The sequence below is a fragment of the Arthrobacter sp. UYCu512 genome (assembly GCF_040547075.1).
Taxonomy (GTDB): domain Bacteria; phylum Actinomycetota; class Actinomycetes; order Actinomycetales; family Micrococcaceae; genus Arthrobacter.
Genome location: NZ_JBEPPA010000009.1, coordinates 1 through 115,343, shown reverse-complemented (window position 1 = coordinate 115,343; position 115,343 = coordinate 1). Strand labels below are relative to the sequence as shown.

Here is a 115,343-nt window from a genome sequence, read left to right as displayed (position 1 = left end):
CGCCGGCCCCGATCAGCACGCCGTCGAGAACGAAAACAAATCCGGCGATCGGCTGGCCGGCCGCCAGTACCCACAGCGCCACCGCGAGTGCGGCACGGACTTCGGCGTCGGAGCTAAACAGCAGCCCCGCCCAGGGCGCCGCAGCTGCCAGCAGGATTCCCGTGAGCACACCAAACCCGATGCCCCAGCGGACCATAGTGCCCGTGAGCTCCCGTGCGGCAGCCGGGCGGGCAGCCCCGAGTTCCTTGCCGATCAGCGCCTGCGCGGCAATGGCGAGGGCATCGAGGGCGAAGGCGAGGAAAGTAAAGACCGTCATGGCGAGCTGGTGGGCTGCCAGGTTCACGGGCCCCTGGGCAGTGGCCACCAGGACCGTGGCGAGGATTGCCACCCGCAGGCTCAGCGTCCGCAGCATTAGCCACGAGCCCACCCTGGTCAGCGCCCGGATGCCGCGCCACTCGGGGCGCAGGGAGACCCCGTGGTTGCGGGCGTTCCGCCGGACAATCACCACATAAACAACCGCCATGGCCCACTGCGCGATGCTGGTGCCGATGGCGGAGCCGGTGACTGACAGCTGCAAGCCGTAAACCAGGAAGAGGTTGAGCACGATGTTCAAGGTAAAGCCGGCGGCCGCGACAAAGAGCGGGGTCCGCGTGTCCTGCAGCCCCCGCAACACGCCTGTCCCGGCGAAGATAAGCAGCATCGCGGCGAGCCCGGGCATTGACCAGCGCAGGTAGTCCACAGCAAAGGTCCGCACCTGATCACGGGCACCCATCAGGTCCAGCAGCGGCCCGGCGGCAACGAAGCCCGCCACGGCAAGGAATGCCCCCAGCATTAACGCCAGCCAGACGCCGTCACGTCCGGCAGCGAGAGCCGTGGACAGCTGCCCATTGCCGACCGCCCGCGCCACGGCCGGAGTGGTCGAATAGGCCAGGAAGACCATAAGTCCCACCACTGTATGCAGCACCGCGGAGGCCAACCCGACGCCGGCAAGCTGGGCCACTCCGAGGTGGCCGACGATGGCGGCATCGGCGAGGAGGAACACTGGTTCGGCGATGAGCGCCCCGAACGCCGGGAGTGCAAGGCGCAGGATTTCGCGCCGTCGGCTGGCCGGGGACGGGAGCACTGCAGGAGGCGGGGCGGAGGCTGGCACGCAACCACACTAACGGCACCCCTGGCGTCGCACCGCTTCGCAGCACAACGCGTCCACCCGGACCGAAACAGCGTCAATTCAGTTCCGGCATGATTTGCCCGCCACCCCGGTCCGGCTTGCGGTGTGTGGCGTCCCGGATAGCATTTGTGTCGGGATCCGGCGGCGCTTCCGCAGCCCGTTAGTACACTCTGTGCATGAGTGAGACTGCCGCCAACGCCGTAACCCTGCGCTTCCTTGCAGCTCCGACCGACGTCGGGCACAGCGGTTCGGTCGACGCCGGCACGGTGCTCGAGTGGGTGGACAAGGCGGCTTACGCCGCCGCGGTCGGCTGGGCACAGTCCTACTGCGTAACCGCCTACGTGGGCAACATCCACTTCGCGAACCCGGTCAACAGCGGGGACATGGTTGAGGTCACTGCCACGATCGTCTACACCGGCCGGTCCTCCATGCACATCCGCACAGTGGTGTCCTCGGGCGATGTAAAAGGCGGTCCGGCAACGATGCGCAGCCAGTGTCTGGTGATTTTCGTGGCGGTGGGCGCGGACGGCAAGCCCGTCCCGGTGCCGCAGTTTGAACCGACCGCACCGGACGGGATCGAACAGCGCGACCACGCAGTGGCCCGGATCAAGGTCCGCGAGGAGATCGTGCAGGCGATGAGCGGACAGGAATACACCGACGCCGGCACGGCCGAGAGCGTTGTCCTCCGTTTTGTGGCCGCCCCCACGGATGTGAACTGGGGCGGCAAGGTCCATGGTGGCATCGTTATGAAATGGATCGATGAGGCGGCCTACGTCTGTGCCTCACGCTACTGCGGCATGGACACGGTAGCCGTCTTCTCCGGCGGCGTGAGGTTTTATCGTCCGCTGCTCATCGGCCATGTGGTGGAGGTGGAGGCCCGGCTGGTCTACACCGGAACGAAGGGCATGCATATCGCGGTGCACGTCCGCTCCGGAGACCCCAAGGGACGCGAGCTTCACCTCACAACGTACTGCCTGACCGTGATGGTGGCCCGCGACGAACACGGCACATCCGTCCCGGTCCCGCAATGGGTGCCGGTGTCCGAGGAGGACAATCGGCTGTACGCCCACGCCCGGGCACTGCTGGAGATCCGCGGCCGGGCACCCGGGAACCGGCTGCCCAACCATCTGCTGCCCAGTGGCGGCAGCTAGCTCCTAGAAGCCGCCACCGGCATCCGCCGCCATGTTCGCGAACCTTGAATAGTGGCCCTGGAAGGCGACCACAATGTCTTTTGTGGGGCCGTTACGGTGCTTGGCAATGAGGATGTCTGCTTCGCCGGCACGCGGCGATTCCTTGTCATAGACGTCTTCGCGGTGCAGCAGGATGACCATGTCGGCATCCTGCTCAATGGAGCCGGATTCGCGCAGATCCGAGACCATCGGCCGCTTGTCCTGGCGCTGCTCCGAACCACGGTTCAGCTGCGAGAGCGCAATGACCGGCACCTGCAGTTCCTTGGCCAGCAGCTTCAGCGCGCGGGAGAACTCGGAAACTTCCTGCTGGCGGGACTCCACCTTCTTGCCGGAGCTCATCAGCTGCAGGTAGTCGAGGATAACGAGCTTGAGATCGTGCTGCTGTTTCAGCCGGCGGCACTTGGCCCGGATTTCCATCAATGACATGTTGGGGCTGTCATCGATGAAGAGCGGAGCGTCATTCATCCGGCCCATCGTGGTGGCGATCTTGGACCACTGCTCGTCCTTGATCGTGCCCTTGCGCAGATCCTGCAGGCCGATTGTGGCCTCCGCTGACAGCAGGCGCATGGCGATCTCGTTCCGGCCCATTTCCAGCGAAAACATCACCGTTGCCAGATTGTTCTTGATGGCAGCGGAGCGGGCGAAGTCCAGCGCGAACGTCGACTTACCGACGGCGGGGCGGGCCGCAATGACAATCATCTGACCGGGGTGCAGGCCGTGGGTGAGCTCATCAAGTTCGTAGAAGCCGGTCGGAACGCCGGTCATTCCCTCTTCGCGGTGGCCGGAGGCTTCGATCTCGTCCACCGTGGACTCCATCACGTCCTTGAGGACCACGTAGTCCTCTGCAGTGCGCCGTTCGGCGACGGCGTAGATCTCGGCCTGGGCCTGGTTTACCAGGTCTTCGACCTCGCCGTCCTGGCCGTAGCCAAGCTGGACGATTTTAGTGCCCGCATTGACCAGACGCCGCAGGACGGCGCGTTCACCGACGATTTCTGCGTAGTAGCCCGCGTTGGCAGCGGTGGGAACCGTCTGGATGAGCTCGTGCAGGTAGGCGGGGCCGCCGATTCGGTTGATCTCGCCCCGCTTGGTCAGTTCATCCGAAACGGTGACGGCGTCAGCGGGCTCGCCCCGGCCGTAGAGGTCGATGATGGCCTCGTAGATCGTCTCGTGTGCCGGGCGGTAGAAGTCCACACCACGAAGGATCTCGACGACGTCGGCAATGGCGTCCTTTGACAGCATCATGCCGCCCAGGACGGACTGCTCGGCGGGAATGTCCTGCGGCGGCTTGCGGCTGCCTTCGGCTCCGCGGGTCCCCTCGACTGAGTCCAGATGCGTAACTGACAAAACTGCCGTCCTCCATTGGGTGCCGCGGCGGACCTTCGTTCGCCGGCGGCGTGTATGCCTTTTGGTCTGTGCTGCGGGTTGGCCTCGGCCCGGCCGTTATCCGACGGGTTAAGTCCTATCAACCGGCTCCGACATTTTGTCCGCCTCCCGTACTGCCGGTTTTCCACAGGCCGGATCCAGCCCGGCCGGGCGGAATCCGAAAGAAAGGCAGCATCGGAATCCAGGATCCTAGGCGCGATATCCAGCAACGTTATCCCCCGTCCGGGCAGGCACCAACCCGAAGAGTCTCCACCCCTGTGGATAACCTGTGCACTACCACCCCCTGCTTGTGCACAGCCTGTGGGAACAGCTGTGGATAGAAAAATTCTTTGTCGCATAATCAGCCCCTGACCTGCGTAAACGCAAAAAAGGCCGTGTGGACGTAAAAGAAATACGGCCGGCGTTCATCCACAGTGCGCTAGGTGCGGCTGGGGATAGCGATCGGCACATGAGGCCACACTCCGGCGGAAATATGCGCATTTGGTGATGTTCCTCACCTGGCGGGCTGGATGGGTGCCTCCCGGCACTGATGGTACGCCGGCCGCAGAATGTGCTGTGGATAACTGCGATCTGGCATAAGCTCTTCACATGGGCGATGTATTGCTAGTTATACTGCCTGCCCTCATCGTGGCAGCTGTACTTTGGGCGTTTACGACGGCCCTGCGACCACGTGATTTTGGCTTGTCCGACGCGGATCGCTACCAGCAGGAGCTCGCTGTCCGTTCACAGGCCCACTACGCCGCCCAGGTGCAGGCCGCTACTGCCGCCCGGGCCCGGGTGGACGCGGCCACGCGTCCGAGTCAAAACGAACAGCAGCAGTCCCAGCAGGCCGATCATGCCCGCATGGCATTGCGGGCCCAGACCGGATCTGCCCCGGCCGTCGGGCAGCCCGGCTACCAGGGGCCGGTCCTGCCCGGCGGCCAGCTGAATCCACAGTTTGCCCTGCAGCTGCAGTCCCTGGCCCGGAACGGCAAAAAGATCCAGGCCATTAAGTTGCTGCGGCAAGCAACCCAGTCAGACCTTTTGACCGCCAAGAATTACGTAGATCGGCTATAGCTTGATGGAATCCATGCTTATCCCCCTGTTGATCCTGGCGCTCGTCGTCGCCGGCGTCCTGTTGGCCGCCCGCGCCGTCGGCCGGAAGACCAGCGGGTCCCGGGCGGAAACCGCCCCGCGGCCCGGGCGTGATCCGCTGGAACTGGCCCGTAGCTCCGCGGCCAAGCTCAACCAGGAGCAGCACCGCCGCCTCTACGCGCTGATCGCCCAGGGTCAGGCAATGGGAGCCATCAAGCTCTACCTCGAAGCTACCGGGGACGGCCTGCGGGCCTCCCGGGACGCCGTAGGGGCGCTTGCGTCCCACCCACAGCCCTTCCGGCCGGAGGTGCCGGGACAGCAGCCCAGCGAGGACGACGACGACGACGCGCCTCAGCGTTTCGCGTACCGCTACCGTGCGATCGCCAGCAAGGGCGATGTCACCCGCGAGGTCAGCAGCAACATGCTCAACGACGAGATCTACGGCCGAATCCGCACCATGGCCAGAAGCGGCGACCCCGAAGCCGCAGCGGAAGCCCTGACCCGCCACTCCGATATCTCCATCAAGCAGGCCCGCGAGTTCATCGAACTCCTGGAGGACTGACGAACGGTCCGGCGCCGCCCCGCGCACTCACGCGTGAGCAACTACCGGACGCGCCGCTGCTTGGAGCTGCCCGAACGTTTCCGGCAGCGGCCGGAACCCTCTACCGGCTGGAACGCTCTACCGGCGGGCCGAGATACCGGCGAGCAGCTGCTCAAATGGCAGCGTCGCCAGGGCATCCGGCTTCTGGAGCGTCTGTGGGACTTCCAGGAGGCGGGCGAACTCCCCGGCCGCCCGGTCGATCCGGACGGATAGCGGCGATTCGCCGTCGCCGTCTTTTCCCCAGTCCTGGGGCCCGGCGAAGACAGCCGTGCCGGCGATCCGGGTACGGAGGTAGGTGAACAGGGGCCGCATGGCAAAGTCCAGCACCATCTGGTGCCGGTCGGTTCCGGCAGTCGCGCCCAGCAGAACGGCCTTGCCCTCAAGCGACGTGGGATCGAGGACGTCTATGAAGGACTTAAAGAGGCCGCTGTAGGAGGCGCTGAAGACCGGGCTGACGGCGATGATACCCTCCGAGGCCCGGACGCCGGCAATCACTTCGGCCAGCTTTGGCGCGGCGTAGCCGGTCACAAAATTGTTGGCAATGTCCACGGCGAGGTCCCTGAGTTCCAGCACCTCGATATCGACTGCGTATCCTGCGGCGGCGAGCTGGCGCTCGACGGCGGCGGCCAGCTGGTCCGCGAGCAGGCGGCTCGACGACGGGACGCCGAGTCCGGCAGAGAGAACTGTAATGCGGCGGGATTCCACGCGAATGCTCCTCAAGTTGTTATCCGGACCAAACGCCAATTCATGCGTTTGCATCTACTTAGTCAAGCCGTGTGCCTGCTCGTTTATTCCCCGCCGCTCCTGGCCATCCGGTCGGCCCCCTCAGAGCAGGACCATCCCCTCAATGCAGCTCACCGTGTTCCCGCCAATCCAGATGTCGTCCCCCACCGCGTCAATGTGGACCCGCCCGGCCCGGCCCAGCACCGTCCCCTGCGCCACCAGGTAGGACACCGAGGCCCGGCCGCTGCCGATCAGCCACCGGGCGGCACCTGCGTTGAAGCTGCCGGTGACCGGGTCTTCCGGCAAGGCGTCCCCCGGGATAAAGGTCCGCACCTCAAAGCCAACCTCGGAGCCGGCCGGGTGGGGACCGATCACACCGACTTTCAGTCCCGCCAGGGCCAAGTAGTCAGGCCTGAGGCCGAGCACCAGATCCGCCGAATCCAGCAGCACACCGATCCACTCAGGGCCATTGACCAGCCAGGATGCGTCAAGCAGCGCCTCCCGCTCCAGCCTCAGCCCGGCGGCAATACGGCTGAGGACCACCTCGGCCACCGGACCCGATCGGGTCAGCGGCGGCACCGCAAAAGCCAGCCTCCCGCCCTCGCGCTTCACCCTGACCAGTCCGGCCCCCCACTCCTGGACCACCGTCCCGTCCTACCGGGGTTCACCGCCAGCCGCGAGCCAGGCGTGCGCCGAGCCGAGCGTCGGGTGCCCGGCAAAAGGGAACTCTTGGCTGCCGCTGAAGATCCTGATCCGGTAGCTGACAAACGCGGACGGGCCCTGCGAGACTGCACGCATGGCCGCGAATAAGCCCGCAAACATAACCACAGCCACCGGCGCGTCCGTCGAGGAGTTCCTGGCCGCCATCGAGCATCCTGTCAGGCGCCGGGAAGGGCTCCGCTTGCTCTCGGCGATGGCTGAAGCGACAGGTCAGGCTGCCCAGATGTGGGGTCCCGCGATTTTGGGCTTCGGACGGTACCACTACAAATACGAGACCGGCCGCGCAGGGTACGCACCCGCAGTAGGCTTCTCGCCGCGAAAGGCCAGCCTGTCGCTTTAGGGCCGAGCTGCGGGCCGGAGCCGGCCAGCCTGCGGGCCCAGCTGGGGAAGCACAAAACCGGGGCTGGCTGTCTCTACATCACTATGCTCGAGACGTTGACGAGGCAGTGCTGACCGGGCTGGTTCGGGACGGTTACCGTTACGTCACGACCGTATTGCACCGGGACTGAATCTTAACGCAGAAGGCCCCCGCATCCGGTTCCGACAAGGAATCCGAAGGCGGAGGCCTTCCAGTAGTTCGGGAGTGCAGAGCCGTTGAGGGCTACTTGCCTGCGACTACGTCGAGGTCGATCACAGCGGCAACGTCGTTGTGCAGACGGACGTTGGCCTGGTAGGAACCGACCGACTTGATGTGGGTCGGCAGTTCAACCTTGCGCTTGTCGATGCGGCCAAGGCCAGCGGCCTCAACAGCGTCGGCCACGTCGCCTTGCTTGACGGTGCCGAACAGTCGTCCGGTCTCGCCAGCCTTGACAACGAGCTTGACCGGCTTGGCGGAGAGTGCTGCGGCCTGCTTCTGAGCGTCTTCCAGGGAAGCGTGCTCGCGGGCGGCGCGGGCAGTCTTGATTGACTCAACCTGCTTCTCGCCGCCCTTGGACCAGGTCAGAGCGAAGTTGCGGGGCAGCAGGTAGTTACGTGCGTAACCGTCCTTGACCTCGACAACATCGCCTGCAGCACCGAGACCGGTTACTTCGTGGGTCAGAATGAGCTTTGCCATGTTAGTTAATCCCTTCCTTAGCCGCGGCCAGCGCCGGAGTAAGGCAGCAGAGCAACTTCGCGGGCGTTCTTGATTGCCTGGGCGATCTTGCGCTGTTCCTGCACCGTGACGCCGGTGACGCGACGGGCGCGGATCTTTCCGCGGTCGGAGATGAACTTGCGCAGCAATGCTACGTCCTTGTAGTCGATGACAGTGATGTCAGCGGCCTTCAAGGGGTTGGACTTTGGTTTGGGCTTACGGAGTTCAGCCTTAGCCATCGTGGAGCTCCTATTCGATGGAGCCCGTGGATATTGATCCACGGGATGGTGGTGATCCGACGTTGAACAGCACCGGTTCGCCTTGCGGCATCCCGGCAGTGTCCGTCCTCGAACCTTAGATGTTGTTTAGAAGGGAGGTTCGGAGTCCGGGCCGTTGCCCCAGCCGCCGCCTGCATTGCTGACCCCGGGCGTAGCCCAGGGGTCATCCTGCTGTGCGGGCTGGTTGCCGCCCCAGGTTCCGCCTGCGTTGCCGCCGCCCTGGTTTCCACCAGAGCCGCCACCGAAGCCGCCGCCGCTGTTGCCGGCGCCAAAACCACCCTGGGCACCGTTGCCGGCACCACCACCGCCGGAGCGCTGGGTACGGTTGACCTTGGCGTTGGCGTAGCGCAGGCTGGGGCCGATTTCATCGACCTCAAGCTCGATAACGGTGCGCTTCTCGCCTTCTTTGGTTTCGTAGGAACGGCTCTTCAGACGACCGGAAACGATGACGCGCATCCCCTTGGTCAGGGATTCGGCGACATTTTCGGCTGCTTCACGCCATACCGATGCGCGCAGGAACAGGGTTTCCCCGTCCTTCCACTCATTGGACTGGCGGTCGAAGGTGCGGGGAGTAGAAGCGATGGTGAAATTCGCTACGGCCGAACCTGACGGTGTGAACCTCAGCTCGGGGTCACTGGTGAGATTACCGATGACCGTAATAGTGGTTTCGCCTGCCATCTACTGCCTCCTTGTTCGTTCCTGCGGGATGAAGAGTGAAAAGTGGACGCTGAAATTACTCAGCAACAACCTTCTGCACTTCGGGGCGGGTGATCTTGGTGCGCATGATGGTCTCGTTGAGGCTCAGCTGGCGATCAAGTTCCTTGGCGGTACCCGGCTCAGCGGTGAAGTTCACCACGGCGTAGATACCTTCAGACTTCTTCTGGATTTCATAAGCCAGGCGACGACGGCCCCAGATGTCAACCTTTTCGATGGTTCCACCATCGGTCGTGATGACGTTCAGGAACTTCTGAAGCGTTGGCTCAACGGTACGCTCTTCGACCTCGGGGTCGATGATTACCATCAATTCGTAAGGACGCATATGTGAACCCACCTCCTTTGGGCTAAGCGGTTACGGCATTTCCGTAACAGGAGGTTCATTTGCGGTGCCGTGTGCGTGCAACACCCCCGGGGACGGGGGCAGGGCGCAGCACAGACTTCAATAGCTTAGTGCATCGGGACCGGATTCCGCGATTCCATCCCTGTCCAACGTAGGCCCAACCGGCAAGGCCCGGAGATCGGTCCGGAAGCTATGTGGACAACCCTGTGCCATGATCGGGGAATGAACACCGGTTCCCTTATCCGCGGCCACTCCCGTCCGGTCCGGCGCGGCCGGCTGCGGCTGGCGGTGATGCTGCTCGCCGGAGTACTCGGGGCCACGGCGACCGGACTGTCCGGGTACTGGGTGGAGGCCCCGGCGGTCGGCTGGGGCAGCGCCTCACTAACCTATGTTGTGTGGGTCTGGCTGGTGATCGGCCGTTTCGACCCGGACGAAACGCGCGCGCACGCGACCGCGGAGGATCCGGCCCGGAGCACCACTGACCTGCTGATCCTGGCCGCTAACGTCGCCAGCCTCGGGGCGGTGGCCGCCGTCGTCGTTGATTCCCATACCAGCGGCGGCGGATCCCGCTTCGCCGGCGGGCTTCTGGCGCTGGCGTCGGTGGCCCTCTCCTGGCTCTTGGTGCAGACGCTGTTCACGCTGCGGTACGCCGAGCTGTATTACCACCCGGACGGGAAGGCCGGGGCGGCCGTTGGCGGTATCGACTTCAATCAGGAACGCAACCCGCAATACACCGACTTCGCGTACCTCGCCACAAGCCTGGGAATGACTTACCAGGTCTCGGACACTGCCCTGAAGAACCACCGCATCCGGACCGAAGCGCTCAAGCACAGCCTGCTTTCCTACGTCTTTGGCACCGTCATCCTGGCCACGACCATCAACCTCGTGATCAGCCTGGCCTGAGGGTGGCGGCCCGGAGACTGGTCCTGCAGGGTAGAAAAACGAGTACAGGACGTCGAGACTACTCGACTTCGGGCGATGCCCTACTCGACTATCCGCACGGCCTAGTCCCCCGGCAGGGCGACGGATATATTGGCTGTGAGTATCACCATCGGGACGATCCCTCCACGACAGGGTAGCTAGGTGGCTAGCTGCAGCCCCGAATTTGCCGCGGGCAATTCCGGTGGGGCTGTAGTGCGAGTGCCGAGCGTGTGAGTGCCAGCGAACGGCCGCATTTTTGACAGACGGGGACCGCATGCCTGAAGTGTGCCGCAGCGAGCAGGACCTCACCCCCGCCATGCGTATTCTTGTCTACCCCCATGAGCTGGCCATGGGAGGCAGCCAGATCAACGCACTTGAGCTTGCGGGCGCAGTGCGCGATCTGGGACACAACGTGACGGTCTTCGCCACCTCCGGAGTACTGGTCGAGAAGGTGAGGATGCTGAACCTCGAGTACGTCGAAGCGCCGCGGCGCAGATTCGCCGTGGATCCCGCGACCATCCGAAAACTGACAACCACAGTGCGGTCGCGGGGTATTGACGTTGTCCACCCCTATGAGTGGGCACCCAGTATCGATACAGCGTTCGGGCCCGGCCTGCGCTTCGGAACCCCGGCAGTTATGACAGTGCTCTCGATGGACGTCCCGGACTTCCTGCCGCGGCATTTTCCCCTGATTGTCGGCACGCATGCCCTCGCCGTCCAGCAGAATCTCCGGCGCTCCCACGTTCAGGTCATGGAGCCTCCGGTCGACACTGCCCAGAACAAGCCGTCCGTCGTCCCTAATGCCCGGCGCCAGCTCCATATCCCGCCGGATCAGCTGGTCGTCAGCGTAGTTGGCCGGCTGACAACGGACCTGGAAAAATTGCAGGGCGTTGAGGCGGCCATCCGGGTTATGGACAATTTGTCCGAAAGCCGGCCGGTGACCTTGCTGATCGCCGGCGACGGCGAAGGCCTGGCTGACGTAGCTGCGGCGGCCCGGGCGGTCAACCGCCGGCGCGGCCGGGAAGTGGTTCGGGTTTTGGGCAACGTCGGCGACCCCCGGCCGCTCTACGACGCGGCGGATGTGGTTCTTGGGATGGGAAGCTCAGCGTTGCGCGGAATGGCGTATGCCAAACCCCTTATCGTGCAGGGGACAAGGGGTTTCTGGAAACTCGCCAGCCCGGAGACGGCACCCCGGTTCCTGCAGGACGGATGGTTCGGCCACGGCGGTGGCGGCGGGGCGGACTTGACGCAGATTCTCGCCCTCCTCTTGGACAACGAGCAGTTGCGTTCGGAGCTCGGAGCCTTCGGTCGCGAACTGGTTGAACAAAGATTCGGCCTCGATCAAGCGGCACGGAAGCTTGAAGCCACCTACCGTCGCCTGCTGCTGGCACCGCCGGGGGCCCGGCTCAACAGCTCCGTGGTCCGGACCGGCTATGGGGTGGCGAAATTCCGTGCCGTGATGAATTTCAGGCAGCCCAAACCGCCACTCAGCCCCCGCAAGTCACCGGCATGAGGGCCGCCCAGCCCGGACTTGGGCCGCAAATCGGCCGCGGGCTCGCGTGGAGCAGCATCAACAGCCTCGTGCTGCGGCTGGGCAGTTTTGCCGTTGGAATCGTGTTGGCTCGGTTGCTGGCACCTGAACAGTTCGGCGCGTTTGCCATCGCATTAACCGTACAGGCCATCCTTATGACCCTCGCCGATTTAGGCATGAGCGCGGATCTGATCCGCTCGGCGGAGCCCGCACGGAAAGCGCCAACGGTAGCCAGCCTCGGAATTGCTTCGGGAGCATTGCTGGCCGTGACCATGGCTCTTTCGGGCCAGGGTGTAGCCGAATTGCTTGGCAGCCCGGACTCCGGTCCGGTGATCTCGGTCATGGCGGTCTCGTTGTTGCTGGCAGGGGCCGGAGTGGTGCCCTACGCGGCACTGCAACGCCGGTTCGCGCAGAAAGAATTGTTCGGAATTGCGGTCTCGGACTTCGTTGTCGGCACCGCTTTAACGATCATCCTGATTCTGGCCGGCTGGGGCGTAATGGGTCTTGCTGTCGGGCGGCTTGTCTCCCAAAGTGTCGCCTTGGTTTTGCAGTTCATCCTCGCCGGAGAAAAGGTCCGGTTCGGATTCGACCGGTCCGTAGCACCGGAAGTGCTGGCGTTTGGGCTCCCCGTTGCCGGTGCCAACATGCTCTCCTGGGTGCTTTTGAACGTCGACAACGTAGCAATCTCCCGTCTTGCCGGCCCCGTGGCACTTGGCTTCTACTTCCTGGCATTCAACGTCTCCAACTGGCCGATGAGTGCGCTGGGCCAAGTTGTGCGCTCCATCTCCATACCTGCGTTTGCCAGATTGGCCCGAGGGAATACCGACAAGAGTTTCGCGGCGGTCCTGGGTCCAACCTGGGCAGTGTCCCTGCTGGCCGGGCTTATGCTGGCGGTACTGGCGCAACCGGTCATTGAACTGGTCTACGGGACCGTCTGGCTGTCCGCTGTCCCTATCCTTGCCTGGCTCGGGCTCTTCGGAGCCCTGCGCACCCTGTTCGACCTGGCCGCGTCGTATCTACTGGCCAGAGGCGCCTCAAGACCGGTGCTCGTTGTGCAAATCCTTTGGATCGCTGCCCTTATCCCTGCTGTCCTGTTCGGCATTCAGGCCGGAGGAACCCCCGGCGTGGCGATCGCGCACCTGGCGACGGCCGCCGTCGTGGTGTGTCCCGCCTATGCCGTGGCCCTTCGCCGCAGCGGGGCCGATCTCCGGGCCGTGGCCGCCCGCCTGTGGCCACCCCTGGCGGCTGCTGTTCCGGCGGGTGGTGCCGCTATGGCAGCCCTCGGCTGGGCCCCCACACCACTCACGGGACTACTCGCCGGGGGGTTGACCGGCACGGCCGTCTACTCACTTCTGCTGGGCCGCTGGTTTCGGCAGCAGATCCGCGACCTCAGGGGCTGGATGCCGGCCGACGCCGGCGCGGCCCCGTCTCCGGCGCCCGCACCGGAGACGACGACGGCTGCGGGACCACTGTGACGGCAACGATCAGCAAGAAGATCAGAACCCGCCCCTCGCCGGGGGCCGACGGCCCGGCTACTGTCACAGTGGTCATTTCCTGCTACAACTACGGCCGATTCCTTCGTGCCGCGGTGCTCAGCGCCGTCAGCCAGGACGACGTCACCGTTGACGTGATCATCGTCGATGACGCTTCGACGGATGACAGCCGGGACGTGGCGGAACTGCTGTCCGCCGAACATGGCAACGTCCGGGTGTTGACCCACAACACCAACCGTGGCGTCGTCGAAACATTCAACCATGGTGCCAAAGCCGCACGAGGCGAGTTCCTCGTGCGGCTCGATGCTGACGACATGCTGACCCCTGGCTCACTTGGCCGTTCCACTCGGGTGGCCCGCGCTTACCCCTCGGTAGGGCTGGTCTACGGACACCCCATCCACTTCTCCGCCAATGTACTCCCGCCGCCCCGGCTACTCGCATCCGCCTGGACCATCTGGCCGGGCCGGGAGTGGCTGACTGACCGCTGCCGCAGCGGCATCAACGTCATCACCTCGCCCGAGGTCCTGATGCGCAGGTCGGTACTGGAAGAAATCGGCTACCAGGCACAGCTCCGGCACACCCATGACATGGAGCTCTGGTTCCGCCTCTCCGCCTTCGCTGACGTCGCCTACATCCACGGGGCCGATCAGGCCTGGCATCGCGAGCACAGCGAAAGCCTCTCCGCCCGCGAGGTCAACGTCTTCGTGGATCTGCAGGAGCGACGGGAAGCTTTCGACGTACTTTTTGCCGGCCCTGCCGGCTCGATCTCCGAAGCCGGCGAGCTGCGGCGGTGCGCCACCCGGGCGCTGGTCGAGGAAGCCCTGAAGACCGCTCGACGCGAACTCGACCGAGGCGCCGGACAGACAGATCTGTTCCGGTCCAGCCGTGAGCTCGCCCGGGAACTGGCCCCCGGAGTGGTTGGCACCACCGCATGGACTCGTCTGGCGCTGCGCCCGGGCCAGACTTCCCGGTCCGCGCGATTCACCGCTGCCGCACTGGCCCGGCGCATAGCGGCGCGATTGAGATCCGAGCTCCAATGGCGGCGCTGGCACAGGACTGGAGTGTACTGATGACTGTTGAGGATGCCGCCAGAGCCGAGCTGACCGTCCTGACCCCGAGCTACGGACCCGACGCGGAGTTGTGCGCTGACCTGAACCGGTCCGTGATGGAGTTGACCGACGACGTCGAACACCACATCGTTGTCCCGTGCGGGGACCGGAAACACTTCAGCAGCATGGAAGGGGGCCGGACGTTTGTCCACGATGTCGGTGAGTTCCTGCCGCGCCGCCTGGTCAAGATACCGGGCGCCAACGCCTGGGTGAACGCCCTGCGCCCCTGGCCACCAGTGCGCGGCTGGATCGCCCAGCAACTGGTCAAATTGTCCGCTGCCGCCTCCTTCACCACCCGGGGAGTGCTACTGGTGGATTCCGACATGGTGCTCATCCGCAGGACGTCCCTGGAGTCCTTTATGGTGAACGGGAGGCCTGCAATGTACCGCAACCCCGGGGCGGTCCACGCCGGGCTGCCCCTGCACCGCACCTGGCACGAAACTTCCCGGTCACTCTTGGGACTGGCACCGCCGCCGGCCGAAAACCTTCCGGATTACATCAGCTGGCCGTGCCTCTGGAACCCCGCAATCGTCCGGGACCTGTTGTCCGCAGTGGAAGAAAACACGGGTCTGAACTGGACCACTGCAATCGGCAGTCAACTCCGCTTCTCCGAAATGATCCTCTACGGAGTGTATGTGGACGAGGTGCTCGGAGGTGCGGAGTCAACGACCTCGCGGATGAAAAGCGTCGTCTACTCGGAAGAGCGCCCCTTGAATCCTGCCGGACTGGCTGAATTGCTGGCAGCGGTCAGCTCCGACGATCTTGCCATCATGATTTCGGCCAAGTCGGGAACCAGGCTCCACCACCGCCGCCAAGCCGTTGCAAACGTCCGGGGGACACTGGCCGGCGAACGGGAGCAGGGCTGATGATGCGGCCCACAGGGCGGCTGGCCCAGCTGGCCACCAGGCTGAAGCGGGACGGCCCCGGCGAAGTTTTTCGCCGCGGAACACGGAAGATCGCCCAGAAGGCCGGCGACCGGCTGGGGTGGGCCGAGCTGGATTTCCCCCTCCGGACAGAGGACATTACGGATCCGGAAACCCGCCGGGTTCCTTCCCACTATCCCGTCCGGGACGGCGCCCTTGAAATCGGCTGGGTCTGCACACCGCCCGGGGCCGGATCCGGCGGGCACACAACCCTGTTCCGCATGGTTGAAGGATTGGAGCGCCGCGGACACAGCTGCACCCTGTTCCTTTACGACGTTAACGCCGACGACGTCGCTCGCCATGAGGAAGTTATTCGGCGGTGCTGGCCCGGGATGAAAGCAGCCATCAGGTCAGCTACACCCAGCATCGACGGGGTCGACGCGGTTGTGGCCAGTTCCTGGCAGACGGCTCATGTGGTGGCGTCCCGGGTGCGGGGCCCGATTCGCCTCTTCTACCTTGTACAGGACTACGAACCCTATTTTTATCCTCGCGGTTCGCTGTACACCCTCGCAGAAATGTCATACCACCTGGGCCTCGAGTTGATTGCGCTCGGCGACATGGTAGCAGCGCAGCTTCAGCACGAATCAGGCATCGTGCCGGCGTTGACGGTCCCGTTTGGCTGCGATACCGGGGTGTACCGGATCCTGGAGGATGCCCGCGGCCGGCCGCGAAGCGGCGTGGTTTTTTACGCCAAGCGGAACACCGACCGCAGGGGATACGTTCTCGGCAAGTTGGCGCTGGAACTCTTCCACCATATGCACCCGGAGGTGGAGATCCATGTCTATGGCGACCGCGTGGCGAACTGGCGTATTCCTGTCACGAGTCATGGGAATCTTCTGCCAGTTGAACTGAATGAACTCTACAACCGCACCAAAGCCGGTCTGGTGATGTCGTTTACGAATATCTCCTTGGCTGCCGAAGAACTCCTGGCTGCAGGCTGCAGGCCCGTCCTGAATGACTCCGCCATGGCACAAGCCGATCTTCCCGGCGCCGGTGCCGTCTGGGCCCGGCCAACCCCGGCGGCCCTGGCCGGCGCACTCTCTTTGCTGGTCGCAGGTCCGGAGTGGAAAGCTGCGCCCGGGGTCCGGCAGGGCTGGGACCACACCCAGGCGATGGTGGCGGACAGTCTTGAATCGGCGTGCAGGGGAGACCTGAACGCCACATAAGCCGGCCGCACTGGTCCTGCCGGGGCCCTCGCCGGCCGCCGCTAAGGAGCGCTGTGGGGCCCGCCCACGCTACTCTGGCTCGCGGACGTTGACGTCGCGTACGGTTCAGTGCTCCCTTCCGGGCTGCCGGCTGAACGTCTCCTGCCGCCGCGAGTGGCGGGCGCCTGGCCGCGGGTGGCGGGCGCCTGGCCGCGGGTGGCGGGTGCCTGGCCGCGGCCCTGCCCTGGTACTCGTGTGCTCTCCGGGCCCCTTGAGGCCTTTTGAATGCCAGCGGATGGATCAGGGATGCGGAGGCCGTCCGCTGGTGGCGGCCCGGCTGGCCCGTCCCCGGCGGCTGGGGACGCTGCCTTGCGGGCGGCCCGCTTTCTTCCCGCCACCTCCACCACTCGGGCGAGGGACACCGCGCCGAAGACCAGAATCGCGCCCACCAGAAAAACGATGATCGCTGCCCGCAGGCGGTTTGAGTACAGCTCGGTGGCACGGTCCGGCTTCGAGACCATCAGCGGGGCGAAGTAATAAGTCTTGTCCGCCCCATTGATGCTCTGCATTTCCAGGAGATTGGATTCCAGTAGCTGGCCCAGGGCTTCGGTGGTCGCGACGGCCTGCTGTGCTGAGTCGCCAACGCCCCTGATGTCCACCACAAACCCGTTGCCCCCGAGGCCGCGGCTCACGGCGTATTCATTGCCGAGCCCTGCCGATTGCAGCTTGTCCCCCACGGCCAGAGAGTTGAGCCTGGTGATCAGCACATCGATGACCAGGGCAGGGTCTGCCGACCGCAGGTAGGGATTGTCCTTATTCACGAGTCCAAGTTCCGGTTTCTTTTGGATGTCTTCGCTCGTCGGGACGATCGGATTCACCACCGCGTAGCTCATGCTCGCCTCATACGACCTCGGACCGAACTGGTAAACATATCCCGCGGCCAGGAGCGTAAGCAGCACAACAGGAAGGACGAAGAACTTATGGTGCCACAACGTTTTGAGCACAGCCAGGGGATCCATTAGTTGTCTCCATTTCGCGCAGTTGGGCCGTTCTTGGGCAAACTATCCGGTGGCGCCGCGACGTCAACGACCGCCAGAACCTTTGTCTCGCGCTTGACGAGGATCCAGACGGCTCCGCCGAGGCCAACGAACAGCGGGTAGACAAGCGCAAAGACCGGAAATGAGAGGGAGTCGAACCCCAAAGAGCAGACACCCGCGACGAGTCCCGCCGCCGCGATGGCACCGGCCAGGCATTTCAGCGACTGGGTCCGGGCAACCCGGGCTGCCTGCACAGCGGCCAGACCCGGGAGCAACAGGTAGAGGACCACTGCGAGCAGTCCCACCAATCCGAGGGTTACCGCGGTATTCAGGTATTGATTGTCGAGAATGAATACAGCGTTTTGCGGCACGTAGTTTCCGGGTCCCGTCCCGAAGATGGGACGCTCCTCGAACATGGCGGCCACCAGGGGATAGTTATTGGTCCTGTTGCTGATCGAGGGGTCGGACTCACCGACGCTGACGCTCTCGCTGATCGTACTGACCAGACCAGGAACGGTCAGGAAGAGTCCCGCGAGCACCACCGGCAGAATCAGGCTCAGCCAGCGCCGGGCCCCCCTCGGCAGGAACGGCAGGAACGTCAACATTCCCACCGTCAGGCCAAGGACTCCTGAGCGCGACACCGTGGACGCCACAGCAAAGACCAGGAGCGCAGTGACTCCCCAATGGATCCATTTGCGGCCGACGGGATCGTAGAGCCCGCGCCAGATCGACAGCGGCAGCAGCATCGCCGTGACCACGGCGAGCTCAATGGAGTGAAAAGTACTGCCGGACACCCGCATCAGGGCGCCTCGCGCCTGGAACGGCGTATCACCGCCATTGTAGGTAAAGCCGGGCATGGCGGCCTGGATCCATTCCATCGGGTTCACCCGGAAGTAGAACTGGACCACGGCCACCAGGCAACAGAAGACGCCGCCCGCGAGCAGGGCCCTGACCAGCACCAATGCGTGGGTGACGGTTCGGATCTGTTCGGTGGTGACCAGGACGATCCCTGCGCTGGCTGCCAACAGGATCAGCCATCTGTCCGCCGAAGCCCGAACAACAGGGGTGCTGCCCCCGGTCCAGCCGGATACGAGCCCGATATAGGACAGGCACGACGCCAGGATCAGCGCGCCCAGGGCAAGCCGTCCCGGATGCCGGAAGCCCACGGGGTCATGCAGGCCGAGCAGGAAAGAGACCACCCACAGCACAAAGAGCCCGGCCGATAGCAACAGCGGCACGGTCCCGGCCGCCCCCAGCCCGCCCAAGACCATGCTTGAGGGAAAGAAAAACACGCCAAACGCGACCATTCGGAGGAGCAGCGGCGGGTGGCCCTTTGGCGCCGGGGATATCTCGAAGTCGGCCAGCGCGGAGGATTGGCGTGGTGACGCGCCGGATCTTTGCTCCGGGATTCGGACAGTACCGGCCATTCACTTCCCCAACCTACCTAGAGGACCGCCGGGTCACAACGCCAGTGCCCGTCTTTTCTGACACTAGCCCTTGGGCCGCGCCGGAAACAGTACTTTTCCGAAAACGTCTTTACCGATTCCGGCTGTGCCGGAGGCAGTAATTTAGTAGGATGGCGCACAGGCCCGCCCTGCCGGACCTTCCCCACGAAGACCTTCAAAGTTTGAAGGGGTTCCCATGGCATTCGGATATCTGGTCCCTGAGTTTCCGGGGCAGACCCACAGTTTCTTCTGGCGTGAAGTGGCCGCACTGCGGACCTTGGGAATGGAGCCGGAACTGATCTCCACCCGCCGCCCCAAAGGGGGGAGGGTGAGCCATGGCTGGGCCGGGGGCGCGGAAAATGAGACGTACTACCTCGTGCCACCCTCACCGGCAACCCTCGTCCTTGCCTCAGCAACCCTGCTAAGAGGACTGATGTCCGGCCGGGCGCCCGCCCTCCGGTGGTCGGTCAGGGAATACCGAGCTGGGCGTGCACCGGCGGTCGGACTGCGCCGGCAGGTCATGGGCGCACTCTACCTGGCCGCGCTTGTCCTTGCCGCTGCCGATCTGGTCCGGGTTTCCCGGAGCAGGGCCTGGACGCATATCCACGTCCACTCCTGCGCGGACGCCGCACAGATAGCACTCTTTGCCCACCGCCTCTCAGGCCTCCCCTACAGCCTGACGCTTCACGGTCCGCTGGCCGATTACGGGCCCAATCAAGCCGACAAGTGGCAAAATGCCGCTTTCGCCGTGGTCATCACCAAGGGGCTACTCCGGGACATTGGCCAGCAGCTCGGCGCGGCGCTTCCAGGCAGGGTTGAAATCGCGCCCATGGGGGTCGACACCACAAATTTCATCAGGCGGACCCCTTATGAACCCTGGACGGGCGCGGGACCCGCCAGGATATTCAGTTGCGGGCGGCTCAACCCCAGCAAAGGCCACAAAGACCTCGTCGCCGCGGTCCGATTGCTGGCGGACGCGGGAATAGACGCACGGCTCGTGGTTGCCGGCGAGGACGAAGTTGGCGGAACCGGATACCGGCTTGAGCTTGAGCGGTTCATCACCGAGTTGGACTTGGCTGGCAGGATCACGCTCCTCGGGGCCGTATCCGAAGAAGTCATCCGATCCGGACTTGAGGAGGCACACGTTTTTGCCCTCGCGAGCCATGCCGAGCCGCTGGGGGTAGCAATCATGGAGGCTATGTCATTGTCCGTCCCCGTGGTCGTTACCGGCGCTGGGGGCGTCCCGGAGTTGGTGCAGGACCAGCAGAGCGGCCTTCTGGTCGCCGCCAACGATGCCGTCCGGCTCGCGGCCGCCGTCGCCCTTGTGCTGAACTCCCCGGATCTGGCCAGCCGCCTGGGCGCTGCAGGTCGGCAGCGCGTGGCGGAGCGGTTTGACAGCACCCGCAGCGCCGCAATCCTGGCCCAACTCATCCGAGGGGTATAGCCCGTGAAAATTAGCCCAGAACGCTCCCACGCGGTCTTGACCGCCGCCTTTTGTCTGGCGATCGCGCTGCTCTTCAGCGGCAGTGGAGCGCCACCCGGGGAAGCTCTGGCGGCGAACGCCACGACACCCGCGGATGATGCTGCGGCCAAGGGCCTCCGTGCAGTCGATGGCGGGGCTGGTTTCTACGGCGGATTCGAGAACCCACTGCCTGCCACCCCGGACTACTTCCCGCTTGGTGTCTGGCTGGAAAGCGTCCTGGAGCCGGGCGACATAGAAATGGACAAAAGCGTCGGGCTGAACACCTACGTGAACTTGACTGCGAACTCCGACACCGCCCTGCTGCAGCCCGGCGGTGTCCACGCTGTGACGAGCGAACCCTCGCCATGGAGCTCGGGCCTGGTCCTTGCCGACGAACCCGACATGTGGGCGGGGCCGGGGTCCTCCAAATGGACCGGAAAGTGGCCCGGGCAGGGGGAGGTCTGCAACCCCGCGGGAGTGCCCTGTGGCTATTCTGTGCAGCGGAAGCTCTCTGCAGCTATTGCCGACGGAACCATGACGTATGCCAACTACGGCAAGGGCGTCAGCTTCTGGGAGACCGATGAAGAAGCGTCGGTCTTCGTCAATGAATTCCAGGACGTGGTTTCGGTCGACAACTACTGGTTCACCGACCCCAACATCTGCGGCCAAGGGGAGGGTGGCGGAAGGCTGGGCGGGGGACGCAACCTGACGGACCTGGAATGCCGGCTGGGCGCCAATTATGGCTGGACAGTTGACCGGGTCCGATCCCTGGTCCGGCCGGCCGGCAGCAAACCGGTGTGGGCCTTTGTGGAACTAGGGCATCCGGCGGGCGAGGCCAAAGCCCCCACCATCACCGGCCCGCAAATCAGGGCCGCCGTCTGGAGCAGCCTGATCCACGGCGCACGGGGAATTGTCTATTTCAACCACAGCTTCGGCGGCCCGTGCCAATCCTTCCACATCCTCCGGGAATCATGCGGTGACGAGATAAGGCCCTGGGTGACCTCCGTCAACCAACAAATCACCGTCCTGGCACCGGTGCTCAACGCGCCGTTCCTGGACGGTGCCCTGACCCGGACTGCGGGCGTCGACACGGCCGTGAAAGTACTCGACGGCGACCTCTACATCTTCGCGGGCTCGGCGCAGGCACAGGCACAGCATGCTGAACTCACTCTGGGGTGCCTGCGTGGCGCGGATTTCACCGCCGCGGTGCTGGACGAGGACCGCACGGTGCACGTCAGCAACGGCACCATACGGGACACGTTCAAGGACGGCAACGCGGTCCACCTCTACCGAATCAACGGGGCCGCCGCTTCCTGCCTGCCCTAACGGCCGCAGGATTACAGGGTTACACCTTGAGCGACTACGCCGCGGTGCGGAAGAACAATTCCGTCACCCTCGCAAGCCGGTAAGGATCGTCCACGCCGCAGAGCTCCCGGGCCGAGTGCATCGAAAGCAGTGGCACACCGACGTCGACCGTCCGGATACCGAGTCGGGTGGCGGTCAACGGACCGATGGTGGAGCCGCAGGGCATCTCGTTGTTGGAGACGAACTCCTGGTACGGGATGCCGGCGTCCGCGCAGAGCCGCGACCAAAGAGCTGCGCCGGTTGCGTCCGTTGCGTAGCGCTGATTCGCGTTGATCTTCAGCAGCGGGCCGCCGTTCAGCGCCGGCCGGTTGGCCGGATCGTGCCGTTCAGCATAATTGGGGTGGACGGCGTGACCGGCGTCGGCGGAGACGCAAAATGACGCGGCGAAGGCCTGCCGCCGCTGGCTCGCAGAAGCCCCCAGACCGTCGGAAATGCGCACCAGGATGTCCTCAAGGAGGGGCCCGCTGGCACCGGAGCGGGAGGCGGAGCCGATCTCTTCATGGTCAAACGCGGCCAGCACGGCAATCGGCGACCCGGCCGGGAGTGACGCGGCGGCGTGGGCGATCAGGGCCGTGAGTCCGGCGTGGGTTGCGGACAGGTTATCCAGCCGGCCGGACGCGAAGAACTCGCCTTTCGCGCCGAACACTGCCGGGGCCTGGGTATCCGCAATGACAACGTCGTAGCCGCCGATCTGGGCAGCGTCCACGTCGGCACCGGCAACCCGGTCCGCGAGCAGGCCCAACAGGTCTTCCCCTGCCGGATCGCCGAGCCCATACACCGGGTTCATGTGTTGCTGCTTGTCCAGGGCCAGCCCCTCGTTGACGGCACGATCCAGGTGGATGGCCAACTGGGGGAAACGCAGCAGCGGCCCGGTGGCCGTGAGATGCTGGCTGCCGTCACGCAGCACGAGGCGCCCTGCGAGCTGCAATTCGCGGTCCAGCCAGGAGTTGAGCAGCGGACCGCCGTAGACCTCGACGCCGGCCTGCAGCCAACCGAACTTGCCCGTCGTGGGTTTGGGCTTGAGCTTAAACGAGGGGGAGTCGGTATGGGCGCCCAGAATGTTAAAGGCCGTGGTGGGATGGGCTGTCCCGGGCACCACCCAGGCGATGATGGCTCCGTCGCGGATCACGTAGAACTTCCCTGCGCCGGCGGGCATCTGCCAGGGCTCCCGCTCGTCAAGGGCCGTGAATCCTGCTCCGTTCAGCCGGCGGGCGGCTTCGTGGACGGCATGGAAGCTCGACGGCGACGCGGTGACGTACGCACCAAGGTCCTGGATGTGGGCTGCGGCGTTGGGCTGTGAAGGCATGGCTCCGATTCTAATGCCGTGGTCCTGGCGCTGCCGGTAGACGGCGACGTTCAGGCCGGCCGCGTAGCCGCCGGACACTGACCCGGTCATGGTGGCCAGTTGGTAAATGCCGCCGGCGTCGCCGAGACATTGTCCCGTCTCAGCGTGCTCCGCGGGAAGTTCCGGGCGCCGGTTCCCCGGCCGGTGGGCATGCCCTCCCGTGGCGAGGCCCGGTGTACATATGTCCATCATGTCCACCCGTGAGCGGCAGAGCTGGACATGTCCCGCGGTGCTGGCCCGCGGGACACATCCAGCCCACGGACCAGCACCAGGCAGGGGCTTTCGGTGCTACGAGGCGGGGCGCGACCCTGCAGCGGCGTCTTCGAGGGGTACCTCAGACGCTCCCATCTTGACCTCGTCGGCCGCGGGAGCTGCAGGCTTCCCGCCGTTTTTGCGGTAGCGCCACACGCCGATACCAACAACAACCGCGGCAAGGGCCAGGGAAAGCAGCAGCGATTCGCGGGTGGACTCCAGGACCACCATGCCGATCAGCAACGCAACAATGCTGATGATTGCCACCCAGGTCAAATAGGGGAAGAGCCACATCTTGAGCTGCAGGTCCTTGGCCGCAGCGCCCATCCTGCGGCGCAGGATCAGCTGCGAGCCGGCGATCACGAGCCACACAAACAAGGCGATGGCACCTGAGGTGTTAACCAGGAACAAAAAGACCGTATCCGGGGCGACGTAGTTCAGGCCAACAGTGACAAAGCCGACCACTGTGGAGGCCAGGACTGCCGCGGCGGGTACGCCGCGCCTGGAGATCCGCATCCAGGACCGCGGGGCATCGCCGCGGCGGGAGAGGGAGAACAGCATCCGGCTGGCGGTGTACAGGCCGGAGTTGAGGCAGGAAAGCACGGAGGTCAGCACCACGATGTCCATAATGGTGCCGGCGCCGGGGATTCCGAAGAGCTCGATGACGGCAACATACGGGCTCTTGGCCACGGAGGCGGAATTCCAGGGCAGCAGCGTAACCACCACCGCAATGGATCCGATGTAGAAAACGAGAATGCGCCAGACGGTCGATTTCACGGCCTTTTTGACGGCGTCGACAGGGTTTTCGGATTCGCCGGCAGCGATCGTGGCGATTTCAGCACCGAAAAAGGAGAATACGACCACAAGGATGCCTGCCAGCACGGCACCCGGTCCGTTGGGCATAAAGCCGCCGTTTTCGAGCAGGTTGCTCACGCCGGGAGCCGGCACGCCCGGTATAAGGCCCAGGATGGCGGCGATGCCGAATATCAGGAACAGCACAATCGCCGCGACCTTGATGGAGGCGAACCAGAATTCGAATTCACCAAAGGACTTCACCGAGCCCAGGTTGGTCAAGGTCAGGAGCACCATCAGCAGCAGCGCCCAGACCCACTGGTCGATCCCCGGCACCCAGCGGTGCATGATGGCCGCGCCGGCCGTGGCTTCAATGCCCAGGACGATGATCCAGAACCAGGCGTAGAGCCAGCCGATGCTGAACCCGGCCCAGCGACCCAGGGCTTTGTCCGCGTAGGTCGAGAACGAACCAGTTTCCGGGTTGGCAGCGGCCATCTCGCCCAACATCCGCATGACCAGAATAACAACGAGCCCTGCCGCTGTGTAGGCGACCAGGATCCCGGGCCCCGCCTGCTGGATTGCCGCACCGGAGCCGACAAACAGGCCTGCGCCGATCACTCCGGCGATGGCAATCATGGACAAGTGCCTGGGTTTCAGGGACTTGGAGAGCTGCTGGTCAGCCTGCATAAGGCGCCGTCCTTCGGGAATTGTGCGGGTCCGCGGTGGCAAGTAACTATTTGTGTGGCGGACCACATTGACGTTTCACCCTAAACCGGACTCAGGACCGCCTGTCCTGTGCAATCCCACAAATGACGGGTGGGCAGGCGGGGCACTACCCCAACACCAAGGCCTAGAGGGCAATGAAAGTTGCCCCCTAGGCAATTCACCCGTGTGTCTGAAACCACTGCTTCAAGCAAACAGGCCTCCGCCCGCCGCTCACCGCGGGCTCAGTAGTCGGGGTTGCTGGGCACCACCAGGCCGGTCTCGTAGGCGTACACCACGGCCTGGACCCGGTCGCGCAGGTGCAGTTTGGTCAGGATCCGGCCCACGTGTGTTTTGACGGTGGCTTCGGAAAGGAAATACCGGTGCGCAATCTCGGCATTGGAGAGTCCCTCGGCCATCGCCCCGAGCATCTCGTTTTCGCGCGGCGTAAGGTCCTCCAGCAGCGGATCCTTGACCGGACGGGCCCCGGCCGGGGATCCCGGACCGGGTGTGCCCGGGCCCACCCCGCTGCCTGCAGCACCGCCGCCCGTGCCGGCACCGCCGCTGCGGACATACGTTTCCAGCAACCGCCGGGTGATGCGCGGCGCCACCACGGCGTCACCACTTGCCACCACCCGGACGGCGCTGATCAGTTCAGCGGGAGCGACGTCTTTGAGCAGGAAGGCCGAAGCGCCGGCCTGGAGGCCGGCAAAAGCGTATTCGTCGAGGTCGAAAGTGGTGAGGATGATGATCTTCGAGTGGATTCCGGACGCGGTGATGGCCCGGGTGGCCTCGATTCCGTCCAACACCGGCATCCGCACGTCCATCAGCACGACGTCGGGCTGAAGGTCACGGACCTGACGGATTGCTTCGGCTCCGTCGGACGCCTCGCCCGCAATTTCCAGATCGGCTTCGCCCTCCAGGATCAGCCGGAATCCCATCCGCAGGAGCGGCTGGTCATCCACCAGCAGGATGCGGATCGGTGCAGTCTCGCCCATCGGTTCCCCTTGACTCATATGCACTTACTTTCCGTTGTCGCCGTTCAAGTGCAGGACGGCCCGCACTCGCCAACCGTATTCTCCGCTTCGTCCCGCCTCCACGGTGCCCGCATAGAATCTGGCCCGCTCCAGCATTCCGGCCAGGCCCTGGCCGGTGCCCACAGTTCCGGGGGAGTCCAGGATCCCCCGGGCCGCAGCCGAACCGCCGGCGTCCAGGCTGCCCTTGCCATCGTCCACAACTTCGATGGTGACGGTGGAACCGTCCCGGGCAATCATCACGTCCACCCGGCCCAGCGACCGGCCGTAGCGGAGCACGTTCGTCAGCGATTCCTGCACGATCCGGTAGACCGTTAGCTGGAACGCGGTGTCCAGGGGCAGCGCGGGACCGGTGTGGGTGTAGTGCAGCGGGAGTCCGGCGGTCCGGAATCCCGCCAGCAATTTGCCCAGGTTGTCACCTGTCACGAGAGGTTCGCGCGGAGCCTGCCCGGTGGCCGACTCGTCACGCAGCACACCGAGGACGCGCCGCATGTCCGCCAGGGCGGTGCGCCCGGTGCTGGAGAGTTCCCCGAGGACATCGGCCGCCCGCACCGGGTCTTTTTTGATGACCACGGCTGCGCCGTCCGAAAGGCTGATCATGACCGTGAGCGCATGCGCCACGACGTCGTGCATTTCCCGGGCGATACGGTTGCGTTCGGCGGCCGATCCGAGCCGTGCGGCCCGAACGGCCCAGGCGGCAATCTCCTGTTCGTGCTCGCGCCGCTGCCGGACGGATATTCCGATCCCGGTAGCAATAACGTTGGAGAGTGTGATGCTGACGCCGGAGGCGATGCTGCTAATCAGCTGGAAGTTCTCCGGCGTGTTCACACCTGTGTCCGGCAACCTGCCGTCCAGCGGCCCAACCGCCAGCAGGACGTAGGGGATCACCAGCGGCGCAGTAGCCGACATCAGGGATAACAGGGCAAACCGCCGGCTGCGCGCCACCGCCACGGAGTAGAGCGCAAACCACAGTCCGGCGGAGACGTTCGAACCCCACGGATGCAGCAATGTCACACCCAGGTCGAGCACGGCCACGAGGGCCAAGACCGCCACCGGCCGGCTTCGCCGGAAGAAGAGCGCCCCTGCGCCCGCCGCGAGCAGTCCCACAACCGGCCACACGCCGTCGTGCGCTGACTCGACGCCCGCTGGAATGACCAGTCCAAGGTAGCAAAGCACCACAGCGGTATCCATCACCCGCGGATGCTGAAACAGGTAGCGCCGGAACCGCCCCCGGCGGCGGTCGGTGATTTCGGCGAAGGACGCGTCAGCCGGGCCGGCTGGCGCGTCCTTCACAGGAACTGCATCGATCATGTTCTGAGCCTAGACGCTGGGCCGGCGGAGGCTAGACGTCCCGCCGTTTCAGCACCACGGCGGCCAGGACCACTGGGATGACGACCCAGGCGCCCAGGACCAGGGCAGCCTGCCAGGCTTCCAGCGTGTCCGGGACGTGCTGCACGGCTATCATCGGGTCGATCGTGTTGCCGGGGAGGTACTTGCGGGCTTCGACGAAGAAATCGCCGGGGATCAGCTGGAAGGCGATCGGAGCCACAAAGAACAGCCCGACCAGGCTCATAATGCCCCCGGCCGAGTTGCGGACCAGCGAGCCCAGTGCCATGCCGATAGCGGCGACGGCGGCGATGTAGGCGCTGTTGACGAGCATCATCTTCACCGACTGCGAACTGGCGAGGTCCAACTTAAGGTTGTAGTTGCCAAGGATCGGCAGCGACACAAGGCCGGCCAGGTACACGGAAGCCGCCGTGAGCACAAACGCCGTCACCATAACAACAAGCAGTTTCGCGGCATAGGCCGGGATCCGCTTGGGGACGGCGGCGAAGGTGGAGCGGGCCATGCCCGTGGTGAATTCGGAGCTCATCAGCAGCACACCCAGCGAGCCCAGGATGAGCTGGGCGAATGCGATGCCGGATGTGGGGACGCCGACGGCGAGATCTCCGCCCTGCGCGGCAAACGCCGCTGCCGCTTGCGGGTCCCGGGAGGCCGCCTCAGAGAACTGTCCCGTTCCCCACGCGGACAGGGCACCGAAGCCAACCATCACCAGGACGGTGGATGCAAGCAGGATCAGGGTGGAGAGGAGGGTGCGGAATTTGATGAATTCGGAATTCAGGACCCGGAAGAAGCTCGGTCCCGGGCCGGTGCTGGACTTCTGGCCGGCCGCAACGCCACCGGCGCCTGCATGCGCGCCGCGGCGGGAGGGTTCGAGGGTTGTTGAGCTCATGGCTTAGTTGCCTCCGGTCTGGACGGGGGCGGCAGCGCCCGCGGTGATCAGCGAGTGGTATTCGACCTCATCCTTGGTCAATTCCATGTATGCCTCCTCGAGGCTGGCCCGAAGCGGGGTGAGTTCGTAGATCAGGACGTGGCTGTCGAGGGCAGCGCGCGCGATCCCGCGGGGATCCAGGCCTGAGACCTCGAGGAGTTCGTTGTCCTGCAGTTCCACGGAGACGCCGTCAGAGGCCAACAGCTGCATCAGCTGGTCCGGCCTGTCCGTGCGCACACGCGTGCGGACCTGGCCCTTGCCGGTGATGATGTCCTGGATCGGCGCGTCGGCGATGATCCGGCCGCGGCCGATCACGATCAGGTGGTCGGCGGTAACTGCCATTTCGCTCATCAGGTGGCTGGAGAGGAAGACCGTGCGCCCCTCGGACGCGAGGTACTTAACGAGGTTGCGGACCCAGACAACGCCTTCCGGGTCCAGTCCGTTGACGGGCTCGTCCAAGATGATGGTCTGCGGGTCGCCGAGAAGTGCCGCGGCAATCCCGAGCCGCTGTCCCATGCCAAGCGAGAAGCCGCCGACCTTTTTCTTGGCAACGTCCGCCAGCCCCGTCATCTCGATCACGTCGTGGACGCGCTTTTTGGGGATGCTGTGCGTGGCGGCCATGGCCAGGAGGTGGTTGTAGGCGGAGCGGCTGGTGTGGACTGCCTTGGCGTCGAGCAGCGCCCCAACGTCGCGCAGCGGTGCAGCGTGGCGCGCCAACGGGGTGCCGTTGACGGTGACGGTGCCCGACGTCGGACGGTCCAGTCCCATGATCATGCGCATGGTAGTGGACTTGCCGGCGCCGTTCGGGCCCAGGAATCCGGTGACCCTGCCGGCTTCAATAGTGAAGTTGACTCCGGCGACGGCGGTTTTATCGCCGTATACCTTCGTCAGGCCTCGTGCTTCGATCATGGAAGCGGTCCTTTGCGTAGGAGTGGTTGGTGTACCCACCACGCTACCGAGGCCAACCGCCGGTTTCACCGGTCTCAGGGATGATTCCGGGTCCACTCAGGGTAGTCCGGGAGGATGACCCTGAGTCGACCCGGCGCCGGTCAGCGGCCCAGCAACTCCCGGAAAACCGGAGCAAGGGCTTGCGCCGACAAATCATGTCCTTGGCCGGCGATGTTGCGCCAGACGCCGCCGGGAATCATGGCGGCTACGGCCTTCGCAGCCTCGGCCAGTCCGGGGAAGGTTGCGTCGCCGCTCAGGACATAGCTGGGGATCGAGACCCGGGACAGTGCCTCTACGCTCACGTACGGGTCGCCGCAGATGGCCTGATCGTAAGCCAGCGTCTGGGCGATGGCCTCCATTCCCGACCAGAAGGGTGCCTTGCGCTGGCCGTGCAGAGCCGCTGGGGGGATCCCCACGACCACGGTCTGGAAATATTCGACGGCGTCACCGGGCCTGCCCCCGGCCACCAGCTCTTCGATCCGCCGGACATGTTCAACGGTGGAGGCCGGAGTGCCGCCGGCCATAAAGAGCGGAGGCTCATAAAGCACAATTGTCTGGAAGTCGAGGCCGTCCACGGCAGCCCGAAGGGCCAGGATGGCGCCGGATGAGTACCCAAAGACGTGGCCGCGGCCGCCGTAGAGCCCCAGCAGCGCCTCAAGGTCTTCCACTTCACGGCGGATGTCGTAGGGCCGGGTGTCCCCCCTGGTGCCCCTGCCCCGCCGGTCGTAGCTGATGCAGGTAAAACTGTCCCTGAGCGCCGCCGCCAGTGGCGCCGCGGCCATCCGGTCATTCGAGGCGCCGGTGACGAAAATCAGCGGCTCGCCGGCCCCGGCGGTCTCAAAGCCAATGCTGGTGCCGTCTGCGGATTGGACGGAGGACTGCTGCACTGGCTGCATGGCTTATCCCTTCAGGCCGGTCAGGACTCACTCACAGACTACGCCGGTCCATGCCGGGCGGGCCGGTAAATGCGTCAGCGTTCAGTCAGCGGGGAGTAGTACGTCAGGGCGCCCGGCCGCACCGAGAACTCGACGGTCCGGACCGCCGGCATAACCTCGCCGTCGACCGCGAGGACCATTGTCGAATCCACCGGTTCCACCCGGATCCGGGTGGCTTCGGACAGGTGCGTTATGCGCGAGGTGGCGACCGTCCCGGTCAAAACAGCCCACAGCAGCCGCAACCGGGCAAACGATTCGTCGGCCGTGATCATCCTGAGGTCGAAGACGCCGTCGTCAAGGACCGGACGAACCAGCGGGGCATGGTCGCGGGGATAATAACGTCCGCGGCCGATGTACAGGATCCAGACTTTGTGCCGTACGCCGTCGACGACCAGGCTGGTGGGGGTCCCGGCCGCGAAGGTCCGGAACATCGCGACGATGCCGGCCAAGGGTTTGCCAAGCGCCGGCTGCAACAGCTCACGCCGGCGAACCAGGTTCGGGTAGAGGCCTATACTCGCGGTGTTGAGCATCGTCACGTGCACCTGCTCGGGGTTACCGGGAAGCCCCCGTTCCACTGCCACCAAGCCCAGGTCCGCTCGGGCCGCTTCCCCCCGGGTCGCGGCTTCCACCGCCTCGGAGAGGGTTGGAATGCCCGCGTCGCGCGCGAAATGGTTCAGGGTTCCCCCCGGCAGGACCAGCAGCGGCAGGGAATGCTCGACGGCGGCAGCCGCGGCCGTTCCAACGGTTCCGTCACCGCCCCAGACGCCCAGGGCCACAACACCGGGCTGGCCAACGACCCGCGCAATCTCCTCCGCCAGGTCTTCGTCCTGGGAAACTTCCTTTATATGCGCCTTGGGGAATATTTTGTGCAGGGCCGCCGCGGTTTCCGCGGCGTAGGAGCCGCCCAGCGTATTCACAGCGATACCCAGACCTGTACCCTCCGGAAGCTTGGCGACTGTCGCTGCACTCCGGCGGATGGCCGGGAAGGGCGGCCGGACAGGCCACCATTTCCGGGCTGCCAGGGCAGCCCCGGCCCCGATCGCCGAGCCGAAAAACACATCAGAGGGCCAGTGCGCGCCGGTATGAACACGGGAGTAGGCGACGCCCGCGGCAAGCGGCGCGAGCGCGGCTCCGAGGGGCGGCCGGACCATACCGACGCCAAGGGCGAACGCGACGGCAGAGGCCGAGTGGCCCGAGGGCATGGACGAGCTCTTGGGTTGGGGGTGGACAAACCTGAAGGCCGGAAGGTGCTCCGGCAGCGGACGTGCCCTCGGCAGCAGCGTCTTGAATCCGAGGTTCGTGACTGCGGAGGCAACGGCCTGCGCCAGCACCCCGTGGACGGCAGCACGACGGGTCCGCCCCGGAAACAGTGCCATCACGGCGGCAATGCCTATCCACAACCTGCCGTTATTCGCTGCCGCGGAAAGCCGCCGGAAGAACTCGTCGTAATTTCCCCCGGGGAGGCCGGCCACCGCACGGACAATTCGGCGGTCCACTCTTCCCACGCGCCCCGGCGCCTTCCTCAGCATGCTTCGCATCCGACCACCTTACTGCCCGGGCGGGACGATCCCTTCGCTAGGATGAGACGATGACCCGAGTGCTGGACCCTCAGCGATTGTCCGCGGGCCGCGTGCTGGCGGCCAGTACGGCCCTGCTCACCTTGGGCGCAGTACTGACGGGGATGCTGCTCACGGACGTCCAGCATCCCCCGTTTCAGTCCCTGGACGAAGGCTGGGCCGGCGCGGTCACCGCCCTGCGCGCTCCGTTCTGGGACGGGCTCAATGGCTTCCTCAACCTGGCCGGCTACCGGGGCGTCCTGGTGCTGCACGGGTTGCTCGTCGTGGCCCTGCTGCTGCGAAGGCGCGCGCGGACGGCAGTTTTCGCCGCCGCAGCAGGGATAGTTGTCCTTGGTCTTACCCAGATCCTCAAGGCGGCCATCCTCCGCGAGCGGCCCGCCAACACCATTGTCCTGACCGACACGGGATCATTCCCTTCCGGCCACGTTGCGAGTACAGCCGCTTTCCTGGTGGTGGTGGCAATTTTGCTGGGCCGCGCCTGGGCCGGGGTGCTTGCTGGTCTTGGCGTCTTGGCCATGATGGTCAGCCGCACGTATCTGTCCGCCCACTGGCTCGTGGACACGGTCGGCAGCGTATGCCTGGCCGTCCCGGTGGTGCTCCTGCTCTGGCTGTCCTGCCGGAACATCTGCATTCAGGAAAATGCAGATGCCCGCCGGCTAATCAGCTGGCGCGCGCGGGCTTCGCGGCGCCGGCGAGCAGCAGTGCCCCAAGAATTGGAATCATGATGGTCAGCAGTGCCACCCGGATGCCGACCAGGTCTCCGAGGTAGCCCAGCAGCGGCGGCCCCGCCAGGAATGCGATGTACCCGATCGTGGACACCACTGCAACACGGGCGGCGGCATGCCTGGGATCGTCAGCCGCAGCCGACATCCCCATCGGGAACGCAAGTGCGGCCCCTGCACCCCAGAGCACCGCGCCCGCCGTGGCCCACCAAAGATTCCCGGCCAGCACAAATAGCCCCAGCCCTGCGGCGGCCGCCGCCATACTGGCACGGAGCACGGGTACCCGGCCGTAGGCGTCAATCGCCCGGCCGCCGAAGAACCGCACAGCGGTCATGGCCAGGACAAAGGCGGCAAAAAGCAGCGCACCGGTGGAATCTGTGGCCTTCAGGCCGTCGACGGCGGCTTTCGCGATCCAGTCGTTGCCGGCGCCTTCGGTAAGTGTCGCGCCGAGCACCACCAAACCGATCAGCAGTGTCCGACCGTCCCGCCAGGCCGTGCGCCCCTTGGGTTCCGTTCGCTCCCCGGATCCAGCCGCGGGTGCCGGGAGGTGCGGCAGGAAATAGCGCGGCGCAACAACCGTCAGTGTGGCGACAATGACGGCAATCACCAGCAGGTGCGCCGGAAGCCCGACACCCAGACCCGCCAGGCCAGCGCCGATCAGGGCGCCGAGGAACGCGCCGCCGCTGAAGGCTGCATGGAACTGCGGCATGATGGTTCGCCCCAGCTGGTGTTCGACGTCGGCGCCTTCAATGTTTTGGGACACGTCCCACAGGCCGATGCCCACACCGAAGAAAAACAGTGCAACGGCGGTTCCCGGCACGGAGCCGGCCAGCAGCGCCAGCGCCACGCCGACGCCGGCAAAAGCCGCGACCAGGCCGGCGGCGCGCACGGCATTCGCTGTCCCGATCCGTCCCACCACGTGGCCGGCAGTGGGCAGGGCGACCAGGGATCCCGCCGCCACGCACAACAACAGGGTCCCCATCTGCCCGGAGGAGATGCCAAGGATGTCCGTCACCGCAGGGATGCGGGCGGCCCAGCTGGCGAATACCAGCCCGTTAATTCCGAAGATCAGGAAGGTGGCCGCTGCGGCGGCGTTGAGTTGCGGGCGGGTTGCCGTCTTGGTCATACGATCACTACTTCCACCGAGTGTTGGGTGAGCTGGTCAAGGTCTCCGGCACTGAACTGATGGTCCGTGACGAGGACGTCCACGGCATCCAGCGACGCGACAAGTGCGACGGCGGTGGCGTTCCATTTCGCTGCGCAGCAGGCCACGATCACCCGGGCCGCGGACTCTACTGCAGCGCGTTTTACCGCCGCGTCGTCGAGGTCGTGGGCCATCATCCCATCCCGGAGGTTCAGTGCGCAGGGCGTGAGGACGGCTGCATCAAACCGCAGCGAACGGATGTTCGATTCCGTCATGGGTCCGCGGAATGACTGTTCGCCGGCGAGCAAACTCCCGCCGGGCAGCAGCAGGTCGGGATGACGGCCGGCAGCTGGGCCCCCTTCGGTCAACGCGCTGACAGCCTGCAACGACATCGGCATCACGGTCATCTGCCGCAGCCTCAGCTGGCGGGCCACCGCGGTGGCAGTGGTGCCGCTGTCCACCCAGACGTGCCCGCGGTCCGGGAGCAGTGCGGCGACGCCGGCCGCAATCCGCACCTTCACGGCGTGGTCCTCGATTTCGCGTTGGCCGTACTCAGGGTATCCGCCCCCGAGTACGAGGCTCCGGGCACCGCCGTGGACCCGGCGGAGAACGCCGTGCCGGGCCAGGACATCCAGGTCACGGCGGATCGTCGCCCCGGAGGCACCAACGGCGCCCATCAGCTCATCGATCGTTACATGCTCCTGGTGCCGCAACAGTGCTCCGATGCGGCGGTGGCGCTCCTCAGTCCCCATGTATAAATGATAACCGAGCGTGATCATTTGATCACGTCGTGCGCAAATGTATTCTGGCGTTATGGCTGAAGAACTATTTACGGACGGCAGGGTCTCCGGCGCCGGGGAGTACCTGGACGGCGAACGCCACGGCCGGTGGGTCTTTTACTTCCGCAGCGGCCAAGTTAAAGCCGAGGCCGGTTACCGTCGCGGACGGCTCAACGGCGACTGCGTCTGGTACCGCGAAGGAGGCGGACTGGTGCAGAAGGGGGCATTCCGGGACGGGCAGCAGGACGGCTTCTGGCAGCGGTGGCACCGCAGCGGCGAGCTGTTGGACGAGGGATCCTTCGACGTCGGACGGAAGACCGGCGAATGGATCACCTACGCCCCGGACGGCACCGGAACAAAGCGCAAGACCTTCAAATAGCCCAACGCTCTCCCACGTTTCGCACGAAAATCGCCAACGCTCTCCCATCCCGTGAGAAAGCGTTGGCGCAAAACGTGCAGGAAAGGAGGGAGCGTTCTGTCTACCGCGTGACCTCTTCCAGCAACTCGAGCACGTGCCTGTACTGGGCGCCCGTGGCCCGGGTCATGCCCAGTTCGCAGGTCCGGTTGCAGGAGGCGTGGGCGGCGGCTTCCATGTCGGCCACTTCTGCAGCCTGTTTCGCGGTCGCCGACGCTGTCAGTTCCGGGTGCAGCATGCCCCGGTCCCCGGCGAACGCGCAGCAGCCCCAGTTTTCCGGGATCTCAACCCGGTCCGCCACGGCGCCGGCGACGGCGTCCAGGGCATCGTCGAGGCCCATCCGGGTGGACGAGCAGGTGGGATGGAGCGCCAGTGACTCCAGCTTCTCGTGGCCGGGCAGCCGGGGCAGGATCCGTTTCGCGGCGAAGTCCACGGCGTCCAGCATCCGCAGGGCGCGCTGCCCTGCCGCGGGTGCGTCCGATTCCACCGCCTGGCGCAGGCCCTCGGTGCAGGAGGACGCGTCGCACACGATTGGAAGCTCCCCGTCCCGGGTCGCCTCCCGGAGGGCGGCCAAGGTCTTCTCCCTCATCGTTCTTTGGCCCGCCGCCATGCCTTTCGAGGACCAGGGCGTCCCGCAGCACAGGCCATCGACGCCTTCGGGTACGAGGAGGGTGAGCCCGGCCCGGACACAGAGTTGTTCGAAGCTGTACTGGACGCCGCGTCCCTGACCGTCTGGACCGGCTCCTGCCGGTCCGAACATAGTGCCAACGCAGGCCGGGAAGTAGACGGCGTCAACCGGGCCCGGCGGCGTCGGACGCTTCCGCACCGAACCGCCGCCGGGCAGTTCGGCGGAATACAGCGGGACGGTGTCTGAGCCCAACACTGCCCGCGCTGCGTGGTTGGGTGGGGAGATGGCAGCGGCCGGGAGCTTGTTGACGACCGTCAGCGCCAGGGAGGCGCCGCGCGTAACGCCCTCCCAGTGCTTCGCGGCGGCGTTCCAGGCACCGTTGGCGAGCGGGCCGGCGTCAGCCGTCCGGAGGCGTTTCACGAGCGATCCGGTGTTGATGTCCACCGGGCAGGCCGTCTGGCACATCCCGTCCACGGCGCAGGTGTCCACGGACTCGTACTCGTAGTCCTTTTCCAGCTCCTTGACCAGTGCCGTGTCCCCGGCCAGCCGCGCGGATTCGATGGCGCGCAGCGTGACGATGCGCTGCCGCGGCGTAAGCGTGATGTCCTTGCTGGGGCACACCGGCTCGCAGTAGCCGCAGGAGACGCAGCGGTCCACTTCCTCCGCGACGGGCGGCGCCGTCTTGATGTGGCGAAGATGCGCCAGCGGATCCTCATCCATCAATACGCCCGGGTTGAGCATCCCGGCGGGGTCGAAGAGCCGCTTGATGGTGCGCATGACGTCGTAGAGTTCATCACCGTACTGCCGGCGTACGAACGGGGCCATGACGCGCCCAGTCCCGTGCTCGGCCTTTAGTGATCCGCCCTCGGCCAGGACCAGCTCCACCATGTCCTCGGTAAAGGCGCTGTAGCGGTCCAGTTCGGCAGCGGTGGCGAAGCCGTCCGTGAGCATAAAGTGGACGTTCCCGTCCTTGGCATGGCCGAAGATCACGCTGTTGCTGTAGCTGTATTTGTCAAAGAGCCGGATCAGTTCCCGGCAGGTGCGCCCCAGCACGGGGACCGGGACCACAATGTCCTCCAGCAGCGCAGTGGTGCCCTGGGGCCGCGCGCCGGCGACCGAGGCGTAGAGGCCCTTACGGAGCTGCCAGAGCTGGGCGCGTTCCCGCGCGTCGCCGGTGAACCGGGCCGGGGCGGAAAGCCCGAGTCCGTGGAGGACGCCCTCGCCCTGGCCCTGGAGTTCGGCCAGGTGCCCGGCGCTGCCCGCGGAGTACTCCACAAGCAGGGCGGCATGGTCCCGGACCACCAGGTCCTGGACGACGGCGGGCGTTCCCTTGAGTGTCTGGCCCACCTTGAGCGACAACGCGTCCATCAGCTCAACGGTGGCGGCACCCGTCGCGACGAGGGCGGGCAGGGCAGAGTTGGCCGCCTCGAGGTCCGGGAACACCAGCAGGCCCGCAGCGGCATGCGGGAGCCGCGGGATCGTGCGGAAGACCGCTTCGGCCACGAAACCCAGGGTGCCTTCGCTCCCGACGATCAATTGGGCCATGATGTCCACCGGGGTCTGGAAATCCAGCAGGGAGTTCAGGCCGTAGCCCATGGTGTTCTTCATGGAGAACTGCTGCCGGATCCTCTGCACGGAGTCTGCGTTGTTCCTGATCCGCGCGGCCAGCCGGGCCAGGCCTTCGTGGAGTTCCGGCTCGAGGGCACGGAGTTTCTGGTCGGCGTCGGCCGCCGCGGTGTCGATCACGGTGCCGGAGGGCAGCACCACGGTCAGCGACTCCAAGGTGCGGTAGGTGTTGTCCACGGTGCCGCAGTTCATGCCGGAGGAGTTGTTGGCGACCACCCCGCCGATGGTGCACGCTGCCTCGCTGGCCGGATCGGGCCCGAATTTACGGCCGTAGCGGGCGAGCCTCGCATTGAGCGCCCGCACGGTGACGCCAGGCTGGACCCGGACCCGCGCGCCGCCGTCGAGCACTTCGATGTCCCTGAAGTTGCGTCGGACGTCTACGAGCACGCCATCGGTGACTGCCTGCCCGCTGAGGCTGGTGCCGCCGGAGCGGAAAGTCAGCGGCACTCCTTGGGCCGCGCTGGCGCGCAGCAGACCGCCGACGTCGGCGGCGCTCCCGGCCGTGACGACGGCCTGCGGGATCAGCAGGAAGTGCGAGGCGTCATGGGCATTCGCGTGCAGGTCGATCGCCCGGGTCTTCACCTGGGCGGGGTCCTGCACTGCCGAGCGGAGGCCAGCCAAATCCAGGGGAGCCATCAGGGCACCATCCAGCCGAGCACGGGGGTGGACTGCAGGAAGATCAGCACGGTGATGAGCGCAAGGAGCCCCAGGCTCCAGCCGATGAGTTTCCGGAACAGGGTCCCCTCGGCGCCGTCAAGCCCCACCGCCGCGGCGGCAACGGCCAAGTTCTGCAGCGACAGCATCTTGCCCATCACGCCGGCGGAGGAGTTGGCGGCGGCCATCAGCACCGGAGACAGACCCGTCTGCGCCGCTGCGGTGGCCTGCATCTGGCCGAACAGGGAGTTGGAGGAGGTGTCGGAGCCGGTCAGGGCGACGCCGATCCATCCGATCAGTGGCGAGAGGATGGCGAAGAAGCCGCCCGCTGACGCCAGCGCGAAGCCCAGGGTGGTGGTCTGGCCGGACAGGTTCATCACGAAAGACAGGCCCAGGACGGCGGTGACGGTAACGATGGTCCAGCGCAGCTGGACCAGAGTTTCCTTGTAGATGCGCAGGCCCTGGGATGCCGTGATCTTGTACAGCGCCATGGTGATCAGCCCAGAAAACAGCAGCAGGGTGCCGGTCGCCTTGAGGTGGTCGAGCTTGAACTTGGTGGCCGCAACCGGTTTGCCGGCCGAATCGGTGATGTCCAGGCCCGGCCAGGCGAACGTCACGCTGCCGACCTGGCCAAGCCAGGTTTTGACGGCCGGAAGCTGGGCGACGGAGAACACCGCGATGATGATCAGGTAGGGTGCGATCGCCATCCAGATCTGCCGGGGTTCGGGCCGGGAGTTATCGATCGGAACCCCGGTGCCGGGGGCGGCGGCCACGGAGCCCTTGGCGGCGGAACCGCCGTCCCGGGAAGTTCTTCCGGTCGTTGCGGCAGCAGCGGCGTGCACAGCCTCCGGGGTGCTCTCGGCGGACCCGTCCATCCCGACAGTTTCTGTCGGCTGCCAGAACTTCAGCATCAGCAGCACCGCGGCCACGGTCACGACGGCGGCGACAACGTCAGTCAGTTCAACGGCGAAGAAGTTGGACGTGACAAATTGGGCCACGCCGAAGGCGGCGCCTGCCACGAGGGCCACGGGCCAGGTCTGCTTGACGCCGCGGCGGCCGTCGACGATGAACACCAGCAGCAGCGGCACGATCAGTGCGATGAACGGCGTCTGGCGGCCGGCCATGGAGGACAGATCATGCAGCGGCAAGCCGGTGACGCCGTTCAGGGCGATGATGGGCGCGGCCATCGCGCCGAAGGCGACGGGAGCGGTGTTGGCCAGCAGCGAGACCACTGCTGATTTCAGTGGTTTCATGCCGGCTGCCATCAGCATGGCGGCGGAGATTGCCACTGGCGCGCCGAATCCGGCCAGGGATTCCAGCAGGGCGCCGAAGCAGAAAGCGATGAGGATTGACAGGATCCTCAGGTCGTTTGAGATGGAACGGATGGTGCGTCCCAGCACTTCGAACCACGGGGTGGCCACGGTGAGCCGGTATATCCAGAGTGCGTTGACAAGGATCCACAGGATCGGGAACAGTCCGTAGAAAATGCCGGCCGCGGTGGCGCTCAGGGCCTGGTTCACCGGCATCTGCCAGCCGACGATGGCCAGCAGGAGGGACAAGGCCAGGCTTGCCAGGGCCGCCTTGGGGGCTTTCACCTTGAAGACGCCGAGTAGGACGAAGAGCAGGACGAGCGGAAGCGCCGCGCAAAGGGCCGAAATCACCAGGGACCCGGCAATGGGATCGAGGATCTGCTGAAACATGAGTCTCCAGATTGTGTTAGGCGTCACAACACCGTGGCGCCCTTCGATTGTCTTACAAGTGCACATGTTGGTCAAGCCTGACCAGTTGTCTTGTCTGGCAAGATTGGGACTGAATCAAGAAACTCTTGGCGGAATGGGAGCTCCGGTGCCTGGCCGAATTGCAGCAGTCTCGATCGTGGACGCGGTCGCCTCGGATCTGCGAAACCGGATCTTTGCCGGTGCGCTTGGCTCCGGGGACGCCCTGACGGAGTCGGAGGTCGCCTCCTCCTACGACGTGGCGCGGCCGACGGCGAAGGCCTCAATCGAGAAGCTGGTCGGCGAGGGGCTGCTGGACCGCGGGACCCACAAAACCGCCCGGGTGGTCGAACTCGGCCCGGATTCCGTGCGGGACATCTATCTCGCCCGCGCGTATCTGGAAAGCGAAGTGCTGCGCCGGCTCGCAACCGCGCGGGAGGTTCCGGCCGCGGCGGTGCAGGCCAACCGCGACATCGCGGCGGTTCAGACCGGCGCTCCGCTCGACGTCGTCGAACCGGACATGCGGTTCCACACCAGCCTGATCGACGCCGTGGGCAACGAACGCATCAGCCGGATGTACCGCTCGCTCGTGGGTGAGGTGCGGCTGTGCATGGTCCGGATTCAGTCCCTCCACCTCCTGGACACCGCGCTGATCCAGGCCGAACACCAGAGGATCCTCGAGCTGATCGGGGCCGGACAGGGCGAGGCTGCCGCCGTCCTCCTCGACGAACACTTGGGGCGCGCCCGTGAGCGGCTGGTCGCTGCCATGGGAGGAACCGCCGGCCCGGAGGCTGCACAGCCGTCCGGGCTGTTTACGGAGTAGTTGGCGCAAAACCTGCAGCAAGGGAAGGCGCGTCGAGGAACTCCGTCCGCGGGCTTGTGGCTAGCGGGCGCGCTCGACGCGCTTTTCGTCCCAGACGGGCTCGGCCGATTCGTAGACCTTGCCGTCGGAGCCAAAGACCAGGAAGCGGTCGAAGGTCCGTGCGAACCAGCGGTCGTGCGTCACCGCCAGGACGGTGCCTTCGAAGTGGTTGATGGCGCGTTCCAGCGCTTCGGCCGAATGCAGGTCCAGGTTGTCCGTAGGTTCGTCCAGCAGCAGCAATGTGGCGCCGGAGAGCTGCAGCAGCAGGATCTGGAAGCGGGCCTGCTGGCCGCCGGAGAGGGATTCATACTTCTGTTCCGACTGCGGGGCCAGGCCGTATCCGTCGAGTGCACCGGCGGCGGCTTCGCGCCCCATCCCGGAGCGGTGCTCGTCTCCGCGGTGCAGGATTTCGAGCAGGGTCTTGCCCAGCAGGTCCGGGCGGACGTGCGTCTGGGCGAAGAAACCGGGCCGGATGCGGGCGCCCAGCTTCACCGTTCCGTCGTGCGGCACTTCGGCGATGTCAACGTCGGAAACCGGCAGGTGCTCCCGCTCCGGGTCGGTACCGCCGGTGGCCAGCAGACGCAGGAAATGGCTCTTGCCGGAGCCGTTGGAACCCAGGACGCCGACTCGGTCGCCGAACCACACTTCGGTCGAGAACGGCTTCATCAAACCGGTGAGGCCCAGTTTCTCGGCGACGACGGCGCGCTTAGCGGTGCGCCCGCCCTTGAGCCGCATCTGCACGTTCTGCTCGATCGGCAGCGCCTCGGGCGGGCCGGCTTCGAGGAACTTCGCCAGCCTGGTCTGGGCGGCGTGGTAGCGGTTGGCCATGTCCGAGCGGAACGCGGCCTTGTTCTTGTACATGTTGACAAGTTCCTTGAGCTTCACGTGCTCCTCGTCCCAGCGCTTCCGGAGCTCCTCGAAGCGCGCGTTCCGGTCCGCTCGGGCCTCCACGTAGGTCCCGAACCCGCCGCCGTGGATCCAGGCCCCGGCACCGTTAATACCCGGTTCAAGGGTAACGATGCGGCCCGCTGCATTGTTGAGCAACTCACGGTCGTGGCTGATGAATAGGACTGTCTTTTTCGATTCGTTGAGCTTCGCCTCGAGCCAGCGCTTACCGGGAACGTCAAGGTAGTTGTCCGGTTCATCCAGCAGCAGCAACTGGTCCGGGCCGGCGAAGAGTGCCTCCAGCACCAGGCGCTTCTGTTCACCGCCGGAGAGGCTGGACGCGGGCCGGTGCTGCGCCCGGTCAAAGGGGAGCCCCAGGGCAGCCATACAGACCTCGTCCCAGACCGTTTCGACGTCGTACCCGCCGGCGTCGCCCCAGTCCACAATGGCTTGGGCATACTTCATCTGGGTGGGCTCGTCGTCGTGCTCCATCATCGCCAGTTCGGCCTCGTCGACGGTGCGGGCGGCGGCTGCCAGGGCGGGAGGCGCGGCGGAGACCAGAAGGTCACGGACGGTTGAATCATCCCGGACCTGACCCACGAACTGCCGCATAATTCCCATGTTGCCGGAGCGCCCGACCACACCTTCGTCCGGGACAAGGTCTCCGGAGATGATCCTGAACAGCGTTGTTTTGCCGGTTCCGTTGGGTCCGATCAGAGCAGTTTTAGTGCCGTCCGGAACCTTGAAGGTCACACCGTTGAGCAGCTGTGTGCCGTCGGAGAGGAAGTAATCGATGTTGGAAACGTCAATATGAGCCACCCTTCCATCCTCCCACGGCACACACGCGCCGCCGGGGGCGCCCCTAGCCCGCAGCGGTAAGGAACTCCTTCAGGAGCGGGCCGGAGGTCGTGGCGCCGAGTCCGCCGTCCTCGACGAAGACAGCAACAGCAAGGTCGCCGTGCACCGCCACGATCCAGGCGTGGGTCTTGGGTGGATCGTCCTTGCCGAACTCTGCGGTCCCGGTCTTGGCGCCCACCGGCGCTCCGGGAACGGATGCGAGGAAGCCTGCATGTCCGGAGGTCACGACGGCCCGCATCATGTCCGAGAGCAAGGCGGCCTCGGCCGCGGTCACCGGCGTCCCCGCGGTTTTCGCCGGAGCCGGAGCTGACGACGCCGGGCCAGCCGATGTCGTCGTCGGCTCGGCCGTCGCACCCGCCCGGGTGGAATCGTCGCCGGCGTTGGGATTCAGCACGAGCTGCGGGGTAACGGGGGCGCCCTTGGCGACGGATCCGGCCATAATGGCCGCTGACAGCGGAGACATCAGCACCTTGCCCTGGCCGATCATCGACGCGGCGTGCTCGGTGCCTTCGGCGGTCCCGGGGACGGAGCCAAGGAACGCGGCGGCTCCAAGACCGGGAGCTTCCACGGCCACGCCCAAGGAGGTGGCCGCGGATTCCTGCTGGGCCTGGCTGACAGTATCGCGGGCATTGATAAAGGCCGTGTTGCAGGAGTGCGCAAAAGCGTCCCGCAGGGTCACGGAACCCAGGGAAGCCGCCGGATAGCCTTCGGCATTTTTGAAGGTACGGCCGTCGACGGACAATGTTGCGGGGCACTCAACGATCGAATCGGGAGTTATACCGTTGCGGATCATGGCGAGGGAATCCACGATTTTGAAGATGGAACCGGGGGCGTACTGGCCCAGCATGGCAGTGTCGTAGCCGTTGCTTCCCGGGCCTGAAGCGGCGGCAAGCACCGCGCCGCTGGAGGGCCGCAGCGCCACGATGGCCGACGCCGGTGCGACCTTGCCCAGAACATCCTCGGCCAGTTGTTGCAGGGCCGGGTCCAGCGTGGTCTTCAGCGCCGTCCCCGGCGTGATCTCCACCTGGAACAAGCCCCGGCGTCCGCCGTTCAGCAGCCCTTGCCGTTCTTCGGCGGAGAGGCCGGCTTTTTCCGCGAAGACCTGGATGCCGTCGGTGCCGCGGAGTTGGGCATCGTACTGCTGCTGCAGTCCGCCGGTTCCCGTGGTGTCGCCGGCTTTGAGTGCCCCGCCGGACTTTTCAATTTGTTCGGCGTTGGCCTCGGCCACGGTGCCCAGAAGTGCGCGGGCGAATGTTCGGGTCGGTGCCAGCGGAAGGGAGTCAGCGATCGCCCGGGCCCCGGGAATCGCGGCAATTTGATCGTCAGTGATGCTCTGGCCGTCCTGGCGCAGGGTAATGGCCGGGACGAAGGCTTCCGCACCGGCCGCGGCGACCTGTTGGGAATAGGCGGCGGGGTCGACTCCCACCAGTTGGGCGAGCCGGGTGGCGGAAGCTGCGGGATCGGCGGTCCCCAGCCGGGGCTTGTCGATGCCGACGTTCACCACCGGCCGGTAGGTAACCAGCTTGGCGTCCCCAGCACCCAGGATGTCAGCCCGCGCCGGCGACTGGGACATGGTGCCGAGGACTTCGCCGTCTGCCAGTTCGGGCACCAGCGACGCCGGGTTCCAGACGGTGAGCCACTTGTCGCCCGATTTCTTGAGCTGGGCGAAGGTGGTGTATTTCCACTCGCCGGTGCCGATCTTCCAGCTGTAGTCCAGCGGGATCGTAGCGGTGTCCTTGTCCAGTTTCAGCTCGCCGGTCACGACTGAAGGCTTGGCCGGATCCAGCGCCTTGAACACCTCTTTTAGCTGTTCGTTGGCCGCTCCGGAGTCTTTGCCTTCGAACGGCACTGCCGCGACGTCGAGCGCCGCGACAGCGGAAGCAAGCTGTTTCGCCGCATCCTGCGCGCCGGCGCGGCCATCGGAGCAGCCCACCAACGAGCCGCCAAGTATGAGCCCCACCAGGGCAAGTGAAAGTTTTGATGATTTCCCCATCGCGCCATTATGCACCGGCCAGCGGAAGAATCTCGTGTCACATGGTCCTTGCCGGCGATCAGGGGTTCCGGAGCGGGAGGCCGGCGGACCCTGGGCCGGCCTGTGCCGGGCTCTTGGAGGGTGACGCCTAAAGTGCGAGCGAAGGCAGCGTGAGCCCGAATATGTCCTTCAAGGCATATTTAGCAGCATGGTACCCCGGCATCCCGGTCACCCCGGGACCCGGAGGTGTGGAGGACGAACACAGGTACACGCCCGGCAGCGGCGTGCGCCAGGGTGCGGTGCCCAGGACGGGCCGCCTGATGATCCCGCGGAGGTCCATCATTCCGGCACTGAAGTCACCGCCGACATAGTTCTCGTTATACCCTGCCAGGCCGGCCGCCGTCGTGACGTGGCGGCTGCGGACGAGGTCGCGGAATCCGGGGGCGAAGCGCTCCAGCTGGGCTGTTACGGCTTCGGCCATGTCCACTGTGGAACCTGCCGGCACGTGGCAATAGCTCCACAGGATGTGCCGGCCGGCGGGTGCCCGGCCGGCGTCAAAGCGTGATGGCTGCGAGACCAGGACGTAGGGCCGGTCCGGATGCCGGCCCGCGGCGACAAGGTTTTCGGCTTCGGCCATCTCCGCCCGGGTGCCTCCGACGTGGACAGTGCCGGCATCGGCCAGTTCGGGCGCGGCCCAAGGGACGGGTCCGGACAGGATGAAGTCGACCTTGCAGGCCGCGTCGCCGAACCGGAACGACTCCAGGGCGCGCCGGTACCGTTCCGGGAGCCGTCCGTCCGCCAGAGCCAGCAGCCCCGGCGGTGCCACGTCCAGTAACGTCGCCCGGACCGGTGGAAGCTCCGCCAGGGACCCGATCCTGGCAGCTGTTTCCACATCTCCGCCGTGCGCTTTGATGTCCGCCACCATGGCCTGGGCGATTGCCGCGGATCCGCCTATCGGAACGGGCCAGCCCCCCGTGTGGGCCAGCGTCGCCAGCATAAGGCCGGCTGCGGCCGCCGCCGGGGCCGGCAGCTTAGACACTGCGTGCGCCGCGACGCCGGTCAACAGCGCCGGTGCCAGCTCCTCCCGGAACCGTGCCCGCCAGAGCGGCGAGCCCTGTTCCAGCACCCGGGCACCGAACAGGGCCGCCGCCATCGGGTCCTTGGGCAGGCGCAGAAGCTGGTTCAAGGCCAGGTCCGTAACGCCATCGGCACGGTCCACCAACGGGGCCATGAGCCGCGCGAAAGCCACGCCGTCGCGGCCCAGGCCGGCAGCGGTGCGCTCGAGTGAGCGGTACGCAAGGGCCGCCTGGCCGCCGTCGAGAGGTGTCCCGTACGAAACGTCGGGAACCTCCAGCCGGATCCGGCGGGACAGCTCGAACTGCCGGAAGAAAGGCGAGGCCAAGGCCATCGGGTGTACTGCCGAGCAGACATCATGAAAGTGGCCGGGCTCCATCAGTTCCCCGGTGCGCAGGCCGCCGCCCAGTGTCGGCGCCGCCTCGTAAACGTGCACCTTCAGTCCGGCGCGGGCCAAGGTCACGGCCGCGGCAAGCCCGTTCGGTCCTGATCCCACAACTGCGACATCAGGCATCCGCTGATTCCTTACGCCAGGGCAGAACGGATTTAGTGGGGTGGAACAGGTCCACCCGCAACCTGTCCGGCGCGCCGTCGAACGGGCCGCCCTGCGGGTCATCCATGCCTTGGCGGCGGACCACGTCATAGCCGGGGTCCCAGATGTCCCACGCCACCCGCACCATCAGGTAGCCAATGGCGATCATATGGAAGGCCACCGCGAGGACGTAGTAGGGCATATCAATATTGTGCTGGGAGACCCCACCGCTCGTCACCTGTCCGAGATACATCCAGACTGCCGCCCAATGCAGGCCCTCGACGGTCTGCCAGATCAGGAAGTCCCGCCACCTCGGCCGGGCCAGGGCCAGCAGCGGGATGAGCCAGATGACGAACTGGGGTGAGTACACCTTGTTGGTCAGGATAAACGCGGCAACAATCAGGAACGCCAATTGCGCGAGCCGGGGACGCCTGGACGCTGCAAGGGCCAGCACCGCGATCAGCACACAGGCGAGCACAAACAGGTTCAGGGCGAGGGTGTTGATCGCCTCTGCCTGCAGGGGTTGCCATCCGAGGCGGCCGGCGACGAGGTTGTAGGCAAACCAGGGCGAGCTGTAGCCGGCAGGCCGGTCCTCGGTGAACTGGTAGAAGTATCGCCAACCCTCCGTGTTAGCGGCGGCGACCGGAACATTGACTGCCAGCCACGCGGCAGCGCCGGCGCCGGCAGTCACCAGGATCGCCCGTACCTTGCCCGTGCGCAGCGCCAGGAGCAGGACCGCCCCCAGGATCAGCAGCGGGTAGAGCTTGGTTGCGGTGCCCAGTCCGATGAAGATCCCGGCCAGCACGAGCTTGTTCCGGGAGAAGCAATACATGCCCAGAGCCAGCAGCCCAACCGCCCACATGTCCCAGTTAATGGTTCCGGCCAGGATAATACCGGGAGCCACCGCCACCATGGCCGCGTCCCACCGCCGTCGGCGGGCCATCCGTGCCGTGGCGAGCACCGTAATGATCCAGACGGCGGCGATCAGGGTGGCATTGATGTCAAAGTAGGCAAGAATCCGGGCCGCAGAAACGCCCCCGCCGGGTACCAGCACGGCGGTGCTGCCGGCGATGAATCCCATCAGGACGGGGTATTCGAAAAAAGTCCCTGGGGTGATGAAGGGAAAGGCACCGTCTCCCAGCCCGCGGTTCTTGAACAGCTCAGGGAAGTCCGAATAGCAGGTCGCGTAGAACTGACCAGGGGTTTCCCAGCCGCTGGTGCGGCAGTAGGACTTGATGAGGATGCCGAGCACGGCTGCCAGGACGGTCAGCATGATCAGGACGCGTTCGACGGTAAAAAATCCGGGGGAAATGACGCCGGGGGCGCAGCGGCGGCCCATCGGTCCGCCGACCAGCTCCGTGAAGTTCCTTAGCAGGGCATCGCTGCGGCTGGGGATAACCAGCCGGACACGTCTGCGGTGCTCCGGCGGCTTAGTCTCCTGCATGTCCCTGAGCATACCGGGGTGGAGGCGCCTGACCGCGCCGGGCAGGGCCGGTGCCCGCGGGAATGGCGCCGGTGTTTCCTGAACGGGCAGTTAACGGGGGAGCCCACGCGTCGCCGCGTGGGCTCCTTGCGGATCAGTTCCGTTGTCAGGCACCAGGTCCTCCTTCGATGGCGCGAACCTGCCCCAGCGGATGAACCCGATCCGGTGCATTGTAAGAAAGACATCTTCCCGCTTCTGGTCCAGGAGCGGGCCGTTGAACTGCGTCTTTCGCCGTGGGCCAGGGTTGAGGCTCAGCTGCAGTAGTCTCTGGAGTTTCTTCTTCATGGCGGTCACCTCCTTCCGGTGGTTCGCGCCGCGCGGCCGGGGAGTGGTACTGGCGATAGTCACGATGGACCTTTCATTGGTGCTACTGGAATAGGGAGTAATTGGGCATGACAATTAAGGCCTCTGTTAAATAAGGAAGAAAGGGCCTTAATGGGGCACGGAAAAGCCGAGGCTCTTTAAGGAATTTCGCTAAAGCGAAAAAGTGGCTCCTGGGCGCGGAAAGCGGCAACCCCAACAAGAAGCTGGGTTCCGAACTTTAGGGATGCTGCGAAACCACGTGGTTCCGTCCGGTTTGGTCCGTTGTCACGCCACCGCAGGGACGGGCGGTGGCGGTGTTATCCCGGCTGGGGGCCCAGTTACAAAAAACTAGGCCGCGAGCAGAAAATTCAGGAGACAGTCGGGCCAAAATTCGGGCGCGGCTCAGCGACAGAGGCCGGGGGGGCAGTGACGAGGTACATCCGTCCGCTAGTCAAAGTAATCATTTCTCCCAACCTCCTTTTCTGTTGTGCCGTGGCTCCGGCTGATCGGCCGGGCGACCTGCGCCTTGACCCCGGCAGGAAGCCTTTGAGTCAGAATTAAAATTACACTATGAATCCAGCGTTTGACCAGTGAATTCATTAACTTTCTTGGAGTTGTTTTATAAACAGTATTTATAGGCCCCAGCGGACCACTGCCGGCGTCTTTTTATCCCAACCGAGTGTGCAGACTTTGGCGGTTCCCAAGACGAAGTGGCGTCCTTCGTGCGCATCGAGCCCCAACCACCGCGCGGTGAGGATCCGGGAGAAGTGTCCGTGGGCCACGATCAACACATTATCCAGGCCGGATTCCAGCACCCGGGCCACGATCTTGTCTGCGCGCGCGGCAACGTCATCCAGCGATTCGCCGTTGGGCACGTCGTGGGTCCAGATCAGGTACTCCGGGTTGTCCTTGCGGATGAGGTCCGAGCTGATGCCCTCGTAATCGCCGTAGTCCCATTCGACCGCGAGGGGTTCCAGTTGCGCGTCGGGAAATCCAGCCAGTTCCGCGGTACGCCGGGCCCGGCGAAGCGGTGAAGTCAGCACCAGGTCAAAGTCGACGGCGTCGAGTACCTTGCGGGCCTCAACGGACTGCTGCTCGCCCTCCACTGTGAGCGGCACGTCGGTGAGGCCGGTGTATTGGCCACTCTTGGACCACTCGGTTTCGCCGTGCCGGAGGATCCACAGCTGCGGACGGGGACTGTTGGAGGGTGCAATCACTTAGGACTCCTCGGTTGAAAGTGGGAGGGCGGACTCGGGCTGGGCTGCCCACCATTGGTGAAGTTTGGCCTCGGCCACATCGGCATCCAGCGGCCCGTGCTCCATCCGTTCCTCCAGGAGGAAATTGTAGGCCCGGCCGACGACGGGTCCCGGCTTGAGTCCCAGGATTTCCATGATCCGGCCGCCGTCCAGGTCCGGGCGGACGGCCTCGAGGGATTCCTGCTCGCGCAGCGCCGCAATCCGTGCCTCAAGGTCGTCGTAGGCGAAGGAAAGCCGTTCGGCCTTGCGCTGGTTGCGGGTGGTCACATCCGAGCGGGTGAGCCGGTGCAACCGCTCCAGGAGCGGACCGGCGTCGGTGACATAGCGTCGGACGGCGGAATCGCTCCAGCCGGCATCGCCGTAGCCGTAGAAGCGCATGTGCAGTTCCACCAGCTTGGCCACAGCTTTTGTGGTGTCGTTGTCGAAGCGCAGCGCCTTCATTCGTTTTGACGTTAGTTTGGACCCGACCATGTCGTGGTGGCGGAAGCTCACGGCGCCGCCCGCTTCGAAACGGCGCGTGGCCGGCTTGCCGGCGTCGTGCATCAACGCGGCGAACCGCAGCACAAAGTCCGGACCCGGCACGGCGCCGTCGCTGGCGGTTTCAAGTGCAGCCGCCTGCTCGAGGACCTGGAGCGAGTGCTGGTAGACGTCCTTGTGCCGGTGGTGTTCATCCGCCTCCAGCCGCAGGGCCGAGACCTCAGGAAGGACAAAGCCGGCCAGTCCCGTGTCCACGAGCAGGTCCACTCCGGACCGGGGGTGCGGGGCGCAAATGAGTTTGACCAGTTCATCGCGAACGCGTTCGGCCGAGATCATGGTGATTCGTTCTGCCATCCGGGACATGGCGGCGCGGACATCCCCGTGCACAGTGATTCCCAGCTGCGCGGCAAAACGGGCAGCACGCATCATGCGCAGCGGATCATCGGAGAAGGAACTTTCCGGCGCGCCCGGGGTGGCGAGGATTAGCGCCTGCAGGTCGCGTACTCCGCCGAATGGATCCACGAGTTCCAGCGCCGGTAGGCGCAGTGCCATGGCGTTGATCGTGAAGTCGCGGCGCAGCAGGTCATCCGTCAACGACTTTCCGAACGCAACGACGGGTTTGCGGGAATCGGGATCATAGGCTTCGGCGCGGTAGGTGGTGATTTCGATCTGGAAGCCCGACTTGCGCATCCCGATGGTGCCGAAGGCCCGCCCGATCTCCCAGAAGTTATCAGCCCATTTCTTGATGAGGGCAACTGTCTGGTCCGGAGTGGCGTCGGTGGTGAAATCCAGATCGGGGGAAGTCCGGCCCAGGAAAAGGTCACGAACGGGTCCGCCCACCAAGGAGAGCTCGTGGCCGGCGTCGACAAACCGTTGCCCGAGCTCCAGGACCACCGGGTCTACCTGGAAATCAACGGTGTGCGGGTAAATCTCGTGATGTGCGTGCGCCATAGTTTCTTAAGCTTGGCAGAAATCCCGGCCAGCACCACACCGAAAGCCTTCCGAGTCCGGCTGCTGGCCCCCAGAGGGAGCGGGAACAAGCGTCCGACTTTCCCTGGCGTCCACTTTCCTGCCATGTTCAGGTCATCAAGTGCGGGCAAGAGTCGTTAGAGTGGACATCATGGCCCACCCCGTACCGAGCGCTCCCGGCAGGAGGACAAACGCACCGTTGCCATCGGCAATCGGTGCCAACGTCGCGCCGGTGCAGCACTCCGGGCAGGCGTCCCTCCCCACTGTTGAGGAAATTTCGGCCGGCGGCGTTGTGGTGGACACCACCGACGCCGAACTCCGCGTAGCGATTATTGCCCGCCTAAACCGCGGCGGGCGGCTGGAATGGTGCCTCCCTAAGGGGCACCCGGAGGGCAGGGAAAGCAACGAGGAAGCCGCCGTGCGTGAAATCGCAGAGGAAACCGGCATCGAGGGCAAGATCCTCGCCCCGCTGGGCAGCATCGACTACTGGTTTACGGTCAGCGGACACCGCGTGCACAAAACCGTCCACCATTATCTGCTGCAGGCCACCGGCGGCGACCTGACGATCGAGAACGATCCGGATAAAGAAGCCGTGGACGTCGCCTGGGTTCCCATCCACGAACTGGCCCGGAAGCTTTCTTTCCCTAACGAGCGCCGCATCGCCGACCTCGCCAAGGATGTCCTTCCGGACCACCGCTAAGGCCTTGCCAGCCCCGCATTGCGGCCCGGATAGCGCACAAAGCCATATTCGGGTGAGACGATGAAGCTAATGTCATCTGCCAAACCCACCCCCGCGCCCTCCGGCCCTGCCGATTCCCAAGCTGTCCAATCCGGAGAAGTCCGTTCCAGCGCCATAATGGCCGCCGGTACGCTGGTTTCGCGTTTCCTGGGCTTTGCCAAGACGTGGCTGCTGGCAGCCGCACTCGGGTTGGGCTCCACCGTCAACGACACCTTTATCAATGCCAACAACCTGCCGAACCTGATCTTCCTGCTGGTCGCCGGCGGGGTGTTCAACGCCGTGCTGGTGCCCCAGATCATCAAGGCAAGCAAGGCCGCCGACCGGGGCGCTGATTACATCAGCCGGTTGCTGACGCTGGCCGTCCTGGTATTGCTGGGCCTGACCCTGGCGGTAACGCTGCTGGCGCCTTCGGTAATTGAACTGACCACGCAGGGTTACGCACCGCAGCAGAAGGCACTGGCGGTGTCCTTCGCGTTCTGGTGCCTGCCGCAGATCTTCTTCTACGGCCTGTACGCCCTCCTGACGCAGGTCCTTAATGCCCACGGAGCGTTCGGTCCGGCAATGTGGGCGCCGATCCTGAACAACATCGTGGCAATCGCCGGGCTGGGGATGTTCATTGGGATTATGGGCACCAATGCGGCCAACTCTCACACCCTGGACACGTGGGATTCGACCCAGACTGTGCTGGTGGCCGGATTCTCGACCATTGGCGTGATTGCCCAGACCGCCATCCTGCTGATTCCGGTGTTCAGGCTCCGGCTCGGACTGCGCCCGCGTTTCGGCTGGCGCGGGGTTGGACTGGGCCAGGCCGCCAAGCTCAGTGTCTGGACCCTCGCGACGGCCGCCGTCGGGCAGCTTGCTTTCCTCTATGTCATGCGCATCGCCACGATCCCGGGCGCGGAACGGCTCAGGCTGGAGCAGGCGGGGGATCCGGCCGCAGGCTCGTTGCCGGGCAATGCCGTGCTGGAGGTGGCGAGCCAGCTTTACTTGCTCCCGCATTCCATCATTGCCCTGTCCCTGGCCACTGTGCTGTTCAACCGGATGACGCGTGCCTCGCAGGACGGCGATCGTGTGGCGCTGCGCAACGCGCTCTCGCACGGGCTGCGAACCATGGCCGTGGCGACGGTTTTTGGTGCTCTTGCCTTGTTCGCCCTGGCCGGACCGCTGGGCATGTTCTTCTCCGGCGGGGTGCCCCAGGACGGCGTTATGCTGGCCCAAACGCTGACCATCCTGGCCCTCAGCACGCCGTTTATGAGCGCCAATTTTATGATGTCCCGGGTCTTCTACGCCAATGAAGATGCCAGGACACCGTTTTTCATCCAACTGGTCCTGGCCATCGTCAATGTGGTTACAGCTTTTGCCATCCAGTTCCTCCCCTTCGGCCAGATCATCTTCGCGATTGCACTCCTATACACCGGCGGCAACATCCTCTCCGTAATCGTCAGCGCGGTCTTCCTGCGGCGCCTCCTGGGCCACCTGGACGGCCCGCGGATCGCCAATGCCTACATTCGAATGGGCTACGCCGCGCTGGGTTCCGCGGCGGCCGGAGCGGCTGCCCTGTGGCTGTTGGGCAGCTACACCCCTGATGGCTTCGCCTGGAGCAGTCCCAGTGCCGCCCTTGTGAGCATCATCGTCGTCGGGCCCGTTATGCTGGCGGCTTATCTGCTCCTGCTCAAGATCTTCCGGGTGACAGAGCTGAGCGACCTGCTTCAGCCACTGCTCGGACGCCTGCGCCGCCGGTCGGTTGTTCCGCAGGATGCCGGGAATCTTCCCGACGGCGCTGCGGCGGCGCGTCCGAAACCGGAGCGCGCCACAGTATCGGTGGATACCGGACTCATCCCGAGGATTTCCGGGGAATTCGACGCCGCATCCTTCCGTGCCGGCCCCGATCTGGCTGAACAGGACGAACGCTCAGCACACAGCGGACCCGACGGCGGCTACCTCGCCGCCGAGGACCTGCCCAGCACCGCTGAGGGCGGCCTGAGCGGTGACGTTCCCCTGCCCGGGCGCAGGACGTACCAGGGCCCGGTGGGCCACAACCCCTATTTTCCGTTCGGCGGCAGGAAGAAAAAATAGCAGACGGCGGGATTCGCAGCGCTGCGCGTCCGCGGCCGGCACAGTGCATCGGCTAGGATCGAAGACTAACAAGGGGAGTTGCAGACCAAGGGTCCACCGGCTTACCGGGCGATCTGCGGTTACTGACGACGTGATCAGTTCAGCGGCTCCCGGACAGTCTAGGAGGAGCCCGTGTCCCACCCGATCGATGTCGGATCAGTACTTGGTGGCCGCTACAAGGTCACTGCCACCGTACTGACCTCACATGACCAGGATCTGGTGCTGGACGGTGTGGACCAGGTACTTAACCGTGCGGTGAGCATCCTTGTGGCCGGGCCCGGTAACGCGGATCAAGTGGCACACAGTGCACGGGAAGTCGCCACCGGCGAGCGTCCGGGCAGTGTGCAGATCCTGGACCTTGGTGTCAGCGACGACACGACGTACCTCATCACCAACCACGCTTCGGCCGCTGACCTGCTGGACCTGGTTGTCTCCGCCAATCCGCCCTACGTAGAACCGTTCTTCACGGACACCCTGGGCAGTGAAATCTTCGGGCAACCCCGCTCCAGCGAGCCCGAAACCTACGACGGACTCTACGACGAGGAAGAAGTAGACGCGGGATACATCAACTACGGGACGAACCAGCCGCCGGCCGCACCCCCGGCAGCGGCGACCCGAATGCCCTCACGTCCGACCGCGGGGCCCGCCGCCGGCGCTGCTGCAATCGCCGGCGGCGCCGCGGCGTCTGCCGCGAACGCCCCCGAAACCGCGCCGCAAGAGGCTGCGCCGCAGGTCACAGCCCCCCAGCCGGTCCAGGGGCGCGCCCCGGGCTCCGGCGAACGAGGCACCACAGCAGAGGATCCCGGCGATTCACCCAAGGTTTCGCTGTGGTCTGACGACGATTACGGTCGCCCGGATACCGGCAACGACCGCGCTCCCCGGCAGAACCAGGAGGGCTCTGCGGGCACCGGCTCTGCAGCGGACCGCGCCCCGGGCTTTTTCCCGGGCTCAGCCCACAATACCGAGGCTGCTGACGCTGAGGAAGACTACGACACTGACGACGAGCCGCGCCGCGAGCCCCGCTCCATGCGCTGGCTGGTCGGTGGACTACTGGCGGCGGTCCTTGTTGTCGGGCTGGTTCTCGCCGTAACCAACCTCGGCGGCCTGTTCAAGAGCACACCCCAGCCCGCCGCCGGTGGTACTTCTTCCACCGTCGCCCCCAGTCCAACCTCGGCGGAGACGTCAGCCAGCGCCAGCCCTTCGCAGGCCGCTGGCCCGCCCGCCGTCGAGGGCGTCACCCGGCTGGGGAACTTCGACTTCGCCGGAACGTACGACGGCGACCTGGTCAAGACCGTCGACGGCAACGGAGCCAGCTACTGGTCGGACATGGAATTTGCGACCGAAAACTGGGGCGGGCTGGCCTCGGAGGTTCCACTCGTAGTCAAACTGAAGGCCCCGGCCAAGGTCTCGTCGGTGACGCTGAGCCAATTGGGCGCCTCGGGCGGAAACATCAGTGTTTATACCAACGACCGCCCGTCCCTCGATGGTGCAAAAAAAGTCGGCAGCAACAGCTTCACCTCCCCTGACCTGACGATGCCCCTGCCGGAGCCGGCGACTGCCCAGTACGTCATCGTTTCGATTGAATCCCTGCCCAAGCTCGCTGCACCCAAGACACGCTACGGATTCGGGCTTCGCCTGGCGGAAATAAAAGTCCAGTAGCGCCTCAGTACCACCGTCAGTAACCCCGGCCTTCGATGCGTCCTACCGTGTCCGGCCGGAATATTCAACGCTTAGCAGTAGTTGTGCCATGTGGCCGGCCACCCAGGCGGGCGCATCGACAAAGGAAGAGGTTCACCGTTCAGTGAGCAACGCAGAAAACAGCACGTCCGAAGTACGTGATGTCATCATCGTCGGCTCCGGCCCCGCGGGCTACACCGCAGCGGTGTACACCGCACGCGCCAACCTGAAGCCGCTGCTCCTGGCAGGATCGGTAACCGCCGGCGGCGAGCTGATGAACACAACCGACGTCGAGAACTACCCCGGTTTCCCGGATGGCATCATGGGTCCGGACCTGATGGAAAACTTTGAAAAGCAGGCCGCGCGGTTCGGTACCGAAATCCAGTTTGAGGACGTAACAGAACTGGACCTTGAAGGCGACATCAAGACGGTGACCACTGGCTCGGGGGAGACCTTCCGCGCCCGCTCCATCATTTTGTCGACGGGTTCGGCCTACCGCGAGCTTGGCCTCCCCAATGAGAAACGTCTATCCGGCCACGGCGTGAGCTGGTGCGCAACCTGCGACGGTTTCTTCTTCAAGGATCAGGACATCGCCGTGATCGGCGGGGGTGACTCGGCTATGGAAGAGGCGCTGTTCCTTACCAAGTTCGCGAAGTCCGTCACAGTGGTCCACCGTCGTGAGACCTTGCGTGCGTCCAAGATCATGGCCGACCGCGCCCTTGCCCACGAAAAGATCAGCTTCGTCTGGAACACCGGCGTCGAGGACGTGCTCGGTGAAGACAAGGTCACCGGCCTTCGGTTGAAGAACCTTGTGGCGGGCACTGAGACCGAACTTGCCGTTACGGGTGTTTTTGTGGCCATTGGCAACGATCCCCGCACGGACCTCGTCAAGGGCAAGTTGGACCTGACTCCCGAGGGAACCATCGCCGTCGCCGGGCGCACCTCGAAGACAAGCCTCAAGGGTGTGTTTGCGGCAGGCGACGTCATCGACCCGACATACCGCCAGGCCATCACGGCTTCGGGTTCCGGCTGTGTAGCCGCACTCGACGTCGAGCACTACCTGGCCGACCTCCCCGCCTAAACGGCGCGCGCAGAAATCAACCGAAGAGAAGGACAAGGCTATGAGCAACGCAAAAGAAGTAACAGACGCTAGTTTCGGCACCGATGTACTGGCTTCTGACAAGCCGGTCATCGTGGACTTCTGGGCCGAATGGTGCGGACCGTGCCGCAAGCTTGGTCCGATCCTGGACGAGATCTCGGTGGAATACAGCGAGAAGGTGGATGTCGTTAAGGTCAACGTCGACGACAACCCGGCAATCGCAGCCCAGTACGGGATCACTTCGATCCCGGCTGTTTACCTTTTCCAGGGCGGCGAAGTGAAGAGCACCGTCATCGGGGCTCGACCCAAGCAGTTCTTTGAGAAAGAATTCGCTGACGTTCTGTCCTGATTCCAGTTTGGGGCGGTGCGTGTCACCGGCCAACACCAAGAATGGCCCTCCTTCCCCCCGGAAGCGGGGCCATTTTGGCCCTCCGCCTCAACCTCCCGTTCGCTCCTCGTTGCCGCCCCACGAGCTCGATAGGCAACGCTTCGGGGACGCGTGACGCGAACTGCATTAATTACCGGTTGTTTCTCCGGGAAATTTGCTCCACGAGCGTTGTACACCTTGGGGCTTTCCATTCCCTCGCCGGTGACGGGGTGGACGTAGTGCAACCAGGGACCTCACGGTCGGAGCTGATACCAAGGCGCTCAACGTAGGGCGCGCAGGTATTGCTGCCGGACCGGATCGTTGAACTTCTGTGGATCTCAGTGAATTCCGTTTCACGTGAAACAGTTTGGTCAGCTCTTAGCCGGTGACCAGAACTCTCGGAACTCGCGCTTATCGAAATCTCAAAAGAGTCTCACAGACACCCACGTCGCGACCAGCCACCATCTCCATAGGGCCTTGGTCCGACCTGATTGCAGTTCCTGGCCACCGCCAGATCGGGCCGCGCTTGTGTCCGCCAAAGAGCCCAATAACGGCGTCAGGCGCCGCACCATACGCGGCGGAAGTGCCCAAATGCCGGATTGTCCAGCTGGCAGCAGCCCGCTCCTGGCTTGCGTCCACCCCTCCACCCCGCGGGGTGAAGTACATATTCAGCCGCCCTCCGTGGACAGCGTGGTGCCAGTTTCACCTGGCTGCATATGTTTCACGTGAAACGTCCGCACCCCTGATTGCAGGCGCCTACTCCCACGGTGTGTTGACCCGTCGCGATCCGCACCACCAACTACTGCGTGCCTAACCAAGAGGGCTGCCTGTACATCCAGACGCAACGCCACCTATAGCCTCTCAGGAGAGCTCGGCACGGATATCGGGGGTCAAAGGATGGTTCAACTGCGGCGGACCCACCGGAACCAATTTGGAACCTTCGCAATGGACTCCCTGGAGCCGGATCACTCCTGATTACCATTGTTGGCACCCGGTCAGTGCCTTTATCGCAGCGGCGGCCGGGCGGCGCTAGCGCCGGGTAAACCGGACGCCGTCGCCGGAACTACGCCAATGTTTCACGTGAAACACATCATCCCTCGCATCGTCGCCGTCTCCGGTCACAAACGATGCGGAGTCTCAGGCGGCACGGGCGGGTTCACTTCCTGTACAGAGCCCAATATCTTCAGGGCCAGCCAGCTGGGGGACACGGGGCACAGAGGCGGTGCGGGCCACGATCAAGGACCTCGTACTGCAGTTGGGGTCCCGATGTCCTTCGGGCACCGCGCGTCTATCCGCGGCACCTCCTGCAGCGAACGCCGGTGCCTCGCGCTCCAGTCTGCGGTGAAGGACTGACAATAGAAAACCCGAGGAAAATACGGCAAACTCTGCCACAGGGGGACCGTGATACCCCCCCGCCGCCGAGAGGACTGCACCGTAGATGGAGAGGTCCACTGGGCGCTCTCTCTTCCGCCGGGCGAGAACGCCTGCAAGGACCGGCTGGAATGCCCGGCCGAACCATCCCTAGCGACATCATTTTGCCATTTGGCCGCCGTGGATCTCTTGGGAGGGCCCACGGATTAAGCGGTATCGTCCAGCCCGCGTTCTGCTGCATCAGCCAACTGATACCCAGCCTTCAGCGGAACCCTTTGGTGCGGGCCTCCAATGTCACTTCGGACACCCTAGAACGTACCTCGACAGGGGTCGCCAGATCACGATGGTCCGGGCATCCGATGGGGGAGGCTGAGGGAAGCAGGCCTAGCCGATACCTCCCCACTTCTCTTGTTGCCCTCGAAGAATGGGCTGTGCCGCAGCGACCGGGATTTGGCCCAGCGCTTCCCGAATCCAGTGTGCCCTGGCGGCACGCGGATGGTGATGCAGGGAGGCGGACTAAGACTGCCGATCATACCCAATAGCCCCAAACCGGGTAGATTCCCACAGCCTTCTCCACAGAGGTTACTCACAGGGTTATCCACAGGGGATGAGGGACTGATCACACGGTCGAAGCGTCGGCGCCCAGAGAGCCATTTGACGTTAACTCGGTTCGCGCCATTGCCCGTGATTCGAGGCCGTCCCTGGTCATCGACCCACGTACAGATTGTGGCTTGCATCAACAGCACCTTGTCTGAATATTCGTGGAAAATTAACCAGCTGCAGTGGATTAAGTAAGCACAGCCTAGCGTTTTCGGTGCCGCCAAAATAGCGTCGCCGGATGTTTCACGTGAAACGCTACGGGAGTCCTAACGCCCGGTTGGAAGCAGCTCGCAGCTGGCGCTCCAACGGCCCTGGCAGCAGCGTCGCGGCCCTGACCTGGGTGTCGAGTAATCCACAGCTTTATCCACAGCACTATCCACCGGGTTATCCACCGCCGACCACAACAGCCCAGGGAAGCCTCCGGGTACGCGGTCCCAATCTTCACCATCACCCGCCGAGCTGGAGGCATCCGTTATCGGCCCATGTCTGGCGTCCGCCACCCCGTCCAGCAGCCGTGGCAGCACGGATAAACGTGACGGTACCCCGCGATCGAAAGAGCACTCGCTCACGTCCGTGACGGCCGGGACAACTACTGTGAATAGCCACTACACACGATTGGGCTGCAGCGACCCTCAAAGCTCCACACGGGGGGCTCGTCGATTTCCGTCACTCGAAGCCCCATACGATCGGACGGCCACCCGAAGCTTGCAGACCCCCAGCCGCGCCCCGTCATCGCCAAACTCACACTGATGTCTGTCGCTTGGCGCGAGCATAAAGAACCGGTCTACCACCGTGCCACCCGCTGTGCCGGGTAAGGCCCGCGACGAAACAGCACGGCAACGAAGGTCGCCCACAGCGTGTGGGCAGAAAGGAGCTGTGGGCACGCTGCCGGCTCATGGGGGGCGCGCCCGCATGCCTGTCTAGGGCTTGTGCACGGCCTCCAGGCGTACATATAGCGGTGCGGAGTGCAGTTGTCGAGAACCGAGACGCAAGGGGTCCAGAGAGCGGCCTAGGGGCCCCTAGACCGCTGCGAATTGCACCTGTCCTTGATCTGCGGCCAAGACCTGCCAGCCTAGCGCCCTGCAATTGTGAGTCATGGCGATCACCGCCCGGCGATGCCAGGCGTGTTGGTCATGCCCTGGGTTCGCTGCAATGAGACGCGGATCCAGCGGGGTTATGTGAATGTCCGGCACCCGGGCCTACCGCCGTCTACCGTACCCCAGTCCGTGCCATACCCCATCAACCGAGACAAGGAAGGATCCGACCGCCAGCTGAATGCAGACTCGATGCCGGGCCGCCAGCGTGCGGAGGCACAGTCTCCACTTTCGGGAATTGTCGAAGCAACAACCAGCTGACTGCGGCGATAGCCCAATAGTTAGTATTGGCGTCTGGCCGGGTAGCCCGCGGCAGCACGTGCTTTTGTGTTGGGCCAGCAGGAATTTGCCATTTCCAGCCGTGACTTCGGTGAACGGGCGCCTTTTGCTGCTTCAGCCGACAGGGCATCACCAGCAGGTGCAGCACCTTCGTGAGAATTGACGTCCATGTTTCACGTGAAACGTGTGTTCAGCGCGGGCGCAAATCTTCCGTGCAAACACCGTGGATCAATGAATGGGCACCGAAAACTGCCGCTGGCATGTCCTCTTATCTCCAGTTCGTCCATGGTCGTTGGGGGGCATTTGGCATGCGTGCCAGCTCCGTCCCTTGACTGCAGGACAGCCTTGCTATTGCACCATAGGCACTTGAACGACTGAGCGGGTTCCAAGCGTGGCCCGGCAGCTGAGTCCGCAGAATTTGGACTGCATAGCAGGAGCCACCAAACGACCAACGGGTCCGCGCAGACCTTGCTGGCGTTGGAACCGCCACCGCTACCAATAGAAAGGGGCCTGTTTCACGTGAAACAGGCCCCTTCCAGTGTGTCGTTGATGCGCTATCCTGCCGCTCCCGGCGTCAAGACATCCATGATGCGGTTTAGATCCTCCACGCTTGCGAATTCAATACTGACACGACCCTTTCGCGCCCCCAACGAGATCTTGACGTTGGTATCAAGGCGGTCAGAAAGTGAAGACGCCAGATAGTCCAGGCGCTCGTGCCGTGCACCGGGCCGCGGAATGTTGTTTTTCGGTGTCGCTGTCGGGTTCTGATACAGCGTTACAGCTTCCTCCGTCGCGCGGACGGACATACCCTCGGCAACGATCTTTTGGGCCATTCTTTCCATCGCGGGGGCGTCGGGGAGGGCGAGCAGCGCGCGGGCATGACCGGCAGAGATAACACCGGCAGCTACGCGGCGCTGAACCAGTGGAGGCAGCTTGAGCAGACGCAGTGTGTTGGACACCTGGGGCCGGGATCGCCCAATACGGTCCGCCAGTTGTTCATGTGTGGTGCCAAAATCTTCCAGCAGCTGCTGGTATGCCGCGGCCTCTTCCAGCGGGTTCAGCTGACTGCGGTGGAGGTTCTCCAAGAGGGCGTCGCGAAGCAGGTCATCATCCGTCGTATCCCGCACGATGGCCGGAATGGTTTCGAGCCCAGCAGCCTGTACAGCCCGCCAACGACGCTCGCCCATAACAAGCTCGTAGGGTTCTCCACCTATTTCGGTTGAAGTACGAACAACAATTGGCTGGAGGACGCCGATTTCACGAACTGAATGCACCAGCTCTGCCATATCGTCCTCGTCGAAGACCGAACGGGGCTGTTTCCGGTTGGGATGGATGTCGGTGACCGGAATCTCCGCAAACCGGACCCCGGGAACTTCGACGAGCTCCACGTCCTGGCCCTGCCTTTGGGAACCAGTCTCAGCATCCGGCGCCTTGCGGACCGGCGCCTTCCTGGTTTCGGAAGCAGGCTTCGAGGACGTATGCGCCGACCCATCAATGTTTGCCGCTGCCGGCGAAGACGTCTCCGCCGGCGCCGCCACCATGTCCTCGGCGGGGACTAATTCACCAGCTGCTGCACCTGCATCGGGTGTTCGCTTTCGGCCTTCCGGAAAGAAGAGATCCACGGGGCGGGACGGCGCGGAACCACTGCCTGAAGCCGCAGCGGAACTTGGAATGAGTGCCCCAAGTCCACGGCCGAGGCCGCGTCGCTTATCGCTCATGGATAAATCCCTCCATTGGAAGAGTCGGTCAGCACCGGACTCTAGCTAGTGCAATTCTCGAAAAGATACTAACGTTGTGCGATTTCGGCTGCGGCTTCAAGATAGGACAGCGCCCCGCTGGACGAGGGATCGTACGTCATCACGGTCTGCTGGTAGCTGGGGGCTTCAGAAATCCGTACCGATCGCGGCACCACAGCCCCGAGTACCTGTTCCGGGAAGTGTTCGCGAACCTCTGCAGCCACTTGGGCAGCGAGATTGGTGCGGCCGTCGTACATCGTCAGAAGAATCGTAGAGACGACCAGATCCGCATTTAGGTGCTTCTGGATCATTTCGATGTTTTTCAGCAGCTGGCTGAGTCCCTCCAGTGCGTAGTACTCGCATTGAATCGGAATCAAAACCTCATTGGCAGCACAAAACGCGTTGACTGTCAGCAAGCCTAGGCTTGGGGGACAATCGATGAAGATGTAATCCAGGCGTTCCTCACCATTCTTGGCGCGTTCCTGGGCATACACATCAATCGCCCGCCGGAGCCGCTGCTCGCGGGCAACGAGGCTGACCAGCTCGATCTCCGCCCCGGCGAGGTGGATGGTGGCTGGCGCACAGATCAGCTTGGCAATGTCGGGGCAGGGAGCTACAACGTCCCGCAAGGGAAAGTCATTGATGAGCACGTCGTAAATGCTGTCGACTTCGGCGTGGTGTTCAATTCCCAACGCTGTCGACGCGTTCCCCTGGGGGTCGATGTCGATAACCAGGACGTTCAAGCCAGCGGCGGCCAGGGCGGCAGCAATATTGACCGTTGTGGTGGTCTTGCCCACTCCGCCCTTCTGATTGGAGACGGTAAAAATTCTGGTCTTCTCGGGCTTCGGGAGTTCACGGCCAAGAAGACGTTCACGCCGTTTGTTCTCATGGGCGAGCTCCCGGGCAATCGGGCTGGAGTCGTCAAGGGAATCAAGCACATTTCCCTTGGCAACTACCGAAGTTTCACGTGAAACACCAGCCATGCCACTGGCCTTTGCAACCGATACCGGACGATTACCGGTGTTTCGATGAACGACGGGAGGCACAACCGTGGCCCGTGCGGACCCCAGGGACACAAACGGGGGAATCCGCTGTGTGGAGGCTTCGCTACTGGTCACTGTGACACACTCACTCTCGTTCGGCTCTTGCTGCCGGTTACTAGCCTAACCTCTTACCCAGGGGGACAGAGGGCACCGGGCGGACGCTAGGCTTTCTTTTGAGGCTTATTCACAACGATACGGACAACCGTTGTGGGTTCTTCGAGGAGTCCTTCACCCACAAGCAAAACAGTGGTCTGCGTGCCACCAAGCTTGCGGATCACCTTGGCTGCCTTTTCGACTTCCTCGCCGGCGCTTCGTCCCTTGATCGCGATAACTTCACCTTTGCCCGCCAACAGCGGAATTGTGAGGCCGGCAAGGTTCGAGAGTGCTGAGACGGCCCGGGCCGTCACGACGTCGGCCTTCACCATCCCAACCGCCAGCTCTGCCCGGCTGCGCATCACCGTTACATTAATAAGGCCCAGGTCATCAACGACCTCCTGAAGCCAAACCACGCGGCGTTCGAGGGGCTCAATCAGGGTCAGTTCAAGGTCCGGGCGGGCAATGGCCAGACACAGGCCAGGCAATCCGGCCCCGCTGCCGACATCCGCCACGTGGCTTCCCTCGGCAATCTGACTCTCAATTACGGCACAGTTCAGCACGTGCCGGCTCCACAACCGGGGAACTTCGCGGGGACCGATGAGGCCCCGTTCCGTGCCCGAGGTGGCCAGATGCTCCACATACCGCTTTGCCAGGTTCAGGCGGTCCCCAAAGATCGTCTGTGCTGCCTGCAATTCAGCGTCGGTTATCTCAACCATCAAGGTATCCGCCGGCATCAGTCTGCAGAAACGACGATGTGACGTTCGGCGCCTTCGCCTTCAGACTCGCTGACGAGTCCCAGATCGGCAACGGCGTCGTGCACAATTTTGCGCTCATAGGCGCTCATCGGAGCAAGAGCAACGGCTTTACCGGACTCCTTAACGGAGGCAACGGCGGCGTCTGCAATCTTTTGCAGTTCGCCGGAACGCTCGGAACGGTAGCCGTTGATATCCAGAACCAACCGCGAGCGGTTTTCGGTCGCGGACAAAACCGCCAGCCGGGTCAGTTCCTGAAGGGCTTCGAGCACCTCCCCGTCCGCACCAACCAGATTTTCCAGACCGGCTGATTCTTCCTCGGTAACGATCGAAATGTACGTGCGACCATTACGCACTTCAATGTCAATGTCGCCGTCAATATCGGCGATGTCCAGCAGTTCCTCGAGGTAGTCCGCGGCGACGTCGCCTTCTTCTTCCAGCCGACCGGCGGATGAACCCTTGCCCTCGTCAGCTGCCGATTCTTCGGTACCTTCATCAGTGGTCCGGTCAGCATCCTGGGTTCCGCTCAGGGCCTCGTCCTGCTCATCAATGGCTTCAGCGGAAATAGCTTGTTCGGTGCTCTCGGCGGACATTACTTCCTCTTCCTGTTCTTGCGTTGTGGCTGGACACGTTGGCTCTTAGCCGCCAGGGCCGCAGCGGCTGCAGCCTCCGCGGATTCGGCCTCGGCCTTCTTGGCACTAGTCAACGGCAAGGCAGGCAGGCCCTTGGCGGCACGACGCTCAGCCAGGGCCTTGGCGGCGGGGGACCCGGGCGTCGGCATACGGCGAATAACAAAGAACTGCTGACCCATGGTCCACAGGTTTGTGGTGGTCCAGTAGATCAGGACACCGATGGGGAAGTTGATCCCGCCGACGCCGAAGACGAGCGGCAGGATGTACAGCATCATCTTCTGCTGGCGCATAAACGGACTCGCCATGGCTTCCTCGGACATATTCTTCGCCATGATCTGCTTCTGGGTGATGAACTGTGAGGCCGTCATCGCCAGAATCATCACAATCGAGAGGATCCACACCGCAACGACGTTGCCGCCGGCCGGCGTACCGTGCAGCAGGGTGGCAGAGAGCGGGGCACCAAAAATGCTCGACTCATCGAACTGCAGGACCTGTTCGTGACTCATCGCACCGATGCCGACACCGCTGGTCGCCGCCGACGTAATCCCGGAAAGGACCTGGAAGAGCGCAAAGAAGAACGGCATCTGAATCAGCATGGGCAGGCACGCCGAGAACGGGTTGGTGCCGTGCTTCTTGTACATGGCCATCTGTTCCTGGGCCATGGCCTGGCGGGACAGCTGATCAGTTTTGCCCTTGTACTTGTCCTGCAGCTTCTTCAGGTCCGGCTGCAGGAGCTGCATCCCGCGCTGGGCCTTGATCTGTTTGACGAATACGGGAATAAGCGCCGCCCGGATCACCAGCACCAGCCCGATGATGGATAGGGTCCACGTCCAGCCATTGGCGGCAGGCAACCCGATGACGCTCAGGCCATCGTGGAAGACCAACATAATGGCGGACACAAGCCACTTGAAAGGAAACATGATTGTTCCAAAGAAATCCATACGATATCCCTATTCGTCAGGCCGCAGAGCGGCCTTCTCCATCAGTCCGAGCAGCCAGATACTTGTCCGGATTGTTCATCACAACAATTGTGGGGGTGTGGTCTGCGGGCCATTCGCATTTACCGGCGGGGACATGGTCCACACCACCGGCATTCCAGGGGTGGCAGCGCACCAGGCGCTTGGCCGCCAGCCAGCTCCCCTTAACCGCGCCGTGCACGGTGACCGCTTCAAGGGCATAGGCCGAGCAGCTCGGGAAGAAACGGCAGACCTGGCCGTAAAGCGGTGAAATCACCTTGCGGTACGCCAGGAGCAGCAGGATGAGGATATTGCGGGGCGCGTTCCAGACTGCCCGGCCCAACCATTCCGCTGCGAATTTTGCAGGAGGGACGACGGCGGCAGTTAAGTTACGCACGCGAGGTCCCTTCCTGTGTTGTCTCGTAAGAAACTGACGAAGCAGCCTTAGGAAGGCGGCTGCCCAGCCGTTTCATGTTGTTTTCCAGTGCGGCGTCATAGTCCGATCGCAGTTGGTCCCAACTGGCTCCCGCCGCGGCGGGCAAGGCCCGAACCACGATCGCGAACCCGCTGCCGTATTTCTGCAAGGACAAGGCGCCGACTTCTCTCAGTCTCCTCTTAACGAGGTTCCTGACAACAGCGTTCCCGACACTCTTGGAAACGATGAATCCGATCCGGCTTGGTTCATCGGCAGCCAAGGCTGCCGTATATAACACTACGTTCCGGCGTCCATTGCGGACACCGGAACGTACGGTTGTTGAAAAATCGGTTGATGTCCTCAGACGGTTGCGGGTGGCCAGCACCGTTAAACTCGCACAGGGATGTGGACCGACGAGTCAGTTATTTAGGCCGACAGCTCGGTGCGACCCTTGCCACGACGGGCTGCCAGGATGGCACGGCCGGCACGGGTACGCATACGAAGGCGGAAGCCGTGCTTCTTGGCTCGACGGCGGTTATTCGGCTGAAAAGTCCGCTTGCTCACGTTAGTTACTCCAGTGGGATCAAAGGTGCGCCCACCCGATCAAGGGGAAGAACTGGTCGACGCTAAGTTTTGTATGTGCCGCTTACCTCAACTCGCAAGACGCGCGGGGCGCCGGGAAAGATTCAAATGAGGCTTAAAGCGTACACATGGGACTTCACAACGTTAGGGCTTGCCGCCCTCCAGAGTCAAACCGGGGGTCGCGCCGCAAAGTTTCCCCAGCTGTGGCTAACTCCCTTCCCAGCCTGTGGATGACGAGTGTCAAAGGGTCCCAATTCGAACTACAGCAGTGTGATTATCCACAGGACAGAACCCAGCTATCTTCTGCCCATTTGATCCCCTAGAGTGTCCCAGTAGCCGATTATCCACGGACTGTGCATAACCCTGTGGATTAAGCCGGGGCCAGCACACTGGTTCGGGACTTGTGGCTGCCGGCAATTTAGGCAAGCAAGTTTGAGGAACTGATTGATGACAGTAGACGAAGCCAACCAAGCCAACACTGTCGGAAGTTCCTGGCGGCGCGTAGTAAGCCTGCTGGAGAACGATCACCGGGTATCACCCCGGCAGCGCGGCTTCGTCATCCTCGCCCAAGCCCAGGGACTCATCGGTTCAACCCTGCTGGTGGCGGTCCCCAATGAACTCACCCGTGAGGTACTCCAGACACAGGTGAAGGAAGCCCTCGACGACGCACTCCGGAACGTCTTCTCCGACGAAATCCGTTGTGCAATCGACGTCGACACCGATCTGGTCCCGCTGCACCCGGAGCCCGAACCCGCCGTCGAACTGTCCCTCGTGGCCGATCCGTCCGTCGAACTAAAACCACAACCCATGCTGCCGAGCACCTCGCATGAATTTGGCCGCCTCAATCCGAAGTATGTCTTCGACACCTTTGTGATTGGTTCCTCCAACCGTTTCGCCCATGCCGCGGCGGTGGCCGTCGCTGAAGCGCCGGCCAAGGCATACAACCCGCTCTTCATCTATGGCGATTCCGGACTGGGCAAGACTCATCTGCTCCATGCGATCGGTCACTATGCCCGCAGGCTGTACAGCGGAATCCGGGTCCGCTACGTGAACTCCGAGGAATTCACCAACGACTTCATCAACTCCATCCGCGACGATGAAGGCACCAGCTTCAAGACGACGTATCGCAACGTGGATGTCCTCCTGATCGATGACATCCAGTTCCTGGCCGGCAAGGACCGGACGCTGGAGGAGTTCTTCCACACCTTCAACGCCCTGCACAACAACAACAAGCAGGTGGTCATCACCTCCGACCAACCGCCCAAACTGCTCGCTGGCTTCGAGGACCGGATGAAGTCCCGCTTCGAGTGGGGCCTGCTGACGGACATCCAGCCGCCGGAGCTCGAGACCCGGATCGCAATCCTGCGCAAGAAGGCCCTCAGCGAGGGCCTCTCGGCACCGGACGACGCCCTGGAATACATCGCGTCGAAGATCTCCAGCAACATCCGCGAACTGGAGGGGGCACTGATCCGGGTCACGGCCTTCGCCAGCCTCAACCGCCAACCGGTGGACGTTGCCTTGGCAGAGATGGTGCTCAAGGACCTCATCACCGATGACGGGGCCCAGGAAATCACCTCCGCGCAGATCCTCACCCAGACCGCCGACTACTTCAAGCTCAGCATGGAGGAGCTCTGCAGCAAGTCGCGGACCAGGACCCTGGTCACCGCCCGGCAGATCGCCATGTATTTGTGCCGTGAACTCACGGACATGTCCCTTCCCAAGATCGGGCAGGAACTCGGCGGCCGCGACCACACCACGGTCATCCATGCAGACCGCAAGATCCGTGAGTTGATGGCGGAGCGCCGAGTGATCTACAACCAGGTCACCGAACTGACCAACCGGATCAAGCAGCAGCAGCGTAATTCCTAGGCAGTCGCGCCGAGCACTCTTACCTTATTAACAGACGCCTGTGGACAACCCTGTGGATAGTTAAGGGGACAACTGCGGTTAATGGGCTTAAAACCCTTAAGGCGCCTGTGGATCAAGGGGAGCGGCAAAAACGTTATCCCCATCCACACCCTGTTTAAAACCTGCTCCGCCCACAGTCCATGAACAGGCGTTAACCGCGGAACCGCACCGTCAAACGGGGTTATCCACAGTATCCACAGCAGTTATTAACACTACTAATCCCTCAATAATGAAATTCCCTCAAATAACAATCTCCGTCCCACCCCGGAACACGGCCAGGACCGAGCCGGCCGCCGGCAACCACCGGGCTCCGGAGCCGCCCAGACAATCAGCCCGGTTCCAACGCGGAGATGGGAGAATCACACTTCATGCGGCTAAGCTGTCTGCAGTGTGTCCGTCCTGGACATCTTTTGTGATTCCTTGCCGGGCCGGTGGCCCGGCCATCAGCGATGACAGCAGCAATGAAAGGCGGCACCCTTCCGTGAAGTTCAGAGTCGAACGGGACGTCCTGGCAGAAGCCGTGACCTGGACCGCCCGGTCGTTGTCTCCGCGGCCGCCAGTACCCGTCCTTTCCGGTCTGCTGCTCAAGGCTGAAGCCGGTACGGTGAGCCTCTCGAGCTTTGACTATGAGACCTCGGCAAGGCTTGAAATCGCTGCTGACATCACCACCGAGGGCACGATTCTGGTATCGGGACGGCTGCTCGCCGAGATTTGCCGCAGCCTTCCTTCGGCGCCGGTTGACGTTGAGACCGACGGCAACAAAGTGACATTGACCTGCCGGCGCAGCAGCTTCCATCTCGCCACCATGCCCGAGGCCGAATACCCTCCGCTGCCGGCTCTGCCCACAATCAGCGGCACAGTACCCGGTGACTCCTTCGCCCAGGCCGTCTCCCAGGTGATCATCGCGGCGAGCAAAGATGACACCCTGCCCATCCTCACCGGCGTCCGGATGGAAATCGAAGACGACCTGATCACCTTGCTGGCCACCGACCGTTACCGGCTGGCCATGCGCGAGGTTCCGTGGAAACCGGTCACTCCGGGCATCTCCACAAGCGCACTCGTCAAGGCCAAGACCCTCAATGAAGTTGCCAAGACTCTCGGCGGCAGCGGTGACATCCACCTCGCCCTCGCTGATGACGACAGCCGGCTCATTGGCTTTGAAAGCGGCGGCCGCACCACCACGTCCCTCCTCGTTGACGGCGACTACCCCAAGATTCGATCACTTTTTCCCGAGTCCACGCCGATCCATGCCACCGTGCAGACCTCGGAACTCGTCGAGGCCGTCCGTCGTGTCTCGCTCGTTGCGGAACGGAACACTCCGGTCCGGCTCGCGTTCACCCAAGGCCAGCTGCACCTCGATGCCGGCACCGGCGAAGATGCACAGGCATCAGAAGAGCTCGAGGCCCAGCTCACGGGCGAAGACATCACCGTCGCGTTCAACCCGCATTACCTGATTGAGGGCCTGAGCGTCATCGAGACCAAGTTTGTCCGGTTCTCCTTCACCAGTGCGCCCAAGCCGGCCATGATTACGGCCCAAAACGATGCCGACGGAGAAGACCAGGGCGACTACCGTTACCTGGTTATGCCGGTGCGGTTGCCCAACTAACCCGCAGTTGAGGCCGTTTTGAGGGATCAAAACGGCCTCAACTGCCAGTCAGTTGGGTGGACGCCATCACCCGAAACACCCCAGCGCAGAAAAGAGTTCATCTAAGTGCACATTGGACTGATCGGCCTTGGAAAAATGGGTTTCAACATGCGCGAACGGCTGCGCGCGGGTGAAATTGACGTTACCGGTTTCGACCGCAACCCTGAGGTCACCGACGTCGCCAGCGTGGATGACCTGATAGCCGCCGTCCCGGCGCCGCGCCTGATCTGGGTGATGGTTCCCTCCGGCGGGATCACCGACGCCGTCATTACCGAACTCGGCGCCAAACTCGACGCCGGTGATCTGGTCATCGACGGCGGTAATTCCCGCTTCACCGAGGACCAAAAACACGGCGCCGCACTGGCTGAAGTGGGCATCCGATTTGCCGACTGCGGTGTGTCCGGCGGCGTATGGGGCCTGCAGAACGGTTACGGTTTGATGGCCGGCGGGGATGCGGTGGATATTGAGCGCGCCATGCCCGTCTTCGACGCACTTCGTCCCGAGGGCGAACGGGCCGACAGCTTCGTTCACGTCGGCGGGGTTGGAGCCGGCCACTACGCCAAGATGGTTCACAACGGCGTCGAATACGGCCTGATGCAGGCCTATGCCGAGGGGTATGAACTCCTCGCCGCCAAGGACATTGTGACTGATCTTCCCGGTACTTTCCGCGCCTGGCAGAAGGGGACTGTGGTCCGCTCGTGGCTGCTGGACCTGATGGTGAAGGCGCTCGATGAGGATCCCGGCCTGGAATCGATCGATGACTATGTTGAAGATTCCGGCGAGGGTCGCTGGACCGTGGAGGAAGCGATCGCCAACGCCGTGCCGGCCCCAGCCATCACGGCAGCCCTCTTTGCCCGCTTTTCATCGCGCGAGGACAACTCACCCGCCATGAAGATGGTTTCCGCACTGCGGCATCAATTCGGCGGACACCCAACCCGTCCGGCAAAATAGTCCTGTCCCGAAATCCTGACCCGGCGTGTACCTAGAACAACTTTCGCTCACGGACTTCCGCAGCTATGCCCAGGTAGAGCTGAGCCTGGAGCCGGGTGTCACCGTGTTGGTAGGGTCCAACGGCATCGGCAAAACCAACCTGATGGAAGCCATCGGCTATCTGGCCTCACTCAGCTCGCACCGGGTCAGTTCCGATGCGCCGCTGCTGCGGTTTGGAACCGATCGGGCGATGATTCGTGCCAAGCTGGTCCGCGGCGAGCAGTCCACGGTGCTCGAACTCGAAATCAACGCCGCGCGCGCCAACCGCGCGCGGATCAACCGCAGCAACCCGGTCCGGGCCCGCGACATCTTGGGTATTTGCCAGACCGTTTTGTTTGCACCGGAGGATCTTGCCCTGGTCAAGGGTGACCCGTCCAGCCGGCGCCGTTTCCTCGATGAGCTCCTGGTCAGTCTCATCCCGAGGCATGCTGCCACCCGCAGCGACTATGACCGGGTGCTGAAACAGCGCAACGCGCTGTTGAAGTCCGCCAGGTCAGGAAGATTCAGCCCGGGACACGAATCCACCCTGGATGTCTGGGATCAGCACATGGCCCGCGCGGGAGCGGAGCTGCTGCATGCACGACTCGAATTGGTGGAAAGGCTTGGACCGCATCTCAAAAGCGCCTATGCCCAGCTCACCGACGGGTCCAAGGAAGCAGGTGTGATCTACCGTTCCACCCTGCAGGGTGTTGTGGACGATGACGGCGCTGTGCCGGCCGAAGCCTTGGTGGCGGTTCCGGGTCCCAACGGGCAAGTTCCGGGACCCGGGGATTTGCGGCTTCTCTCGATTGATCAGCTGACCGAACGCTACATCCAGGCTTTCGCATCGTCTCGGCGCAGGGAATTGGAACGCGGGATCTCCCTGGTTGGCCCGCACCGCGACGAACTCGAACTGGTGCTCGGTTCCGCCCCCGCGAAAGGCTATGCCTCGCATGGTGAAACGTGGTCCATGTGTCTGTCCCTCCGCCTGGCCTCGTACTATGTCATGCTCGATGACGCCCGCACGGGCGGATCAGCTCCCATCCTGATTCTGGACGATGTGTTCGCGGAGCTTGATGTCCAGCGCCGGCGTAAACTGGCCGCGATAGTATCCGGTGCCGAGCAGGTGCTTGTGACCGCCGCCGTTGAGGACGATATCCCCACGGAACTGGCCGGACGGCGGGTGAGGGTAGTCCCGGGAGGAATCGATGTGCGGGAAGATCGATGAATAAGGATACCGACGGCGGCCTGCAGCCGGGACGCGATCCGGACGATATCGATGCCGCGCAGTCGGCATTAAACAGAATGCGTGAGGCGGCGGCGGCGCGCGGCGAAATACGGCGCAAAGCTCCACCACGCCCCGGAACGGCTCCGCAAAAGCCTGGCCGCAGCTCCAGCAGCTCCAGCAGCACCCGCGGCTTCGGACAATTCCACGGTACCGGCAGGGACCCGATGGGGCTGGGCAAAGTGGTGGGCCGCCTTGTTGCCGAGCGTGGTTGGAGCTCTCCTGTGGCCGTGGGATCGGTGATGGCCGAATGGTCAACGCTCGTTGGACCGGAAATATCCGCGCACTGCACGCCGGAGAGTTTCACCGATACCACTTTGCATGTCCGTTGCGATTCCACCGCCTGGGCTACGCAATTGCGCCTGCTCAGCATCAGCCTGCTGGAGAAATTCCGCACCGAACTCGGTGAAGGTGTGGTGACCAAGATCCAGGTCCTCGGACCTGCGGCGCCGAGCTGGCGCAAGGGTGGCCGGACGGTCAACGGGCGCGGACCGCGGGACACCTACGGATAGCGTTCAGCCTGCTGGTACGCCAGGCCTGAAGCACTCCTTGCAAAAACTCTTGAAAATTCCGCAAACGGCGTGTAGGGCGCTCAGACGTACCGGAGTCGTATAGTCACCCGCGTCCGGTACTCCCGGAGCCTTGCAGGTGGAGTCTGTGGCCTCCCAGCGGCACTTTCCTTCCCGTTTGGCGCGATGGAATGCGGGATTCACCCCTATAACACGGTAGAATCGGGGGAGATAACTGGGCGCCGGTGAAACGTTGACTGAGTCCGTTTCCGACGCAATTTTCGCGTGCGGTTAACGGATCCTCGAGTCGGCAGGACAACCGGTGTCATCAGTGCCGTGCCCGTTGGCAGAAGCTGTTTCCTCCGGGAAGGGGCGACGGCTGGCCTTTAACGAAAAAAGAGGAGTCGAAAGCGCCTGTGGCTAACGACAATGCAGAGATCCCGGCAGTGGAACCAGCAGTGGTAGCGGCGGATACCCCGCCGGAAGCCGCAATTGCCCACGGCTACGGCGCCAGCGACATTACGGTGCTCGAAGGCCTGGAGGCCGTCCGGAAACGTCCCGGCATGTACATCGGTTCCACCGGACCGCGCGGATTGCACCACCTGGTCTATGAAGTCGTGGATAACTCCGTCGATGAGGCGCTGGCCGGGTACTGCACCCACATTGAAATTGTGCTGCAGGCCGACGGCGGGGTCAAGGTGGTTGACAACGGCCGCGGCATCCCGGTGGATATGCACCCGACGGAGCACAAGCCCACGGTGGAGGTCGTGATGACCATCCTGCACGCTGGCGGCAAGTTCGGCGGCGGCGGTTACGCCGTCTCCGGTGGCCTGCACGGGGTGGGCATCTCAGTTGTCAATGCGCTCTCCAGCCGGGTCGATACCGAGGTCCGCCGCCAGGGCCATGTTTGGCGGATGTCCTTCGCGGACGGCGGCAAACCCCAGGGCGGACTTGTCCAGGGCGAGGAAGCCAGCGAGACCGGCACCACCCAGACGTTCTACCCGGATGCCGGTATTTTTGAATCGACGGAGTTCGATTTCGAAACACTGCGCGCCCGCTTCCAACAGATGGCGTTCCTGAACAAGGGACTGCGGATCACGCTGACCGATGAGAGGCGCGTTGCCGAGGAACCGACCGAGGACGCTGACCTCGACCTCGACGCCGTTGCAGTCGACGGCGAAGTCCCGGCGGAGTTCCACACCGTTGTGTACCAATACGATGACGGGCTGCTGGACTACGTCAAGCACCTAAACTCCGGCAAAAAGGTCGACGTGGTCCATGAAGATGTCATCGCCTTTGAAACCGAGGATACCGAACGTCACATCGCGCTGGAAATGGCGATGCAGTGGACCAACGCGTACTCCGAGAGTGTCCACACCTATGCCAACACCATTAATACCCACGAGGGTGGCACCCACGAGGAGGGATTCCGCGCTGCGATGACCTCGCTCATCAACCGCTATGCGCGGGAAAAGAGCATCATCAAGGAAAAGGATGACAACCTTACCGGCGACGACATCCGTGAAGGACTGACGGCAGTCATTTCGGTCAAGCTTGCCGAGCCTCAGTTTGAAGGCCAAACCAAGACCAAGCTCGGCAACTCCGAGGTGAAGGGATTCGTCCAGCGAGTCGTCACGGACGGCCTTGGCGACTGGCTGGAACGGAATCCCGGCCCGGCCCGCGACGTTATCCGCAAGGCCATCTCCGCGGCCCAGGCCCGGATGGCAGCCCGCAAGGCCCGCGATAACGCCCGCCGGAAGAGCCCGCTGGAATCTTTCGGGATGCCTGGCAAGCTCTCGGACTGCTCTTCCAAGAACCCGGAAAAGTGTGAGGTCTACATCGTGGAGGGCGACTCCGCCGGTGGTTCCGCCAAGCGCGGCCGCAACCCGGAAACCCAGGCCATTCTTCCGTTGCGTGGAAAAATCCTCAACGTCGAACGGGCGCGGCTGGACAAGGCACTGGGCAACGCCGAGGTCCAGTCCATGATTACCGCCTTCGGTACGGGGATTGGCGAAGACTTCGACCTGAGCAAACTCCGCTACCACAAGATTGTCCTGATGGCGGATGCTGACGTCGACGGCCAGCACATCACCACCTTGCTGATGACCCTGTTGTTCCGCTACATGCGCCCGCTGATAGAAAACGGCTACGTCTATCTGGCGCAGCCTCCGCTGTACCGGATCAAGTGGTCCAACGCTCCGCACGACTACGTCTACAGTGACCGGGAGCGCGATGCGCGCCTGCTGTCCGGCCAGGCGGCCGGCCGCCGCATTCCCAAGGACAACGGCATCCAGCGCTACAAGGGCTTGGGTGAAATGGACTATACGGAACTGTGGGACACCACAATGGACCCCGATCACCGCACACTGTTGCAGGTCACGATGGACGATGCCCTGGCCGCGGACCAAACCTTCTCCACCCTGATGGGTGAGGACGTTGAATCCCGTCGAAACTTCATTCAGCAGAACGCCAAGGACGTTCGGTTCCTGGACATCTAGGGTACTCAAGCCCTACATATCCCTGGACCGATATATACCTGAAACGGAAAATATAGACTATGAGTGACGAAACACCAGAAGTTCCGGCCGGCGCGGCCGACGCTGAGCCCGTTATTGAGGGCACCGTCCTTGGCACCGATGTGCTGACCGACCGGGTTGAACAGGTTGACCTGCAGACCGAAATGCAGCGGTCCTACCTTGACTACGCGATGGCCGTGATTGTGGGGCGTGCCCTTCCGGACGTCCGCGACGGCCTCAAGCCGGTCCACCGCCGCGTGCTCTACGCCATGTTCGACGGCGGCTACCGACCGGAGCGCTCCTTCAATAAGTGCGCCCGTGTGGTCGGCGAAGTTATGGGCCAGTACCATCCGCACGGCGACACCGCCATCTACGATGCCCTGGTGCGCCTGATCCAGGACTGGACGATGCGCTACCCGCTGGCGCTGGGCCAAGGCAACTTCGGCTCTCCCGGCAATGACGGCGCGGCGGCACCCCGATACACCGAAACGAAGATGGCGCAGCTGGCCATGGAAATGGTCCGCGACATCGACGAGGAAACTGTCGATTTCCAGGACAACTACGACGGTAAAAACCAGGAACCCACCATCCTGCCGGCGCGGTTCCCGAACCTTTTGGTCAACGGATCCTCGGGCATTGCCGTTGGTATGGCAACCAACATTCCGCCGCACAACCTCCGTGAGGTTGCCGACGGGGTGCAGTGGTATCTGGCCAACCCGACCGCCAGCCGGGAAGAACTGCTCGAAGAGCTGATCACACGCATCAAGGGGCCCGACTTCCCGACCGGGGCCACCATCCTGGGCCACCGGGGGATTGAGGATGCCTACCGTACGGGCCGCGGCTCGATTACGATGCGGGCCGTTGTCAACGTTGAGGAACTCCAGGGCCGTACCTGCCTCGTGGTCACCGAGCTGCCCTATCAGGCCAACCCGGACAACCTGGCGATCAAGATTGCCGAGCTCGTCAAAGACGGCAAAATCTCGGGCATCGCCGACCTGAGGGATGAGACCTCGGGACGCACCGGACAGCGGCTTGTGATTGTGCTCAAACGCGACGCAGTCGCCAAGGTGGTGCTGAACAACCTCTACAAGCACACCCAGTTGCAGGACAATTTCGCCGCGAACATGCTGGCGATCGTTGACGGTGTGCCCCGCACCCTGAGCCTTGATGCCTTTATCCGGCACTGGGTGACCCACCAGCTCGACGTCATCGCCCGCCGGACCCGGTACCGGCTCCGCAAGGCCGAGGAGGAAGCGCACATCCTGCGTGCCCTGTTGAAGGCGCTCGATGCACTCGACGAAGTCATTGCACTGATCCGGGCCTCGAACACGACCGAAGCGGCCCGCGATGGTCTGATGCAACTCTTGGACATTGACGAGCTTCAGGCCCGGGCCATCCTAGACATGCAGCTGCGCCGGCTGGCTGCCCTGGAACGGCAGAAGATCCAGGACCGCCACGCAGAACTCCAAGCCATGATCACCGAGTTCAACTCGATCCTGGCCTCCGAAGAACGCCAGCGTGGAATCATCAGCACCGAGTTGGCCGAAATCGTAGCCAAACACGGCGATGACCGGCGTACCAAGGTCCTGCTGGGCTTCGACGGGGACATGTCGATGGAGGACCTGATCCCCGAAGAGGAAATGGTCGTCACGATCACCCGCGGCGGCTACGTCAAGCGCACCCGCAGCGACAACTACCGCTCGCAGCAGCGCGGAGGCAAGGGCATCAAGGGTGCACAGTTGCGTGGCGACGACGTCGTCGAACATTTCTTCGTCACCACCACCCACCACTGGCTGCTGTTCTTCACGAACCTTGGCCGGGTATACCGGGCGAAGGCGTACGAGCTCGTGGAAGCCGGGCGCGACGCCAAGGGCCAGCACGTGGCCAACCTGCTCGCGTTCCAGCCGGACGAACACATTGCCCAGGTGCTTGACCTGCGCGACTACCAGCAATCGCCGTATCTGGTCCTCGCCACCAAGCGTGGCCTGGTGAAAAAGACCCGCCTCGAGGACTATGACACCAACCGCTCCGCAGGCGTTATCGCAATCAACCTTCGCGATGAAGATGAACTGGTTTCGGCCCAGCTGGTTTCCGAAACGGATGACCTGATGCTGGTTTCCCGCATGGGCCAGTCGATTCGTTTCACCGCCACCGATGAAGCCCTGCGCCCGATGGGGCGGGCAACGTCCGGCGTTACCGGCATGAAATTCCGCGAGGACGACGAACTTCTGGCCGCCGACGTGGTGACGGAGGGCTCCTTCGTCTTTGTCGTCACGGAGGGCGGCTACGCCAAGCGCACCGCCGTGGAGGAATACCGCCTCCAGGGCCGTGGCGGCCTCGGCATCAAGGTGGGCAAGTACCAGGAAGAGCGCGGCCATCTGGTGGGCGCCCTGATTGTCCAAGCCGAAGACGAGGTCCTGGTGGTTATGGAAGGCGGAAAGGTGGTCCGTTCCTCGGTGGCCGGAGTGCCGGCCAAGGGGCGCGACACCATGGGCGTTATCTTCGCCAAACCCGACAAGAACGACCGCATCATCGAGGTGGCACGCAACAGCGAGCGTGGACTGGAAACCGACGAGGTGGTCGAAGACGAAGATGCAGTCGATGCTGCCGAAAGTCAGGCATCGGCGACGGATGACGTAACGTTGGCTGAAGATACCGGATCACACGAGGGGTCCGCAGCGGAAGAATCAGCACCGGCCCCGGAGTCAGATGAGTCATCAGGCAATGCCGAGCTGGACGAAGACAATACCGGAGGTAACGCGTGAGTAATTCCGACTCATATCCCAAGCCGAACAGCGGCGTACCCGGCGGGGTGCGGCAGCCCGCCTCCGCACCGCGGGTAGGTGCGCCGTCGCGTCCCGAGCAGAGTCCGGGAGCTTCGGGTGCGGCTGCTGGCTCGGCCCAGCGGCCGCAAGCCCCCGGGCAGCGTCCCGCGCAGGGACGACCCGCTGCTGCCGGGCAGCGCCCGGCCACCCCCGGACAAGGTCCGGGGCAGAACCGCCCGGGGCAGAACCGTCCGGGACAAAACCGTCCGGGACAAAACACAGCCGGACTGATTAAGCCGGCGCCCAAGGCCAAGGTCCGCCGGGCGCGCCTGTTGGTGAGCAAGGTTGAGCCTTGGTCCGTGTTGAAGATGGCATTCCTGCTCTCCGTGGCACTGGGCATCGTGACGGTTGTGGCAGCCATTGTGCTCTGGACGGTCTTGGACCTGACCGGAATCTTCGACCAGGTCGATGGCCTCCTTGGCACGCTGGCCGGCTCCGAAGGCGGCGGTTTCGAGTTGAAAAAGGTCGCTTCATTGGGGCAGGTGGCATCGTTCGCTACCATCATCGCCGTCATCAACGTTGTGCTGCTGACGGCGCTGTCCATGCTCTCGGCCGTGCTGTACAACATCTCCGCCACCCTGGTAGGCGGCATCGGCGTCACCCTCACGGACGACTAAACCCGCGGTTTTCCCCGAAAAGTTGCGGGAAAATGCCTCGATTTGAGATCGGGCCGGGATGTGCTGTAAAGTCGTATCTCGGCCCGATGAGGCATCGGGGCGTATAGCTCAGGCGGTTAGAGCGCTTCGCTGATAACGAAGAGGTCCCAGGTTCAAGTCCTGGTACGCCCACGGAATCTGTACAGATTCAAGTGGAGGGTCGGTGGTAGTACTTACCACTGAACCGGAACGGGGTGCATGTGAAGAAGTTGTTGGTTTTTATAGCCACGATCGCAGGCGTCCTGCTCTACAAGAAAGTGCAGGAATCCGAGGCCCGGAAAACAGTCTGGAGCAGATCGACCGACACGGTTGATTAGCCCAGATCCCAGGCGCAGGAGCTGGAAAACAGCTCCACGAACTGGGGTATGATTGTCGGGTTGCTTCTTATGGGGGCATGGCGCAATTGGTAGCGCACCTGCTTTGCAAGCAGGGGGTTCGGGGTTCGAGTCCCCGTGCCTCCACCATAGGAAAGGCCCCGGTTCGCGGAAACGCGGACCGGGGCCTTTTGCGTTTCCGCTGACGTGCAGGTCGGCGCCGGGACCCTCGTTTCACTCCGGACGCATACGGTTAAGTGCAGCGTTTCCGCGCCCATTACTCTTAGACCGTGAACTTCTTCCTAGCCGCCCTGGGCGTCCTTGGCGTGGCTTCCTCCGGGCCGCTTATAGCAGCGACGCTGGGGGCCACGTCGGTCAGCGCACTGGCGATCGCCTTTTGGCGCAATGCCATCGGGTCGGTTGTGATGGCCGGCCCCGTCCTGGTCCGGGGCCCGCGTCAGTTCGGCAGGGTCACCGGCAGCGAGTTCCGTTGGTCACTGGCGGCTGCAGTTGCCCTGGCGCTGCACTTTGCGTGCTTTATTACCTCTTTGCAGTTGACCTCGGTCGCGGCAGCCACTGCCCTCGTCTGCCTGCAGTCCGGCTGGATAGCCATCTTCCAGCTCTTCCGCGGCGTCCGGCACCGCTGGCCCGTCCTGGCCGGCCTGGGCCTCGCGTTTGTTGGGGTTATTGCCATCACGGGATTCGACATGGGAGCTTCCCAGGGTGCCCTGCTGGGCGACCTCCTGGCGGTGGTAGGCGGCGCCCTGGCGGGAATCTATACCATGGCCGGCGGCAAGGCGCGCCAGAGCCTGGGGACGGGCGTCTACACCACGCTGTGCTACGGGATGTGTGCGGCCGTCGTTGCGCTGCTGGCGCTGTTCTCGCAGCAACCGCTGGCCGGTTTCGAAACAACCGGCTGGCTCGGCATCCTGGCCATCACAGTCTGTGCACAGCTCATCGGCCACACCGCCTTCAATCACCTGCTGGCCACCATGAGTCCGCTGCTGGTCTCGATGATCATCCTGCTGGAGATTCCTGGAGCCGCGCTGCTGGCTGCGGCGTTTCTGTCCGAGACCCTGCCGGCCGGAACCTACGCAGGTTTGGCGTTGATCCTGGTGGGTCTTGGCGTGGTGGTCCTGGGCCAGCGTGGTTCCCGCTCGGTGCGGGGTGCCGGGGCTCCGCTGGCGGAACTGGGGACGGACTGACAACGGCGGGACAGCGGCCCCGCGTCGCAGCGCCGGGTGTTACTGGCCGCCGCGGCGGCCAGGCTGGGCGGTGTTGACAGTGTGGATGGCGCGGAGCAGCTTGGCAGGAAAGTAGACGGAGAAGAAAACGACCATGGGGGCCTTGAGCGCCATCTTCTTGACGTTGTGGGCCTTGTAGGTGCGGTCGAAACGCGTCACGTAGTAACGGTAGTCGCGGGGCGAGTCTTCCAGCCGGCGCGCGGACATCCCCGAGACCATCTGTGGCCAGTATTGGATCCGGAGTTCATGGTCGGCCAGGTGCAGGGACAAATCGATGTCCTCGTGCATCTCGTCCTTCTCATCCCGGCACGTCTCGTTCCGGATTATTTCCCAGGCTGAGCGGCGGAGGGCCATATTTGACCCAAAGAGGAAGTGGTACTGATGCTTGGCCAGCCTGAGCATCAGTTGTCGCATTTTGTCGTCTGCTTTCAGGCCAAAACGACGCATCGGCATGTCGTAATAGACCACCGGTCCGGTCGCGGCGTGCACCGCCTTGTCCCGGAAAGCCTTCTGCACCTGTTCGACCCAGTCGGGTTCGAGGACCGAGTCGGCGTCGATCCGGCCCAGGATGTCTCCGGTGGCGCGGTCCAGGCCGAAGTTGCGGGTCGGGATCAGTCCCTGGTCCCGGTCCTGGCTGAGCAGGATGATGGGGCTCTCCGGGTACTCCAACTGCATTTGCCGGACGATTTCACCTGTACGGTCCGTTGACATGTTGTCGACCACAATGATCTCGTGTGCCGGAACGGACTGGTACACGGCAGCAATCAGGCACTGCCGGATCACACTTTCCTCGTTGTAGGCCGGAATCACGATCGAGACGTCGGGCGTCTGGACAGCATCGTCTAAGGCATCCTCAGAGGATTTTTCGGGTGACATTCCCCCCAATTTAGCACCACTGCGGTCTTTCCAGCCCGGTGCCGGGCAATGCCGGGCCACGAACTGGTAAACATCGTGCGAAAAGAAGGGAAGGACCCCGCCCGCGGCGGAGTCCTTCCCTCAACGACCGCCTGGTGACGGCCCTAGGCGTGCTTAGCTGCCGGTATTCTTGTCCGTGCCGTTGTTGCGGCTCGCAGCGATGTTTCGGACTGCGGTCTTCGCGTCCGTGGCGACCTTGGCTGAGGCGTCCTTGACGTCCTCGGCAAGGTCCGTGGCGACCTTGGCTGAGGTGTCCTTGACGTCCTCGGCAGCGTCCGCCACGACCGTGGCGGCATGCTTGGCTTTGTCCGCGGCGTCACCGGTGGACTTGGCAGCATCTGATGTGGCGTCGGCGGCAGCGTCTGCAGCGTCAACCGTTGCTGCGCCAGCCTGGCCCGCGGCTTCCTTGGCGGAATTCTTGACGTCGTTGACCGTAGTGGCCGGCACGGGAGCGGGGGTGACCGGCGCAGGCGTCTGCCAGGGATCTTCGACCGGCCTGGAAGCCTTCCACGCGGCCACACCGGCCGCGGCAGCGGCCGCGATGACGCCGAAGATCAGCAGCCCGCGGTGCTTGGGTTTCTGCGGTTTGGCCACCTCGACGCCAACGGCGTGGCCGGCCTTCTTGGCAGCGACCTTGACGTGCGTCCCAGCAGTCTTGGCCTGCTCCTGGACGGAGTGGATGATCCCCGCGTCGCCGAGGCGCTGGGCAACTGCATCGACATGGGCCGGCGCGTTCTGGAGTGATCGGTGTACGGCGTCGGAGGCCTGGCCGAGCTGATCCGAGAGTTTCGGCAGATAGTCCGCGACAACCCGGTCGCGGGCGTTGGCGAGGACCGGAGTTGCCTTGTCCAGCGCCTCCTGCAGGCGGGGGGTTGCTCCCTCAACAGCGTCATTGATCCGCGGCGCGAGATTGGCAAGCCCGTCCTGCAGGCGCGGGGTCACCGTCGCAACGCCGTCGGCGAGATTGTGGGCCGCCGACTTGAGCCCCTCCTGGATCTTGGGGGAAGCTGAATCCAAGCCATGCTGCAGGCGCGGAACGGCCCAGCTGACTGCCGCTTCAACCCTTGGGGTCGCCCATTCCTTGGCATTCTCGACCCCGGTGCTGACTGAATGCTCCAGCTCACGGGCAATTCGATCCGTTTTCTTCACAACTACCTCCCGATTAAATGTGACGGTTCTGGAGTTAGCCTACGTGTCCGGGACCCCACCGGCTATTCTTCAGGCCGATTCCGGGCGGATTTCACCCAGCGCGGAACTGGCGCACCCGCCCCGCCCGCAGGGGTCGTTCGTGGAAGAATAGGGGCCATGACTGCCATCGCAACTGCAAAAGCAACTATCCACACGAGCCTGGGCGACGTCGTTGTTAATCTCTTCGGCAACCATGCTCCCAAAACCGTCGAAAACTTCGTCGGCCTGGCGACCGGCGAGAAGGCCTGGACGCACCCGGAATCGGGCGATGACAAGACGGGGACGCCCCTGTATGACGGCACTATCTTCCACCGCATCATCAAGGACTTTATGATCCAGGCGGGCGATCCCCTGGGCCGTGGTGTTGGCGGACCCGGCTATAAGTTCGATGATGAAATCCACCCGGAGCTGACGTTCAACGAGCCCTACAAACTGGCCATGGCGAACGCCGGCATCCAGATGGGCCGCGGTACCAACGGTTCGCAGTTCTTTATCACAACCATCCCCACCGGCTGGCTGCAGGGCAAACACAGCATCTTCGGCGAGGTGGCCGACGACGAGTCCAAGAAGGTTGTTGACGCCATTGAAGGTGTCCGCACCGGAATGGGCGACCGTCCGGTCGAGGACGTCACCATCAACAGCATTGATGTAGTGAAGCTCTAAGCCCGGCTTATGAGCTACGGAATTCCGGCGGCGGAGCCGTCCGCGCAGATCCCGGTGTGCCCCAGGCACCCGGAACGGGCCGCCTACGTGCGTTGCCAGCGTTGTGGGCGCCCCGCCTGCCCCGACTGCCAGCGGGCGGCCGCCGTCGGATTCCAATGTGTTGACTGTGTCAACGAAACAAAACGTACGACGCCGGATATCCGGACGGTCTATGGCGGCGCGGTGACCACAGGCAAACCTGTGGCCACGCTTACCCTCATCGGCCTCTGTGTCCTGGTCTATGTTCTCCAGTGGCTGGTGCCCAATGACGGCATCTACCAGAACTTCGCGTTCGCTACGGTTTATGCCACCCCGGAGTATGGGGTCTTCGAACCCTGGCGTATGGTGACGTCCGCCTTCCTCCATTCCCAGGGCTTTATCCTGCACATTGTGCTGAACATGTATATGCTCTGGGTGTTTGGTCAGGCGCTCGAGCCCCTGCTGGGTCGGATCCGCTTCCTTGCCGTCTATTTGTTGTCCGCCTTCGGCGGCTCGGTCGGCTACCTCGTGCTGACCCCCGGATACGTCCCGGGCCAACCGCTCAGCGGCGTCGTGGGCGCCTCGGGTGCCATTTTTGGACTTTTTGGCGCCATGCTTGTGGTCCAACGCCGCCGCGGCGGCGATACCAGGCAACTCTGGGTGCTTATCCTGATTAATGGTGTTATCGGTTTCCTGGTCCCGACGATTGCCTGGCAGGCCCACCTGGGCGGGGCGGTAACCGGTGCCCTGTGCGCAGCCGTTGTTGCCTACACCCCGCGCGGACCGCGCCAGGGACTCATGCAGGCAGGCGGCCTGGTCCTGGTCCTGGCCTTGCTTGTCGGCGTCTCCGTTTTCAGGGTTGCCACCGCCTGAGGCCCGGCTGGCCGGTGATCCCTCCCTCCCCCACCCTGACTGCGGCGGACTCTGTTCCCCGGGATTCCACCGGCTTCCCGCGGCCCCTTTTGGAGCGTAAACGCCGTTTTAGCCAACGCGCCCTGACGGGCGCGTTTTTTGTGTTGCCACTCCTTGTCTGGCTGGGCCAGGCAGTCCTGGCGACAGTATCCCGCAGTAGTTCTCCACAGGGGTTATCCACACTGTTGGTAACTTACACACGTGTAGTTCATGTGCCCGCCATGGATCTGACGGCCACACCGGGGGATCTTGCGATGCGGCGCCGCGCGATTTCCACAATTGTGGATAACCGCGGTGGGGAGGGCTGTGGTTAAGTGGACAACCCAGGCCCCGCTGGGGTTCGCTCCGGTGCAGGTGCCAAAGACGTGACGATCGGTGCCCGGTGGGGATGGCAAACTCCGGTCAGGTAGCCGTCGCGCCGTTGATTTCAACAAGTTTTTGCACAGTGTTAATAACTTGTCGCTCCAAGTAAGGTAGCCAGGATCGGCCCCATAGTGCGTTGGAGCGCCTCTGGCGGTACCCGACGGGCCAACTTATCCCCAACTGTGGATAAGTTGTGGGTACTGGGTTGTTATTAAGTGGATAACTCTTGAGAAGGGAACGGTTGAGCCCTTTTGCCTGCCATTTCCCGGCTGATAGTCCCACTGCGACGAAGAACGTGCCGGACCGAAAACTTATCCACAGGCAATCCACACTGTTAATAACTGCCGGGACTGTCAGTGTGTGCGTATACCTCTCCGGACCGGGCCCCTGAAGGCCAGCATCCGCGGGGAAGGCGGCGACGAGAGCCAAAAGCTGCCAGAAGTTGTCCACACTGTGGATAACTTAAACCATACTTGTTCACAGCCTGCTGTCCTCAGTGCGGCCAGATGCCCGAGCTTCCCCGACGGTGGCTGTCCATCAGATGTGTATCAACCATTCCGATGGCTTCCATCAAGGCATACATGGTGGTGGGGCCGACAAAGGCGAAACCACGCGTGCGCAATGCTGTGGACAGGGCGATGGACTCCGTCGACGTTGTGGGGATGTCAGCATGCGTTCTCGGCAGGGGTGTAGAAGCGGGTCGGAAGGACCACACGAAGTCGACAAGCCCGCCGTCGGCCCGCAGGGCGATGGTGGCTTGGGCGTTGGTGATCGCGGCCCGGATCTTCAGCCGGTTGCGGACGATTCCGGCATCCAGGAGGAGACGCTGAACATCCGCTTCGGTGAAGGCCGCTACCGTCTCGGGGCGGAAATTCCCGAAGGCGGCCCGGAACGCCGGACGCTTGCGGAGGATCGTGGCCCAGGACAGTCCGGCCTGGAACGCCTCCAGGCTGATGCGTTCGAAGAGTCCCTGTTCGTCCCGCACCGGAAGTCCCCACTCCGTGTCGTAGTACTCGCGCAGCATCGGATCCACGGCCGCCCAGGGCGGCCTGGCGAGGCCGTCCTCCCCGAGGATCGGGCCGGCTACCTCCCGTACCATCCGGGTTTCCTCACTCGCACTATTCTCCGCTCCAGGCTGACGGGCCCGTGGGCTGCCGGGACAAATTGCGCAAAAGACCGGCACACGGGGTGTACCGGTCTTTTGGTCGTTGCGACGGGCTTAGGAACGCCAGCGGGTGGTCATCAGGAAGCCGGCGATGGCGATTCCGAATCCAGCCATAATGTTCCCTGATCCCCAGGCGGCCACGGGAAGTGTGCCTTCGCTGATGTAGAAAGTGATGATCCACAGGAGGCCGAGGATCATCAGGCCAAACATTACGGGCTTAAACCAGACCGGGTTGGGTTTGTTGGCCTGCGCGGCGGAAGTCTGTGGCGTTGCCTCGATTGTGCGCTTGCGGCGTTTTGACTCGGGCACGGGTCCTCCTGGGCGGCTGGAACAAAAGCGGGACCCCGGCTTGATATCCTGCAAGGAGGAATGCACCGGCGGTCAGCGCGCTTTTGGTCATGTTTGTGGTCGTATTCGGACCCAATTCTAGCTGTAGTTAACACCGCGGCGGTGTCCGCCGCGAACGTCCGGGAGGAGAAGCCACGTGCTGCAACTGCAGGACAGCGCCGCACGCCGTTTCACCCGCGGCCCCCGAACATTCCGCCGGACTGTCCTGGTCCTGGGCGAGTTGCTCGTCACCGCCGGTTTCATCGTATTCCTGTTTGTCCTCTGGCAGCTGTGGGGGACCAACATGGCAGCGGATGCCCGGCAGCGTGAGATGGTCAGGGAGTTCAACCGGCATCTGGCGGACCCGGCCGCGGCTGCAGCGGCGCCCGCCGTCGACGACGGCCGGCCGGCTGTCGCCGCGGAGCCCGCCACCGGTAGCACTCTCGGCGTTGTCTACATTCCCCGGTTCGGCGCTGACTATGCCAGACCCCTCGTCCAGGGCACCTCTCCGGCAATTCTGGATGCCCTTGGAATCGGCCATTACGAAGGCACGGCCATGCCTGGCGCGGTGGGAAACGTCGCGGTCGCCGGCCACCGGCAGACCAATGGGGCCGTTCTGGATAACATCGATGAGCTGGTCCCCGGGGACCGGATCTACATTCAGACCCGGGACGGCTACTACGTGTACAGCTTCCGGAACAGCGAGGTCGTCCTACCTGCCAGGACGGACGTCCTGCTGCCGGTGCCCGCACAACCCGACGCCGCAGCCACGGAACGCTACCTGACGATGACAAGTTGCAATCCCCGGTTCGGCTCCCAAGAACGCGTCATCGCCTACTCGGTGCTAGAGCGCTGGCAACCGGCATGGGCCGGTCCTCCACCGGCTGAGATCGCCGGCCAGGTCCAGCGTGCCGCCGGGGAGGACTGAGGAGTGTACGCCTGGATCTTCCGGCATTTGCCGGGCCCCCGCTGGCTTCGAATTACGACTGCGCTGGTGTTGGTCGCCGGCGTGCTGGTAATGATGGTTCAGTTCCTTTTTCCCTGGATGGCACAATTCACCCAGTTCACTGATTCAACGATTGGTTCAGCAAGGCACCCATGAGTACAACCAAGATTCTCGTCGTCGATAACTATGACAGCTTTGTATACACCCTGGTGGGGTACCTCCAGGAACTCGGTGCGGAGACGACAGTGGTCCGCAACGACGATGTCACCTTGGCTGAGGCGATCGATCTCGCGGAGGCCCGTGACGGCGTCCTCATCTCGCCGGGACCCGGAAACCCTGCCGGTGCGGGAGTCTGCATCGAACTGATCAAGTGGTGTGGAAGCCACAACAAAGCCATGCTTGGGGTCTGCTTGGGCCACCAGGCACTGGCCGAGGCCTATGGGGGAACTGTGACCCACGCCCCGGAACTTATGCACGGCAAAACGTCACTGGTGGAACACCACGGCGGCGGAGTGTTCGAGGGTCTGCCGTCCCCTTTTACAGCGACCCGATACCACTCCCTCGCCGCCGTCCGGGAGAGCATACCCGAGGTCCTGGAGATCACGGCGGAAACGGGGACGGGCGTTGTTATGGGGCTGCAACACCGCACCGCGCCCCTGTGTGGAGTGCAATTCCACCCCGAGTCCGTGCTCACCGAAGGAGGCTACCGAATGCTCGGGAACTGGCTTGAATCCCTTGGGATGGTCGGCGCCGCCCAGCGGGCTTCGGCGCTAAGCCCGCTGATCAAACACTAGGCGGAAAAACCGCGTAGGAATGCCCCGCTTTCCTTGGTGCTCTTGGTTGCCTTGGGGGTAGGCGTGGGAGTGGGACTTGGCGACGGCGGGGGCGGCGGCGCGGGCGCCTTGGCGACGGTAACGGTGACCGTTTTTCCCTGTTCTACGAGGGCGTCCGCCGGGTCGGCCTGTGCAGTGATTTTTCCCGGTTCAACTTGGGAGTTTTCGACTTCCGTGGCGCTCATGGCCAGGCCTAGCGCCTTCAGCGCCGCCTCTGCCTCGGCCCGGGGAAGTCCGACCAGTTGGGGAACCACAACCTTGCCGGTGGAGACGATAATTTCCACCGTGCTGCCGGCGGCCACATTCTGTCCGGGCGCAGGATTTGTGGTGATCACGAGCCCTGACGGGACGGTGGGGCTGTTGGCCATGGTGGTGCCGGGGGCCCCGGCGAGTCCCTTCTGGCGCAGCACGTCGCGGGCGGCGGCCTCCGTGCGTCCGGGCAGGTCAGCGGGGATGGTGATAACGCTGGGGCCTTCCGAGATGTTGAGGGTGATATCTGAGTTCGGGTCCAGGGGGCTGCCGACAGCCGGAACGGTGCCGATGGCAATTCCCTTGGTGATGGTCTCGTTCTGCATGTGTTTCAGCTGGGGTCTCAGCCCGGCGTTGTACAGCTTCTGGAGGGCCTCAGTTTCGGTCAGCGAGGTCACCGACGGCACCAGGACCTTGGCGACGGGCGGCGGAGCCTGGTTCATCAGGTTGTACAGCCACAGGCCACCCCCCGCGAGAACCAGGACGGTGACGATCATCAAAGCCGTGATCCACGTCCGGCGGCGCGACTTCTGGTGCCGGGTATGCTCCCGCTCGGGGGGAAGGACCAGCGGCAAACTGCCGGTGTCCGCGGCGCCATAGCTCACACCGGATGCCATCGGAGCGCCGTCATCATAAGCCGGCGATTCCAGTGCGGGCCGGAGCCTGCCGGTATGGGAGTCGTCCAGGAACCTCGCTCCGGTCACTGAGAAGGCAGCCGTCGGAGCGTTGTCCGGCGTCGGAATGGTGTCATTGGGATTGGTGGGCGCTTCGCTTGCCGGCGGTGCGGTGACCCCAACTCCGCTCCGGGCAGCCCGGAGGGCACGGCGGAAGGCTGCGGCATCCTGGAAGCGGTCCGCCCGGTTCTTTTGCAGCGCCTTCATCAGTACGCTGTCCAGTGCCTCGGAGACATCAGGATTCAGGCTGCTGGCCAGTTCCGGAATCTCCCGCACATGCTGGTAGGCAACAGAAACGGGGCTGTCGCCGATGAAAGGGGGCCGGCCGGCGAGCATCTCATAGAGCAGGCAGCCGGCAGAGTAGAGATCGCTGCGGGCATCCACGGTCTCGCCGCGGGCTTGTTCCGGCGAAAGGTACTGTGCGGTCCCCACAACGGCCTGTGTTTGCGTCATGGTCGCTGCCGAGTCCGCCATGGCGCGGGCAATTCCGAAATCCATCACTTTGACGCTGTTGGACTCCGGGCAGTACATCACATTGGCCGGTTTGATGTCGCGGTGCACAATTCCGGCCTTGTGGCTGTAGTCCAGGGCGGCGAGCACCCCCAGGGTGAAGTCAATCGCCTGGTCGATTCCGACGTCCTTGGACCGGATGAGGTCCCGGATCGTTTTTCCGGAAACGAACTCCATCACGATGTACGGCACCCGGACAGTGTCCTCGTGGTCGCCGGGGACGGAGTGGTCCCCGGTGTCATAGATGGCCACGATTGAGGGGTGGTTTAACGCGGCCACCGCCTGCGCTTCGCGTTTGAACCTGGCCTGGAACTGAGGGTCCCGGGCAAGGTCGGGGCGAAGCAGTTTGACCGCGACGGTGCGTCCCAATCGGGTGTCCACGCCGCGGAAAACGTCGGCCATGCCGCCACGGCCGATCAGCTCACCCAGCTCATAGCGCCCGCTGAGGACGCGCTGCGTGTTGACGGGGCCGCGGTCCTCCCGGTGCGATGGGGTGCGGGGTGAAGTGGACATGGTGGCCTACGTTCCCGTCGGACTTGGGGTAGCTGCCGCGGGGGCTGCTTTGGCCAGGTGGTAGGTCACGAGCGAGCCGGCGGGGACGCTGGCGCCGGACGCGGGCTCGGAACTGACGAAGGTGCCGGGAGCCTGCGTCTTGGTGGCCGGAGCGAGGTCAGCCCCCTTGGCCCAACGCAGGCCCGCACTTTCGATGGCCTGCTGCACGGCGGCTTCGCTGGCACCGGGCTGCAGGGTCGGGACCGTGGCGGGTGCCGGGCCCTTGGAGTAGCTCACTGTGATGGTTGTGCCCGATTGGACCCGTCCGGCCGGGTCAATTTGGACCACCGTTCCAGGGGTGGAATCGTCAAATACCTCGGCTCCGGTCACCACAAGGCCCAGTCCGATGAGTTCGCTGCGGACCTGGTTAAAGGGGCGGCCGAGATAGCTTTCCGGAATGAGGTTGATCCCGGCCGGAGTCGACTTTGTAGGCGTCGCGGAGCTGCTGGTGGGGCTCGCGCTTGAGGATGTGGGTGACGCGCTGGAGCTGCTCGGCTGTGCGCTGCTGCTGGTGGTGACCGCCGCGCTGCTGCTCGCCGGCGTCTTCGGGAAAAGGATCCCGGCCTGGGTCAGTACCACGCCCACCAAGGCGAACAGCACGAGCAGGATCAGCGCCACCAGCGGCCAGGTCCAGGGGCTGCGTCCGCGGTGCCCCGGTTCGTCGACGGGATCGTCGTAGTCGTCGTCCTCCTGGTCCCAGGTGCGTTCCGCGGCGAGAGCATCGGCGCGTGAGAGTGTGCTTCGGGCCCCGGCGGCGTCTGATCCGGCAGCAAACCCCGCTGCGGCACCGGCTGCGGCGGCGCCGACCACCGGCAGTGCCGAGGTGGCCGACGTCGTTCGGTCAGCCGCGCCGATGACACCCGTAGCCGCTGTGGGGACGTCTACCGGGGCGGTGATCGGGCCGGTCGCCGCCTCGAAGAGGAGCATGCCGGGAACCGCAGCGTGAGCTGCGGAGATGTCGCCGTTGCGGATGGCTTCGGCAGCCTCCGACAGCTTGAGCGCGTCGGCGGGACGGTTCTTGGGGTCCTTGGCCAGCATGGACATCAGCAGCGCGCGGACCGGCTTCGGCAGGGTCTCCGGAAGCGGCGGCGGCGCATCATTGACCTGGGCCAGTGCGATGGCGATCTGTGATTCGCCGGAGAACGGGCGGCGGCCGGTGAGGCACTCGTAGCCGATCACGCCGAGGGCATAGATGTCCGAGGCTCCGGTCGCGAGTTGGCCGGTAGCCTGCTCGGGGGCCAGATACTGGGCCGTTCCCATCACCTGTCCGGTCTGGGTGAGCGGGACCTGGTCTGCCAGCCGAGCGATGCCAAAGTCCGTGACCTTTACGCGCCCGTCCGGGGTGATGAGCAGGTTCCCAGGTTTGATATCACGGTGCACCAGGCCCTGGGTGTGCGCCATCGAGAGGGCGCGGGCGGTCTGGGCAATCATGGAAAGGGTGCGGTCCGGGGAAAGCACCTGTTCGTGTTCAATGATGCTGCTCAGCGGTTGGCCCGGAACGAGCTCCATCACGAGGTAGGCGGAGCCTTCTTCCTCGCCGTAGTCAAAGACGTTGGCGATGCCCACGTGGTTCAGCAGCGCCGTGTGCCGGGCCTCGGCCCGGAAGCGCTGGAGGAAACCGGGGTCCCCGGTGTACTCCTCCTTGAGCACCTTGATAGCGACGATGCGGCCAAGGATCAGATCTTTGGCTTTCCAGACTTCTCCCATGCCGCCGATCGCAATACGCGTCGTCAGCTGAAATCTGCCGCCGAGGGTGATTCCTGATGAAGGCCTCACTTATTCAACACCGCCTCAAAGATCTTCTTCGCATTCGGACTGGTTAGCTGTGCGCCGGTGGTGATGTCTACGCCTTCCATCACGATAGTGACAGCCACCTGCGGGTCATTCGCCGGGGCAAACCCGGTAAACCATGAATTGTTCAGGCCGTTGCCAAGCTCAGCGGTACCGGTCTTGCCGGCCACCTGGACACCGGGCACGGCGGCCGCGCGGGCAATGCCATCGCTGACGACACTGACCATCCACTCGTTGATCTGCCGGGCAATCTCCGACGAGGTGGAGGTGCGCAGCACCTGTGGCTTCGGCTCGCTCAATGGCCGCAGGTCCGGGGAACGCAAGGCCTTGATGAGGTTTGGTTGCATCTGTACCCCGCCGTTCGCGATCGCCGCTGTCATCTGGTTGATCTGAAGCGGAGTCGCCCGGACGTCCCGCTGGCCGATCGACGACTGCGCGAGGCTGGCGTCATCCAGTTTCTCCACGGGGAAGAAGCTGGGGGCGGAGTCCAGCTTCAGCTGGTCGCCAAATTCCTGCCCGAAACCGAATTTTTCGGCCTGGTCGACAATGGCTTGCTGTCCCAGGTCCAGGGCGATCTTGGCGAACGGGGTGTTGCAGGACTGCTGCAGTGCGAAGGCAAACGTGGCCGTGTCGCGGGAGTAGCAGTTGCCGCCGGCGTAGTTGGGCAACTTGTACTGGATGCCGGGAAAGGACATCTCAGCCGGATTCGGCAGAATGCTGTCCTTATTGTATTTTCCCGAGTTCAGGGCAGCCGCTGTGTCAACGATTTTGAACACCGAGCCCGGTGCCAGCAAGGCACCGGTTGGACCGCTGACGTTCTGGTTCAAGTTGATCCCGGGGACCTTGTTCAGCTCGGCCAAATTGGCTGCCTCGGCAGCCGGATCCTGGGTGGCGATCAGGTTCGGGTCGTAGGAGGGTTTGGAAACCATCGCTATGATCGCGCCGGTTTTCGGATTGGTCACCACAATCGAGCCGCGCTGTCCGTCCGGAATGAGGTCGTAGGCGAGCTTTTGGATGGCGGGATCCAGTGTGAGCTCAACGGAGGCGCCCTTGGGCTGGTTGCCCAGGAACAGTTGGCCGACACGGTCCAGGAACTGCTGGTCCGAGCTTCCAGCAAGCTCTTTGTTCATCGTTTTCTCCAACCCGGTCACGCCGAAGCTCCTGGAGAAGTAGCCGGTGATTCCGGCGTACTGCGGCGGTTGGGTGTAAGTGCGCTGGAATTTGCAGCTCCCCGCCGTCTCGACTGACTCCGCCACCGGGGTGCCGCCCACGATGATGGCGCCGCGGTCGTTGCAGTAATTCTGGAGCAGGGTGCGTTTGTTCCATGCATTGGCCTGCAATTCGTCCGCGCCGACGACCTGGACGTAGCTGAGGGCGCCGAAGATCAGGACGAACATCGCGATCGCCGCGATCCAGGAGCTGCGGATGGCTTGGTTCACAGCTTCACCGCCGCGGTCGGTGTGTCCGGGCTGGTCCGTCCGGTACCGGGCGCGGCGGCCGGCTTCGAAGGCATGGCAGGGGTGACTTTCTGTTGGTCGGGTTGTTCGCCGGGGGCCAGCGGGGTCGTATCGACCGGGCCGCGTGCCGTGTGCGAGATCATCAGCAACAGTCCAACGATGATCCAGTTGGCCAGCAGCGAAGAGCCGCCGGCGGCCAGGAAGGGAGTGGTGAGGCCGGTGAGGGGAATGAGCCGGGTGACGCCGCCAATCACGACGAAGCACTGCAGTGCAATCGCGAAGGACAGTCCGGTGGCCAGCAGCTTCCCGAACGCATCCCTCGTCCCCAGCGCAGCGCGGAAGCCGCGGGTGAAGAGCAACAGGTACATCAGCACGATCGCGAACAGGCCGATGAGTCCCAGTTCCTCACCGAAGGACGCGATAATCATGTCGCTGTTGGCGAATGGGACAAGATTGGGGCGCCCCTGGCCGAGGCCTGTGCCCACCAGGCCGCCGTTGGCCATACCGAACAAGCCCTCAACGATTTGCAGGCTGCCGCCAAACTCGCGGCCGTAGACCTCGTCCGTGAAGGCGTTGACCCAGCCGTCGATCCGCAGGGCCACGTGCGAGAAGACCCGGGACGCCACAAACCCGCCTGCAGCGAGCAGCCCGATCCCGATGATCACCCAGCTGATACGGCTCGTGGCGACATAGATCATCACGAGGAAAAGCCCGAAGAACAGGACTGAGGATCCCAGGTCCCGCTGAAAGATCAGCACGCCGATGCTCACGAGCCAGGCCGCCAGCATGGGGCCCATGTCCTTGAATCTGGGGAATTGGATGGGGCCGACTTTCCGGCCGGCCAACAGGATGAGATCCCGGTTGGAGGAAAGGTACCCTGCAAAGAATATTGCCAGCGTGATCTTCGCTATTTCACCGGGCTGGAAGGTCATCGAGCCAAATCTGATCCACACCCGGGCGCCCAGGATTTCACCGGCCGAGACTCCGGGAAGAAGCGGAAGGACCAACAGGAGCGCGCTGACGGCAAGCGAGATGTAGGTGAAACGGCGAAGGACCCGATGGTCCTTGAGGAACCAAATGACGGCGATCGAAACTGCCATGGCCACCAGCGTCCAGCGCAGCTGGTTGTTTCCAGTGTCTTCCCCGACCCTGTCGAGTCGGTGGATCATGGCGAGACCGAGTCCATTCAGAGCGATCACCAGCGGAAGAATAACCGGATCGGCATATTTCGCGCGGAGGCGCAGCACGATGTGGAATACGAAGGCAGCGGCCGCAAACAGGCTGGACTGGAACCAGAACTCCGTGTCAAATGCCTTCTGCTGGTCTGCGCCGACCAGTACGTTGGCGCCGATGCCGACGGCGAGGGCCAGGACAAGCAGGACCAGTTCAACATTCCGCCGGGGCTTTGGCGTGGACTCTATCGGTGTCATTTGGCACCCTCACAGCTCGGAGCGGTCGACGACGGTGCTGGCGTGGCGCTGCCGGCCCCGCCCGGACTCGCGGTATTTCCCGGAGCCGATGATGCATCTGGGCTAGCCGGCGCCGGAGATGGCGTGATGCACTCGTCTGCGGGGGCTGTGGTTCCGGTGCGCTCCAGGTTTTTGACGATCCGCTGGGCATCGTAGAGATCCCTGGCAGGCACAGTCTGTCGCACCCGCTGCTGGGAGAATTCCGGCAGATCCGACATCCTGACCTCGGTCACCGTTTCGAGCCTGGATAACTGGATGGGTCCCAGGCGTTGGGAGACCCCGTTGAAGATGGCTACATGCTGGTCCTGCTCGCCGATGTAGTACCGGGTCTGGGTCCAGGCGTAGCCCAGCCACAGACCGACGGCGAGCACTGCCAGGATGGCGGCGGCGATTGCGATCGTCACCCAGCGGCGCGGCCCTCCGTCCGGGCTGAACTCCTCGGCTTCTTCTTTGGCCTGTTCCGACTTGTGGGTCAGGACGGTCGCGGCCCGGCGCGCCATGGTGCGCCCGGCGATGGTGGGAATGGAGCCGGATTCGGCGGCGGTGGCTGCTGCCCCCACAAGCTCGTGCGGCCGGCCGGAGAGTTCCTCGCGGAGGACCTCCGCGGAAAGGTGCTCACCCAAGTGCGGATCGGTGGAGTTTTCCGGCTCTTCCTGCGGCCTGACCCTCTCTGCTGGGCTCGGTGCCCCGTCGGGGTCCTTCGGGGTACCCGTTGACGAGGCCGCGGATTTGGCCGCTGCGCCGACGGTGCTCCCGGTGGCCTGCCCGGCCCTTTCGGACCCGCCGGAGGCCACGATCGGGCTCGCTGGAGCCGGAACAACATCGACGGCGGCCGTCCGTACGTCGTCGGCGGTCTGTTCGACGATCTCCAGCATCACGACCGTCACATTGTCCGGGGCGCCTGCTTCGAGCGTGAGATCGACCAACAGTTCGGCGCATTCACGCAGATCCCGGGTCTCCCGGACCGTGCGTTCCACGACGTGGCCGGCCACGTAATTCAATCCGTCTGAGCAGAGCAGCCAGCGTTCGCCCGGCTCCACTTCGAGGGTGTCCAGGTCCAGCTCCGGGCTCGCGTCGACGTCACCGAGGACGCGCATCAGGACATTTTTATGCGGATGGGTTTCGGCCTCTTCGGGCCGGAGCCGACCTTCGTCGATGAGGCGCTGGACGAAGGTGTGGTCCACACTTACCTGCTCGTACTCACCGTTTCGAAGCCGGTAGGCGCGTGAGTCGCCAATGTGGGCGAAGTGGAGTTTGCCTTCAGCCAGCAGGAGGGCAGTGACGGTGGTGCCCATACCGGCCAATTTGGGATCAATGTGAACGAGTTCGGAGAGCAGCGAGTTGGCAGTCTGGATCTCGTCCGCCAGTATGGTGCCCGCGTCGCCGTGGTAGTCGTCGCTATCCAGATGGATCATGTCCAGGACCGTTGCGGCCGAGGCGACATCACCTCCGGCGTGTCCGCCCATACCGTCGGCAACGACGGCGAGGTGGCGGCCAACGTAGGCGGAGTCGTCGTTTTTTCCGCGCACCCTGCCGACGTCGGAACGCGCGGCATAGCGCATGATCAGTGGCCGCTTTGAGGCGGGTGCCTTGCCTGCGGGAAGTTCGGTGGCAGCCATGGCTATGGCCTCAATTCAATGACCGTCTTGCCGATTCTCACGGGGACACCCAACTCGACGGGCAGTGCCCGGGTGAGCTGCTGATCGGCCAGATAGGTACCGTTTGTCGAGCCAAGGTCTTCAATGAACCAGCGGCTGCCCTGCGGGAACAAGCGCGCGTGGCGTCCCGAGGCATAGTCATCCTCCAACACAAGGGTGGCTTCCTGGGCCCGGCCCAGCAGGATGGGGCTTGCCGCCAACTGGATCGTTGTGCCCTTGAGCGGACCCTCCGTGACGATCAGTTGGCGGGGCTGCTGTTTGGCGGGGGTGGCTGGCTCGGCGAGGGCCGGGTTTTTCCGCACCTGCCGCGCCGTCGGGGCGCCGGCCGCTGCCTTGCGGCCGATCATAAGATCGCGACGCATGGCGGCAACGATGCTGAAGATCAGCACCCAGAGGAGCAGGAGGAAACCGAAGCGCAGGGCGGTGATCGTCAGTTCGCTCACCGGCGGCCACCTGGGTTGGCGGGCAAAAGGCGGAAGATGATTTTGGTCCGTCCCATAGTGATTGTGGTGCCGTCGGTGAGTTCCGAGGACCCCACGACCTTGTGGCCGTTGACGTAGCTGCCGTTGGTGGAGCCCAGATCGACTGCCTGGGCGGTCCCCGGCCCCGTCCGGATTTCCAGGTGGCGGCGGGAAACGCCGGTGTCGTCGATGAGGATGTCCGCTTCGGAAGAACGTCCCAAAACGATCGACGGGGCGTTCAGCGAGTACCGCTGCCCGTCGATGTCCAGGACCGGCTGCATCCGAGAGGGCTGGCGCGTCGGTGCGGCCGGCATGCCGCCGTGCCCCGCCGGCTGCGGGGCAGAGGGGGACTTTTCGGTCCGCGACGTGATTTCGAAGGCTCCGGCGCGGCGTTCCTCATCACGGCGGAAACTGATCCGGACAGGGCCCTGGAGGGTGTACCCCTGGCTGCGCACGTGGTTGATCACAACATCGCACAGTTCTTCGGCAAGGGGAGTGCCCCATTCCTGCGCCCGCTCGAAGTCGGAGTCGCTGAGGAGTACGTCAAAGACGTTGGGAGCAAGGGTCCGCCCGGCGGCGATGGTGATGGCCTTGTTGTCCACCTGGCGGCGGAGGTGGCTGGCAATCTCGACCGGCTCAACCTGGGCGCGGGAACCGGTGGAGAAGACCCCGCGGACGGCCTTTTCGATGCCGCGCTCGACTTTGTCCAGCAATCCCATGGTCCTTCTCCTTTCGTGACGACTGCAGGGCAGTATTCTGTCCGGAACTCGGTTTCCCGCATCGGCGGGAGCCCGCTGGTAACGGGCACTCCTAATCAGATACTACTGGGCGAGTCTGGAAATGGCCTTAATGCGGGCCACCGCTGCGTGCCAGGGAAAATACCTCGGAGCCCTTCTGACGTGCGCTGACACCTGCTTGATCCGACCGGCACGAAGATCTCCATTTCTCCGCGGCGGCCGCATCCCGAGTGCCGTCCGGAGCCGGATTCCGGGTGCGGCGGGTGACTGAAGTCTTCCCTAGCAGGCCCCTTCGGCTCCTCCGGGGTCCCCCTCCGGGGGTCGATTGGCCTTTTCCCGCTCTTGTCCGTTATGCTTGATCTCGCTGCTTTCACGAGGTTGGCGGTCCGGATTCCGGGCCCGGATTAGGTGGAAGAAGTTGCGCGCGAGTGGCGGAACGGCAGACGCGCTGGCTTCAGGTGCCAGTGTCCGAAAGGGCGTGGGGGTTCAAATCCCCCCTCGCGCACGCACTAGAACCCCGGTCTTCGGACCGGGGTTCTTTTTTTGTGCGCTCCCGGGCCCTTCGGACGGCCGGACCCGGACGGCTAGACCCGCAGCGCGCCGAAACCGGTGACAAGCGTGTCGAGTCCCAGCTCAAATGCGGCGTCGGCCTGATTCGCGTGCCCTTGCTCGGCCAGGCGAGCCACGGCTTCCGTGAAATTCGGTGTCGAGGCAGCCATTCGGCCGGAGTCAAAAATGTCCGCGGGTGCAGTGACGTCATACGCCGAGCCGAAAATGAAGGATTCCAGGGCGACAATTGCGGAAATAATCCGCTCCTGCGGGAAACCGGCCCGGCCGAATCCGGCGCTGACGGCCTCGTACATGGCGAGGGTCTTGGGCGCGTCGGTGACCGGGAGCACTGCAATCACCGGGATCAGGGGGGTGTGCTGGGAGAAAACGTTCCGGTAGCTCCAGGCCCACCTGCGGACGGCTCTGTCCCACGGTTCGGCGTCGAAGGCTGACACGTCAACGAAGGACGTGAGATGGTCCTGGACCAGGACCAGTACGTCCTGTTTGGACGAGACGTGGTTGTACAAGGCCGACGGAGCGACGTTGAGCGTTCGCGCCAATGCGGCCATGGTAAATCCGCCGTAGCCGCTCTTGCCGATGAGCTGAAGCGCCGCCACGGTGATGACGTCCTGATCGAGCACGGCGGCAGCAGGCCGGCCAGCCCTGCGGCGGGGTTTTGCGCCCTGGCGGTGCGGTTCTGCGGGGGCACTGGTTGATGCCGGCATTCCTGGCCTTTCTGCTGTGGGGCGGTTCTCCCATTCTGCCCTTACTTTTCGTCCGAGTTTTCTTCGCGTGAAGGTCTTCCCTAGCGCACCCGATGGGTCTATAGTCGAGTCTAAATGAATGGCATTCATTTAGTGGGCCGCATCACTTCGCGGCCACGGAGAGGACATCATGCTGGAACTTGACCGCGACGTCGTTATTGTCGGAGCAGGGCCCGCCGGGCTGACCGCAGCCCGTGAACTGAAAAAGGCCGGCCTAAGCGTGGCCGTGCTGGAAGCGCGCGACCGCGTAGGCGGCCGCACCTGGACCGACACCATCGATGGCGCCATGCTGGAAATCGGTGGCCAGTGGGTCTCCCCGGATCAGACCGAACTGCTGGCTCTCCTCGACGAGCTGGGCCTCCAAACGTATTCCCGCTACCGCGACGGCGAGTCCGTCTATATCGGCTCCGACGGTAAGCGCACCCTCTATTCGGGGGCTACCTTCCCGGTCAGCGCGAGGACCGCGACCGAAATGGATAAGCTCACGGCACTGCTGGACTCTCTCGCCGCCGAGATTGGCCCCACCGAGCCGTGGGCGCATCCCAAGGCCCGAGAGTTGGACACCATCTCCTTCCACCACTGGCTGCGGGAGAACTCCACGGATGAGGAAGCCTGCAACAATATCGGCCTCTTTATTGCCGGTGGCATGCTGACCAAGCCGGCCCACGCTTTTTCGGCCCTGCAGGCGGTGCTGATGGCTGCCTCCGCAGGATCCTTCAGCCACCTCACCGATGAGGACTTTATCCTCGACAAGCGCGTCGTTGGGGGAATGCAGCAGGTCTCGGTCCTGATGGCCGCCGAACTGGGGAACGACGTTGTATTGGACAGCCCGGTGCGCACCGTCAACTGGAGCGCGGACGCGGGCGGGGAGCAGCGTGTCACCGCCGTATCGGACCGTGCCACCGTGAACGCGCGGTTCGTTATTATGGCCGTCCCGCCCAACCTGTACTCCCGGGTCTCGTTCAATCCGCCGCTGCCGCGCCGCCAGCACCAGATGCACCAGCACCAGTCGCTGGGACTGGTGATCAAGGTCCATGCCGTCTACAGCACCCCGTTCTGGCGCGAGGACGGACTCTCCGGAACCTGCTTCGGTGCCGGCGCCCTAGTCCAGGAGGTCTACGACAACACCAACCACGAGGACCCCCGCGGCACCCTGGTCGGCTTTATCTCGGATGAGAAGGCCGACGCCATGTTCGAGCTCAGCGCCGAGGAACGCCGCCGCACCATCCTCGAATCGATCGCCGGCTTCCTGGGGGACAAAGCCCTCGAACCGGAGGTCTACTACGAGTCGGACTGGGGGTCCGAGGAGTGGACGCGCGGCGCCTATGCTTCCAGCTACGACCTGGGTGGACTGCATCGCTACGGAAAGGACCAGCACGCACCCGTTGGTCCTATCTACTGGTCCTCCTCCGACCTCGCCGCTGAGGGCTACCAGCATGTCGACGGCGCAGTCCGGATGGGGCGCCACACGGCGGCCCGGATCGTCGCGGCGGCAGACCGCGCGTCTGTCTCCGCCAATTAGCACTTTTTTACGGCCCAGCCCGCGCAACCCTCCAGAAAGGACCGGCCAGATGCGTTATGTAGTGGGATATTCAGCCAATGCGAGAGGCCACGATGCCATTAACCTGGCCATCTCGCTGGCCCGGGGCCGCGGTGCCAGCCTGGATTTGGTGCTGGCGGTGCCCGAAATCCAGCAGGGAGCCGCCGCCCATGCACCCAAGGCCGGTTTCGAGACGCTGCTGAACGAACAGGCACAACAATGGCTCGACGAGGCCCTTGCCCTCGTTCCGGCGGACGTCCCGGCGCGGGCCCATATCCGCAGCGGAGATTCCGACGCCCGAACGCTGATCCAGGCGGCGGAGGAGTTGGGGGCCGACGTCCTCGTGATCGGGGCCACCAGCAACGGGCTTTTTAAGCGATTTACCATCGGGTCGGTAGCTAGCGCGCTGCTCCACGCATCGACCGTTCCGGTGGCCTTGGCCCCCCGCGGCTACCACCGGACGGAGGCCCTGGGCCGGATCAGTTGTGGACTCGGCACCCGGACGGGGGCGGAGAAGCTGCTCGACTTTGCCATCGGCATGGCAGCGAACCGGTCCGTGCCGCTGCGGGTGGTGTCGTTACTCGCCCTTGACGGCGGCGACTCGGCAGAGTCGGCCAAGGCCGCCCGCGAGTACGCCGAAAAGACTGTCGCGGACGCCGCGCCGGCCAGCCCGTCCGGTGACCCGCTCTCGGCCACCACGGATGTGGTCGTTGCGCAGGGCCGGAGCATCGAAGAGGCCGTGGACGGCCTCGACTGGGAGGACGGGGAGATCCTGGTCATCGGCTCAAGCCGGCTGGCCCACCCGCGGTCCATATTTCTGGGCAGCACAGCGAACCGCATCCTGCGCGCCCTTCCGGTGCCGATGTTTGTGGTACCCAGCGGCTACGAACTCAAGCACCAGAACCATTCAACGTTGAATGACACCTCCGGAGAGGCCCCATCATGAGCACCGAACACGCGACGGCCAAGACCGCGCACGATACGCACGCAGGACTCAGTGCCAAGGGCCTGAAAGCCGGATCGGTGGGACTGATCGGCGCCGTCGTTATTGGCGTTTCCTGTATTGCCCCGGCCTACACCTTGACCGCCGCCCTCGGGCCCACTGTCGCCGAGGTCGGCGTGCAGTTGCCGGCCATCTTCCTGGTGGGGTTCTTTCCGATGCTGCTCGTCGCATTCGGCTACCGGGAGCTGAACAACGCGATGCCCGACGCCGGCACGTCCTTCACCTGGGCCTCGCGTGCCTTCGGTCCATGGATCGGTTGGATGGGCGGCTGGGGACTGATCGCCGCGACGATCATTGTGTTGTCCAACCTGGCGGCCGTTGCCGTTGACTTCTTCTACCTCATGCTGGCCCAGGTGTTCAGCAATCCCGATCTGGCTGACCTGACCCTGAACCTGCCCGTGAACATCGCCACCACGCTGGTGTTCATCGCGCTGGCCTGCTGGATCTCTTACCGCGGCATGGAAACGACGAAGGGTGTCCAGTACGTGCTCGTCGCGTTCCAGCTCTTTGTGCTCGGCTGGTTCGCCATCGCCGCTTTCAGCCACGTCGCCAACGGCACAGCCTTTGACGCCACGGCGATCACCCCCGACTGGTTCAACCCGTTTGCCGTTGGCTCCTTCTCGGCTTTCGCCGCCGGCGTCTCGCTCTCGATCTTCATCTACTGGGGCTGGGACGTCACCTTGACCATGAACGAGGAAACCCGCAACCCGGAGAAGACCCCGGGCCGTGCGGCCACCGTCACAGTGCTGGTCATCGTGATCATCTACATGACTGTGGCCCTTGCGACACTGTCTTTCGCCGGCGTCGGAGAGGAAGGCCTGGGTGCCGGAAACCCCGAGAACCAGGGAAGTATCTTCGCTGTCCTCGCCGGACCGGTGATGGGCCCGTTCGCGATCCTGATGTCCCTGTCCATCCTGAGCAGCTCGGCTGCGTCCTTGCAGTCCACGTTCGTTTCCCCGGCACGAACGCTGCTGGCGATGGGCCATTACCAGGCGCTGCCGGCGAAATTCGGCAAGATCAGTCCCACGTTCAAGTCTCCGAGCTACGCCACGATTGCCGCCGCCATCGCGGCCGCGGCGTTCTACGTGGTCACCCGGACCACCTCCGAGAATGCGCTGTGGGACACCATCACCGCCCTGGGCATGATGATCTGCTTCTACTACGGCATCACGGCTCTGGCCTGCGTCTGGTTCTTCCGGAGCGAGGCGTTCAAGGGGGCGCACTCGTTCTTCTTCAAATTCCTCTCCCCGTTGCTGGGCGGAATTATCCTTCTGGTGATGTTCCTCAAGACCGCGTATGACTCCATGGACCCGGCGTACGGTTCCGGTTCATCGGTCGGCGGAATCGGCCTCGTGTTCATCCTGGGCATGGGCGTGATCCTGCTGGGCGTGGTCCTGATGCTGGTTATGTCCAAGCTCCGCCCGGAGTTCTTCAAGGGCAAGGTCCTGTCCAAGGGATACTGAGCCCGGCAGTCAACACCGGAAAGGTCCTCCTGCCGGCAGTTGTTGATAAGTAAGCACACTTACCAATAGGCTGTCGAAAGGGGGACCTTCCCCCGTTCGGAACCTGAACGAGGTGAGAGCATGTCGGACGCAGAAAACATCAGCAAAGTTACGGACATCATCAACGATTCGCGGATCGGAATGTTCACCACAGTTAATAACGAGGGCGCATTGGTCAGCCGGCCGCTTGCCGTCCAGGACGTGTTGGAGGACGGGGATATGTGGTTCTTCACCTCCGCCACCACCTCCCAGGTAGCCCACGTCCGGGCGCATCCGGCCGTCAACGTCTCCTTCGGCAAGGGGACGGAATGGGTGTCCGTGGCCGGAACGGCCGAGGTTGTTACGGACCCGACGAAGATCCATGGGCTCTGGAACCAGATGGTCGAGGCCTGGTTCCCGGACGGTCCGGATACCCCCGACGTGGTGCTGCTGCATGTCGATTCGGACTCTGCCGAGTACTGGACCAGCCCTGGCGGGACGGCCGCGACTGTACTCCAATGGGTTAAGTCCAAGGTTATGCACAACCGGATGAGCGTGGGCGAAAGCGGCACTGTGGAGCTGTAATACTGGTCCGCTTGCAGCGGAGCGTTGCCGCGCGCGGGTGAGTTGCCGGCGGCGTCAGCCGAGCACGGGATCCGCCGTCACCAAGGCGGCGGTGCGGACCGGGGCCGTCTGTTGCACCCCGGCGGCGCGTTCGGCCTCGGCGAGGGCTTGTTCCAGGCGAGCGACAGCCGGGGCGTAACCGGGATCGGTTCCGCCCCGGAGCAGCTCTGCTGCCTTGATGGCCCGGATCAGGACAGCCGTCTCCGGTTGCCGCGGGTCACTCATGGCGGGGTAATCGATGCAATGCGCGGGGTCGAGTTCGTAGCGTTGCCAGCGTGCCAGGGCGCCGCGGTGCCGGGCGGCAGCGAGTTCGTTGCGGCCAGCAGTCACCCGGGCGAAGCGGCGGGCCGCCGTCTTTTCGACGATCCCGGGCGTCCCCAGGTAGCTGGCGGCAGCCGCGGCGGCGGCGAGAATGGCGAGCAGGAGCCCGGCCCAAGGTGCCGCCAGGGCGGGGAGGATTACCGCCGGAACGGCGACGGCGAGCCCGGCGAAAGCATCCCAGAAAACGGCATCCGGCAGGCCATCCTCTGCGGCCTTGTGCTTGCGGACCAGGTAGACCGAGGCTCCCGCAGCGATCACCACAACGGCGGCCAGCGCCAGGAATTGCCATAACGCGAACGGGGCGGACAAGAACGGTGACGCCATTCCAACACCTCCAGGGATTCGGCCCGGTGCGGGCGCGGTTCCACTGATTCCATTGGAGTCCATGGACGGCGGGCCGTCAATGGTCAGCTGGGGGCCGAGGGTGTCAGTTTTTCGACGACGGTTGCGGGGACTTTATCCGGCCTCACCGGGACTGAGCATGCCCCGCCGCCTTCAGCGGCTATTCGGCCGAGTTGCGTGCGGTTTTGGTGTCCTTCTTCGCGGCTTCATCCTTGACCCGCTGGGCTTCGGCGCGGACGGCGGCGTGGGTGGAGCGTTCGGCGACCAGCCAAGCCGGGGGCGCCTGCAGCAGCGCGGTGATCTCCGCCGTCGTCAACGCCTCCTCGACGCCGCCGCGGGCCAGGCCGCTGATGGAGACGTTAAGCTTCTGGGCGACCACCGGGCGGGGATGCGGGCCGTTGCGGCGAAGTTCCGCGAGCCACTCCGGCGGGGTGGCCTGGAGCTCGGCGAAATCGGCGCGGCTGATAACCGAATCCTGGAACTCCTGGGGTGTTGCGGGCAGGTAGATGCCAAGCTTCTTGGCAACGGTGGCCGGCTTCATGGACTGGGAGTTTGCAGAGGTCATGGTTCAAGGGTATCCGGCCAGAGCGGGAGCAGGCACCGGCACTGAACCCTGACACCCGCCATGCGCCGGGCCGGGCGGTACTGTGAACATGTGTCCGCAGCAGAAGAACCTCCCCAGACCCCCGATGAAGCCACCGCCGTCCCGGCCGAAGCAGCCGCCCGGGAGTTGCGTTTCGCTTACGTCGCCGGCGTAACGCCGGGCAAGTGGACGCGGCGCTGGGAAGAGCGGATGCCTGATGTTCCGCTGCGTTCCTTTATGTCCGACGACGGCACCCAGCTCGCCGTGCTGCGCGACGGTTCCGCCGACCTGAGCTTTGTCCGGCTGCCCGTGGAGCGCGAGGGTTTGAGCGTTATTGCCCTGTACGAGGAACAGGCCGTGGTGGTGGCGCCCAAGGGACATGAGATTTCCGTGTTCGAGGAAGTGGCGCTGGCCGATCTCGCTACGGAGTCGTTCCTGGACGTCGCCGAACTTGGCGGCCCCGAAATGGCCTTGCGGGTGGTGGCGACGGGGGCTGGCCTCGTGATCCTGCCCATGTCCGTGGCGCGCCACTTCAACGTCAAGGACACTGTGGCGCGCAAACTGACCGGGGCGCCCGCCACGGAGATCGCAGTGGCGTGGCGCAGCGAAACCACTGATGAAGTGATCGAGGAGTTCATCGGAATTGTCCGCGGCCGCACTGCCGCGAGCTCCCGCCAGCCCTCGGCCAACCAGGAAAAGCCCAAAAAGGAACCGAAGCCTGACCGGCGCGGCCCTGCCGTAAAGAAGCCAAAGGTGGCGCAGCGGTACGCCCCGAATCCGGATAAGGGCCGCGGGAAAGGGTCCAGGAAAAGAGGCAAGCGCTAAGGAGCCGCTGCCCGGGAGCTACTTGGCGCAGGCGTCCTGGAGAGCCTGGACGGACTCGGCCGGCGCTTGATCCCCGGAGTCGGCGATTTGGCGCAGCGGAGTGACGATCTCCGCGGGAACTCCCGCTTTCTCCGCGCCGGAGACCAGGCTGCCGAGCACTTCCTTGTCCTTCACGCTGACCAGGCCGTCCGCCACGAGGGAGCAGGCCTGCTTTTTGATTTCACTCCCGGCAGCTGTGGCGACCTGGGAGGCGCCGTCGCTGACGGCCTTGTTGGCGGCGTCCTGCACCTGCCCGCAGCCCGTCAGCGCGATCATCAGGGCAGCAGCGGACAGGGCGGCGAGGGGAAGTTTCATTTATCCACCCTAGCAAGGGACGCTTGCCCGAAGCCGGCCGCCGGCGCTTGTCCACGGTTCGATGGAAAACGACGCCACCGCCGGCTCACGCGGTGCGGAAAAGCTGCAACGAACGGGCCCGTATCACCGGAGGCCAGTTCTGTTGTGTCGGCGCCGGCAGGATCCTGGGTGGCCACAACGAGGGCGGCGGGACTCCCTTCGGCTGAAGAAACTCCGGCGGAAACTGGCGGCACACCTGCCCGGACCGCGGCCGCAGCTTGTTCTGCGCGAGGTCCCGTATCGGCGCCGCATCACCGACTCGAAGAATTGTTGAACAATTCGTATATTTAGTGCATCCTTATTAAAGAGCAGCAATGAGATGAGGATCACAAATGGCAAGCATTGACCTGAACAGCGACGTTGGCGAGTCCTACGGGCGCTGGAGCCTGGGCGACGATACGGCGATGTTCGGCTCAGTCTCCAGCGCCAACGTGGCCTGCGGATTCCACGCCGGTGACCCCAGCGTCATCCGCCGGACCTGCCGCGAGGCGGTCGCCGCCGGCGTTGTGATCGGTGCCCACGTCGGCTACCGTGACCTCGCCGGTTTCGGCCGCCGCTTCCTGGACATCGACCCGATTGAACTGGCTGACGACGTCGTCTACCAGATCGGTGCGCTGCAGGCCCTGGCCGCGGCCGAGGGCGGCACTGTCACCTACGTCAAGCCGCATGGCGGCCTGTATAACGCAATTGTCGCGCACACAGCGCAGGCGAAAGCCGTGGTCGACGCCGTGAAGTCCGTGGATCCGAACCTGCCCATCCTGGGCCTGCCCGGATCCGAAGTGCTCCGTCTCGCAGAGGCTGCCGGGCTCCGTGCCGTGACCGAAGCCTTCGCGGACCGGGCCTATAATCCGGACGGCACCCTGGTGTCCCGAACGCTTCCCGGAGCCGTCCTCCACGACCATACGGAGGTCACCGAGCATGTCCTCCGGATGGCCTCCGATTCAACCGTCCGCACGATAGACGGCTCCATCCTGAAGATCCGCGCCGAGAGCATCTGCGTGCACGGCGACACCCCGGGCGCCGTCAGCATGGCGGCGGAGGTCCGCGCGGCCCTGTCCGCCGCGGGCATCAACACTGCCTCGTTCGTTTAGCCGCAGACGCGGTTCGTATCCAGTTCAAGGCACCGGCAACGATGAAAGCAGCTATGGAAACCCTGGCAGTACAAAAGGTCCGCTTTGTGCGGGCGGTGGGAACCCGTGCGGTACTTGCCGAACTTACCGGAACCCAAGATGTGCTGGCCCTGCAGGGAATGCTGCTCGAGAACCCGTTGCCGGGCCAGTTGGACGTCCTCGCGGCAGCCGAAACTGTGCTGGTCATGGCTGACTCGCCCGGGTCCGCCCGGCGGATCGCCCGGCAACTGCTCCAGCTCGACCTCACCGCGCCCGCGCAGCGGGACGGCGAGCTCGTGGTCATCGATACGGTGTACGACGGCGAGGACCTCGCCGAAGCCGGGGAACTGACCGGTCTTGGGGCCGACGGCGTGATCGCAGCCCATACCGGGCAGATCTGGACCGTGGCTTTCGCCGGGTTCGCCCCGGGCTTTGGCTACATGGTGGGGGAAAACCAGTCCCTCGAGGTCCCTCGGCGCAGCTCGCCGCGCACCGCGGTGCCGGCAGGTTCGGTGGCGCTGGCCGGCAATTACTCGGCCGTCTATCCGCGCCGCTCACCCGGCGGGTGGCAGCTGATCGGCCGGACCGGCGCCGGCATGTGGGACCTGGACCGGGAACAGCCCGCGCTTGCCTCCCCCGGCCACCGGGTCCAGTTCCGCGCGGTCCGGGACGCCGTGGAGCTGGCCCCGAAACCCTCGGCCGGGGTTGCCGATGCCTGGGTGGAATCCGGCCTGCGGGTTGTTTCGCCGGGTCTGCAGAGCCTGATCCAGGACCTTGGCCGCCACGGTCACTCCGGTATGGGCGTCTCCGCCGCCGGGGCGCTGGACCGGGCTTCGCTGCGCCGGGCCAACCGCATTGTCGGGAACGCGCCGTCGGCCGCCGCTGTCGAAACGGTCGCGGGAGGCCTTCGCGTGCAGGCAGTCGGCGACCAGGTCCTCGCGGTCGCCGGGGCGCCATCGGATCTGGCCATCGAATCACTGCCCCCGGATGGCTGTGCGGCCGCCCGCCGGACTGTCCCAATGGCCACACCCTTCGCCCTGCTCGACGGCGAAACGCTGACCATCGGCGCGCCGGAACGTGGTTTCCGCAGTTACCTCGCCATTCGCGGCGGCGTAGACAGCTCCCCGGTGCTGGGCAGCCGCTCCACTGACACCATGTCCGGGATCGGCCCCGCACCGCTGGCCGCCGGCCAGCTCTTCGCCGCCGGCGGCGAAGCCGAATCCGGCGTCGTCGGGCATCCCGAACTGCAGCCGGACTTCCCGGGCGCCGGAGTGACGGTGCTCGACGTTGTCCCCGGTCCCCGTGCCGACTGGTTCGATGCCGCAGCCCTGGCGTCCTTCTGCGGCCAGGAGTGGGAAGTGAAACCACAGTCCAACCGGGTCGGCATGCGCCTGCAGGGATCTGCGCTGCAGCGCAGCCGGCAAGGCGAACTCGCCAGCGAGGGCACAGTCGCCGGCGCCCTGCAGGTCCCGCCGGAAGGGCTTCCCGTCCTCTTCCTCGCCGACCATCCGATCACGGGCGGCTACCCCGTGATTGCCGTGGTGGTCGATTCCCAGCTGGATCTCGCCGCCCAGGTCCCGATCGGCGGCCGGATCCGCTTCCGCTGGGCGGACAATCCGGCCACTGAACCCGCCACCCCCAAAGAAGAAGTGAGTAACTGATGCGCAAGGTCCTGATCGCCAACCGCGGTGAAATAGCCGTCCGGATCATCCGGGCCTGTGACGACGCACAGCTGGCCTCCGTCGCCGTGTACGCGGACATCGATGCCGACGCCCTGCACGTTTCCGTCGCCGACGAGGCCTATGCCCTGGGCGGGAATTCACCGGCCGAGACCTACCTGAATATCCCCAAGCTGCTGGCAGCAGCGGCCGAATCCGGCGCCGACGCCCTTCACCCCGGCTACGGCTTCCTCTCGGAGAACGCCGAATTCGCCCAGGCCGTCCTCGATGCCGGACTCACCTGGATCGGGCCGACCCCGGAGGCCATCCGGTTGCTCGGCAATAAGATTACTGCCCGCGAGGCGGCCGTGCGCGCCGGTGCCCCGCTTGTCGCAGGCAGTGCCGGCCCGGTCGAATCCGCCGCCGAGGCCCGCGTCTTCGCAGAACAGCACGGACTGCCGATCGCCATCAAGGCGGCCTTTGGCGGCGGCGGCCGCGGGATGAAGGTGGTCCGCGCCCTCGACGAAGTCGAGGAAGCCTTTGACTCGGCCGTCCGGGAAGCCGTCGCCGCGTTCGGCCGCGGCGACTGCTTTGTGGAGCGCTACCTGGACCGTCCGCGGCACGTCGAGGCGCAGATCCTCGCGGATACGCACGGCAACGTCGTTGTCGTCGGAACCCGCGACTGCTCGCTTCAGCGCCGGCACCAGAAGCTCGTGGAGGAGGCCCCCGCGCCGTTCCTCAGCGAGGACCAGAGGCTCCAGATCTACAACGGCGCGAAGGCCGTCTGCCGCGAAGCCCGCTACTCCGGCGCGGGCACTGTCGAATTCCTGGTTGCCGCGGACGGCACGGTGGCATTCCTCGAGGTAAACACCCGACTGCAGGTGGAGCATCCCATCACGGAGGAAACCACCGGGATCGACCTGGTGCAGGAACAATTCCGGATCGCTGCGGGGGAGCGGTTGCGCCTCACGGCGGACCCGGCACCGAGGGGGCACTCGTTCGAATTCCGGCTCAATGCCGAGGATGTTGGGCGCGGTTTCCTGCCATCACCCGGCACGGTAGAGGAGTTCCACGGCCCCACCGGCCCGGGGATCCGGCTCGACACCGGTGTCCGTGCGGGCTCCTTCGTTCCGCCGCAGTTTGACTCGCTGCTGGCAAAATTGATCGTCACCGGCGCCGACCGCCAGCAGGCCCTGCGCCGTGCCCGCCGGGCCCTCGCCGAAATCAGCATCACCGGTGTGGCCACCGTCCTGCCTTTCCACCGTGCCGTGCTGGAATCCCCGGACTTCACCTCTGAAGCCGGCCTGGGAATCCACACCCGCTGGATCGAAACCGACTTCGCGGACCGTGTCCCTGCCGACCCGGGCTACAGCACCTCGGTTCCCGACGGCGAACGCCGGACCATCACCGTCGAGGTGGACGGCCGCCGGATGGCAGTCGGGCTGCCGGCTGAACTGTTGGACGGCTGGGCACGTTCCGGCGGCGCCCTCCCGCAGCGGATCTCCCTGGCGGAGGCCTCCGGTGGCGGACCGGCCCCCGTTGACCCGGGAGAACTGCGGGCCGACATGGCCGGCACCGTAGTGAAGTGGCTTGTGGAACCGGGCACCGAAGTCGCGGCGGGGGACCCCGTTGTTGTGCTGGAAGCGATGAAAATGGAAACTCAGGTCTCCGCCCACCGCAACGGCACACTGACCGGCGTCCGCGCGGAAGCCGGCAGCGTTGTCACTACTGGAGCGGTGCTGGCTCTGATTGGCTAGGCGCCGGCTGAGCCTTTGGCTGCCCGCTAGCGGCCCAACTGGCCAGCAGCCGGACGGCATCCGCTGAGCTTGAACCGGGCTCGGCGGTATAAACAAGCAGCGACAGCCCGGCGTCGGCGGAGAGATCCAAGGCCTCGTACATCAGGTGGAGATCGCCCACTACGGGGTGGCGGAGATGCTTGCGCCCGGTGTAGTGCTGGCGCACATTGTGCGCCGCCCACCGGGTGCGGAACTCCTCGCTGCGGGTGGAGAGCTCCCCGACCAGGTCGGTAAGGCCGCGGTCGTAGGGGTCGCGGCCGGCCTCGGTGCGCAGGATCGCCACGGTGTCGTCAGCGGCCCGGTCCCAGTCCGGGTAGAAGCCGTACGCGCGGTTGTCCAGGAAGATGAACCGGGCATGGTTGGCCGGCCGGACGGGGCCGGCGAACATCTCCGAATACAGGGCGAAGCCGAGTTGGTTGGCCGCGAGGATGTCCAGTCGCCCGTTATGCACAAAAGCCGGTGCGTTCGCGATCGCGTCGAGCATCAACTGCACGCCGGCACGGACCGGCTGGGCGGCCGCGCGGCGGCGCTGGGGCCTGCGGCTGTTGCCCGCGGCCCTGGCCAGATCGAACAAGTGCGCCTGCTCCGCCGCATCCAGCTGAAGGGCCCGCGCCAGCGCTTCCAGTACTCCCTCGGAGACTCCGGCGAGGTTCCCGCGTTCCAGCCGCGTGTAATACTCGACACTCACCCCGGCCAGTAGGGCAACCTCGCCGCGCCGCAGTCCGGGGACGCGGCGGTTGCCGCCGGAGACGGGCAATCCCGCCTGTTCGGGGGTTATTTTCGCCCGCCGGGTGGCAAGGAAGTCCCGGGTCTCGCTCTGATTATCCATGCCTATAACGTTAGAGGGTAGGGCCCTGCCAGGGAGGCCCTGCTGGTAGGGGTACTGGCAGTGACTCCCTGAACGGCAACGGGTTGGTGTTTGATGGAGAGTGCCCCCGATGACGTCCGGGCCCACAGGCCGCACCGCACCGGTGCCGAACGCCGGGGCAAACTCCCCCTGAACCCCACAAACAGGAGACCCATGCTTACCGTTAACGCTTATGCCGCCACTTCCGCAACGGAACCCCTCGTTCCGACCACCATCGAACGCCGCGACGTTGGCGCGCACGACATCCTGATCGACATCAAGTTCGCCGGCATCTGCCACTCTGACATCCATACCGTCCGCGGAGACTGGGGACCGCAGCAGTACCCGCTGTCCCCGGGGCACGAAATCGCCGGCATCGTCAGCGAGGTCGGCTCCGCCGTCACGAAGCACGCCGTCGGCGACCGGGTCGGCGTCGGCTGCATGGTCAACTCCTGCCGCGAATGCGTCAATTGCCTGAAGGGTGAGGAGCAGTTCTGCGTCAAGGGCAACATCGGCACCTACGGCGCCGTGGACCGCGACGGAACGATCACCCAGGGCGGCTACTCCACTCACGTTGTGGTCACCGAGGACTTTGTCGTCCGGATTCCGGACAGCCTGGAACTCGACGTCGCCGCGCCGCTGCTCTGCGCCGGCATCACCACCTTCTCGCCGCTGAACCACTGGGGCGCCGGCCCCGGCAAAAAGGTCGCGGTTGTTGGCCTCGGCGGGCTGGGCCACGTCGCCGTCAAGATCGCACACGCGATGGGCGCTGATGTCACGGTGCTCTCGCAGTCCCTGAAGAAGCAGGAGGACGGGCTGCGCCTGGGTGCTGACCACTACTTCGCCACCAGCGATACGTCCACCTTCGAGCAGCTGGCCGGCTCCTTCGACCTGATCCTGAACACGGTCAGCGCGAAGATCGACCTGGACGCCTACCTGTCCCTGCTGGCCGTCGACGGCGCCATGGTCAACGTCGGTGCCCCGGCCGAACCGCTCTCGCTGAACGTCTTTTCGCTGATCGGTGGCCGCCGGTCCTTCGCCGGCTCGCTGATCGGCGGCATCCGGGAGACCCAGGAAATGCTGGACTTCTGCGCCGAGCACAAGCTCGGTGCCGAGATCGAGGTCATTGGGGCCGACAAGATCAACGAGGCCTACGAGCGGGTGCTGGCCTCCGATGTGAGGTACCGTTTTGTGATTGACACCGCCACGCTGGCCTAATCCCGTCCGCGGAAAAGGGCTCGGCCGGCGTGAACCGGCCGGGCCCTTTTTAGCTTTACCGGGCTGCCGGCCGCGCCGCCCCGGGGCGCTGCTGTCGTGCGGATGTCCGGTCGAGGCTTAGGATTATCATAATGATGCCTGTACGAACCCTCGCCGCGGAGGGTAAGAACTCCCTGAGTGTCCGCGGCGGGATCATAGAATCCGTCTGGCGCCCCGGCTCCGTCGTTGACGTCCACGACGCCAAGGACGCCATGCTGGCCGTGGAACGGATCACGGGCGGAATCCCGATGCCGATGCTCTCGGAAATGACCGATGTGGAAATCAGCGCCGCGGCCAGGCGTGAGTTTGCCCAGACCTCAGGCGTGCTGGCCATCGCGGTCCTCGGATCCAGTGCAGTGGACCGCGTGATCGCTGCCGCCATGACCAGGCACACCCGTTATCCGCACGAATTCTTTACCTCCAGGAACGCGGCCCTGACGTGGCTCGCGGAAATCCTCAAGACCCGCACGTAGGGCGCGGACCCGATAAGCGGCACGTGGCGCCTCGCGCAGGCCGACCGCTGGACACCGCAGGTATACCGATGTGTAACGCGCCAATATGATTACTAGTGATCATAACTATTACTATTGAGTCATAATTGATCACTTCGAAGGGTGCATGCGCGATGGCCGAAGTCATTGTTGTTGAGAACGAGGATGCCGCGGGCGAACTCGTGGCCGGAGCTATCCGCGAGCTGATAACGGCCAGGCCGGAGGCGGTATTGGGTCTCGCGACCGGTTCCACACCGCTTCCCGTGTATCGCGCCTTCGCCCGCTCGCTCGCCGCACGACCGCTCGACGTATCGCGGGTGCGCGGTTTTTCGCTGGATGAGTACGTCGGCTTGCCGGACGGGCACCGGGAAAGCTACCGCGCTGTTATTTCCCGTGACGTCGTGGCGCCGCTCGGGCTGACCCCAGGCAGGATCCGGGTGCCCAGCGGGGACCCGGCCGGACTTCCCACCGCCGGCGCCGACTACGAGCAGGCGATCGTCGACGCCGGGGGTGTGGACTTGCAGCTACTGGGCATCGGACGCACCGGTCACCTGGGCTTCAACGAACCTGGCTCCTCGTTTGCATCACTGACCCGGGTGAAGACGCTCACCCCCCAGACGCGTGCCGACAACGCCCGCTTTTTCGACTCGCCCGCTGAGGTGCCCATACACTGCATCACCCAGGGGCTCGGCACGATCATGCGTGCCCGCCACCTGGTCCTGCTCGCCTTTGGGCACGGTAAGGCCGCGGCGATCGCCGCCGCCGTGGAAGGTCCGGTTACGTCCAGCCAGCCCGGCTCGGCGATCCAGTTGCACCCGCACGTCACTGTCGTCGTCGACGAGGCCGCGGCGGGCAGGCTTACGAACCTGGACTACTTCCGCTATGCCTGGGCTAACAAGCCGGCCTGGCAAGGGATCTAATTCGCCGTTCCGACGTCCGGCCGCATCCGGTGGCTCTGAACGGCCTCATAGCTGAGCCGAAGTGACTCCGTCATATCGTCGTACATGGATTGGGCGATGCGCACAAAGAGAATGTCGACCAGGGCCAACTGGGCGATGCGGCTGGACATGGCGCCGGCGCGGTAGCGGTTCTCCCTCGCCTGGGTAGTGAGCACAAAGTCACAGTGTTCGGCCAACGGTGAGTCGGCGGAATTGGTGATTCCCACTGTTGTCGCCCCGGCGGCGCGGGCGATTTCTTAACCACAGTCGAAAATTATTTTCTACCCTGTCGTGTGCTGGGGGCCACGGCCACGGCCGCGGAGGCGGTGCCGTGGCCGGATGCGACAAGATCGCCCCAAGAGCCATGGCTTAGGCGGGCAGGCGTCGACCGGCCGCGAATACCGAGTCGACCGTGAGGTCATCGGCCAGCAGCACCGCGTCGGCGGCGTAGCCGACTGCGAGCCGGCCCAGGTCATGGCCGCGGCCGATGGCTCGGGCAGGAGTCTCGGTGAGGGCAGTGACCGCCTCTTCGAGGGGGATGCCCACCTCGGCGACCGCCCTGCGCAGGGCCGCGTCCAGGGTGAGTGTAGAGCCGGCGATTGCTCCCTCGCCACCGGTTCCGTTGCCGGCGAGGCGGGCTACTCCGCCGGTCACGGTCACGGCCAGCGACCCGAGCATGTACTCGCCGTCTTCGGAGCCGGTGGCCGCCATGGCGTCGGTGATAAGGGCGATCCGGCCGGGCGCGCCGGCGAAGGCCAGGCGGACCACCTCCGGGTGGACGTGCACGCCGTCGTTGATTATCTCCAGCGTGACGCCGGGCGAGCGGGTTGCGGCAGCAACCGGACCGGGGGCGCGGTGGTGGATGCCCTGCATTCCGTTGAAGGCGTGGGTCAGGATCGAAGCGCCGGCCTCGAACGCCGCCAGGGCGGTGGCGTAGTCGGCCGAGCTGTGTCCGACGGCCACGGCGACTCCGGCGTCGACAAGCGTCCGGATGGCGGCCGCGGCCCCTGGCAGTTCGGGTGCGAGCGTCAACTGCCGAAGGTGGCCCCTCGCCGCGGCCAGGAGCCGTGTGATCGACTCGGCGTCTGGGGAGCGCAGCAGCGCCGGGTCGTGCGCCCCGCGAAAGTCGTTGTCGAGGAACGGTCCCTCAAGGTGCGCGCCGAGCACCAGTGGGTTCGTTTCGGCCGCGTCGGCGACGGCGGCGAGCCGGGACTCGAGGTCGCTCTGGCGGGCGGTGACGAGTGAGAGTACGGCGCGGGTGGTGCCGTGGCGATGGTGCACGGCCAGGGCTTTGCCGATGGCATCGGGTCCGGCGTGCCCGTTGGTTTCAACGTCGAAAGCGAACCCGCCGCCGCCGTGACAGTGGATGTCGATGAAGCCGGGGACGAGCGGGCGGCCGGCGGCATCCGTTATCTCCCCGGCCCTGGCGCCGAAAGCCTGCCAGCCGGTGCCGGATCCGACGGCGGACACGGTATCGCCCGTGAAAGCGACCCAGGCGTCGGCGGTGCTCGACCCGCCGGTGACCAGGCGGGCGGAATGGATGATGCAGGTGGGAGGGCGGCTCATGATGCGACAATCACCTCGAGGCCCTGGTCGGCGAAATCGGCCTGCTGCTTTGGGGTGATTCCGTCGTCGGTAATGAGCCCGTCGAATCGGTGCAGTTCGCCCAACCCGGCGAAGGCTATGCGGCCGATCTTGCTGGAGTCGGCCACGATCATGGCCCTGCTGGCGCGCGCTGCCATCAGGGAATTAACGGCTGCCTCGCGTTCATCGTTTACGGTGGGGCCAGCCTGCGGATCTATGCCGTTTACGCCGATGAACGCGATATCCATCCGCACCTGCTGCAGCACCGCGTCGCTGTAAGGGCCAACAAGTTCGTACGAGCGCGAATGCACCACCCCGCCGGTGACCACCGTCTTGATCTGTGGGCGCATCGCCAGCTGGGCGGCGATGTTGAGTGCGTTGGTCACAACTGTCAGGGTGGCGTGCGGGGACGCCTCCATAATGTCCGCCCTGGCGCCCAGCACGCCGGCAATCGCTGTGCTCGTGGTACCGCCGCAGAGCCCGACGACGGCGCCGCGCGCCACGAGCGCGCTTGCTGCGCGCGCGATCAGGAGCTTTTGCGGCGCGTTTTGCTCGCGCTTGTAGCGCAGCGGCAGGTCGTACGCCACTGACTGCCCAATCGCCCCGCCGCGCGTGCGGGTGAGCAGTTGCTGGGCTGCAAGGGTGTCGAGGTCCCGCCGGGCTGTCGCCGCTGAGACGCCGAGGCTTCTGATGATGTCATCCACCTCAATTTGGCCGGACTCGGCGAGCAGGTCGAGTACGGCGGCGAGGCGCTCGGTCCGGTCGAGTGTCATGTAGTTCCTGTTCATAGGTGCAGCGATTTCTTAGCTGCAGCGATCGATTCTGATTGAAAAGACCGCCACTCAATCACTTTAGCTCGTTGCTGTGCCGACAATAGCTGTGCTTTTCCCTGGCCGGGATGTAACGGGTTGGTTACGGGTTTGGGGTGACCCATCCGGGGTGGGGGGTGTTCCCGAAGTACTCCTGACAGACCAAGCCGGACCCGCTGGATTCATTGTCAGGACCGCACCGCTTACGG

The 115,343-nt window shown here is 64.4% G+C and carries 99 protein-coding genes, 3 tRNA genes and 1 pseudogene (1 of these 103 running past the window's edge); 48 read left to right on the top strand and 55 right to left on the bottom strand.

What is annotated here, in order from left to right:
• A protein-coding gene (locus ABIB49_RS11380) for an MATE family efflux transporter (RefSeq protein ID WP_226775613.1) crosses the window boundary here: on the bottom strand, positions 1-1,150 show its 5' portion. Its footprint begins 209 nt before the window's first position; the window shows 1,150 of its 1,359 coding nt (coding positions 1-1,150); the start codon lies at positions 1,148-1,150; its stop codon lies off the left edge, out of view.
• 194 nt (positions 1,151-1,344) lie between these two features.
• Here ABIB49_RS11380 and ABIB49_RS11375 point away from each other — a divergent pair, with 194 nt between their 5' ends.
• Positions 1,345-2,319 (top strand): acyl-CoA thioesterase, encoded by a 975-nt coding sequence (locus ABIB49_RS11375; protein WP_282360021.1) that lies wholly within the window; start codon positions 1,345-1,347, stop codon positions 2,317-2,319.
• A gap of 3 nt (positions 2,320-2,322) precedes the next feature.
• On the opposite strand, the gene dnaB is transcribed toward ABIB49_RS11375, so the two are convergent.
• Positions 2,323-3,702 (bottom strand): replicative DNA helicase, encoded by a 1,380-nt coding sequence (dnaB, locus tag ABIB49_RS11370; RefSeq protein ID WP_226775611.1) that lies wholly within the window; start codon positions 3,700-3,702, stop codon positions 2,323-2,325.
• 627 nt (positions 3,703-4,329) lie between these two features.
• On the opposite strand from dnaB, the gene ABIB49_RS11365 reads away from it, so the two are divergent.
• Positions 4,330-4,797 (top strand): hypothetical protein, encoded by a 468-nt coding sequence (locus ABIB49_RS11365; RefSeq protein ID WP_226775610.1) that lies wholly within the window; start codon positions 4,330-4,332, stop codon positions 4,795-4,797.
• 4 nt (positions 4,798-4,801) lie between these two features.
• Positions 4,802-5,377, top strand: coding sequence for a hypothetical protein (locus ABIB49_RS11360; RefSeq protein ID WP_226775609.1), 576 nt, complete (start codon positions 4,802-4,804; stop codon positions 5,375-5,377).
• A 117-nt stretch (positions 5,378-5,494) separates the two neighbouring features.
• Here ABIB49_RS11360 and ABIB49_RS11355 read toward each other — a convergent pair whose 3' ends face one another.
• Positions 5,495-6,121 (bottom strand): FMN reductase, encoded by a 627-nt coding sequence (locus ABIB49_RS11355; protein ID WP_226775608.1) that lies wholly within the window; start codon positions 6,119-6,121, stop codon positions 5,495-5,497.
• Between the two features lie 120 nt (positions 6,122-6,241).
• Positions 6,242-6,937: pseudogene (locus ABIB49_RS11350) on the bottom strand (PhzF family phenazine biosynthesis protein).
• On the opposite strand from ABIB49_RS11350, the gene ABIB49_RS11345 reads away from it, so the two are divergent.
• On the top strand, positions 6,936-7,199 hold the full coding sequence (locus ABIB49_RS11345) for a hypothetical protein (protein ID WP_348774710.1): 264 nt from the start codon (positions 6,936-6,938) through the stop codon (positions 7,197-7,199). The pseudogene ABIB49_RS11350 and the gene ABIB49_RS11345 sit on opposite strands and share 2 nt — an antisense overlap.
• 261 nt (positions 7,200-7,460) lie before the next feature.
• Here ABIB49_RS11345 and rplI read toward each other — a convergent pair whose 3' ends face one another.
• From rplI to rpsF, 4 genes are all read right to left on the bottom strand, one after another.
• Positions 7,461-7,913, bottom strand: a complete 453-nt coding sequence (rplI, locus tag ABIB49_RS11340; protein ID WP_226775607.1) for a 50S ribosomal protein L9 — start codon at positions 7,911-7,913, stop codon at positions 7,461-7,463.
• A gap of 17 nt (positions 7,914-7,930) precedes the next feature.
• Positions 7,931-8,170: a 30S ribosomal protein S18 gene (gene rpsR, locus ABIB49_RS11335; RefSeq protein ID WP_003800144.1), complete on the bottom strand. Its 240-nt coding sequence runs from the start codon at positions 8,168-8,170 to the stop codon at positions 7,931-7,933.
• A gap of 126 nt (positions 8,171-8,296) precedes the next feature.
• Positions 8,297-8,887: a single-stranded DNA-binding protein gene (locus ABIB49_RS11330; RefSeq protein WP_226775606.1), complete on the bottom strand. Its 591-nt coding sequence runs from the start codon at positions 8,885-8,887 to the stop codon at positions 8,297-8,299.
• A gap of 55 nt (positions 8,888-8,942) precedes the next feature.
• Positions 8,943-9,248, bottom strand: coding sequence for a 30S ribosomal protein S6 (gene rpsF, locus ABIB49_RS11325; protein WP_226775605.1), 306 nt, complete (start codon positions 9,246-9,248; stop codon positions 8,943-8,945).
• Between the two features lie 240 nt (positions 9,249-9,488).
• Between rpsF and ABIB49_RS11320 the strand changes: the two genes are divergently transcribed.
• The 6 genes from ABIB49_RS11320 to ABIB49_RS11295 all read left to right on the top strand — a co-directional run bounded on the left by ABIB49_RS11320 (position 9,489) and on the right by ABIB49_RS11295 (position 16,409).
• On the top strand, positions 9,489-10,169 hold the full coding sequence (locus ABIB49_RS11320) for a DUF1345 domain-containing protein (RefSeq protein ID WP_226775604.1): 681 nt from the start codon (positions 9,489-9,491) through the stop codon (positions 10,167-10,169).
• A 292-nt stretch (positions 10,170-10,461) separates the two neighbouring features.
• Positions 10,462-11,700, top strand: coding sequence for a glycosyltransferase family 4 protein (locus ABIB49_RS11315; RefSeq protein WP_226775603.1), 1,239 nt, complete (start codon positions 10,462-10,464; stop codon positions 11,698-11,700).
• Positions 11,697-13,193 carry a lipopolysaccharide biosynthesis protein gene (locus ABIB49_RS11310; RefSeq protein WP_282360023.1) on the top strand — a complete coding sequence of 499 codons (1,497 nt, stop codon included), beginning with the start codon at positions 11,697-11,699 and terminating at the stop codon, positions 13,191-13,193. The genes ABIB49_RS11315 and ABIB49_RS11310 overlap by 4 nt, the downstream gene beginning before the upstream one ends.
• Entirely contained in the window at positions 13,190-14,281 is a 1,092-nt protein-coding gene (locus ABIB49_RS11305) for a glycosyltransferase family 2 protein (protein ID WP_354157074.1), read from the top strand. Before ABIB49_RS11310 ends, ABIB49_RS11305 begins: the two co-directional genes overlap by 4 nt.
• The gene (locus ABIB49_RS11300) at positions 14,281-15,186 is read left to right on the top strand and encodes a DUF6492 family protein (protein ID WP_226775600.1); all 906 of its coding nucleotides are present in this window, start codon (positions 14,281-14,283) and stop codon (positions 15,184-15,186) included. The genes ABIB49_RS11305 and ABIB49_RS11300 overlap by 1 nt, the downstream gene beginning before the upstream one ends.
• Positions 15,186-16,409: a glycosyltransferase family protein gene (locus tag ABIB49_RS11295; RefSeq protein WP_226775599.1), complete on the top strand. Its 1,224-nt coding sequence runs from the start codon at positions 15,186-15,188 to the stop codon at positions 16,407-16,409. Before ABIB49_RS11300 ends, ABIB49_RS11295 begins: the two co-directional genes overlap by 1 nt.
• 41 nt (positions 16,410-16,450) lie before the next feature.
• Here the strand turns inward: ABIB49_RS11295 and ABIB49_RS11290 are convergent, their stop codons facing one another.
• Both ABIB49_RS11290 and ABIB49_RS11285 read right to left on the bottom strand, forming a co-directional pair.
• The gene (locus tag ABIB49_RS11290; RefSeq protein ID WP_354157073.1) at positions 16,451-17,407 is read right to left on the bottom strand and encodes a hypothetical protein; all 957 of its coding nucleotides are present in this window, start codon (positions 17,405-17,407) and stop codon (positions 16,451-16,453) included.
• Positions 17,407-18,852: an O-antigen ligase family protein gene (locus ABIB49_RS11285; RefSeq protein ID WP_226775597.1), complete on the bottom strand. Its 1,446-nt coding sequence runs from the start codon at positions 18,850-18,852 to the stop codon at positions 17,407-17,409. Before ABIB49_RS11285 ends, ABIB49_RS11290 begins: the two co-directional genes overlap by 1 nt.
• A 214-nt stretch (positions 18,853-19,066) precedes the next feature.
• Here ABIB49_RS11285 and epsE point away from each other — a divergent pair, with 214 nt between their 5' ends.
• The gene (epsE, locus tag ABIB49_RS11280; RefSeq protein ID WP_282360027.1) at positions 19,067-20,314 is read left to right on the top strand and encodes an exopolysaccharide biosynthesis GT4 family glycosyltransferase EpsE; all 1,248 of its coding nucleotides are present in this window, start codon (positions 19,067-19,069) and stop codon (positions 20,312-20,314) included.
• A 3-nt stretch (positions 20,315-20,317) separates the two neighbouring features.
• Entirely contained in the window at positions 20,318-21,658 is a 1,341-nt protein-coding gene (locus tag ABIB49_RS11275; protein ID WP_354157072.1) for a hypothetical protein, read from the top strand.
• A gap of 34 nt (positions 21,659-21,692) precedes the next feature.
• Here ABIB49_RS11275 and ABIB49_RS11270 read toward each other — a convergent pair whose 3' ends face one another.
• The 8 genes from ABIB49_RS11270 to ABIB49_RS11235 all read right to left on the bottom strand — a co-directional run bounded on the left by ABIB49_RS11270 (position 21,693) and on the right by ABIB49_RS11235 (position 31,515).
• Positions 21,693-23,003 carry a M18 family aminopeptidase gene (locus tag ABIB49_RS11270; RefSeq protein WP_226775672.1) on the bottom strand — a complete coding sequence of 437 codons (1,311 nt, stop codon included), beginning with the start codon at positions 23,001-23,003 and terminating at the stop codon, positions 21,693-21,695.
• Between the two features lie 327 nt (positions 23,004-23,330).
• Positions 23,331-24,773 (bottom strand): amino acid permease, encoded by a 1,443-nt coding sequence (locus tag ABIB49_RS11265; protein WP_226775594.1) that lies wholly within the window; start codon positions 24,771-24,773, stop codon positions 23,331-23,333.
• 260 nt (positions 24,774-25,033) lie between these two features.
• On the bottom strand, positions 25,034-25,786 hold the full coding sequence (locus ABIB49_RS11260; RefSeq protein WP_253031678.1) for a response regulator: 753 nt from the start codon (positions 25,784-25,786) through the stop codon (positions 25,034-25,036).
• Between the two features lie 24 nt (positions 25,787-25,810).
• A complete protein-coding gene (locus tag ABIB49_RS11255; protein WP_354157071.1) occupies positions 25,811-27,133 on the bottom strand; it encodes a sensor histidine kinase in 1,323 nt (440 codons plus the stop codon).
• A 31-nt stretch (positions 27,134-27,164) separates the two neighbouring features.
• Positions 27,165-28,055 (bottom strand): ABC transporter permease, encoded by an 891-nt coding sequence (locus tag ABIB49_RS11250; RefSeq protein WP_354157070.1) that lies wholly within the window; start codon positions 28,053-28,055, stop codon positions 27,165-27,167.
• Between the two features lie 3 nt (positions 28,056-28,058).
• Entirely contained in the window at positions 28,059-29,003 is a 945-nt protein-coding gene (locus tag ABIB49_RS11245) for an ABC transporter ATP-binding protein (RefSeq protein ID WP_226775590.1), read from the bottom strand.
• Between the two features lie 140 nt (positions 29,004-29,143).
• The gene (locus tag ABIB49_RS11240) at positions 29,144-29,938 is read right to left on the bottom strand and encodes an alpha/beta fold hydrolase (RefSeq protein WP_354157069.1); all 795 of its coding nucleotides are present in this window, start codon (positions 29,936-29,938) and stop codon (positions 29,144-29,146) included.
• 74 nt (positions 29,939-30,012) lie between these two features.
• On the bottom strand, positions 30,013-31,515 hold the full coding sequence (locus ABIB49_RS11235) for a bifunctional phosphatase PAP2/diacylglycerol kinase family protein (RefSeq protein WP_282360033.1): 1,503 nt from the start codon (positions 31,513-31,515) through the stop codon (positions 30,013-30,015).
• A gap of 50 nt (positions 31,516-31,565) precedes the next feature.
• Between ABIB49_RS11235 and ABIB49_RS11230 the strand changes: the two genes are divergently transcribed.
• Positions 31,566-32,279, top strand: a complete 714-nt coding sequence (locus tag ABIB49_RS11230; protein ID WP_282360034.1) for a phosphatase PAP2 family protein — start codon at positions 31,566-31,568, stop codon at positions 32,277-32,279.
• Here the strand turns inward: ABIB49_RS11230 and ABIB49_RS11225 are convergent.
• Together ABIB49_RS11225 and ABIB49_RS11220 are read right to left on the bottom strand one after the other, a co-directional pair.
• Positions 32,215-33,402 (bottom strand): MFS transporter, encoded by a 1,188-nt coding sequence (locus ABIB49_RS11225; protein WP_282360035.1) that lies wholly within the window; start codon positions 33,400-33,402, stop codon positions 32,215-32,217. The genes ABIB49_RS11230 and ABIB49_RS11225 overlap by 65 nt on opposite strands.
• Positions 33,399-34,172, bottom strand: coding sequence for a DeoR/GlpR family DNA-binding transcription regulator (locus ABIB49_RS11220; RefSeq protein WP_282360036.1), 774 nt, complete (start codon positions 34,170-34,172; stop codon positions 33,399-33,401). Before ABIB49_RS11220 ends, ABIB49_RS11225 begins: the two co-directional genes overlap by 4 nt.
• A gap of 61 nt (positions 34,173-34,233) precedes the next feature.
• On the opposite strand from ABIB49_RS11220, the gene ABIB49_RS11215 reads away from it, so the two are divergent.
• Positions 34,234-34,578: a toxin-antitoxin system YwqK family antitoxin gene (locus ABIB49_RS11215; protein WP_282360037.1), complete on the top strand. Its 345-nt coding sequence runs from the start codon at positions 34,234-34,236 to the stop codon at positions 34,576-34,578.
• A gap of 100 nt (positions 34,579-34,678) precedes the next feature.
• On the opposite strand, the gene ABIB49_RS11210 is transcribed toward ABIB49_RS11215, so the two are convergent.
• A complete protein-coding gene (locus ABIB49_RS11210) occupies positions 34,679-37,504 on the bottom strand; it encodes an FAD-binding and (Fe-S)-binding domain-containing protein (protein ID WP_282360038.1) in 2,826 nt (941 codons plus the stop codon).
• Positions 37,504-39,222: an L-lactate permease gene (locus ABIB49_RS11205; protein ID WP_282360039.1), complete on the bottom strand. Its 1,719-nt coding sequence runs from the start codon at positions 39,220-39,222 to the stop codon at positions 37,504-37,506. The genes ABIB49_RS11210 and ABIB49_RS11205 overlap by 1 nt, the downstream gene beginning before the upstream one ends.
• A 145-nt stretch (positions 39,223-39,367) precedes the next feature.
• Here ABIB49_RS11205 and ABIB49_RS11200 point away from each other — a divergent pair, with 145 nt between their 5' ends.
• Positions 39,368-40,060 (top strand): GntR family transcriptional regulator, encoded by a 693-nt coding sequence (locus ABIB49_RS11200; protein ID WP_226775581.1) that lies wholly within the window; start codon positions 39,368-39,370, stop codon positions 40,058-40,060.
• A gap of 60 nt (positions 40,061-40,120) precedes the next feature.
• Here ABIB49_RS11200 and ABIB49_RS11195 read toward each other — a convergent pair whose 3' ends face one another.
• The 6 genes from ABIB49_RS11195 to ABIB49_RS11170 all read right to left on the bottom strand — a co-directional run bounded on the left by ABIB49_RS11195 (position 40,121) and on the right by ABIB49_RS11170 (position 49,890).
• Positions 40,121-41,803 (bottom strand): ABC-F family ATP-binding cassette domain-containing protein, encoded by a 1,683-nt coding sequence (locus ABIB49_RS11195; RefSeq protein ID WP_226775580.1) that lies wholly within the window; start codon positions 41,801-41,803, stop codon positions 40,121-40,123.
• 43 nt (positions 41,804-41,846) lie between these two features.
• Positions 41,847-43,835, bottom strand: coding sequence for a penicillin-binding transpeptidase domain-containing protein (locus tag ABIB49_RS11190; RefSeq protein WP_282360041.1), 1,989 nt, complete (start codon positions 43,833-43,835; stop codon positions 41,847-41,849).
• Positions 43,836-43,962: 127 nt separating this feature from the next.
• A complete protein-coding gene (locus ABIB49_RS11185; RefSeq protein ID WP_226775578.1) occupies positions 43,963-45,402 on the bottom strand; it encodes a phytoene desaturase family protein in 1,440 nt (479 codons plus the stop codon).
• Positions 45,395-46,864: a glycosyltransferase family 87 protein gene (locus tag ABIB49_RS11180; RefSeq protein WP_282360042.1), complete on the bottom strand. Its 1,470-nt coding sequence runs from the start codon at positions 46,862-46,864 to the stop codon at positions 45,395-45,397. The genes ABIB49_RS11185 and ABIB49_RS11180 overlap by 8 nt, the downstream gene beginning before the upstream one ends.
• Positions 46,865-47,838: 974 nt before the next feature.
• Positions 47,839-48,423: a histidine phosphatase family protein gene (locus ABIB49_RS11175; protein WP_226775575.1), complete on the bottom strand. Its 585-nt coding sequence runs from the start codon at positions 48,421-48,423 to the stop codon at positions 47,839-47,841.
• On the bottom strand, positions 48,424-49,890 hold the full coding sequence (locus ABIB49_RS11170; RefSeq protein ID WP_226775574.1) for a CCA tRNA nucleotidyltransferase: 1,467 nt from the start codon (positions 49,888-49,890) through the stop codon (positions 48,424-48,426).
• 169 nt (positions 49,891-50,059) lie between these two features.
• Here ABIB49_RS11170 and ABIB49_RS11165 point away from each other — a divergent pair, with 169 nt between their 5' ends.
• From ABIB49_RS11165 to trxA, 5 genes are all read left to right on the top strand, one after another.
• Entirely contained in the window at positions 50,060-50,608 is a 549-nt protein-coding gene (locus ABIB49_RS11165; RefSeq protein ID WP_226775573.1) for an NUDIX hydrolase, read from the top strand.
• Between the two features lie 69 nt (positions 50,609-50,677).
• Positions 50,678-52,723 (top strand): murein biosynthesis integral membrane protein MurJ, encoded by a 2,046-nt coding sequence (murJ, locus tag ABIB49_RS11160; protein ID WP_502913799.1) that lies wholly within the window; start codon positions 50,678-50,680, stop codon positions 52,721-52,723.
• A 171-nt stretch (positions 52,724-52,894) separates the two neighbouring features.
• Complete coding sequence (locus tag ABIB49_RS11155; RefSeq protein WP_282360045.1) at positions 52,895-54,421, top strand: ABC transporter substrate-binding protein; 1,527 nt, start codon at positions 52,895-52,897, stop codon at positions 54,419-54,421.
• Positions 54,422-54,563: 142 nt separating this feature from the next.
• On the top strand, positions 54,564-55,520 hold the full coding sequence (trxB, locus tag ABIB49_RS11150; protein WP_253031649.1) for a thioredoxin-disulfide reductase: 957 nt from the start codon (positions 54,564-54,566) through the stop codon (positions 55,518-55,520).
• A gap of 40 nt (positions 55,521-55,560) precedes the next feature.
• Positions 55,561-55,887 (top strand): thioredoxin, encoded by a 327-nt coding sequence (gene trxA, locus ABIB49_RS11145; RefSeq protein ID WP_226775569.1) that lies wholly within the window; start codon positions 55,561-55,563, stop codon positions 55,885-55,887.
• Positions 55,888-59,803: 3,916 nt separating this feature from the next.
• Here the strand turns inward: trxA and ABIB49_RS11140 are convergent.
• The 8 genes from ABIB49_RS11140 to rpmH all read right to left on the bottom strand — a co-directional run bounded on the left by ABIB49_RS11140 (position 59,804) and on the right by rpmH (position 65,443).
• Entirely contained in the window at positions 59,804-60,967 is a 1,164-nt protein-coding gene (locus tag ABIB49_RS11140; protein ID WP_226775568.1) for a ParB/RepB/Spo0J family partition protein, read from the bottom strand.
• A 68-nt stretch (positions 60,968-61,035) separates the two neighbouring features.
• Complete coding sequence (locus ABIB49_RS11135) at positions 61,036-62,103, bottom strand: ParA family protein (protein WP_282360046.1); 1,068 nt, start codon at positions 62,101-62,103, stop codon at positions 61,036-61,038.
• Positions 62,104-62,189: 86 nt separating this feature from the next.
• Positions 62,190-62,840 carry a 16S rRNA (guanine(527)-N(7))-methyltransferase RsmG gene (gene rsmG, locus ABIB49_RS11130; protein WP_282360047.1) on the bottom strand — a complete coding sequence of 217 codons (651 nt, stop codon included), beginning with the start codon at positions 62,838-62,840 and terminating at the stop codon, positions 62,190-62,192.
• A 17-nt stretch (positions 62,841-62,857) separates the two neighbouring features.
• Positions 62,858-63,469 carry a Jag family protein gene (locus ABIB49_RS11125; protein ID WP_354157068.1) on the bottom strand — a complete coding sequence of 204 codons (612 nt, stop codon included), beginning with the start codon at positions 63,467-63,469 and terminating at the stop codon, positions 62,858-62,860.
• Entirely contained in the window at positions 63,469-64,449 is a 981-nt protein-coding gene (gene yidC, locus ABIB49_RS11120; RefSeq protein WP_226775564.1) for a membrane protein insertase YidC, read from the bottom strand. The genes ABIB49_RS11125 and yidC overlap by 1 nt, the downstream gene beginning before the upstream one ends.
• Positions 64,450-64,465: 16 nt before the next feature.
• Entirely contained in the window at positions 64,466-64,861 is a 396-nt protein-coding gene (gene yidD / locus ABIB49_RS11115; protein WP_226775563.1) for a membrane protein insertion efficiency factor YidD, read from the bottom strand.
• Positions 64,854-65,264, bottom strand: coding sequence for a ribonuclease P protein component (gene rnpA / locus ABIB49_RS11110; RefSeq protein ID WP_283480161.1), 411 nt, complete (start codon positions 65,262-65,264; stop codon positions 64,854-64,856). Before rnpA ends, yidD begins: the two co-directional genes overlap by 8 nt.
• A 41-nt stretch (positions 65,265-65,305) precedes the next feature.
• Positions 65,306-65,443, bottom strand: coding sequence for a 50S ribosomal protein L34 (gene rpmH, locus ABIB49_RS11105; RefSeq protein WP_003800212.1), 138 nt, complete (start codon positions 65,441-65,443; stop codon positions 65,306-65,308).
• Positions 65,444-65,908: 465 nt separating this feature from the next.
• On the opposite strand from rpmH, the gene dnaA reads away from it, so the two are divergent.
• The 12 genes from dnaA to ABIB49_RS11045 all read left to right on the top strand — a co-directional run bounded on the left by dnaA (position 65,909) and on the right by ABIB49_RS11045 (position 79,293).
• Positions 65,909-67,330, top strand: a complete 1,422-nt coding sequence (gene dnaA / locus ABIB49_RS11100) for a chromosomal replication initiator protein DnaA (RefSeq protein WP_253031640.1) — start codon at positions 65,909-65,911, stop codon at positions 67,328-67,330.
• Between the two features lie 520 nt (positions 67,331-67,850).
• On the top strand, positions 67,851-68,975 hold the full coding sequence (gene dnaN, locus ABIB49_RS11095; RefSeq protein WP_283480152.1) for a DNA polymerase III subunit beta: 1,125 nt from the start codon (positions 67,851-67,853) through the stop codon (positions 68,973-68,975).
• Between the two features lie 105 nt (positions 68,976-69,080).
• The gene (gnd, locus tag ABIB49_RS11090; RefSeq protein ID WP_283480151.1) at positions 69,081-69,965 is read left to right on the top strand and encodes a phosphogluconate dehydrogenase (NAD(+)-dependent, decarboxylating); all 885 of its coding nucleotides are present in this window, start codon (positions 69,081-69,083) and stop codon (positions 69,963-69,965) included.
• A gap of 25 nt (positions 69,966-69,990) precedes the next feature.
• Positions 69,991-71,211: a DNA replication/repair protein RecF gene (recF, locus tag ABIB49_RS11085; protein WP_283480149.1), complete on the top strand. Its 1,221-nt coding sequence runs from the start codon at positions 69,991-69,993 to the stop codon at positions 71,209-71,211.
• A complete protein-coding gene (locus tag ABIB49_RS11080; protein WP_283480147.1) occupies positions 71,208-71,780 on the top strand; it encodes a DciA family protein in 573 nt (190 codons plus the stop codon). The genes recF and ABIB49_RS11080 overlap by 4 nt, the downstream gene beginning before the upstream one ends.
• 413 nt (positions 71,781-72,193) lie before the next feature.
• Positions 72,194-74,275, top strand: coding sequence for a DNA topoisomerase (ATP-hydrolyzing) subunit B (gene gyrB / locus ABIB49_RS11075; RefSeq protein WP_283480146.1), 2,082 nt, complete (start codon positions 72,194-72,196; stop codon positions 74,273-74,275).
• A 59-nt stretch (positions 74,276-74,334) separates the two neighbouring features.
• Entirely contained in the window at positions 74,335-77,058 is a 2,724-nt protein-coding gene (gyrA, locus tag ABIB49_RS11070; protein ID WP_226775556.1) for a DNA gyrase subunit A, read from the top strand.
• Positions 77,055-77,735 carry a DUF3566 domain-containing protein gene (locus ABIB49_RS11065; RefSeq protein ID WP_354157067.1) on the top strand — a complete coding sequence of 227 codons (681 nt, stop codon included), beginning with the start codon at positions 77,055-77,057 and terminating at the stop codon, positions 77,733-77,735. The genes gyrA and ABIB49_RS11065 overlap by 4 nt, the downstream gene beginning before the upstream one ends.
• A gap of 97 nt (positions 77,736-77,832) precedes the next feature.
• Positions 77,833-77,906: transfer RNA gene (locus ABIB49_RS11060), tRNA-Ile, on the top strand.
• 62 nt (positions 77,907-77,968) lie between these two features.
• Complete coding sequence (locus tag ABIB49_RS11055; RefSeq protein WP_309485698.1) at positions 77,969-78,091, top strand: DLW-39 family protein; 123 nt, start codon at positions 77,969-77,971, stop codon at positions 78,089-78,091.
• 71 nt (positions 78,092-78,162) lie between these two features.
• Positions 78,163-78,238 (top strand) — tRNA-Ala (locus tag ABIB49_RS11050).
• Positions 78,239-78,378: 140 nt separating this feature from the next.
• Positions 78,379-79,293, top strand: coding sequence for a DMT family transporter (locus ABIB49_RS11045; RefSeq protein ID WP_283480144.1), 915 nt, complete (start codon positions 78,379-78,381; stop codon positions 79,291-79,293).
• Between the two features lie 39 nt (positions 79,294-79,332).
• Here the strand turns inward: ABIB49_RS11045 and ABIB49_RS11040 are convergent, their stop codons facing one another.
• Both ABIB49_RS11040 and ABIB49_RS11035 read right to left on the bottom strand, forming a co-directional pair.
• Complete coding sequence (locus ABIB49_RS11040) at positions 79,333-80,208, bottom strand: glycosyltransferase family 2 protein (RefSeq protein ID WP_283480142.1); 876 nt, start codon at positions 80,206-80,208, stop codon at positions 79,333-79,335.
• A gap of 153 nt (positions 80,209-80,361) precedes the next feature.
• Complete coding sequence (locus tag ABIB49_RS11035) at positions 80,362-81,396, bottom strand: hypothetical protein (RefSeq protein WP_283480141.1); 1,035 nt, start codon at positions 81,394-81,396, stop codon at positions 80,362-80,364.
• A 156-nt stretch (positions 81,397-81,552) separates the two neighbouring features.
• Between ABIB49_RS11035 and ABIB49_RS11030 the strand changes: the two genes are divergently transcribed.
• Entirely contained in the window at positions 81,553-82,098 is a 546-nt protein-coding gene (locus ABIB49_RS11030; protein ID WP_226775550.1) for a peptidylprolyl isomerase, read from the top strand.
• 9 nt (positions 82,099-82,107) lie between these two features.
• On the top strand, positions 82,108-82,989 hold the full coding sequence (locus tag ABIB49_RS11025) for a rhomboid family intramembrane serine protease (protein ID WP_283480140.1): 882 nt from the start codon (positions 82,108-82,110) through the stop codon (positions 82,987-82,989).
• A gap of 895 nt (positions 82,990-83,884) precedes the next feature.
• Here ABIB49_RS11025 and ABIB49_RS11020 read toward each other — a convergent pair.
• Both ABIB49_RS11020 and ABIB49_RS11015 read right to left on the bottom strand, forming a co-directional pair.
• Positions 83,885-84,490 (bottom strand): DNA-3-methyladenine glycosylase I, encoded by a 606-nt coding sequence (locus tag ABIB49_RS11020; RefSeq protein ID WP_283480139.1) that lies wholly within the window; start codon positions 84,488-84,490, stop codon positions 83,885-83,887.
• 120 nt (positions 84,491-84,610) lie between these two features.
• Positions 84,611-84,865, bottom strand: a complete 255-nt coding sequence (locus ABIB49_RS11015; RefSeq protein WP_226775547.1) for a cell division protein CrgA — start codon at positions 84,863-84,865, stop codon at positions 84,611-84,613.
• 175 nt (positions 84,866-85,040) lie between these two features.
• Here ABIB49_RS11015 and ABIB49_RS11010 point away from each other — a divergent pair, with 175 nt between their 5' ends.
• Positions 85,041-85,811, top strand: coding sequence for a class E sortase (locus ABIB49_RS11010; protein WP_502913797.1), 771 nt, complete (start codon positions 85,041-85,043; stop codon positions 85,809-85,811).
• 170 nt (positions 85,812-85,981) lie between these two features.
• Entirely contained in the window at positions 85,982-86,623 is a 642-nt protein-coding gene (locus tag ABIB49_RS11005; protein WP_283480138.1) for an anthranilate synthase component II, read from the top strand.
• On the opposite strand, the gene pknB is transcribed toward ABIB49_RS11005, so the two are convergent.
• From pknB to ABIB49_RS10970, 7 genes are read right to left on the bottom strand one after another with little or no spacing between them, the layout of a single operon-like run.
• Positions 86,620-88,608 carry a Stk1 family PASTA domain-containing Ser/Thr kinase gene (gene pknB, locus ABIB49_RS11000; RefSeq protein WP_283480132.1) on the bottom strand — a complete coding sequence of 663 codons (1,989 nt, stop codon included), beginning with the start codon at positions 88,606-88,608 and terminating at the stop codon, positions 86,620-86,622. The genes ABIB49_RS11005 and pknB overlap by 4 nt on opposite strands.
• A gap of 6 nt (positions 88,609-88,614) precedes the next feature.
• On the bottom strand, positions 88,615-90,423 hold the full coding sequence (locus ABIB49_RS10995) for a protein kinase domain-containing protein (protein WP_253031626.1): 1,809 nt from the start codon (positions 90,421-90,423) through the stop codon (positions 88,615-88,617).
• Entirely contained in the window at positions 90,420-91,877 is a 1,458-nt protein-coding gene (locus tag ABIB49_RS10990; RefSeq protein WP_226775543.1) for a peptidoglycan D,D-transpeptidase FtsI family protein, read from the bottom strand. The genes ABIB49_RS10995 and ABIB49_RS10990 overlap by 4 nt, the downstream gene beginning before the upstream one ends.
• The gene (locus ABIB49_RS10985; RefSeq protein ID WP_283480129.1) at positions 91,874-93,325 is read right to left on the bottom strand and encodes an FtsW/RodA/SpoVE family cell cycle protein; all 1,452 of its coding nucleotides are present in this window, start codon (positions 93,323-93,325) and stop codon (positions 91,874-91,876) included. Before ABIB49_RS10985 ends, ABIB49_RS10990 begins: the two co-directional genes overlap by 4 nt.
• On the bottom strand, positions 93,322-94,983 hold the full coding sequence (locus tag ABIB49_RS10980) for a PP2C family protein-serine/threonine phosphatase (protein WP_283480128.1): 1,662 nt from the start codon (positions 94,981-94,983) through the stop codon (positions 93,322-93,324). The genes ABIB49_RS10985 and ABIB49_RS10980 overlap by 4 nt, the downstream gene beginning before the upstream one ends.
• A 2-nt stretch (positions 94,984-94,985) precedes the next feature.
• Positions 94,986-95,465: an FHA domain-containing protein FhaB/FipA gene (locus ABIB49_RS10975; RefSeq protein WP_282360059.1), complete on the bottom strand. Its 480-nt coding sequence runs from the start codon at positions 95,463-95,465 to the stop codon at positions 94,986-94,988.
• The gene (locus tag ABIB49_RS10970) at positions 95,462-96,202 is read right to left on the bottom strand and encodes an FHA domain-containing protein (RefSeq protein ID WP_283480127.1); all 741 of its coding nucleotides are present in this window, start codon (positions 96,200-96,202) and stop codon (positions 95,462-95,464) included. Before ABIB49_RS10970 ends, ABIB49_RS10975 begins: the two co-directional genes overlap by 4 nt.
• A 440-nt stretch (positions 96,203-96,642) precedes the next feature.
• On the opposite strand from ABIB49_RS10970, the gene ABIB49_RS10965 reads away from it, so the two are divergent.
• Positions 96,643-96,725, top strand: a tRNA-Leu gene (locus ABIB49_RS10965).
• Positions 96,726-96,804: 79 nt separating this feature from the next.
• On the opposite strand, the gene ABIB49_RS10960 is transcribed toward ABIB49_RS10965, so the two are convergent.
• Complete coding sequence (locus ABIB49_RS10960; protein WP_282360061.1) at positions 96,805-97,494, bottom strand: TetR/AcrR family transcriptional regulator; 690 nt, start codon at positions 97,492-97,494, stop codon at positions 96,805-96,807.
• Between the two features lie 169 nt (positions 97,495-97,663).
• Between ABIB49_RS10960 and ABIB49_RS10955 the strand changes: the two genes are divergently transcribed.
• The 4 genes from ABIB49_RS10955 to ABIB49_RS10940 all read left to right on the top strand — a co-directional run bounded on the left by ABIB49_RS10955 (position 97,664) and on the right by ABIB49_RS10940 (position 102,142).
• The gene (locus ABIB49_RS10955; protein ID WP_282360062.1) at positions 97,664-99,055 is read left to right on the top strand and encodes a flavin monoamine oxidase family protein; all 1,392 of its coding nucleotides are present in this window, start codon (positions 97,664-97,666) and stop codon (positions 99,053-99,055) included.
• Between the two features lie 49 nt (positions 99,056-99,104).
• On the top strand, positions 99,105-100,019 hold the full coding sequence (locus ABIB49_RS10950; protein WP_282360063.1) for a universal stress protein: 915 nt from the start codon (positions 99,105-99,107) through the stop codon (positions 100,017-100,019).
• Positions 100,016-101,539 carry an APC family permease gene (locus tag ABIB49_RS10945; RefSeq protein ID WP_282360064.1) on the top strand — a complete coding sequence of 508 codons (1,524 nt, stop codon included), beginning with the start codon at positions 100,016-100,018 and terminating at the stop codon, positions 101,537-101,539. The genes ABIB49_RS10950 and ABIB49_RS10945 overlap by 4 nt, the downstream gene beginning before the upstream one ends.
• 120 nt (positions 101,540-101,659) lie before the next feature.
• Positions 101,660-102,142: a pyridoxamine 5'-phosphate oxidase family protein gene (locus tag ABIB49_RS10940; RefSeq protein WP_282360065.1), complete on the top strand. Its 483-nt coding sequence runs from the start codon at positions 101,660-101,662 to the stop codon at positions 102,140-102,142.
• Between the two features lie 54 nt (positions 102,143-102,196).
• Here the strand turns inward: ABIB49_RS10940 and ABIB49_RS10935 are convergent, their stop codons facing one another.
• Together ABIB49_RS10935 and ABIB49_RS10930 are read right to left on the bottom strand one after the other, a co-directional pair.
• Positions 102,197-102,826 (bottom strand): hypothetical protein, encoded by a 630-nt coding sequence (locus ABIB49_RS10935; RefSeq protein ID WP_282360066.1) that lies wholly within the window; start codon positions 102,824-102,826, stop codon positions 102,197-102,199.
• A 178-nt stretch (positions 102,827-103,004) separates the two neighbouring features.
• Positions 103,005-103,409 carry a DUF5997 family protein gene (locus ABIB49_RS10930; RefSeq protein ID WP_282360068.1) on the bottom strand — a complete coding sequence of 135 codons (405 nt, stop codon included), beginning with the start codon at positions 103,407-103,409 and terminating at the stop codon, positions 103,005-103,007.
• 90 nt (positions 103,410-103,499) lie between these two features.
• On the opposite strand from ABIB49_RS10930, the gene ABIB49_RS10925 reads away from it, so the two are divergent.
• On the top strand, positions 103,500-104,252 hold the full coding sequence (locus ABIB49_RS10925; RefSeq protein ID WP_283480125.1) for a LysR substrate-binding domain-containing protein: 753 nt from the start codon (positions 103,500-103,502) through the stop codon (positions 104,250-104,252).
• Between the two features lie 18 nt (positions 104,253-104,270).
• On the opposite strand, the gene ABIB49_RS10920 is transcribed toward ABIB49_RS10925, so the two are convergent.
• Positions 104,271-104,606: a hypothetical protein gene (locus tag ABIB49_RS10920; protein WP_283480123.1), complete on the bottom strand. Its 336-nt coding sequence runs from the start codon at positions 104,604-104,606 to the stop codon at positions 104,271-104,273.
• A gap of 371 nt (positions 104,607-104,977) precedes the next feature.
• Here ABIB49_RS10920 and ABIB49_RS10915 point away from each other — a divergent pair, with 371 nt between their 5' ends.
• From ABIB49_RS10915 to ABIB49_RS10905, 3 genes are read left to right on the top strand one after another with little or no spacing between them, the layout of a single operon-like run.
• On the top strand, positions 104,978-105,736 hold the full coding sequence (locus tag ABIB49_RS10915) for a LamB/YcsF family protein (RefSeq protein WP_282360072.1): 759 nt from the start codon (positions 104,978-104,980) through the stop codon (positions 105,734-105,736).
• Positions 105,737-105,777: 41 nt separating this feature from the next.
• The gene (locus tag ABIB49_RS10910; RefSeq protein WP_282360073.1) at positions 105,778-107,415 is read left to right on the top strand and encodes a 5-oxoprolinase subunit B/C family protein; all 1,638 of its coding nucleotides are present in this window, start codon (positions 105,778-105,780) and stop codon (positions 107,413-107,415) included.
• Complete coding sequence (locus ABIB49_RS10905; RefSeq protein WP_283480122.1) at positions 107,415-109,169, top strand: acetyl/propionyl/methylcrotonyl-CoA carboxylase subunit alpha; 1,755 nt, start codon at positions 107,415-107,417, stop codon at positions 109,167-109,169. Before ABIB49_RS10910 ends, ABIB49_RS10905 begins: the two co-directional genes overlap by 1 nt.
• Here ABIB49_RS10905 and ABIB49_RS10900 read toward each other — a convergent pair.
• The gene (locus tag ABIB49_RS10900) at positions 109,138-110,037 is read right to left on the bottom strand and encodes a helix-turn-helix transcriptional regulator (RefSeq protein ID WP_283480121.1); all 900 of its coding nucleotides are present in this window, start codon (positions 110,035-110,037) and stop codon (positions 109,138-109,140) included. The two genes, ABIB49_RS10905 and ABIB49_RS10900, sit on opposite strands and share 32 nt — an antisense overlap.
• Before the next feature lie 192 nt (positions 110,038-110,229).
• On the opposite strand from ABIB49_RS10900, the gene ABIB49_RS10895 reads away from it, so the two are divergent.
• The 3 genes from ABIB49_RS10895 (at position 110,230) to ABIB49_RS10885 (ending at position 112,723) form a co-directional block, all read left to right on the top strand.
• The gene (locus ABIB49_RS10895) at positions 110,230-111,273 is read left to right on the top strand and encodes an NAD(P)-dependent alcohol dehydrogenase (RefSeq protein WP_283480120.1); all 1,044 of its coding nucleotides are present in this window, start codon (positions 110,230-110,232) and stop codon (positions 111,271-111,273) included.
• Between the two features lie 131 nt (positions 111,274-111,404).
• Entirely contained in the window at positions 111,405-111,785 is a 381-nt protein-coding gene (locus ABIB49_RS10890) for a DUF7793 family protein (protein WP_283480118.1), read from the top strand.
• Positions 111,786-111,937: 152 nt separating this feature from the next.
• Positions 111,938-112,723: a glucosamine-6-phosphate deaminase gene (locus ABIB49_RS10885; RefSeq protein ID WP_354157066.1), complete on the top strand. Its 786-nt coding sequence runs from the start codon at positions 111,938-111,940 to the stop codon at positions 112,721-112,723.
• On the opposite strand, the gene ABIB49_RS10880 is transcribed toward ABIB49_RS10885, so the two are convergent.
• The 3 genes from ABIB49_RS10880 to ABIB49_RS10870 form a co-directional block, all read right to left on the bottom strand.
• Entirely contained in the window at positions 112,720-112,995 is a 276-nt protein-coding gene (locus tag ABIB49_RS10880) for a MurR/RpiR family transcriptional regulator (RefSeq protein WP_283480188.1), read from the bottom strand. The genes ABIB49_RS10885 and ABIB49_RS10880 overlap by 4 nt on opposite strands.
• 115 nt (positions 112,996-113,110) lie before the next feature.
• Positions 113,111-114,307 carry an N-acetylglucosamine-6-phosphate deacetylase gene (gene nagA, locus ABIB49_RS10875; protein ID WP_282360078.1) on the bottom strand — a complete coding sequence of 399 codons (1,197 nt, stop codon included), beginning with the start codon at positions 114,305-114,307 and terminating at the stop codon, positions 113,111-113,113.
• A complete protein-coding gene (locus ABIB49_RS10870) occupies positions 114,304-115,113 on the bottom strand; it encodes a DeoR/GlpR family DNA-binding transcription regulator (RefSeq protein WP_226775515.1) in 810 nt (269 codons plus the stop codon). The genes nagA and ABIB49_RS10870 overlap by 4 nt, the downstream gene beginning before the upstream one ends.
• Positions 115,114-115,343: the final 230 nt, after the last annotated feature.

Bases quoted from the DNA above. Each gene is read 5' to 3' on its own strand.
- ABIB49_RS11225 (WP_282360035.1), bottom strand. From the start codon at position 33,402: ATGACCAAGACGGCAACCCGCCCGCAACTCAACGCCGCCGCAGCGGCC.
- ABIB49_RS11215 (WP_282360037.1), top strand. From the start codon at position 34,234: ATGGCTGAAGAACTATTTACGGACGGCAGGGTCTCCGGCGCCGGGGAG.
- ABIB49_RS10945 (WP_282360064.1), top strand. From the start codon at position 100,016: ATGAGCACCGAACACGCGACGGCCAAGACCGCGCACGATACGCACGCA.
- rsmG (WP_282360047.1), bottom strand. From the start codon at position 62,840: ATGGTTGAGATAACCGACGCTGAATTGCAGGCAGCACAGACGATCTTT.
- ABIB49_RS11185 (WP_226775578.1), bottom strand. From the start codon at position 45,402: ATGCCTGATGTCGCAGTTGTGGGATCAGGACCGAACGGGCTTGCCGCG.
- ABIB49_RS10920 (WP_283480123.1), bottom strand. From the start codon at position 104,606: ATGAAACTTCCCCTCGCCGCCCTGTCCGCTGCTGCCCTGATGATCGCG.
- ABIB49_RS11030 (WP_226775550.1), top strand. From the start codon at position 81,553: ATGACTGCCATCGCAACTGCAAAAGCAACTATCCACACGAGCCTGGGC.
- ABIB49_RS11295 (WP_226775599.1), top strand. From the start codon at position 15,186: ATGATGCGGCCCACAGGGCGGCTGGCCCAGCTGGCCACCAGGCTGAAG.
- ABIB49_RS10905 (WP_283480122.1), top strand. From the start codon at position 107,415: ATGCGCAAGGTCCTGATCGCCAACCGCGGTGAAATAGCCGTCCGGATC.
- ABIB49_RS11265 (WP_226775594.1), bottom strand. From the start codon at position 24,773: ATGCAGGCTGACCAGCAGCTCTCCAAGTCCCTGAAACCCAGGCACTTG.
- ABIB49_RS11220 (WP_282360036.1), bottom strand. From the start codon at position 34,172: ATGGGGACTGAGGAGCGCCACCGCCGCATCGGAGCACTGTTGCGGCAC.
- ABIB49_RS11300 (WP_226775600.1), top strand. From the start codon at position 14,281: ATGACTGTTGAGGATGCCGCCAGAGCCGAGCTGACCGTCCTGACCCCG.
- murJ (WP_502913799.1), top strand. From the start codon at position 50,678: ATGTCATCTGCCAAACCCACCCCCGCGCCCTCCGGCCCTGCCGATTCC.
- gyrA (WP_226775556.1), top strand. From the start codon at position 74,335: ATGAGTGACGAAACACCAGAAGTTCCGGCCGGCGCGGCCGACGCTGAG.
- ABIB49_RS10915 (WP_282360072.1), top strand. From the start codon at position 104,978: ATGGCAAGCATTGACCTGAACAGCGACGTTGGCGAGTCCTACGGGCGC.
- ABIB49_RS11360 (WP_226775609.1), top strand. From the start codon at position 4,802: ATGGAATCCATGCTTATCCCCCTGTTGATCCTGGCGCTCGTCGTCGCC.
- ABIB49_RS10970 (WP_283480127.1), bottom strand. From the start codon at position 96,202: ATGGGATTGCTGGACAAAGTCGAGCGCGGCATCGAAAAGGCCGTCCGC.
- ABIB49_RS11285 (WP_226775597.1), bottom strand. From the start codon at position 18,852: ATGGCCGGTACTGTCCGAATCCCGGAGCAAAGATCCGGCGCGTCACCA.
- ABIB49_RS11140 (WP_226775568.1), bottom strand. From the start codon at position 60,967: ATGAGCGATAAGCGACGCGGCCTCGGCCGTGGACTTGGGGCACTCATT.
- yidC (WP_226775564.1), bottom strand. From the start codon at position 64,449: ATGGATTTCTTTGGAACAATCATGTTTCCTTTCAAGTGGCTTGTGTCC.
- ABIB49_RS11310 (WP_282360023.1), top strand. From the start codon at position 11,697: ATGAGGGCCGCCCAGCCCGGACTTGGGCCGCAAATCGGCCGCGGGCTC.
- ABIB49_RS10870 (WP_226775515.1), bottom strand. From the start codon at position 115,113: ATGAACAGGAACTACATGACACTCGACCGGACCGAGCGCCTCGCCGCC.
- ABIB49_RS11235 (WP_282360033.1), bottom strand. From the start codon at position 31,515: ATGCGAAGCATGCTGAGGAAGGCGCCGGGGCGCGTGGGAAGAGTGGAC.
- nagA (WP_282360078.1), bottom strand. From the start codon at position 114,307: ATGAGCCGCCCTCCCACCTGCATCATCCATTCCGCCCGCCTGGTCACC.
- ABIB49_RS11245 (WP_226775590.1), bottom strand. From the start codon at position 29,003: ATGATCGAAGCACGAGGCCTGACGAAGGTATACGGCGATAAAACCGCC.
- rpsR (WP_003800144.1), bottom strand. From the start codon at position 8,170: ATGGCTAAGGCTGAACTCCGTAAGCCCAAACCAAAGTCCAACCCCTTG.
- ABIB49_RS11005 (WP_283480138.1), top strand. From the start codon at position 85,982: ATGAGTACAACCAAGATTCTCGTCGTCGATAACTATGACAGCTTTGTA.
- ABIB49_RS11170 (WP_226775574.1), bottom strand. From the start codon at position 49,890: ATGGCGCACGCACATCACGAGATTTACCCGCACACCGTTGATTTCCAG.
- ABIB49_RS10935 (WP_282360066.1), bottom strand. From the start codon at position 102,826: ATGGCGTCACCGTTCTTGTCCGCCCCGTTCGCGTTATGGCAATTCCTG.
- ABIB49_RS11255 (WP_354157071.1), bottom strand. From the start codon at position 27,133: ATGATCGATGCAGTTCCTGTGAAGGACGCGCCAGCCGGCCCGGCTGAC.
- ABIB49_RS11230 (WP_282360034.1), top strand. From the start codon at position 31,566: ATGACCCGAGTGCTGGACCCTCAGCGATTGTCCGCGGGCCGCGTGCTG.
- ABIB49_RS10910 (WP_282360073.1), top strand. From the start codon at position 105,778: ATGAAAGCAGCTATGGAAACCCTGGCAGTACAAAAGGTCCGCTTTGTG.
- ABIB49_RS11250 (WP_354157070.1), bottom strand. From the start codon at position 28,055: ATGAGCTCAACAACCCTCGAACCCTCCCGCCGCGGCGCGCATGCAGGC.
- ABIB49_RS11240 (WP_354157069.1), bottom strand. From the start codon at position 29,938: ATGCAGCCAGTGCAGCAGTCCTCCGTCCAATCCGCAGACGGCACCAGC.
- ABIB49_RS11210 (WP_282360038.1), bottom strand. From the start codon at position 37,504: ATGGCTCCCCTGGATTTGGCTGGCCTCCGCTCGGCAGTGCAGGACCCC.
- ABIB49_RS11205 (WP_282360039.1), bottom strand. From the start codon at position 39,222: ATGTTTCAGCAGATCCTCGATCCCATTGCCGGGTCCCTGGTGATTTCG.
- ABIB49_RS10950 (WP_282360063.1), top strand. From the start codon at position 99,105: ATGCGTTATGTAGTGGGATATTCAGCCAATGCGAGAGGCCACGATGCC.
- trxA (WP_226775569.1), top strand. From the start codon at position 55,561: ATGAGCAACGCAAAAGAAGTAACAGACGCTAGTTTCGGCACCGATGTA.
- ABIB49_RS10960 (WP_282360061.1), bottom strand. From the start codon at position 97,494: ATGCCGGCATCAACCAGTGCCCCCGCAGAACCGCACCGCCAGGGCGCA.
- ABIB49_RS11365 (WP_226775610.1), top strand. From the start codon at position 4,330: ATGGGCGATGTATTGCTAGTTATACTGCCTGCCCTCATCGTGGCAGCT.
- ABIB49_RS11080 (WP_283480147.1), top strand. From the start codon at position 71,208: ATGAATAAGGATACCGACGGCGGCCTGCAGCCGGGACGCGATCCGGAC.
- ABIB49_RS10940 (WP_282360065.1), top strand. From the start codon at position 101,660: ATGTCGGACGCAGAAAACATCAGCAAAGTTACGGACATCATCAACGAT.
- ABIB49_RS11180 (WP_282360042.1), bottom strand. From the start codon at position 46,864: ATGCAGGAGACTAAGCCGCCGGAGCACCGCAGACGTGTCCGGCTGGTT.
- ABIB49_RS10890 (WP_283480118.1), top strand. From the start codon at position 111,405: ATGATGCCTGTACGAACCCTCGCCGCGGAGGGTAAGAACTCCCTGAGT.
- ABIB49_RS10980 (WP_283480128.1), bottom strand. From the start codon at position 94,983: ATGGCTGCCACCGAACTTCCCGCAGGCAAGGCACCCGCCTCAAAGCGG.
- ABIB49_RS11125 (WP_354157068.1), bottom strand. From the start codon at position 63,469: ATGTCCGCCGAGAGCACCGAACAAGCTATTTCCGCTGAAGCCATTGAT.
- ABIB49_RS11315 (WP_226775603.1), top strand. From the start codon at position 10,462: ATGCCTGAAGTGTGCCGCAGCGAGCAGGACCTCACCCCCGCCATGCGT.
- ABIB49_RS10955 (WP_282360062.1), top strand. From the start codon at position 97,664: ATGCTGGAACTTGACCGCGACGTCGTTATTGTCGGAGCAGGGCCCGCC.
- ABIB49_RS11190 (WP_282360041.1), bottom strand. From the start codon at position 43,835: ATGGGGAAATCATCAAAACTTTCACTTGCCCTGGTGGGGCTCATACTT.
- ABIB49_RS10895 (WP_283480120.1), top strand. From the start codon at position 110,230: ATGCTTACCGTTAACGCTTATGCCGCCACTTCCGCAACGGAACCCCTC.
- dnaA (WP_253031640.1), top strand. From the start codon at position 65,909: ATGACAGTAGACGAAGCCAACCAAGCCAACACTGTCGGAAGTTCCTGG.
- ABIB49_RS10930 (WP_282360068.1), bottom strand. From the start codon at position 103,409: ATGACCTCTGCAAACTCCCAGTCCATGAAGCCGGCCACCGTTGCCAAG.
- epsE (WP_282360027.1), top strand. From the start codon at position 19,067: ATGGCATTCGGATATCTGGTCCCTGAGTTTCCGGGGCAGACCCACAGT.
- ABIB49_RS11260 (WP_253031678.1), bottom strand. From the start codon at position 25,786: ATGGGCGAGACTGCACCGATCCGCATCCTGCTGGTGGATGACCAGCCG.
- ABIB49_RS11025 (WP_283480140.1), top strand. From the start codon at position 82,108: ATGAGCTACGGAATTCCGGCGGCGGAGCCGTCCGCGCAGATCCCGGTG.
- pknB (WP_283480132.1), bottom strand. From the start codon at position 88,608: ATGTCCACTTCACCCCGCACCCCATCGCACCGGGAGGACCGCGGCCCC.
- ABIB49_RS11320 (WP_226775604.1), top strand. From the start codon at position 9,489: ATGAACACCGGTTCCCTTATCCGCGGCCACTCCCGTCCGGTCCGGCGC.
- ABIB49_RS10885 (WP_354157066.1), top strand. From the start codon at position 111,938: ATGGCCGAAGTCATTGTTGTTGAGAACGAGGATGCCGCGGGCGAACTC.
- ABIB49_RS10985 (WP_283480129.1), bottom strand. From the start codon at position 93,325: ATGACACCGATAGAGTCCACGCCAAAGCCCCGGCGGAATGTTGAACTG.
- rpsF (WP_226775605.1), bottom strand. From the start codon at position 9,248: ATGCGTCCTTACGAATTGATGGTAATCATCGACCCCGAGGTCGAAGAG.
- ABIB49_RS10900 (WP_283480121.1), bottom strand. From the start codon at position 110,037: ATGGATAATCAGAGCGAGACCCGGGACTTCCTTGCCACCCGGCGGGCG.
- ABIB49_RS11270 (WP_226775672.1), bottom strand. From the start codon at position 23,003: ATGCCTTCACAGCCCAACGCCGCAGCCCACATCCAGGACCTTGGTGCG.
- ABIB49_RS11020 (WP_283480139.1), bottom strand. From the start codon at position 84,490: ATGGTACGGGAGGTAGCCGGCCCGATCCTCGGGGAGGACGGCCTCGCC.
- ABIB49_RS11345 (WP_348774710.1), top strand. From the start codon at position 6,936: ATGGCCGCGAATAAGCCCGCAAACATAACCACAGCCACCGGCGCGTCC.
- ABIB49_RS11330 (WP_226775606.1), bottom strand. From the start codon at position 8,887: ATGGCAGGCGAAACCACTATTACGGTCATCGGTAATCTCACCAGTGAC.
- ABIB49_RS11375 (WP_282360021.1), top strand. From the start codon at position 1,345: ATGAGTGAGACTGCCGCCAACGCCGTAACCCTGCGCTTCCTTGCAGCT.
- rplI (WP_226775607.1), bottom strand. From the start codon at position 7,913: ATGGCAAAGCTCATTCTGACCCACGAAGTAACCGGTCTCGGTGCTGCA.
- ABIB49_RS11165 (WP_226775573.1), top strand. From the start codon at position 50,060: ATGGCCCACCCCGTACCGAGCGCTCCCGGCAGGAGGACAAACGCACCG.
- ABIB49_RS11290 (WP_354157073.1), bottom strand. From the start codon at position 17,407: ATGGATCCCCTGGCTGTGCTCAAAACGTTGTGGCACCATAAGTTCTTC.
- ABIB49_RS11040 (WP_283480142.1), bottom strand. From the start codon at position 80,208: ATGTCACCCGAAAAATCCTCTGAGGATGCCTTAGACGATGCTGTCCAG.